84 protein-coding genes, 2 tRNA genes, 1 other RNA gene and 2 pseudogenes are annotated in these 86,269 nt (G+C 66.3%); 53 read left to right on the top strand and 36 right to left on the bottom strand.

What is annotated here, in order from left to right:
* The 5 genes and pseudogenes from LX81_RS15455 to LX81_RS15475 all read left to right on the top strand — a co-directional run.
* Window positions 1-272 (top strand): annotated as a pseudogene (locus LX81_RS15455) (IS5/IS1182 family transposase); the annotation flags it as partial.
* Between the two features lie 140 nt (window positions 273-412).
* Window positions 413-1,237 (top strand): carbohydrate ABC transporter permease, encoded by an 825-nt coding sequence (locus tag LX81_RS15460; RefSeq protein ID WP_146259448.1) that lies wholly within the window; start codon window positions 413-415, stop codon window positions 1,235-1,237.
* Window positions 1,234-2,061, top strand: a complete 828-nt coding sequence (locus tag LX81_RS15465; RefSeq protein ID WP_111538229.1) for a carbohydrate ABC transporter permease — start codon at window positions 1,234-1,236, stop codon at window positions 2,059-2,061. The genes LX81_RS15460 and LX81_RS15465 overlap by 4 nt, the downstream gene beginning before the upstream one ends.
* Before the next feature lie 54 nt (window positions 2,062-2,115).
* Window positions 2,116-3,198: an ABC transporter ATP-binding protein gene (locus tag LX81_RS15470; RefSeq protein WP_211322788.1), complete on the top strand. Its 1,083-nt coding sequence runs from the start codon at window positions 2,116-2,118 to the stop codon at window positions 3,196-3,198.
* A gap of 17 nt (window positions 3,199-3,215) precedes the next feature.
* Window positions 3,216-4,700, top strand: coding sequence for a sulfatase family protein (locus LX81_RS15475; RefSeq protein WP_146259449.1), 1,485 nt, complete (start codon window positions 3,216-3,218; stop codon window positions 4,698-4,700).
* A 156-nt stretch (window positions 4,701-4,856) separates the two neighbouring features.
* On the opposite strand, the gene LX81_RS15480 is transcribed toward LX81_RS15475, so the two are convergent.
* Entirely contained in the window at window positions 4,857-5,762 is a 906-nt protein-coding gene (locus LX81_RS15480) for an SUMF1/EgtB/PvdO family nonheme iron enzyme (protein ID WP_234822643.1), read from the bottom strand.
* Between the two features lie 439 nt (window positions 5,763-6,201).
* On the opposite strand from LX81_RS15480, the gene rarD reads away from it, so the two are divergent.
* Window positions 6,202-7,125: an EamA family transporter RarD gene (rarD, locus tag LX81_RS15490; protein WP_111538233.1), complete on the top strand. Its 924-nt coding sequence runs from the start codon at window positions 6,202-6,204 to the stop codon at window positions 7,123-7,125.
* 189 nt (window positions 7,126-7,314) lie between these two features.
* Here the strand turns inward: rarD and LX81_RS15495 are convergent, their stop codons facing one another.
* From LX81_RS15495 to phnD, 6 genes are all read right to left on the bottom strand, one after another.
* Window positions 7,315-8,058, bottom strand: a complete 744-nt coding sequence (locus tag LX81_RS15495) for a glucosamine-6-phosphate deaminase (RefSeq protein WP_211322789.1) — start codon at window positions 8,056-8,058, stop codon at window positions 7,315-7,317.
* Window positions 8,059-8,371: 313 nt separating this feature from the next.
* Window positions 8,372-9,280 (bottom strand): HAD-IIA family hydrolase, encoded by a 909-nt coding sequence (locus LX81_RS15500; protein ID WP_111538234.1) that lies wholly within the window; start codon window positions 9,278-9,280, stop codon window positions 8,372-8,374.
* Window positions 9,277-10,086: a phosphonate ABC transporter, permease protein PhnE gene (gene phnE / locus LX81_RS15505; RefSeq protein WP_111538235.1), complete on the bottom strand. Its 810-nt coding sequence runs from the start codon at window positions 10,084-10,086 to the stop codon at window positions 9,277-9,279. Before phnE (LX81_RS15505) ends, LX81_RS15500 begins: the two co-directional genes overlap by 4 nt.
* Window positions 10,083-10,877, bottom strand: a complete 795-nt coding sequence (phnE, locus tag LX81_RS15510; RefSeq protein WP_111538236.1) for a phosphonate ABC transporter, permease protein PhnE — start codon at window positions 10,875-10,877, stop codon at window positions 10,083-10,085. The genes phnE (LX81_RS15505) and phnE (LX81_RS15510) overlap by 4 nt, the downstream gene beginning before the upstream one ends.
* Window positions 10,874-11,650: a phosphonate ABC transporter ATP-binding protein gene (gene phnC, locus LX81_RS15515; RefSeq protein ID WP_111538237.1), complete on the bottom strand. Its 777-nt coding sequence runs from the start codon at window positions 11,648-11,650 to the stop codon at window positions 10,874-10,876. The genes phnE (LX81_RS15510) and phnC overlap by 4 nt, the downstream gene beginning before the upstream one ends.
* A gap of 55 nt (window positions 11,651-11,705) precedes the next feature.
* A complete protein-coding gene (gene phnD, locus LX81_RS15520) occupies window positions 11,706-12,689 on the bottom strand; it encodes a phosphate/phosphite/phosphonate ABC transporter substrate-binding protein (RefSeq protein ID WP_111538238.1) in 984 nt (327 codons plus the stop codon).
* A 159-nt stretch (window positions 12,690-12,848) separates the two neighbouring features.
* On the opposite strand from phnD, the gene LX81_RS15525 reads away from it, so the two are divergent.
* Both LX81_RS15525 and LX81_RS15530 read left to right on the top strand, forming a co-directional pair.
* A complete protein-coding gene (locus LX81_RS15525; RefSeq protein ID WP_111538239.1) occupies window positions 12,849-13,652 on the top strand; it encodes a DeoR/GlpR family DNA-binding transcription regulator in 804 nt (267 codons plus the stop codon).
* 160 nt (window positions 13,653-13,812) lie between these two features.
* Window positions 13,813-15,267, top strand: a complete 1,455-nt coding sequence (locus LX81_RS15530; protein ID WP_111538240.1) for an alanine/glycine:cation symporter family protein — start codon at window positions 13,813-13,815, stop codon at window positions 15,265-15,267.
* 314 nt (window positions 15,268-15,581) lie between these two features.
* Here LX81_RS15530 and LX81_RS15535 read toward each other — a convergent pair.
* Window positions 15,582-15,658 (bottom strand) — tRNA-Ile (locus tag LX81_RS15535).
* Between the two features lie 73 nt (window positions 15,659-15,731).
* Between LX81_RS15535 and purM the strand changes: the two genes are divergently transcribed.
* From purM to rnd, 3 genes are all read left to right on the top strand, one after another.
* A complete protein-coding gene (purM, locus tag LX81_RS15540; RefSeq protein ID WP_373280288.1) occupies window positions 15,732-16,814 on the top strand; it encodes a phosphoribosylformylglycinamidine cyclo-ligase in 1,083 nt (360 codons plus the stop codon).
* The gene (gene purN, locus LX81_RS15545; RefSeq protein ID WP_111538241.1) at window positions 16,811-17,401 is read left to right on the top strand and encodes a phosphoribosylglycinamide formyltransferase; all 591 of its coding nucleotides are present in this window, start codon (window positions 16,811-16,813) and stop codon (window positions 17,399-17,401) included. Before purM ends, purN begins: the two co-directional genes overlap by 4 nt.
* Window positions 17,402-17,477: 76 nt before the next feature.
* Window positions 17,478-18,638 carry a ribonuclease D gene (gene rnd / locus LX81_RS15550; protein ID WP_111538299.1) on the top strand — a complete coding sequence of 387 codons (1,161 nt, stop codon included), beginning with the start codon at window positions 17,478-17,480 and terminating at the stop codon, window positions 18,636-18,638.
* 38 nt (window positions 18,639-18,676) lie between these two features.
* On the opposite strand, the gene LX81_RS15555 is transcribed toward rnd, so the two are convergent.
* Window positions 18,677-19,132: a hypothetical protein gene (locus LX81_RS15555; RefSeq protein WP_111538242.1), complete on the bottom strand. Its 456-nt coding sequence runs from the start codon at window positions 19,130-19,132 to the stop codon at window positions 18,677-18,679.
* Window positions 19,133-19,261: 129 nt separating this feature from the next.
* Here LX81_RS15555 and LX81_RS15560 point away from each other — a divergent pair, with 129 nt between their 5' ends.
* Together LX81_RS15560 and LX81_RS15565 are read left to right on the top strand one after the other, a co-directional pair.
* On the top strand, window positions 19,262-19,672 hold the full coding sequence (locus LX81_RS15560) for a SufE family protein (protein WP_111538243.1): 411 nt from the start codon (window positions 19,262-19,264) through the stop codon (window positions 19,670-19,672).
* Window positions 19,662-19,967: a hypothetical protein gene (locus LX81_RS15565; protein ID WP_111538244.1), complete on the top strand. Its 306-nt coding sequence runs from the start codon at window positions 19,662-19,664 to the stop codon at window positions 19,965-19,967. Before LX81_RS15560 ends, LX81_RS15565 begins: the two co-directional genes overlap by 11 nt.
* Window positions 19,968-19,971: 4 nt before the next feature.
* Here the strand turns inward: LX81_RS15565 and LX81_RS15570 are convergent, their stop codons facing one another.
* The 3 genes from LX81_RS15570 to LX81_RS15580 are packed head-to-tail and all read right to left on the bottom strand — an operon-like array spanning window position 19,972 to window position 21,150.
* The gene (locus LX81_RS15570; protein ID WP_111538245.1) at window positions 19,972-20,613 is read right to left on the bottom strand and encodes a DUF1638 domain-containing protein; all 642 of its coding nucleotides are present in this window, start codon (window positions 20,611-20,613) and stop codon (window positions 19,972-19,974) included.
* The gene (locus LX81_RS15575) at window positions 20,610-20,933 is read right to left on the bottom strand and encodes a YbjQ family protein (protein ID WP_111538246.1); all 324 of its coding nucleotides are present in this window, start codon (window positions 20,931-20,933) and stop codon (window positions 20,610-20,612) included. The genes LX81_RS15570 and LX81_RS15575 overlap by 4 nt, the downstream gene beginning before the upstream one ends.
* 1 nt (window position 20,934) lies before the next feature.
* Window positions 20,935-21,150: a hypothetical protein gene (locus LX81_RS15580; RefSeq protein WP_111538247.1), complete on the bottom strand. Its 216-nt coding sequence runs from the start codon at window positions 21,148-21,150 to the stop codon at window positions 20,935-20,937.
* 129 nt (window positions 21,151-21,279) lie between these two features.
* Here LX81_RS15580 and LX81_RS15585 point away from each other — a divergent pair, with 129 nt between their 5' ends.
* Window positions 21,280-21,813: a DinB family protein gene (locus tag LX81_RS15585; protein ID WP_111538248.1), complete on the top strand. Its 534-nt coding sequence runs from the start codon at window positions 21,280-21,282 to the stop codon at window positions 21,811-21,813.
* Window positions 21,814-21,829: 16 nt separating this feature from the next.
* Here the strand turns inward: LX81_RS15585 and LX81_RS15590 are convergent, their stop codons facing one another.
* Complete coding sequence (locus LX81_RS15590) at window positions 21,830-22,537, bottom strand: cobalamin B12-binding domain-containing protein (RefSeq protein ID WP_111538249.1); 708 nt, start codon at window positions 22,535-22,537, stop codon at window positions 21,830-21,832.
* 170 nt (window positions 22,538-22,707) lie between these two features.
* Between LX81_RS15590 and LX81_RS15595 the strand changes: the two genes are divergently transcribed.
* Window positions 22,708-23,790, top strand: a complete 1,083-nt coding sequence (locus tag LX81_RS15595) for a PA0069 family radical SAM protein (protein ID WP_111538250.1) — start codon at window positions 22,708-22,710, stop codon at window positions 23,788-23,790.
* 77 nt (window positions 23,791-23,867) lie between these two features.
* Window positions 23,868-24,053, top strand: coding sequence for a hypothetical protein (locus LX81_RS15600; protein WP_111538251.1), 186 nt, complete (start codon window positions 23,868-23,870; stop codon window positions 24,051-24,053).
* 54 nt (window positions 24,054-24,107) lie between these two features.
* Here LX81_RS15600 and bmt read toward each other — a convergent pair whose 3' ends face one another.
* Both bmt and LX81_RS15610 read right to left on the bottom strand, forming a co-directional pair.
* The gene (gene bmt, locus LX81_RS15605) at window positions 24,108-25,127 is read right to left on the bottom strand and encodes a betaine--homocysteine S-methyltransferase (protein ID WP_111538252.1); all 1,020 of its coding nucleotides are present in this window, start codon (window positions 25,125-25,127) and stop codon (window positions 24,108-24,110) included.
* 97 nt (window positions 25,128-25,224) lie between these two features.
* Window positions 25,225-25,539 (bottom strand): DUF1476 domain-containing protein, encoded by a 315-nt coding sequence (locus LX81_RS15610; RefSeq protein ID WP_111538253.1) that lies wholly within the window; start codon window positions 25,537-25,539, stop codon window positions 25,225-25,227.
* A gap of 150 nt (window positions 25,540-25,689) precedes the next feature.
* Between LX81_RS15610 and purC the strand changes: the two genes are divergently transcribed.
* The 6 genes from purC to LX81_RS15640 all read left to right on the top strand — a co-directional run bounded on the left by purC (window position 25,690) and on the right by LX81_RS15640 (window position 34,129).
* The gene (purC, locus tag LX81_RS15615) at window positions 25,690-26,451 is read left to right on the top strand and encodes a phosphoribosylaminoimidazolesuccinocarboxamide synthase (RefSeq protein ID WP_111538254.1); all 762 of its coding nucleotides are present in this window, start codon (window positions 25,690-25,692) and stop codon (window positions 26,449-26,451) included.
* A 525-nt stretch (window positions 26,452-26,976) separates the two neighbouring features.
* A complete protein-coding gene (gene purS / locus LX81_RS15620) occupies window positions 26,977-27,210 on the top strand; it encodes a phosphoribosylformylglycinamidine synthase subunit PurS (RefSeq protein ID WP_111538255.1) in 234 nt (77 codons plus the stop codon).
* Between the two features lie 49 nt (window positions 27,211-27,259).
* On the top strand, window positions 27,260-27,928 hold the full coding sequence (gene purQ / locus LX81_RS15625) for a phosphoribosylformylglycinamidine synthase subunit PurQ (RefSeq protein WP_111538256.1): 669 nt from the start codon (window positions 27,260-27,262) through the stop codon (window positions 27,926-27,928).
* A gap of 37 nt (window positions 27,929-27,965) precedes the next feature.
* Window positions 27,966-29,729, top strand: a complete 1,764-nt coding sequence (locus LX81_RS15630; protein WP_111538257.1) for a sensor histidine kinase — start codon at window positions 27,966-27,968, stop codon at window positions 29,727-29,729.
* Window positions 29,730-29,736: 7 nt separating this feature from the next.
* Window positions 29,737-31,062 (top strand): sigma-54-dependent transcriptional regulator, encoded by a 1,326-nt coding sequence (locus LX81_RS15635; RefSeq protein ID WP_111538258.1) that lies wholly within the window; start codon window positions 29,737-29,739, stop codon window positions 31,060-31,062.
* A gap of 454 nt (window positions 31,063-31,516) precedes the next feature.
* A complete protein-coding gene (locus tag LX81_RS15640) occupies window positions 31,517-34,129 on the top strand; it encodes a ribonuclease E/G (RefSeq protein ID WP_111538259.1) in 2,613 nt (870 codons plus the stop codon).
* Between the two features lie 14 nt (window positions 34,130-34,143).
* Here the strand turns inward: LX81_RS15640 and LX81_RS15645 are convergent, their stop codons facing one another.
* The gene (locus LX81_RS15645; protein ID WP_111538300.1) at window positions 34,144-34,383 is read right to left on the bottom strand and encodes a sulfurtransferase TusA family protein; all 240 of its coding nucleotides are present in this window, start codon (window positions 34,381-34,383) and stop codon (window positions 34,144-34,146) included.
* Window positions 34,384-34,476: 93 nt separating this feature from the next.
* Here LX81_RS15645 and LX81_RS15650 point away from each other — a divergent pair, with 93 nt between their 5' ends.
* Window positions 34,477-35,229: a cytochrome c biogenesis CcdA family protein gene (locus tag LX81_RS15650; protein WP_111538260.1), complete on the top strand. Its 753-nt coding sequence runs from the start codon at window positions 34,477-34,479 to the stop codon at window positions 35,227-35,229.
* A 15-nt stretch (window positions 35,230-35,244) separates the two neighbouring features.
* Here LX81_RS15650 and LX81_RS15655 read toward each other — a convergent pair whose 3' ends face one another.
* From LX81_RS15655 to LX81_RS15685, 7 genes are all read right to left on the bottom strand, one after another.
* Window positions 35,245-35,481 (bottom strand): ribbon-helix-helix domain-containing protein, encoded by a 237-nt coding sequence (locus LX81_RS15655; protein ID WP_111538261.1) that lies wholly within the window; start codon window positions 35,479-35,481, stop codon window positions 35,245-35,247.
* The gene (locus LX81_RS15660) at window positions 35,478-35,663 is read right to left on the bottom strand and encodes a DUF4169 family protein (protein ID WP_111538262.1); all 186 of its coding nucleotides are present in this window, start codon (window positions 35,661-35,663) and stop codon (window positions 35,478-35,480) included. The genes LX81_RS15655 and LX81_RS15660 overlap by 4 nt, the downstream gene beginning before the upstream one ends.
* Complete coding sequence (gene fumC / locus LX81_RS15665) at window positions 35,660-37,051, bottom strand: class II fumarate hydratase (RefSeq protein WP_111538263.1); 1,392 nt, start codon at window positions 37,049-37,051, stop codon at window positions 35,660-35,662. Before fumC ends, LX81_RS15660 begins: the two co-directional genes overlap by 4 nt.
* Window positions 37,052-37,122: 71 nt before the next feature.
* On the bottom strand, window positions 37,123-37,605 hold the full coding sequence (locus tag LX81_RS15670; protein WP_111538301.1) for an SspB family protein: 483 nt from the start codon (window positions 37,603-37,605) through the stop codon (window positions 37,123-37,125).
* Between the two features lie 104 nt (window positions 37,606-37,709).
* Window positions 37,710-38,135, bottom strand: coding sequence for an ester cyclase (locus LX81_RS15675; protein ID WP_111538264.1), 426 nt, complete (start codon window positions 38,133-38,135; stop codon window positions 37,710-37,712).
* A gap of 72 nt (window positions 38,136-38,207) precedes the next feature.
* Window positions 38,208-38,557: a transfer-messenger RNA gene (gene ssrA / locus LX81_RS15680) on the bottom strand.
* Between the two features lie 46 nt (window positions 38,558-38,603).
* Window positions 38,604-39,638 carry an extracellular solute-binding protein gene (locus LX81_RS15685; RefSeq protein ID WP_111538265.1) on the bottom strand — a complete coding sequence of 345 codons (1,035 nt, stop codon included), beginning with the start codon at window positions 39,636-39,638 and terminating at the stop codon, window positions 38,604-38,606.
* Window positions 39,639-39,825: 187 nt separating this feature from the next.
* Between LX81_RS15685 and LX81_RS15690 the strand changes: the two genes are divergently transcribed.
* The 10 genes from LX81_RS15690 to LX81_RS15735 all read left to right on the top strand — a co-directional run bounded on the left by LX81_RS15690 (window position 39,826) and on the right by LX81_RS15735 (window position 52,021).
* Window positions 39,826-40,821 carry an MDR family oxidoreductase gene (locus LX81_RS15690; RefSeq protein WP_111538266.1) on the top strand — a complete coding sequence of 332 codons (996 nt, stop codon included), beginning with the start codon at window positions 39,826-39,828 and terminating at the stop codon, window positions 40,819-40,821.
* Between the two features lie 308 nt (window positions 40,822-41,129).
* The gene (locus tag LX81_RS15695) at window positions 41,130-42,773 is read left to right on the top strand and encodes a BCCT family transporter (protein ID WP_111538267.1); all 1,644 of its coding nucleotides are present in this window, start codon (window positions 41,130-41,132) and stop codon (window positions 42,771-42,773) included.
* A gap of 104 nt (window positions 42,774-42,877) precedes the next feature.
* Complete coding sequence (locus tag LX81_RS15700) at window positions 42,878-44,101, top strand: aminotransferase class V-fold PLP-dependent enzyme (RefSeq protein ID WP_111538268.1); 1,224 nt, start codon at window positions 42,878-42,880, stop codon at window positions 44,099-44,101.
* Window positions 44,102-44,153: 52 nt separating this feature from the next.
* Window positions 44,154-45,572: a cryptochrome/photolyase family protein gene (locus LX81_RS15705; RefSeq protein ID WP_111538302.1), complete on the top strand. Its 1,419-nt coding sequence runs from the start codon at window positions 44,154-44,156 to the stop codon at window positions 45,570-45,572.
* A gap of 78 nt (window positions 45,573-45,650) precedes the next feature.
* Window positions 45,651-46,862: an SAM-dependent methyltransferase gene (locus tag LX81_RS15710; RefSeq protein WP_111538269.1), complete on the top strand. Its 1,212-nt coding sequence runs from the start codon at window positions 45,651-45,653 to the stop codon at window positions 46,860-46,862.
* A gap of 1 nt (window position 46,863) precedes the next feature.
* Window positions 46,864-47,307: a TrgA family protein gene (locus LX81_RS15715; protein ID WP_111538270.1), complete on the top strand. Its 444-nt coding sequence runs from the start codon at window positions 46,864-46,866 to the stop codon at window positions 47,305-47,307.
* The gene (locus LX81_RS23175; RefSeq protein WP_272939493.1) at window positions 47,304-48,410 is read left to right on the top strand and encodes an NUDIX domain-containing protein; all 1,107 of its coding nucleotides are present in this window, start codon (window positions 47,304-47,306) and stop codon (window positions 48,408-48,410) included. Before LX81_RS15715 ends, LX81_RS23175 begins: the two co-directional genes overlap by 4 nt.
* Window positions 48,411-48,471: 61 nt before the next feature.
* Complete coding sequence (locus tag LX81_RS15725) at window positions 48,472-49,503, top strand: cysteine synthase A (RefSeq protein WP_111538304.1); 1,032 nt, start codon at window positions 48,472-48,474, stop codon at window positions 49,501-49,503.
* On the top strand, window positions 49,500-51,887 hold the full coding sequence (locus tag LX81_RS15730) for a DUF3772 domain-containing protein (protein WP_170133976.1): 2,388 nt from the start codon (window positions 49,500-49,502) through the stop codon (window positions 51,885-51,887). The genes LX81_RS15725 and LX81_RS15730 overlap by 4 nt, the downstream gene beginning before the upstream one ends.
* Before the next feature lie 44 nt (window positions 51,888-51,931).
* Window positions 51,932-52,021, top strand: a tRNA-Ser gene (locus tag LX81_RS15735).
* Between the two features lie 578 nt (window positions 52,022-52,599).
* Here the strand turns inward: LX81_RS15735 and LX81_RS15745 are convergent.
* The 6 genes from LX81_RS15745 to LX81_RS15770 form a co-directional block, all read right to left on the bottom strand.
* Window positions 52,600-54,585 (bottom strand): alpha/beta fold hydrolase, encoded by a 1,986-nt coding sequence (locus tag LX81_RS15745; protein WP_111538273.1) that lies wholly within the window; start codon window positions 54,583-54,585, stop codon window positions 52,600-52,602.
* A 38-nt stretch (window positions 54,586-54,623) separates the two neighbouring features.
* Window positions 54,624-54,911 carry a hypothetical protein gene (locus LX81_RS15750; RefSeq protein ID WP_111538274.1) on the bottom strand — a complete coding sequence of 96 codons (288 nt, stop codon included), beginning with the start codon at window positions 54,909-54,911 and terminating at the stop codon, window positions 54,624-54,626.
* A gap of 17 nt (window positions 54,912-54,928) precedes the next feature.
* The gene (locus tag LX81_RS15755; RefSeq protein WP_111538275.1) at window positions 54,929-56,965 is read right to left on the bottom strand and encodes an alpha/beta fold hydrolase; all 2,037 of its coding nucleotides are present in this window, start codon (window positions 56,963-56,965) and stop codon (window positions 54,929-54,931) included.
* Window positions 56,966-56,990: 25 nt separating this feature from the next.
* Complete coding sequence (locus tag LX81_RS15760) at window positions 56,991-57,332, bottom strand: hypothetical protein (protein WP_111538276.1); 342 nt, start codon at window positions 57,330-57,332, stop codon at window positions 56,991-56,993.
* A 64-nt stretch (window positions 57,333-57,396) separates the two neighbouring features.
* Window positions 57,397-58,344, bottom strand: a complete 948-nt coding sequence (locus LX81_RS15765; RefSeq protein ID WP_170133977.1) for an SH3 domain-containing protein — start codon at window positions 58,342-58,344, stop codon at window positions 57,397-57,399.
* A 540-nt stretch (window positions 58,345-58,884) separates the two neighbouring features.
* On the bottom strand, window positions 58,885-59,523 hold the full coding sequence (locus LX81_RS15770; protein WP_111538278.1) for a pyridoxamine 5'-phosphate oxidase family protein: 639 nt from the start codon (window positions 59,521-59,523) through the stop codon (window positions 58,885-58,887).
* Window positions 59,524-59,597: 74 nt separating this feature from the next.
* Between LX81_RS15770 and pdxR the strand changes: the two genes are divergently transcribed.
* Window positions 59,598-61,031: a MocR-like pyridoxine biosynthesis transcription factor PdxR gene (gene pdxR, locus LX81_RS15775; protein ID WP_111538279.1), complete on the top strand. Its 1,434-nt coding sequence runs from the start codon at window positions 59,598-59,600 to the stop codon at window positions 61,029-61,031.
* A gap of 47 nt (window positions 61,032-61,078) precedes the next feature.
* Here pdxR and LX81_RS15780 read toward each other — a convergent pair whose 3' ends face one another.
* Window positions 61,079-62,131 carry a D-TA family PLP-dependent enzyme gene (locus LX81_RS15780; RefSeq protein WP_111538280.1) on the bottom strand — a complete coding sequence of 351 codons (1,053 nt, stop codon included), beginning with the start codon at window positions 62,129-62,131 and terminating at the stop codon, window positions 61,079-61,081.
* A gap of 130 nt (window positions 62,132-62,261) precedes the next feature.
* Between LX81_RS15780 and LX81_RS15785 the strand changes: the two genes are divergently transcribed.
* The 13 genes from LX81_RS15785 (at window position 62,262) to LX81_RS15845 (ending at window position 75,586) form a co-directional block, all read left to right on the top strand.
* Window positions 62,262-62,627, top strand: a complete 366-nt coding sequence (locus LX81_RS15785) for a RidA family protein (RefSeq protein ID WP_111538305.1) — start codon at window positions 62,262-62,264, stop codon at window positions 62,625-62,627.
* A gap of 602 nt (window positions 62,628-63,229) precedes the next feature.
* The gene (locus LX81_RS15790; RefSeq protein ID WP_111538281.1) at window positions 63,230-63,994 is read left to right on the top strand and encodes an ABC transporter ATP-binding protein; all 765 of its coding nucleotides are present in this window, start codon (window positions 63,230-63,232) and stop codon (window positions 63,992-63,994) included.
* A gap of 3 nt (window positions 63,995-63,997) precedes the next feature.
* Window positions 63,998-64,834 carry an ABC transporter permease gene (locus tag LX81_RS15795; protein ID WP_111538282.1) on the top strand — a complete coding sequence of 279 codons (837 nt, stop codon included), beginning with the start codon at window positions 63,998-64,000 and terminating at the stop codon, window positions 64,832-64,834.
* Window positions 64,835-64,836: 2 nt separating this feature from the next.
* Window positions 64,837-65,997, top strand: a complete 1,161-nt coding sequence (locus LX81_RS15800) for an ABC transporter substrate-binding protein (protein ID WP_211322790.1) — start codon at window positions 64,837-64,839, stop codon at window positions 65,995-65,997.
* Between the two features lie 2 nt (window positions 65,998-65,999).
* On the top strand, window positions 66,000-67,100 hold the full coding sequence (locus tag LX81_RS15805) for a Gfo/Idh/MocA family protein (RefSeq protein WP_272939494.1): 1,101 nt from the start codon (window positions 66,000-66,002) through the stop codon (window positions 67,098-67,100).
* A gap of 26 nt (window positions 67,101-67,126) precedes the next feature.
* Complete coding sequence (locus LX81_RS15810) at window positions 67,127-68,314, top strand: amidohydrolase/deacetylase family metallohydrolase (protein WP_211322791.1); 1,188 nt, start codon at window positions 67,127-67,129, stop codon at window positions 68,312-68,314.
* Window positions 68,315-69,499 (top strand): hypothetical protein, encoded by a 1,185-nt coding sequence (locus LX81_RS15815; RefSeq protein WP_111538283.1) that lies wholly within the window; start codon window positions 68,315-68,317, stop codon window positions 69,497-69,499.
* The gene (locus LX81_RS15820; protein WP_111538284.1) at window positions 69,496-70,272 is read left to right on the top strand and encodes an SDR family NAD(P)-dependent oxidoreductase; all 777 of its coding nucleotides are present in this window, start codon (window positions 69,496-69,498) and stop codon (window positions 70,270-70,272) included. Before LX81_RS15815 ends, LX81_RS15820 begins: the two co-directional genes overlap by 4 nt.
* 39 nt (window positions 70,273-70,311) lie before the next feature.
* Window positions 70,312-71,838 (top strand): ABC transporter substrate-binding protein, encoded by a 1,527-nt coding sequence (locus LX81_RS15825; RefSeq protein ID WP_111538285.1) that lies wholly within the window; start codon window positions 70,312-70,314, stop codon window positions 71,836-71,838.
* A 7-nt stretch (window positions 71,839-71,845) separates the two neighbouring features.
* Window positions 71,846-72,790 carry an ABC transporter permease gene (locus LX81_RS15830; RefSeq protein WP_111538286.1) on the top strand — a complete coding sequence of 315 codons (945 nt, stop codon included), beginning with the start codon at window positions 71,846-71,848 and terminating at the stop codon, window positions 72,788-72,790.
* Window positions 72,791-73,642, top strand: a complete 852-nt coding sequence (locus LX81_RS15835; RefSeq protein WP_111538287.1) for an ABC transporter permease — start codon at window positions 72,791-72,793, stop codon at window positions 73,640-73,642. It begins immediately after the preceding gene.
* 4 nt (window positions 73,643-73,646) lie between these two features.
* On the top strand, window positions 73,647-74,612 hold the full coding sequence (locus LX81_RS15840; protein WP_111538288.1) for an ABC transporter ATP-binding protein: 966 nt from the start codon (window positions 73,647-73,649) through the stop codon (window positions 74,610-74,612).
* Window positions 74,609-75,586, top strand: coding sequence for an ABC transporter ATP-binding protein (locus LX81_RS15845; protein ID WP_111538289.1), 978 nt, complete (start codon window positions 74,609-74,611; stop codon window positions 75,584-75,586). Before LX81_RS15840 ends, LX81_RS15845 begins: the two co-directional genes overlap by 4 nt.
* Before the next feature lie 6 nt (window positions 75,587-75,592).
* Here the strand turns inward: LX81_RS15845 and LX81_RS15850 are convergent, their stop codons facing one another.
* The 3 genes from LX81_RS15850 to LX81_RS15860 are packed head-to-tail and all read right to left on the bottom strand — an operon-like array spanning window position 75,593 to window position 78,335.
* On the bottom strand, window positions 75,593-76,522 hold the full coding sequence (locus LX81_RS15850; protein WP_111538290.1) for a MurR/RpiR family transcriptional regulator: 930 nt from the start codon (window positions 76,520-76,522) through the stop codon (window positions 75,593-75,595).
* Window positions 76,519-77,577 (bottom strand): ABC transporter ATP-binding protein, encoded by a 1,059-nt coding sequence (locus LX81_RS15855; protein WP_111538291.1) that lies wholly within the window; start codon window positions 77,575-77,577, stop codon window positions 76,519-76,521. Before LX81_RS15855 ends, LX81_RS15850 begins: the two co-directional genes overlap by 4 nt.
* On the bottom strand, window positions 77,577-78,335 hold the full coding sequence (locus tag LX81_RS15860; RefSeq protein ID WP_111538292.1) for an SDR family NAD(P)-dependent oxidoreductase: 759 nt from the start codon (window positions 78,333-78,335) through the stop codon (window positions 77,577-77,579). The genes LX81_RS15855 and LX81_RS15860 overlap by 1 nt, the downstream gene beginning before the upstream one ends.
* A gap of 159 nt (window positions 78,336-78,494) precedes the next feature.
* On the opposite strand from LX81_RS15860, the gene LX81_RS15865 reads away from it, so the two are divergent.
* The 5 genes from LX81_RS15865 (at window position 78,495) to LX81_RS15885 (ending at window position 83,947) form a co-directional block, all read left to right on the top strand.
* Window positions 78,495-79,715, top strand: coding sequence for an ABC transporter substrate-binding protein (locus LX81_RS15865; RefSeq protein ID WP_234822640.1), 1,221 nt, complete (start codon window positions 78,495-78,497; stop codon window positions 79,713-79,715).
* A gap of 23 nt (window positions 79,716-79,738) precedes the next feature.
* Window positions 79,739-80,611 carry a carbohydrate ABC transporter permease gene (locus tag LX81_RS15870; RefSeq protein WP_111538310.1) on the top strand — a complete coding sequence of 291 codons (873 nt, stop codon included), beginning with the start codon at window positions 79,739-79,741 and terminating at the stop codon, window positions 80,609-80,611.
* Window positions 80,608-81,432, top strand: coding sequence for a carbohydrate ABC transporter permease (locus LX81_RS15875; protein ID WP_111538293.1), 825 nt, complete (start codon window positions 80,608-80,610; stop codon window positions 81,430-81,432). Before LX81_RS15870 ends, LX81_RS15875 begins: the two co-directional genes overlap by 4 nt.
* A gap of 91 nt (window positions 81,433-81,523) precedes the next feature.
* Window positions 81,524-82,738 (top strand): threonine synthase, encoded by a 1,215-nt coding sequence (locus tag LX81_RS15880; protein ID WP_111538294.1) that lies wholly within the window; start codon window positions 81,524-81,526, stop codon window positions 82,736-82,738.
* A gap of 45 nt (window positions 82,739-82,783) precedes the next feature.
* Window positions 82,784-83,947: a DSD1 family PLP-dependent enzyme gene (locus tag LX81_RS15885; RefSeq protein ID WP_111538295.1), complete on the top strand. Its 1,164-nt coding sequence runs from the start codon at window positions 82,784-82,786 to the stop codon at window positions 83,945-83,947.
* A 354-nt stretch (window positions 83,948-84,301) separates the two neighbouring features.
* Here LX81_RS15885 and LX81_RS22870 read toward each other — a convergent pair whose 3' ends face one another.
* Window positions 84,302-84,502, bottom strand: coding sequence for a copper chaperone PCu(A)C (locus LX81_RS22870; protein WP_234822641.1), 201 nt, complete (start codon window positions 84,500-84,502; stop codon window positions 84,302-84,304).
* Entirely contained in the window at window positions 84,489-85,211 is a 723-nt protein-coding gene (locus tag LX81_RS15890) for a DUF1775 domain-containing protein (protein ID WP_234822642.1), read from the bottom strand. The genes LX81_RS22870 and LX81_RS15890 overlap by 14 nt, the downstream gene beginning before the upstream one ends.
* Window positions 85,212-85,464: 253 nt before the next feature.
* Between LX81_RS15890 and LX81_RS23180 the strand changes: the two genes are divergently transcribed.
* Window positions 85,465-85,587, top strand: a complete 123-nt coding sequence (locus LX81_RS23180) for a hypothetical protein (protein WP_272939495.1) — start codon at window positions 85,465-85,467, stop codon at window positions 85,585-85,587.
* A 360-nt stretch (window positions 85,588-85,947) separates the two neighbouring features.
* Here the strand turns inward: LX81_RS23180 and LX81_RS15895 are convergent.
* Window positions 85,948-86,269, bottom strand: a pseudogene (locus LX81_RS15895) (IS5/IS1182 family transposase); the annotation flags it as partial.

Consider the following 86,269-nt stretch of genomic DNA (forward strand, 5'->3'; position numbering starts at 1 on the left):
ACGCCAAAGCATGGAAGAAAGACAGCCCGGGGGCAGGTGCGAGAAACGACGCCCTGCGCGCCATCAAACGCTTCGGTCGGACGCTCTGGAGAAGGTGGTCCGGCTACCACCGTCGAAGCCGCGTCGAGACCAAGATGAACTGCATGAAGCTCCTCGGTCAGAAGCTCATGTCCCGCGACTTCGACCGCCAGACCGCCGAACTCCAAGTTCGCATCGCCATCCTCAACCGCTTCACCGCCCTCGGCATCCCCGTCACGCAGCCCGTCGGCTGACCTCAAACGAAGAAAGGGGAAGTCCCTCCGTCAGGAGATTTGCGCAACAAGGCCTCGACAAGGCGCTTCTTCGCCGGGCCCGCGCCGCGAGGAACCGGGGCTACCGGAGGTTCCTCCTCCCGGCCCTGGCGACCGTGATCGTGCTGACGATCCTGCCGCTGATCTTCTCGATCACGCTCAGCATGACGTCCCTCTCATACTCGAGCCTCAGCGGGCCCCGGTTCGTCTGGTTCGAGAACTACGTCGATCTCCTGTCCGACGACCGCTTCCTCAGAAGCCTCTGGCAAAGCGGCATCCTCATTTTCGGCCCGTTGGTGTTCCAGCTGATCTTCGGCTTCTGCCTGGCCCTCGTGATGAACGAGCGCCTGCCGGGTCTCGGTTGGCTGAGGGTCATCTTCATCGTGCCCATGTTCTTCCCGCCCATCGTCATGGGCCTGATGTGGAAGGTGCTGTTCACGCCGCAGCTGGGCGGCATCAACCATTACCTCGGCGCGATCGGCATCGACGGTCCACAATGGCTGTCGAACCCGTCCTCCGCGCTGACCGCCATCGTGATCGCCGCCGTCTGGGGTTGGACGCCTTTCGTCACGATCATGTTCTACACGGCGATGCAGACCTTCCCCAAGGATCTCTACGAGGCGGCGCGCATCGACGGCGCGACGTGGTCGGAGCAGATCCGTTTCGTCACGCTGCCGCTTCTGAGGGACACGGCGGTCGTCGTGATCGTGTTCCGCATCATGGAAGGCCTCGCGATCTTCCCGATCATCTACGTGATGACGAATGGCGGACCCGCGGGCTCCACCGAGACGACGAACTACTACGCCTTCATTTCGGGGTTCGAATTCCTGCAGGTGGGGTACGCCTCGGCGATCATCCTGTCCTTCCTCGCCATCCTCGTGGCCATCCTCGCGCCCTCGACCGGATTTCTTCTCCGGGGCGCCGAATCCGATGGAGATGCGGCATGAACCCGACCAATCGCCGGATCCGGACGGCCCTCTACGCCTTCGGCATCTTCTGGGGCTTGGTGATCGTGCTGCCGTTCTTCTGGCTCGCGACGCTTTCCGTGAAGAGCCGGCTCGACGCCTTCGCGACGCCGCCCAAACTCCTCTTTACCCCGACTTTCGAGGCCTATCGCGAGGTCTTCACCGACAGCGATTTCCTCTCGGCAATTATGAACAGCCTCATCGTCTCGACGGGCGCCGTCGTGCTGTCGCTCGTCATCGCCATCCCGGCTGCCTTCGCGCTGCGCAACCTCACCGGACCGATAAGGCACAACGCCCTCCTGACGATCCTCCTGATCCGGATGGTGCCGGGAATGGTGTATCTGCTGCCCTATTTCGTGATCTACGGGCGGCTCGACCTGATCGATACGCGCATCGGGCTGATCATCGTCCACCTCATCTTCAACGTTCCGCTCATCATCTGGATGCTGACGCCGATATGGCGTGCCATTCCACGCGACCTGGCGGAAGCCGCACGGGTGGACGGCGCCACGCCGCTCCAGACATTGCTGCTCGTCGACCTGCCCCTTCTCAAGGGCGGCATCCTCGCCTCGTCCGTGCTGGCGTTCATCTTCTCGTGGAACGAGTTCCTCTTCGCCCTCGTCCTGACGCGGCGCGACGTCGTCACGCTTCCGGTGGCGATCGTGAACTTCCTCGCCTTCGAGGGGACCGAATGGGGCAAGATCGCCGCCGCCTCGATGTTCATCGTCATTCCCGCCATCGTGTTCGGCTTCTTCGTGCGACGCTACATGATCGCGGGCCTCACCGGCGGCGCCGTCAAGGGATGAGACAGGTCCCCGCTCCCGCGACAGCCCGCACCGCCAAGAAACAGGATCCGTCCCGTGGCTGAAATCCAAATCACCAACATGAGCAAGATCTACGGGAACGGCATGACGGCCGTCGACGATCTTACCCTGCATATCCGGGACGGGGAGTTCCTGGTTCTGGTCGGCCCATCGGGCTGCGGCAAATCGACGATCCTCCGGATGATCGCAGGCCTGAAATCCATATCCTCGGGTGAACTCAGGATCGGCGACCGGGTGGTCAACGATCTCGAGCCCAAGGAACGCGATATCGCCATGGTGTTCCAGTCCTACGCGCTCTACCCGCACATGACCGTGGCCGAGAACATCGGCTTTCCGCTGCGGCTCGAGAAGCGGAGCCCTTCGGAGATCGAGACGCGGGTGAAGGCGGCGGCGGAGACGCTCGAGCTGAGCGCATATCTCGATCGCAAGCCGTCGCAGCTCTCGGGCGGTCAACGCCAGCGCGTCGCCATGGGCCGCGCCATCGTGCGCCAGCCCTCGGTCTACCTGCTGGACGAGCCGCTCTCGAACCTCGACGCGAAATTGCGCGACGCGACCCGCGCCGAGATGGTCGACCTCCAGGCCCGGCTCGGCGTCACGACCGTCTACGTCACCCACGACCAGGTCGAGGCGATGACGATGGGAGATCGCGTCGCGGTGATGAAGGACGGCACGCTCCAGCAATGCGCCGCGCCGCGCGAGCTCTACAGCCGTCCCGCGAACCAGTTCGTCGCGGGCTTCATCGGCACGCCCGCGATGAACTTCATCCCGGCCGAGATCAGGGGCGATGCGATCTTGGCCGGAGATCACGCGTTTCCCTTGCCTGCGGAATTGAGCCCGGCGATCGGGACGCTTCCGGACGGGCATGTGACGCTGGGCATCCGCCCCGAACATCTCTCCATCGGGCCGGACGGCATCCCGGCCGAGGTCGTCGCGGTCGAGGAGCTCGGTTTCGAGGCGATCGTCCGCGTGAGCTTCGCGGGCGCGGGCGCGCACGACCAGCTGATCGTCCGCGCGGGCGGGGAGACCGAGATCACGCGTGGCGAGACGGTACGGATCGGCTTCGGCGAGAAGATCCACGTCTTCGACGCGAACGGGCAGCGTCTTGGAGAGATGAATTGAACGACAGGATTACCGACATGCGGCGACCGAACGTCCTCTGGATTTGCACGGACCAGCAGCGATGGGATACGCTCTCCTTCCTCGGTCATGCCGGGGCTCGGACGCCGAACATAGACGCGCTGGCCGCCAGGGGTACGGCGTTCGATCGCGCCTATTGCCAGAGCCCGATCTGCACGCCGTCCCGCGCGTCCTTCCTTTCCGGCCGCTATCCGATCGCACACCAGAACCATCGCAACGGAAATATCGGCTTTCGCGAGGATATCCCCCTCGTGCCCAAGGCCTTCCGCGACGCGGGTTACGAGACGGGCTTGATCGGCAAGTTCCATCTCTCCCGCGCCAAGGGCATGGTCGAAGCACGCCCCGAACATGACGGCTATTCCGAGTTCTACTGGAGCCATCATCCCGATGCGGATTGGGACGAGGGGCACGATTACCAGGATTGGCTCGTCGAGAAGGGCGTCGATGCGAAGTCGCTGCACGATCCGGCGCGGGTCTATGGCCCCGGGGCGGCGGCGGAGCATCACCAGACGACATGGGCCGGCGAGCGGGCCCGAGACTTCATCCGGCGCCATGCGGACACGCCGTGGTTCCTGACCATCAATCTGTTCGACCCGCACCCGCCCTTCGACCCGCCGGCCTCGTATCTCGAGCGGTTCGACCGCGCCGACATGCCGCCGCCGATCTTCCGGGAAAGCGACATCGCCCATCAGGAGCGTTTCACGGGCGTCGACCAGCAATCGAAGGTCGCCGTCGATCCCCGCGCGGGTGACCCGAATTCCCCCGGCTTCCGGACCGCGCCCGCCCGGCCGGACGGGGCGAACCACGACACGCCCCCCGAGATCTACGACGGCAAGTACATCCGCGCCTGCTATCACGCGATGATCGCGATGGTCGACGACATGGTGGGCGCCCTCGTCGCCGAACTCGACGAAACCGGCCAGACGCGCGATACGATCGTCCTTTTCATGAGCGATCACGGCGAGATGCTCGGCGATCACGGATTGATCTACAAGGGCGCGCGCTTCTACGAGGGCCTGACCCGCGTGCCGATGATCTTCTCGTGGCCCGGACAATTCCGCGAGGGTGTCGTCTCGGAGGCGCTCGTGGAGCTGATCGACATCCCCGAGACCCTCCTCGAGGCGGCCGGCCTGCCGAAGATGCAGGGCATGCAGGGAAAATCGCTCCATCCGATGCTCACGGGCGACGTGCCCGCCGATACCCACAAGCCATACGTTCTCTGTGAGTATTTCGATGCGCTCGGCATGCCGGGCGGGCAGCAGACCCGGGCGAGCATGTTCTTTGACGGCCGGTACAAGCTGAACGTCTATCATGGCCTCGAGGATGTGGGCGAGCTATTCGATCTGCAGACGGATCCGAAGGAGTTCGACGATCTCTGGAGCGATCCCGAACACGCCGCGGTCAAGTGCGACCTCATGCAGCGCGCCTTTTCCGCGATGATGCTCGTTTCCGGCGCGGGTCCGGAGCGGACGGCCCCTTACTGACGGTGACGCGAAAGCCGTCATCGCGCGGGCTAGCCTGACGACTTTCGCGACCATCGCCTGCCAGAACGACGCCAGAGTGCAACACACGGCGGCCACGAGATACATCCGGCGCGAAACCGTGCCGGGCCGCAGTCGTCACGGGCGCGCGCCTTCTCCTTACAGGGTATAGGCGACGCGACATCCGGTGTTGGACGTGCCGCTGTCGGCAACGATCCCCGACCGCGCGGCGATCCGATACCGGTAGCAATAGCTCGCGTGGCACAGGAAGCTGCCGCCCTTGGCGACCTTCTGGTTCGACCTGCGCGCCTCCTCGTTGCGCTGACGCGCCGCGCGCGTGTTCGACCTGACCTGGAACGGCGTCGACGTCCACTCCCAGACATTGCCCGCCATGTCGAAGAGACCGCTGCCATTGGCGGGAAAGCTGCCGACGGGCGCCGTCCCGAACCATCCGTCGGCGCAACTGTTGTGATGCGGGAACCGGCCCTGCCAGATATTCGCGGGCTGGAATTCCGTATCATCCGGCTCGCGCATACCCCACGGAAACCGGGGGTCCTCGAGGCCGCCGCGCGCGGCATGTTCCCATTCCGCCTCGCTCGGCAGACGCCCGCCCGCCCATTCGGCGAAAGCGCACGCATCGGCCCAGCTCAGATGCACGGCGGGGTGATCCATGCGATCGGTCACGTCGCTTTCGTCACCTTCCGGCCGCGCCCAGTAGGCACCCTCGCAGGGAAACCACCAGGGCAGCCCACCCTGAGACGGCGGCAGGCTCTCCGGCTGCGCCATCAGCGGCCGGAAGACCGGGGCCCAACCGAAGCGCTCGGCTTCCGTGACATAGCCCGACGCGACGACGAAGGCGGCAAAGCGGGCGTTCGTGACCGTCACCGTCTCGAGCGCGAACGCCTTGATCCGGACCGTACGACGGGGCGCTTCTCCATCCTGGGGAATTTTCGGGGCATCGGTGCCGACATGGCTTCGTCCGGCATCGAAGGACGCCCGTGGGGGCGGTGATGCGTCCGCCCGCGAAAGAACCTCGGGTGCCGGCCGCGGGGCACCCCCTCGTATTCCCCGCGACGAAGCGAGGTCGCTACAGCATGCCATGAGCCGCTTACTATCTTCCACCGACGGACATGCAAAGCGGCTTGACCGTGGTGCTCCCGGTTCCGTCCACGCGATCTCGCGCACCTCAGGTTCTTCCGGCCATCCGGACGGCTTGCAGGATCGTCATGCCGGTTCGGCCGACCATGTCGAGCCGCCGCCCGGCAGGGCCGCAGATGGTCCTTGTCCACGAGCCGGAGGCGGAGCCCGGTACGTGCTGTAAGGCCTCCTGCTCGAACGCCGCCTCGAACGAAGCCGCGCGTCGCTTCCCTCCCATCGGCCATACGGCACGGAGGAGACGACGTCTCGTGCCCCGCATCGAAGCATAAGGCGCTCCTTCGACTGGCGTGTCTCGGGTTCGGCAGGTACTGGCCGAAACGACGAGCGGCGCAGGCAGGGGAAGACGATGACGGCGACCAACGAAGACAGCCCCCGCGGCCTTGCACTTGCCGTGACCGCGTACGTCATGTGGGGGTTCCTGCCGCTCTACATGAAGGCGCTCGCCCACGTCCCGCCGATCGAGGTGATCGCCCACCGGGTGATCTGGTCGGTTCCCATCGCGGCCGTGATCCTGCTCGCGATGCGGCGCACCGCCGATATCCGTGCGGCCCTCTCCAACCCCCGGACGCTGGGCATGGCGGCGGTGACCGCGGCGCTGATCTCGATCAACTGGGGAGTCTATGTCTGGGCGATCGCTTCGGGCCACACGCTCGACGCGGCACTCGGCTACTACATCAATCCGCTCTTCAGCGTCGGCCTCGGGGCCCTGCTGCTCGGCGAAAGGCCACGGGGCGCACAGATACTCGCGATCGCGCTGGCGGCGGTGGCGGTAGTAGTGCTGACGGTCGCGGCGGGGCAGGTGCCCGTCGTGGCACTGGGGCTGACATTCAGCTGGGGCTTCTACGCCTATTTCAAGAAGAGTCTCCCCGTCGGATCGGCGCAGGGCTTCTTTCTCGAGGTGATGCTCCTGACCCCGCCCGCACTGGCGCTGATCGCGTGGATGGGCATGAGCGGCAAAGGCCATTTCGCGACGGGATCGGCGCAGGATACGTGGCTCCTGCTGGGAGCGGGGTTGGTGACGGCGGTGCCGTTGATCGTCTATGCCACGGGGGCAAAGCTGCTGCGGCTCTCGACGATCGGTATTCTGCAATACATCGCGCCGACGATGATCTTCCTGACCGCCGTCTTCGTCTTCGGCGAGCCGTTCGGAACCGCGCGGATGATCGCCTTCCCGATGATCTGGGCTGCGCTCGTACTCTATACCGTTCCCCTGATCCGCGAATCCCGCCGCAAACGCCCTCCCGAGATGGTCGCCCCCGATCCGGTGTGACGGAGCCGAAACCGATGTTCGGTGAGGGCGGCTATCAAGGCATGATCGCACCGCTGGAGGATCGCTCTCTTCGGGAGCACCAGACTTTAGCGTTCGCGCGGCGTCGTTATCCGACTGGATCGGGGATAAGGTCCGTCCCGACACCATGGCATCCGCGGGATTCCTGTAAATGCGTGCGGCCTTCGCTTCTCATGACGGTATCGTCAGCAGGCTTGCGGCTTCGGGATCGAGATGCATGCGCACGTTTCCATGGGTCTGCAGGATCGACGCGGGAGAGCGGTTCGTGACGGGGCCGTCGATCGCCGCGCTCACCGCACTGGCCTTGCGTTCGTCCGGGACCGTCAGGACGATATCGCGTGCCTTCAGGATCTGGCGGATCGACATCGAGATCGCGCGGCCGGGCACCTCGTCCAGCGACGCGAACCACCCCTCGCCGAGTTGCTGCCGGCGGCATGCCTCGTCGAGTTCGACGACGAGGTAGGGGCTATCGGTTTCGAAATCCGCCGGCGGGTCGTTGAAGGCCAGGTGACAATTCTCGCCGATCCCCGCGAAGCAGACCGCGATGTCCTCGCGGGAGATGCGCTCGTTCAATCGCGCGATCTCGGCATCCAGATCGTCCGCGTCCCCGTTCACCGCCACGAAGTCCCCCAGATCGCCCAGAGGGTCCACGAAACGGCTCCGGAGATAGCCCCTGAAGCTCGCCGGGTGGTCGATCGGAAGGCCCACATACTCGTCGAGATGGAAGGCCGTGACCTTTCCCCAGTCGAGATCCGCACGAACCAGACGCTGCAGCATCTCGAACTGGCTGGCTCCGGTCGCGACCACTATCGCGGCCTTTCCATCGGCCTCGATGGCCCTCCGGATCGCCGCCGCGCCGTCCTCGGCCGCGCCGCGCCCCATGCTCTCCTTGTCGTCGTATGTGAGGATTTCCACGCCCGCCTCCTTCCAGATACTTCCTTATAGATCGCCCGAACTGCGGCGGCACTGACCGTCAGCACTCCCGAACACTGAACGACATCGCCTGAATGGTCGCGATCAGGCATAACGACCAATGCCGGGTCTTCCGGGTTGCAGGGGCCAACGGTGGCACCAATATGAACTGCGCTCTCGCATCGAGGCCCCACATGGAACAGTTCCGGATCGGTGGCCTTCTCGCAGGCACGGCCCTTGTCCCGAGCGGGTGAGAGACTGTGAGCGAAGCGGTAAAAAGCCTCGGGTTCCGCGAGAGGCCCGATCGGCCCGGCAATCAGATCTGGTTGAGAACGAAGTCGGGCACGATGCCGGACTGCTCGATGGCCTCGCCCGCATCCAGCTCCGCCAGCGATCCATGCCCTGTCACCAAAGCCGTGGCGAACCCCATATGACGGCCCCCGAGGATGTCCGTATGCAAGGTGTCGCCCACCATGAGCACGCGCGTGTGAGCAACCGATTGCCGCGCCACGGCGAGGTCGAAGATTTCGGGGAACGGCTTGCCGAAGAAACGGGGCTTCAGACCCGTCCGGTCGATCAGGCGATGGGCGAAATAGCCGGGCTCCCGCGTCAGGCCGATTTCGCGGGGCGCGACGAGATCGGGATTGCCGACGAGGATCGGACGCGGATTGGCGCGCAGGGAGGATTCGAGCAGCGCTTGCCGGGTATCGGTCCAGCCCTCCGATCCGATGAGCAGGAAGCCGACAGCATCGTCGTAGGCCGCACGGTCTTCGTCCATGTGGTCGATGTCGAGGTCGGCCAATTCCTCGTCGGGCGTCGCGAGGTTCATCATGACCCCCCAGCGTCGCGGTGACGAAGCCGCGAGATGGGCGAGAAGCGCCTCCCGGCTGGTCACGACTTCCGACGGGGAGAAGTCGAAGCCGAGTTCGGTGTAGCGCTCCATCATGCGGCGCTTCGGGTAGCCGGCCGAGTTCGAGACGACCATCACCCGCTTGCCCATGGACCGGAGGGACGCGATCCGGTCCGCCGCGCCCGGGATCGGTCGTTCGCCGACGTTCAGCACCCCGTAGGCATCGAGGAGGATCAGGTCGAACGCGTCCGCGATATCCTCCAGGGATTCGACCGCCTGCCATGTCGCGGGGAACGACGCCTCCGGCAGGCGCGGGCGCACCCTGAGATAGGTTTCGAATGCGCGGGCCGGATCCGCGACCGTCGGGACGCTCACAGGATGCGGCGCCGCAGGAAGGCCGAAACAACCTCTCCCACGATCACCAGCGCGAGGATCGCCAGAAGGACCGTGGCCGCCTCCGGCCAGTTGAAGGTGTCGATGGCGCCCTGCAGGATGATGCCGATCCCGCCCGCGCCGACGAGGCCCAGCACGGTCGATTCCCGCAGGTTGATGTCCCAGCGCAGGATCGCGACGGCCCAGAATGTCGGCATGACCTGCGGAACGATGGCGTAGGCGATCACCTTGAAGCGTGACGCACCGGTCGCCTCGAGCGCTTCGACCGGCCGCTTGTCGATCTCCTCGATCGCTTCGCCGAGGAGCTTGCCGATGAAGCCTACAGAGCGGAACATGATCGCCACGATGCCCGCCACAACGCCGGGGCCGAAGATCGCCACGAAGAGGAGCGCCCAGATGATCGTGTTGACCGAGCGGGAGGTCACGAGGATCAGCCGCCCCAGCCAGAGGGTCGCCTGGTTGGGCGTGGTGTTCTGCGCCGCGAGATAGGCCACGGGCAACGACATCAGCGTCGCGAGCGCCGTGGCGAAGGTGGCGATGTTCACCGTCTGCCACAGGATGCGGAGGATCTCCGCGAGGTTCGTGGTGTCGGGCGGATACATCCGGCCGAAGAGATCGCCCATCTGCGCCGGGGCGCCCCAGACCCAGGCCCAGACGACCTCGATCGAGGACAGCGACCACGCGATGGCCAGCGCGCAGGCCGCGAAGATCGCGAAACGCCGCCAGCGCTGTTTCGGGGTGAACCGGGTCCAGTCCTCACGCCCGAACTGTTCTGCGATGCTGCTCATCCGATGCGCTTCCTGATCATGCCGCTGACCCCTTCGGAGATAAGGATCACGCCCACGATCACGATGGTGATGGCGAGGGCGAAGTCGTAATCGTAGCGCCCGAATGCGTTGGCGAGCGTGGCGCCGATCCCGCCCGCGCCCACGATCCCAACCACCGCCGAGGCGCGCAGGTTGGAATCGAGCTGGTAGATGGTCAGACCGATCTGACGCGGCATGATCTGCGGAAAGATGGCGTAGAACATGGTGGACAGAAACGGCGCGCCCGCCGCGCGCATCGCCTCCACCTGGCCGAAATCGATCTCCTCGATCCGCTCGGCCAGCATCTTGGCGACGAAACCGATGGAATAGACGATGAGCGTCAGCACCCCGGCGAAGGGGCCGAAACCCACCGCCTTGACGAAGATGATGGCCACGATCACCGGGTGGAAGCTGCGCGCGACGATGATCACGAACCGCCCGATATAGTAGACGGGCAGGGGGGCGACGTTGCGCGCCGCCATGAACGCGATGGGGATCGACAGCAGCACGCCTCCGGTGGTGGCGAGGATCGCGATCTTCAGGCTTTCGAGGAACCCGTCGATCAGGAGGCCCGAGCGCTCGAAGCTCGGCGGAAAGGCTCCGCCGAAGATCCGTCCGGCCCGCCCAAGTCCGTCGGCCACGCGGGCCCAGTCGATGGGCATGGTGGCGCCCACCCAGAGGAAGTAGACGGCAGCGCCGAGATAGACGGCCCAGCGGATCACCGGATTGGCGATGAAGGGCGGCTTCTGCCAGGTGTCGCGGGTTTCGCTCACGACGCTTCCCTCATGTCCTCGCTGCGATCGGCATGCGGGCTTCCGGAATAGATCCGGTCCATCGCCTCCCGGTCGAGCGCGGCCGGCTTGTCGTCGAAGATGATCCGGCCGTAGCGCATCCCGACGATGCGGTCGGTATACTCCTTGGCCTCGGTCACGTTGTGGATGTTGATCAGCACCGGCAGCTTCAGTTCGCCCGCGAGGTCGCGCAGGAGCCCCATGATCTGCTCGGAGGTCTTCGGGTCGAGGGACGCGGTGGGCTCGTCGGCCAGCAGGATCTCGGGATCCTGCATCAACGCGCGCACCACGCCCACCCGCTGCCGCTCGCCGCCCGAAAGCTGGTCGGCCCGGGTGTCGGCGTATTGCGCGATGCCCACCCGCTCCATCAGTTCGAAGGCCCGGCGGACATCTTCCTTCGGATAGCGGCGCGTGATCGCCGCGAAGGTGGAGATGTAGCCCAGACGCCCGGACTGCACGTTCTCCATCACCGTCAGGCGATCCACCAGGTTGAAGCCCTGGAACACCATCCCGATCTTGCGCCGCGCGGCGCGCAGGGACTTTCCGCGCAGCTTCGTCAACTCGGTCCCGTTCAGCTCGATCGAGCCCGAGGTCGGCTCCACGAGCCGGTTGATGCAGCGCAGGAGCGTGGACTTCCCCGCGCCTGACGATCCGATGATCGACACGACGCTCTCGCCCTCGATCATCAGGTCGAGATTCTTGAGGACGGGGTCGCCGCCGCCGTAGCGCTTCACGAGGTCGGTGATCTTCAGCATTGCACGCTCCGCCCTTGGGCCGGCGCGTCGCCACGCCGCCCCACTGGTGCCGAAATCATTCCGCGGCCAGGCCTTCGGGCGTGTACTGGACGCCGTTCGCCTCCTGGATCTGGCGGATCACCGCCCATTGATCCTCGTAGGTGATGGGAATGAACTTCGACACGCCCTGGAACTCCTCGCCCAGTTCCGTGCCCGCGAAGTCGAAGGAGAAGAACGCCTCCTCGATCTTATCCTTCAGCTCAGGCGCCAGGTCGTGGGCATAGGTATAGGACGTCGTGGGGAACGGTTCGCTCTCCCAGACCATGCGCACGTCCTCCGGGTCGTAGAGGCCGCGCTCGGCCATCCGCTCCACGACCTCGGAGGCGACGGGCGCCGCATCGTAGTCGCCGGCGACGACGCCCAGCATCGACTGATCGTGGCTGCCCGAATAGGTGACTTCGTAATCCTCGTCCGGAACGACGCCGAGATCGGGGAAAAGCGCGCGGGGCGCCTGGTTGCCCGAGTTCGAGGTGGGCGAGGTGTGGGCCACCCGCTTGCCCGCGAGATCCGGCATCTCCTCGATCTCGCTGTCGGCCTGGGTGAAGACCTGCAGCGTGTAGCCGAAACGACCGTCATCCGCGCCCATGATCGCGAAGGGTACCGCACCCGCGAGGTTCACCGCGAAGGGCGTGGGCCCGGTGGAGAAGCCCGCGATGTGGAGCCGCCCCGAGCGCATCGCCTCGACCTCGGCGGAGTTCGACTGGACCGCGAAGAACTGCACGTCCTTGCCCGTCACCTCCTCCAGATGCTCGATGAAGGGCGTCCAGATATCCTCGTAGATCGCCGGATCCTCCACCGGCGTGTAGGCGAAGACGAGCGTGCCCGGATCCTGGAGCTCGCTTTCGTCCTGGGGCGCGTCGGCGACGAGATCGCCGTCCGCGTCGCAATATTGCGCGTCGAGCGCGCCACGGTTCGCGCAATCTTCCTGCGCGATGGTGGCCGGGGCCGCGGATACGAGCACGGCGAGCGCGGTGCCCGCGAAAAGCTTGGCCTGGTACATTTTGGGTCCTCCTCCCGAGGAATCTTGCCCCGCTGGGGCGTCTGCCGTCGAAGACAGCATCAAAGTTTGGGATATGCAAGATCTAGATGTTGGAAATCTGGCGATAGCCACAATAAGGGTGGGGTTGCGCAGACGCGGGCAAGAACGGGAGTGAGCGACATGCCGTCACCGAAACGGCTCGGAAAAGCCGAACGGCGCCGGCAGATCCTGCTGGCATTGCGCATGAGTCCCCACGTCCGGGTCACCGAACTGGCCGCACGGTTCGGCGTCACGACCGAAACCGTTCGTCGCGACATGGACGCGCTCGGCGCGGAGGGATTGCTGACACGGGCCCATGGCGGCGCGTCCGCGCCCGTGCCCGGTCACCGCGACATGCACGAACGTCGGCTCGAACGTGTCACCATACGCGAGCAGCTCGGCCGGTTCGCGGCCTCCTTCGTGTCGGACGGCGACACGATCATGATCGATGCGGGCACCACGACGATGGAGTTCGCCCGTGCGCTTTCCCTGGCGGAGCGACGGGTGACGGCGATCACGAATTCGCTTCAGGTCGCGATGGTACTCGGCCAGAGCCGGGCCGCCCGCATTCGGCTCGCGCCCGGCACCTACATGCCCGAGGAGGCGGCGATCGTTGGCACGGAAGCATGCGAGTATCTGTCGGGCTACAACGTCGATGCCTGCTACCTCGGCGGCGCGGGCCTTGGCGAGAAGGGCGTGACCGAGATCGTCGAGGGGTTCGACGCGATCAAGCGGACCATGATGCGCCAGAGCGCGGAATGCCGTTTTCTGATCGACAGCAGCAAGTTCGGCCGGACCTTCCTGTCCCGGGTCGCGGAATGCTCGGAAATCGGCACGTTGATCACCGATGCACCGCCCGGTGCCGCGCTCACGCGGCTTCTCGGCCACCCCACGCAGGTAATCGTCGCGCCACCGCCGAACGAAACCCGGATCGACGGCGCCTGATCTTTCATTGGTTTGATGGACGTTCCGCGCGCCGGGCGAATGAGGCGTTCGGGAAGAAGCGACGGCGTCCTCACCCTCTCGGGGCGCCGTCCGAAAATGAGGGCTTTCTCCCAGAACCTGCGCTGTTAACACTTGCGTGATAACGAAGAGGGGCATTCTGATGACGGCAATCGTCGATTTCCTGAACACGATCCTGTGGGGCTATGTGCTCGTATACGGATTGCTGGCAGTGGGATTGTATTTCACATGGCAGACGGGATTCCTCCAATTCCGTCATTTCCCCGAGTTCTTCCGGGTCATCAGATCCTCCCGCGAGACCTCCGCCTCGGGCATCTCTCCGTTCCAGGCGCTCACGATCTCGCTGGCGAGCCGGGTCGGCACCGGCAACCTCGCCGGCGTCGCGGTCGCCATCTATCTCGGCGGGCCGGGGGCCGTGTTCTGGATGTGGATGGTGGCGCTCGTCGGCATGGCGACGGCCTATTCCGAATCGACGCTCGCGCAACTCTACAAGGTCCGTAACGCGGACGAGCAGTATCGCGGCGGCCCCGCCTTCTACATGTCGAAGGGCATCGGGTCGAACGCGATGGGCTACGTGTTCTCGGTCTGCCTCATCCTCAGCTTCGGGCTGATTTTCTCGGCCGTCCAGGCGAACTCGATCTCCGTCGCGATGGAAGAGGCGTTCGCGATCCCCAAGCTCGCGACCGGCCTCGTCATCGGCGCCCTCGCGGGTGTCGTGATCTTCGGCGGCATCAAGTCGATCGCGCGTGTCGCCGAAAAGGTCGTGCCGGGCATGGCGGGTCTCTACATCCTCGTGGCGCTCGTCATCGTCCTCATCAACATCACCGAGGTTCCGGCGATGCTGGCGCTGATCGTCAAGTCGGCCTTCGGGTTCGAGGCGGCGGCGGGCGGTTTCACGGGTGGTTTGATGGCCGCGCTACTCAACGGCGTGAAGCGCGGTCTCTTCTCGAACGAGGCCGGCATGGGGTCGGCGCCCAACATCGCCGCGGTCGCCGTTCCCGATCCGCACCACCCGTCGAGCCAGGGCCTCGTCCAGGGCCTCGGCGTCTTCATCGACACGCTCGTCATCTGCACCGCGACCGCGTTGATGATCCTGCTCGCAGGCGTGGTGGACTATTCCGAGGGAGCCCCGACCGGCATGGCGCTGACGCAGATCGCGCTCGAACAGCATATCGGCGCCTTCGGCCCCATCTTCGTCGGCATCGCGATCCTGTTCTTCGCGTTCACCTCGATCATCGGGAACTACTCCTATGCCGAGAACGCGATGGAGTTCCTCGGGATGGGCAAGCGCATTCCGCTGCTGGTGCTGAAGGCGCTCGTCGTCCTGATGGTCGTCTGGGGCTCCGTGCAGGCGGTGACGACGGTGTTCAACTTCGCCGACGCCTCCATGGCGCTGATGGCCACGGTGAACCTCGTCGCGATCCTGATCCTGTCCAAGACCGTCGCGAAGCTCACACGGGACTATTTCGCACAACGGCGCGCCGGCAAGGAGCCGCTGTTCAGAATCGCGGATTACCCGGAACTCGGCGACGGCGTGGACCAGTCGATCTGGAACCGCAACGTCGAGCGGGAAACGAAAGGCGCGACCCCCGAGTAGCGCCGGGCCCAACCGCAGAGCGCTCCCGACGTGATCCCATGTCGGGAGCCGCATTCTTCGCAGATGCGCGGAATATCGAGTTCGGGCACGTCTTGCTCGCAAGATGACCCCCTCCGGCAAGATCGCGGCGGCTCGGTCGCGACCGTGAGCGGGCACTGCGATATCCGGAAAAACCCCGACCGCTATGCCAACGTGGACATGGAGATCGCAGGCGTCCCCAGCGCGGCAAACGCCGAACGGAAATTGACGGACCATATAACTTAAGGTTCGTCGAACGATCCTTCCCCCAACACAGGGGAAGATGTGACGGCATTTGGTAGGCCCGGAGGGACTTGAACCCCCAACCAAAGCGTTATGAGCGCTCTGCTCTAACCAATTGAGCTACAGGCCCGCCACCAGACGGGATTAACAGAGACGCGGCCCCGGTCAAGGCCGCGGGCTAGGGCGTTGCGGTGGAGGGGGCGATGGTCTACCCCGCCGGCGGGCAAGGCGATGGCGGAGAGACGCGGATGACCAAGGGGATGACCTATGCCGGGGCGGGCGTCGACATCGCCGCCGGAAACGCGCTCGTGGAGCGGATCAAGCCCGCCGCGAAGCGCACCGACCGGCCCGGCACGATGGCGGGCCTGGGCGGCTTCGGCGCGCTCTTCGACCCGCGCGCGGCGGGCTACGACGACCCGGTCCTCGTCGCCGCGACCGACGGCGTCGGCACCAAGCTTAGGATCGCAATCGACAGCGGGGCACTCGGCGGCGTCGGCATCGACCTCGTCGCGATGTGCGTCAACGACCTCGTCTGCCAGGGGGCGGAGCCACTCTTCTTCCTCGACTACTTCGCCACCGGCAAGCTCGACACCGACAGCGCGGCCGAGGTGATCGAGGGCATCGCGGAGGGCTGCGCCCGTGCGGGCTGCGCGCTCATCGGCGGCGAGACGGCGGAGATGCCGGGCATGTACCAGGCGGGCGATTTCGACCTCGCGGGTTTCGCCGTCGGCGCGATGGAGCGGGGCGCGGCGCTTCCCGCGGGCATGGCCGAAGGCGACGTCCTCCTCGGGCTCGCCTCCGACGGGGTCCATTCCAACGGCTTCTCGCTCGTGCGCCGGATCGTGGAGCATACGGGCCTCGGCTGGCACTCCCCCGCGCCCTTCGCGGACGGCCCGCTCGGCGCGGCGCTCCTGACGCCCACGCGCCTCTATGTCCGCCCCGCGCTCGCCGCGATCCGCGCGGGCGGCGTCCGCGGGCTCGCCCATATCACCGGCGGCGGCCTGACGGAGAACCTGCCGCGCATCCTGCCCGAGGGATGCGGCGCACAGATCGACCTCTCCGCGTGGGAACGACCCGCGGTCTTCGGCTGGCTCGCCGAGCAGGGCGGGATCGCGGAGGACGAATTGCTGCGGACCTTCAACGCCGGGATCGGCATGGTCGTCGTCGCGGCCCCAGACCGCGCCGACGCGCTCGCGTCCCTCCTGACGGAAGCGGGCGAGCGGGTGGCGCGCCTCGGTCACGTCGTCGCGGGGGAGGGTGTCAGCTATTCGGGACGGGCCGGGTGAGCCTCAGGGTCGCCATCCTGCTCTCCGGCGGCGGGTCGAACATGGTGGCGCTCGTCGACAGCATGACCGGCGCCCATCCCGCGCGGCCCGTCCTCGTCCTCTCGAACCGCCCCGATGCGGGCGGGCTCGAGAAGGCCAGCGCGCGCGGCATCGCCACGGACGCCATCGACCACCGTGCCTTCCCGGGCCGGGAGGCGTTCGAGGATGCGCTTCATGCGCGCCTTCTCGCGGCGGATACGGAGCTCGTCTGCCTCGCGGGGTTCATGCGCATCCTGACGCCCGGCTTCGTCGCGCGGTGGGAGGGCCGGATGCTCAACATCCACCCCTCCCTCCTGCCGCTCTATCCCGGCCTTCACACCCATGCCCGCGCGCTCGCCGCCGGAGATACGGAGGCGGGCTGCACCGTCCACGAGGTCACCGCCGCGCTCGACAGCGGACCCCTCCTCGGCCAGGCGCGCGTGCCGGTCGCGCCGGACGATACCGCCGAGAGCCTCGCGGCCCGCGTCCTTACCGCGGAGCATCGCCTCTATCCGGCCGTGCTGGAGCGTTTCGCGCGTGGCGAACGATCGCCGCTCCATCTTCGCTGAGGCTTTCCTTCCCCGCCATCACCGCCTATCAGAGGATGTCGCGGGGGCGGGATGGAGCGAGGACAAGACCGGACGCATGATCACGATCACCACTACCGACGCCCTGCAGACCTTCTGCGACCGGGCGGCGAAGAGCCCCTACGTCACCGTCGATACGGAATTCCTGCGCGAGCGGACCTATTACGCGAAACTCTGCCTGATCCAGATCGCGATCCCGGGAGATGCGGAGGAGGACGCGGTGCTCGTCGACCCGCTCGAGGGCGAGCTGTCGCTCGATCCGCTCTACGCGCTCTTCCGCGACACTTCCGTCGTCAAGGTGTTCCACGCCGCGCGGCAGGATCTGGAGATCTTCTGCGTCGAGGGGGGCGTGATCCCCGCGCCGCTCTTCGACACGCAGGTAGCCGCCATGGTCTGCGGTTTCGGCGAGCAGGTGGGCTACGAGACGCTCGTACGGAAGATCGCGAAGGCGAGCATCGACAAGTCCTCGCGGTTCACCGACTGGTCGCGCCGCCCGCTCACCGATGCTCAGAAATCCTACGCGCTCGCCGACGTCACCCATCTGCGGGTGATCTACGAGCAGCTCTCGACGCAGCTCGCCCGGTCGAAGCGCACCGACTGGGTCGAGGAGGAGCTGTCGGTCCTGACCGATCCCGCCACCTACCGCGTCGATCCCGTGGAGGCGTGGCGGCGGGTCAAGACGCGCACCAATTCCGGCAAGTTTCTCGCCATCGTGGCCGCGCTCGCCGAGTTCCGCGAACGCTACGCGCAGGAGCGCGACGTGCCGCGCAGCCGCGTCTTCAAGGACGACGCGCTGGTCGAGCTCGCCTCCACCAAGCCGCAGAACGAGAAGGATCTGGGCCGCTCCCGCCTGCTGCTGCGCGAGGCGCGGCGCGGCGACATCGCCGACGGAATCCTCGCGGCGATCCGCTCCGGTATGGAGGTCGAGCCCGCCGACTATCCCCGCATCGACGGGTCGCGCGACCACCTGCAGATCAACCCGGCGCTGGCGGACCTCCTGCGGGTCCTTCTCAAGGCGAAGGCGGAGCAATCGGGCGTGGCGCAGAAACTCATCGCCACCTCGTCCGATCTCGACATGATCGCGGCGGGCGAACTCGACGTGCACGCGCTTTCGGGCTGGCGGCGCAAGGTGTTCGGAGAAGACGCCATGAAGCTCGTCGAGGGCCGTGCCGGTCTCGTGGCCAAGGGCGGCGACGTCGTGGTCTTCGATCTCGGCTGAACGGGCGCCGCGCCGTCGCGGCCCCGAATGACGCGGCCCTAGCGGGAGACGGCCTGCGCGTTCCGCGCGCCCGAGACGCGGATCTCCCGCACCCTGCGGATCTCGGCCTCCGGCACGAAGAGCGCCACCGTCACCTCCCGCGAGCGCGGCGTGGAGACGCGGGCAGGCGTGGCGGGCGGGGCCGCGCGGAAGGCGAAGGCGAGCGTGCTCGGAAGCGCGGTCGGCACCGGGACGAGCGCCCCGTCGTACCAGCCCTGCGCCGGCGCGATCCCGGTCGCGCGGATCACGACGCCGCCCGGCGCGGGCGTGACGGCGAGCGCGGCCACCTGGTCCATGAGCGGGCGCGGATCGGCGGCCGCGTCGGCACCGAGCGTGACCGCGGCGGGCCGCGCCTCGGGCAGCCATCCGAACGGGTTGAGCGGCGAATCGGCCAGCCGCCCGCAGGCCGGGACGAGGGCCAGGAGGCCCGCTGCGAGAAGGAGTGTCGTGCGCATGGGTCGTCCCGTCAGAGCCCCGTGAGCCTCCCGACTACCCGATCGCCGGGCGCTTGAAAAGCACGCGCCCCACGCTTGCCGCGACGCCGCCCGCCGCATAGGTGGGATGGGAACGATCCGGGGACAGACATGGCCACCGCAGCCTTCGAAGACATCGCCGACACCTTCGCCTTCCTCGAGGATTGGGAGGACCGCTACCGCCACGTGATCGAGATGGGCCGCGACCTCGCGCCCCTCGATCCCGCGATGAAGGTGCCCGCAACCAAGGTGGAGGGCTGCGCGAGCCAGGTCTGGCTCGTCCCCTCGCTCGAGGCGGGGCGCTTCGACTTCGCGGGCGACAGCGACGCGATGATCGTCAAGGGCCTTATCGCCGTCCTCCACGCGCTCTATGCGGGCCTGCCGGTCGAGGAGGTACGCGCCGTCGATGCCCAGGCCGAACTCGCCCGCCTCGGCCTAGACGAGCATCTTTCCTCGCAACGGTCGAACGGTCTCAGGGCGATGGTGGAGCGCATCCGCGCCGTCTCCGCCCATGCGGGGTAGCCTCAAGCTCGGTTTCGATTTCGACAGCCGATGTGACGCCGCCCGCGCGTCGGGGCGGCGGTACCTCCTCGTTTGCGTGGACATGTTCGACCGGATGCGCGGCGACCGCGACATGGGGTTCTATTATCCGGCCTTCGACCGGGCCCAAGAGGTCGCGGATTACATCCGCAATCACGCGATCGGCGTGCCCGATCCGTCCGACAACCGCGACCGCTGCGAGGCGATCGCGGAGCTCGGCGCGACCACGATCGTCCACGACCCCGCCCAATGGCTGAACCGCAGCGCGGGCGACTGACCCCTCATGCCCGCGCGGCGAGCGCCGTCGCCAGATCGCCGTAGCCCGTCAGCCGCCGCTCGAAGGCGAGGCCGAGCCGCGCCGCCGCCGCCTCCGCGGCCCGCGCGAGGTCCGGATCGTCCACCTGTGCGAGATGCACGACCTTCTCGTAATGGCCGAAATAGGCGTCCCTGAGCTCCGGATGCCGATCGAGCCCGAGCGGGCGGATCACGAAGGCGTCGAATTGCCGGACGAGGAAATCGGTGAGGTAGAAGGCGGTGAACTCCTCCTCCGCCTGCGCCTCGAACCGCGCGACCCCCTCGAAGAAGGCATAGCAATGCGGCCCCGCGACCATCTCCACGCCCAGCTCCGCGCAGACGCGGGCAAGATCGCCCCCGGTCCCGCAATCGGCATAGACGACGAAGATCGCGTCATACGCGGCCCGGTGCCGCCCCACCGCCTCGCGCACGGCCGGCGCGATCTTCTCGGGCGCGTTGTGCAGGATCGCGGGCAGGCAGGCGAGATCCATGTGGTCCCACCCGTTCGCCTCTCTGAGCGCCAGGATCTCCCGCGCGAGCGCCCCGCAGGCCAGAAGCAGGATCCGCCCGCGTCCCTCCGGCGCGAGCCCCTCCCGCGTGAGGGTGACGGGGGAGGGCGCCTCCGTCACGGCGCGGGCCCGAGCCGCACCGCGGTGCCGTAGGCCAGCACCTCCGACGCGCCGTTCTGGATCGTCGAGGTCTCGAACCGCGCGGCGACGACGGCATCCGCGCCGAGGGCCCTCGCCTCCGCCACCATCCGGTCGAAGGCCTGCTCCCGCGCCCCCGCGAGAAGCTGCGCGTATTCGCGCACCTCGCCGCCCACGAGGTTGCGGAACGAGGCCACGATGTCGCTGCCCACATGCTTGGCCCGCACGGTGGAGCCGCGCACGACCCCGAGCGCCTCGATGATCGCCCGGCCCGGCACCCCATCCGTCGTCACGACGATCATCTCAGCGCTTCGTGCGGTCGTAGCGGTCGTCCTCGGCGCTTCGCAGCCGGTCGGAGACCACGCGCCAGAGGACGTAGAGGACGAGAAGCGTCGGGACGAGGGCGAACCAGCCCATCGGAAAGGCGAAACTCGCCGAGACGATCGCGCCGAGCCAGATCGTGAGGCCGGCCGCGCCGATCACGCAGACGAGGATCAGGACGAATCTGTCGAGGGGCATGGGCATCTCCTTCCCGTCCAAGGTGGGGCCGCGGAGGCGATTCGTGAAGAGCGGCGCGGCCCCGCGGCGCTTGACGCCTTCCGCGGCACGGTCTCACCTCGGTCCGGGCATGGGCGGGAGCGGGAAGAGATGACGGACAGACCCTATGCCGTGACGATGGCGCGGTACAATGCGTGGCAGAACGCGAGCCTTCTCGCGGCGGCCAAAACCCTTCCCGAAGGCGATCTCGACCGCGACCGCGGGGCCTTCTTCGGAACGATCCGCCGCACGTTCTCCCATCTGCTCTGGGCCGACGCGGTCTGGCTCGCGCGCTTCACCGGGGCGGAGGTGCCGCCGGGCGGGATCGCGGACTCGACCGGACTCGCCGCCGACTGGAGCGATTTCCGCAGGCAGCGCACGGCGCTCGACGCGGACATCCTGCACTGGGCGACCGCGCTGCCGGCGGCGGGCCCGGAGGGCGATCTCGCCTGGTTCTCGGGCGCGACCGGCCGGACCGTGACCCGGCCCCGTCGCCTGCTCCTTCTCCATCTCTTCAATCACCAGACCCATCACCGCGGACAGATCCACGCCATGTTGACCGCGGCCGGCGCGCATCCGGACGCGACCGACATCTGGCTCATGCCGGACGGGTCCGCGACGGGATCGGGCGACGGGACCGGCTGACCGGCCCCGCCGGGGCTCAGGCCCCGGCCCGCATCTGGTTGTGCTTGCGCTGCACGAATTCCTTGGCCGTCTCCACCGCCACGGCGGCATCGCGGCAATAGGCGTCCGCGCCGATGGCCTTGCCGAATTCCTCGTTGAGCGGCGCGCCGCCCACGAGGACGATGTAATCGTCGCGGATCCCCTCGGCCTTCATCGTGTCGATCACGACCTTCATGTAGGGCATCGTGGTGGTCAGCAGCGCCGACATGCCGAGGATGTCGGCCTGTTCGGCCTTGATCGCCTCGATATACTTCTCGACGGCGTTGTTGATGCCGATATCGACGACCTCGAAACCCGCGCCCTCCATCATCATCGAGACGAGGTTCTTGCCGATGTCGTGGATGTCGCCCTTGACCGTGCCGATCACCATCTTGCCCATCCGGGGCGCGCCGGTCTCCGCGAGGAGCGGCTTCAGGATCGCCATCCCCGCCTTCATCGCGCCCGCGGCGAGCAGCACTTCGGGCACGAAGAGGATGCCGTCGCGGAAATCCCGGCCCACGATCGTCATGCCCGCGACCAGCGCCTCGGTGAGCACCCGGTAGGGCTCCCAGCCGCGCTCGAGCAGGATGTTCACCCCCTCCTCGATCTCCTCCTTCAGCCCGTCATAGAGATCGTCGTGCATCTGCAGGACGAGATCCTCGTCGGAGAGTTCGGAGAGGATGATTTCGTCGTCTTCGTCGGCCATGGCGGGATCTTTCCTTGCAGGCGGGTTCCGCGACATATGGCGGATCGCCGGTGGAGCACTAGGCGGATTCCGACACCGTTTGTGCGTTCCCCGACGGGCAGGTGCAAGACCGGGGGCCGGGCGCATCGGCGGGGTTGGCGGATGTTCTCCATGTGTTCTAGTCTGCCCGCATGACCCCGCCGATTCCCTCCCGCAGCCACCGTGTCCTCGGACGCGGGACGCCCGCCAATCCCGAGACGCGGTTCGACCGCCACACCCGCACGGCGGAGGATGACGGCTGGGCGGCGGAGGACGATCTGCCGCCCGTCCGGACGGAGGTGCGCGAGGAGGTGCCGCGCCGCGTCCTGACGCGCAACACGTCTCCCGATATCGGCTTCGACCGGTCGATCAATCCCTATCGCGGCTGCGAGCACGGCTGCATCTACTGCTTCGCCCGCCCGAGCCACGCCTTCCTCGGCCTCTCGCCGGGCCTCGATTTCGAGACGAAGCTCGTGGCCCGCCCCGACGCGCCACGCGTGCTCGAGCGCGAATTGCGCCGCAAGGGCTACGCCGCGGCCCCCGTGGCGCTCGGGACGAACACCGATCCATACCAGCCGATCGAGCGCGACAGGCGCATCATGCGTGGGCTCCTCGAGGTGCTGCAGGCCTTCCGCCATCCCCTGACCATCGCGACGAAGGGCGGGCTCGTGCTGCGCGACGCGGACATCCTGTCGGAGATGTCGGGGGCAAACCTCGCGCGCGTCGGCATCTCCGTGACCACGCTCGACGCGGGCCTCGCGCGGCGGCTGGAGCCGCGCGTCCCGCCCCCCGCCGCGCGGCTCCGCACGATCGAGGCGCTCGCGCGGGCGGGGGTGGAGGTGCGCGTCATGGTCTCGCCCATCATCCCGGGCCTCACCGACCCGGAGATGGAGGCGATCCTCGGGACCGCCCGCGACGCGGGCGCCGTCGCCGCCTCCTGGGTCATGCTGCGCCTCCCGTTCGAGGTCGCGGGCCTTTTCGAGGACTGGCTCGACACGCATGCGCCGGGGCGCAAGGCCAAGGTGATAGCGCGGCTGAGGGAGATGCATGGCGGCAAGCCCTACTCGGCCGATTGGGGCCGCCGGATGCGCGGGGAGGGGCTCTTCGCCGATCTCGTCGCCCGCCGGTTCGATCTCGCCTGCCGCCGCCTTGGGCTCGCCTGCCGCCTGCCGCCGCTCCGCCGCGACCTCTTCGCCCCGCCGCCCCGGCCGGGCACGCAGCTTGCGCTCTTCTGACGCGCGGGCGCGCGGAACCGCCGCCCCGCATCCCGGATTGGCCTTCGTGGAATGCATCCGCCGGAGGAGAGACAGCCATGACGGACCCGACCGACACCGACCCGAAGACCGGGACCACGGACGATCCGAACCAGGCCACGCGCACCGGCCTGCCCGAGACGCCGGAGCACCCCGCGAAGGTGCGCCCCGACGACAGCGACCCGGACGACCCGCGAACCGGGCCCGGCTCGACCTCCGATCCGAACCAGGCCAACCGGACCTGACGCGGATCGCCTACGCCCGCGCCGCCCCGGTCCCCGAGCCGGGGCCTCGTGGGGTCAGCTCCGGCGGCGCCCCCGGCGCGCGCGGGCGGGCGCCGCGTCGTCGCCAGTGCCGTCGTTTTCGGACGAGAATCCGCCCAGCACCTCCACGATCCGCTCGAGCGACGGGCGCGGTCCGCGCTCCCGCTCCTCGAGCGCCGCACGCATCTTCGCGAGATGTTCGGGCGTCGTGCCGCAGCAGCCACCGATGATCGTCGCCCCGCAATCGCGCGCCATCACCGCGTATTCGGCCATAAGCTCCGGCGTGCCGTCGTAATGGATGTGCCCGCCGCTGAATTTCGGGATCCCCGCATTGCCCTTGGCGATCACCGGCCGCTCCGGCCCCTGCGCGGTAAAGCCCAGGACGGTGCGCAGCAGGTCCGACGCGCCGACGCCGCAATTCGCCCCGAACGCCATCGGCGCGCGATCCTTCAGCTTCCCGACCAGCGCGACCATGCCCTCCGACGTCGTGCCCATCATCGTGCGGCCCGCCGTGTCGAAGCTCATCGTCCCGCACCAGGGCATCCCGGCGAGCGCCGCCGCCTCGGCCGCGGCCTTGTATTCCTCGGGCGCGGAGATCGTCTCAACCCAGAGCACGTCGGCGCCGCCCTCCTTCAGGCCCTCCGCCTGCTCGTGGAACATCTCCACCGCCGCCTCGTGGGTGAGCGTGCCCATGGGCGCGAAAATGTCGCCCGTGGGCCCGATGGAGCCCGCGACGACGATGTCGCGCCCGGCCGCGTCGGCAACCTCGCGGGCAAGCTCCGCCCCCGCCCGGTTGAGTTCGCGCACGCGGTCCTGCGCGTCATGGAGCTTCAGCCGCGAGGCGTTGCCGCCGAACGTGTTGGTCAGGAACAGGTCCGATCCCGCCTCCACCGGCCCGCGGTAGAGGGCGCGGATCTTGTCGGGCTCGTCCACGTTCCAGAGTTCCGGCGCCTCGCCCGATTGCAGCCCCATGTTGAAGAGGTTCGTGCCGGTCGCCCCGTCCGCGAGTATCCAGTCGCGGCGGGCGAGCATGCGGGAAAGCGCATCTTGGGTCATCGTCGGGGCCTCTCTCAACGGACGGGTCGCGGGCGCCATCTCACGAAAAGCGGCCCTGCGCAAATAATGGGGGGTCGGCTCGCGGGGGAAGGGGGCGTCAGCGCCCGTCCATGAGCTGTGCCTTCGCCTCGGTCATCAGCTCGGCCATCTTCGCGCGGATCTCGCCCTCGTCTGCCCTGTCGCCGAGATCGCCCGCGACCTTGCGATAGACGTCCTCCTCGCCCGCCTCCTGGAAGTCGCTCTTGACCACCTCGCGGGCGTAATCGGCGGCCGCCTCGCCCTCGAGCCCCATCCGCTCCGCCGCCCAGAGCCCGAGCAGTCGGTTGCGCCGCGCATCGGCCTTGAACTGCATCTCCGCATCCTTCGCGAACCTGTTCTCGAAGGATCTTTCGCGATCGTCGAATGTGCCCATCCTGTCCTCCCATGCCGTCGCCGGACTTTCATGGCATATGGTTTTGCCGCGATCCCCCCGCAAGAGGCGGCCCGCGCCTCGCCTTGCCGTAGGGGTCAAGGTGGCCTATAGGCTTGGCGCGAACGGGCCCGCCGCCCGAACGGAGTTTCCATGGCACGCCGCAAGAAGATCTACGAAGGAAAGGCCAAGATCATGTACGAGGGCCCGGAGCCCGGGACGCTCGTGCAGTATTTCAAGGACGACGCCACCGCCTTCAACGCGGAGAAGAGGGCCACGATCGAGGGCAAGGGCGTCCTGAACAACCGCTTGTCCGAATTCTTCATGAAGGGGCTCACGCAGATCGGCGTCCCGAACCACTTCATCAAGCGCATCAACATGCGCGAGCAGCTCATCCGCTCGGTGGAGATCATCCCGCTCGAGGTGATCGTGCGCAATTTCGCCGCCGGTTCGCTCTCGACCCGGATGGGCCTCGCCGAGGGCACGGCTCTGCCGCGCCCGATCGTGGAATTCTGCCTCAAGGACGACAAGCTGGGCGATCCGCTCGTCTCCGAGGAGCACATCACCGCCTTCGGCTGGGCCACGCAGCAGGATCTCGACGACATGGTTTCGCTCGCGCTGCGCGTGAACGACTTCATGTCGGGCCTGATGCTCGCCGTCGGGATCAAGCTCGTCGATTTCAAGATCGAGATCGGCCGGATCTGGGACAACGACTTCCAGCGGCTCATCGTCGCCGACGAGATCAGCCCCGACAGCTGCCGCCTCTGGGACATCGAGACGGGCCAGAAGCTCGACAAGGACGTGTTCCGCCGCGATCTGGGCAACCTGACCGACGCCTATACCGAAGTCGCCCGTCGCCTCGGCGTGCTGCCCTCGAACGTCACCCACGCAACGAAGCCGACGCTCATCAACTGAGCGTCCGCTCCGGGCCGACGCGCCCCGGTCAAGGCCGTCCGCCCCACCCCTCTCCTCCGACGTTCCGGGCCTCGACCCGGGACCTCGCCGAGCAGCGGCGTCCGGCCCACCCCTCTCCCCCGCCGTCCCGGGCCCCGACCCGGGACCTCGATGGTCCATGCCACCCCGCCCCGCGTCCCCCATCGCTGCCACGTTCCGTCCTGCCCGGCACGCCATCGCATCGGTCGTCCGCCCCGTCTCCGCCGTAGCGGGAACCGTAATCTTCCGCGCCCCGCAATCCTTGCGATGCGATGAACGCGCCGAACGCGGCCGGTGTACGCGCGGTGCACGTCGTGCAGACATTCGGTGCACGATGTCGGGACGCGCGCTGCACGGAAGATGCACGTTCCCTGCACGCCCGGTGTACGTTCGCTGCACGGGAGATGTACGCCCCGTGTACATGCCGTGTGCGCACCCCGCCCGTCTTGAACGCCTGCGCCATCCGCGCTACCGCTCCCCGCGATACCTCCCGGGGAGAGATGCGCGATGAAGGCTAGGGTGCACGTGATGCTGAAGGACGGCGTCCTCGATCCGCAGGGCGAGGCCGTGCGCCACGCGCTCGCCGCGCTGGGCTTCGACGGGGTCGAAGGCGTCCGGCAAGGCAAGGTGATCGAGCTCGACCTCGCCGACGGCACCTCAGAGGACCGGATCGCCGAGATGTGCGAACGCCTCCTCGCCAACACGGTGATCGAACGCTACCGGGTGGAGATCGTCGGGTGAGCGGGTGCAAGTGCCTCACGACGCGTGATCTTTTCGAAGGCCGCATCGCATGAAGGCGGGCGTCGTCGTCTTCCCCGGATCGAATTGCGACCGCGACCTCGCCGTGGCCCTGCGCCAGGTGGGCTTCGAGGTCGTTCCAGTCTGGCACAAGGAAACGACGCTGCCCGACGGGCTCGACCTCGTGGGCCTGCCGGGCGGCTTCTCCTTCGGCGACTATCTCCGCTGCGGCGCGATCGCCGCCCGCTCGCCCATCTGCCGCGCCGTCGCCGCCTTCGCGGGCCGCGGCGGCCACGTCCTCGGCATCTGTAACGGCTTTCAGATCCTCACCGAAACCGGCCTCCTCCCCGGCGCATTGATGCGAAATCAACGCATCAAGTACATCTGCCGCCCGGTCCCCCTCATCGTCGGAAACACCGAGAGCCCCTTCACCTCGGCCTATGAGCAGGGCGAGGAGATCCGTATCCCGATCGCGCATCACGACGGGAATTATTCCGCAGACGCCGAGACGCTCGCCCGGCTTCGGGGCGAGGGCCGCGTGGCCTTCACCTATGCCGAAAATCCCAACGGGTCCCTTCTTGATATTGCCGGTATCGTGAGTAATAACGGCCGCGTGCTCGGATTGATGCCGCATCCGGAACGCGCTGCCGATCCGGCACTCGGCGGAACCGATGGTCGGCGGCTTTTCGCCAGTCTCGCAGGGTCATTCGCTGCGGCCTGAGCTTGTTGCATGGCGCATTGACGCCTAGTTTCACGGCATGACGGCTCCGACCGAACACGATTCGCAGGCGGCGGAGACGCCTGGGCGCGCTTGGATGCTGCGGATTTCCGCAGCGTTGCTCGTTCTGGTGGCAATTGCCACGCTCTGGGTCACCAATGCACTTTTGACGCAGCGTTTCACCGAAAGCACCCGGAACCGGGCGGAAGTCCGCCTCGCGCTTTATTCCGGCAACCTGATGAGCGAGTTGCGCCAGGCGAGCGTCGTGCCGCTCCTTCTCAGCCGCGATCCCGCGTTGATCGGGGCGCTGACATCGGGCGATTTCTCGCAGACGACGCAGCGGCTGATCTCCTATCTCGACGATATCGGCGCCGCGTCCTTGATGCTCCTGAACCGCGAAGGGCGCGTGGTCGCGTCCACGGATCGCAATCAGCTCGGGTCGAATCACGCGTCCGATCCGTATTTCGTGGATGCCCAACGCTCCGACGACACGGTCTTCTCCACCGTGCGGCGCGACAGTGGCGCCTTCGCCTTCACCTATTCGCGTCGGATCGAGGTCGGCGGCAATCTCACCGGCGTGATCGTCGTGGGCGTCAATCTCAAGCAGTTCGAGGAGGCCTGGGCCGGTTTCTCCGATGCGGTCCTTGTGACCAACAGCGAAGGCCAGATCATCCTCGCGACCGAAAGCCGCTGGCGCGGGCTCGAGGAAGAGGTCGCGCTGGCCCGACGCTCGCCCACGGGCGCAATTCAGCGCGCGATCCAGGCGACCGCCGACTGGACCGCGCTGCCCGCCGATGCCTATCTGTCGGGCGAAGCGGTGATGCGGCAGACGACCCGGATCCCGTTCCAGGGCTGGCGCATGACGAGTTTCACCACGTATGCGAGCGTACGGGAGCGGGTGAACGGGGTGCTGGCGCTCGAGATCATGGGGTTCGCGCTCCTGATGGCGGCGGGTTTCTATCTCGTCAGCCGGCGCGCGCGAAGCCGCGTCACCTTCTTTCAACGGGAATCGGCCGATCTAAGGGTGCTCAACGCCGCGCTCCAGCGGGAGATCGCGGAGCGGGAGCGAGCGGAGAAGAACCTCGAAGTGGCCGAACAGACAGTCGCGCAGACTTCCAAGCTCGCCGTCCTCGGCGAGATGTCGGCAGCGGTGAGCCACGAGTTGAACCAGCCGCTCGCGGCGATGAAGACGTATCTCGCAGGCGCGCGGCTGCTCGTGAAGCGCAACCGTCCCGAAGAGGCGCTCGCCGCCTTCTTCCGGATCGACGACCTGATCGAGCGGATGGGCGCCATCACCCGGCAATTGAAGAGCTATGCCCGCAAGGGGGGTGATGCTTTCGAGCCGCTCGACATGCGCGAGAGTGTTTCGGCCGCGCTGGCGCTGATGGAGCCGCAGCTCAAGACCCGCGACGTGCGCATCCATCGGTCCGTCCCTGCGCATCCCGTGCGCGTCGTTGCCGACCGCATCCGTGTCGAGCAGGTGATCGTCAATCTGCTCAGGAACGCGATCGACGCGACCCGCGATGCACGTCCGCCAATCATCGAGCTCATCCTTTCCTCGGGCGATACCGCGGTCCTGACGGTGCGCGACAATGGCGTTGGGATCAGCGATCTCGATGCGCTGTTCGAGCCGTTCTACACGACCAAGGCCCCCGGTGACGGAACCGGTCTGGGCCTCGCGATCTCCTCGGGGATCGTGAGCGACCTTGGTGGCAGGTTGACTGCGAGAAACGGGCGCGCGGGGGGCGCGGTCTTTGAAATGAAACTTCCGATTCAATCGGAGCTGAAAGAAGCAGCTGAGTGAGGGTTAGATGGCCAACGCCATGAAGATCGCGATCGTCGACGACGAACAGGACATGCGGCAATCGATCAGCCAGTGGCTGTCGCTTTCCGGATTCGACACGGAAACCTTTCCATCCGCGGAGGACGCGCTGAAGTCGCTCGGCTCGGACTATCCGGGCGTCGTCGTCAGCGACATCAAGATGCCCGGAATGGACGGAATGGCCTTCCTGAAGCGCCTGATGAGCGTCGATTCGGCCCTTCCGGTCATCATGATCACCGGCCACGGCGATGTCCCGATGGCCGTCGAGGCGATGCGCGTCGGCGCGTTCGATTTCCTTGAAAAGCCGTTCAATCCGGATCGCATGACCGACCTTGCCAAGCGGGCGACCAACAGCCGCCGCCTCACGCTCAGCAACCGCGCGCTGCGTCGCGAGTTGTCGGATGGCAGCGGCATCATGCGCAAGCTCGTCGGATCCTCCCCCGTCATGGAGCGGCTGCGCGAGGACATCCTCGATCTCGGTCAGGCCGACGGCCATGTCCTCATCGACGGGGAGACCGGAACCGGCAAGACGCTCGTCGCACATGCCCTGCATGCGGTGGGGGCGCGGGCGGGTCGAAAGTTCGTCCTCTTCTCCTGTGCCGGGCAGCCGGAGGAGATACTCGCGACGCGTCTCTTCGGCCCGAACGAGGCCGACGTTCCGCTGCTCGAACAGGCACGGGGCGGGACACTCGTCCTCGAGGACATCGACGCGCTGCCCACGGGTCTGCAGGCGCGGCTTCTCACCTGGATCAACGAGCAGGGCCATCCGGCGGAAACGCGGCTCGTCGCGATCTCGAACCTCTCGGAACAGGGCAAGACCTGCGAGGACGTGCTGCGCCCCGATCTCTATTACCGTCTGGCCGCGATGAAGATCACCCTGCCGCCGCTCCGGGCGCGGGGCGAGGATATCCTGACCCTGTTCGCGCGCTTCTCCGAGCAGGCGGCCGAGGAATACGGCTGCGAGCCCCCGGAAGTGAGCGCGCAGGAGGCCGCACAGCTCCTTCAGGCGCCCTGGGCCGGCAATATCCGCCAGCTCGTCAATGTGGCGGAGCGGGCCGTGATGCAGAACCGCCGCGGGACGGGCACGATCTCCTCCCTCCTGATGGCCGACGAGGAGGATGGCGAGCCCGGCATGACGACGGAGGGCAAGCCGCTCAAGGAATACGTCGAGGCGTTCGAGCGGATGCTGATCGACAACACGATGCGCCGCCATCGCGGCTCCATCGTGGCGGTCATGGACGAGCTCTGCCTGCCGCGGCGGACGCTGAATGAGAAGATGGCGAAATATTCCCTTAGTCGGTCGGACTACCTCTAGCCCTGTGGCGATACGCCGGACCGATCCCTCCCATGCGCTTTTCTTCTAAAGGTTGATTCGATCGCTCCACATTGGGATTGTAAATCCTACGCGAAACCTCGTATGTAATCTTACCGGGTTTTCCCGCGCGATCGACGCGTGGGCAATTCGAGCGATTTTCCTGGCGAGACGCAGGCTTGACCTCCGTCCAGCCGAATCGATCCGGACCTGACCGGTCCACGATACGTCCCGACATAGTTCGCTGTGTCGTGGCCCTGAGGATGCGCGGTTTCCGCGCATCGGAGACGAAATGCGATGCGCCGCGCGCCCGACACGATCCCGCCGATGACGCGCCCTTCGGGGCGCCCGACGGGAAATGGGGCGCCAGCGTCTTCGCCGCAAACAGACATCCTGCGATCCGGAACCGCGTGCAGCGATATGCGCGGCCTTGTGGCGGGGTGCGGAAATTGGATCCATGGCAAAAAAGATGCTCATCGACGCCACCCATGCGGAAGAAACCCGCGTCGTGGTGGTGGACGGCAACAAGGTCGAGGAATTCGACTTTGAATCCGAAAACAAGCGGCAGCTCGCCGGCAATATCTACCTCGCGAAGGTAACGCGGGTCGAACCCTCGCTGCAGGCGGCCTTCGTCGATTACGGCGGAAACCGTCACGGTTTCCTCGCCTTCTCCGAAGTGCACCCCGATTATTACCAGATCCCCGTCGCCGATCGTGAGGCGCTCCTCGCCGAGGAAGCCGCGGAGGCCGAAGCCGAGCGCGAGGAAGAGGAGACGTCCAAGCGCAGGACCCGTTCGCGCAGCCGTTCGAAGCCTGCCGAGGCCCGTTCGGACGATGGCGTGACCTCCGCAGAGCCGGACGAGGCCGCCGATGATGCCGAGAACGGTGAAGAGGCCGACGCGAACGACGGCGATCTTCAGGCGACGGCCCGCACCGCTGCGGTGATCGACGCGATCCCGGGAATGGACGTCGTCGATCTCGTCGAGGACGACCCGAGGCCCGACGCAGCCGCGCGAGAGGCCGTCGACGCGGTCGAGAGCGACGAGTCGATCGAATCCGTGGCCGACGACGATGTCGAGGATGAGGTCCGCCGTCCGCGCAAGCCGCGGGCGAAGAAGTACAAGATCCAGGAGGTCATCAAGGTCCGCCAGATCCTGCTCGTTCAGGTCGTCAAGGAAGAGCGCGGGAACAAGGGTGCGGCACTGACCACCTACCTGTCGCTCGCGGGCCGCTACTGTGTTCTCATGCCCAACACGGCGCGGGGCGGCGGCATTTCCCGTAAGATCACCAACGCCGCGGACCGCAAGAAGCTTAAGGAGATCGCGAGCTCCATCGACGTGCCGCGCGGCGCGGGCCTCATCGTGCGGACCGCGGGTGCCAAGCGCACGAAGACGGAGATCCGGCGCGATTACGAATATCTGCAGCGCATGTGGGAGCAGATCCGCGCGCTGACGTTGCGCTCGATCGCACCGGCGCCGATCTACGAAGAGGGCAACCTCATCAAGCGCTCGATCCGCGACCTCTACAATCGCGAGATCGACGAGGTGCTCGTCGAGGGCGAGGGCGGCTACCGCACCGCCAAGGACTTCATGAAGATGATCATGCCGTCCCACGCCAAGAACGTGAAGAACTACCACGACCAGATGCCGCTTTTCGCGCGCCATCAGGTCGAAACCTATCTCAACGGCATGTTCAATCCGACGGTGCAGCTAAAGTCCGGCGGCTACATCGTCATCGGCGTGACCGAGGCTCTGGTCGCGATCGACGTGAACTCCGGTCGGGCCACGAAGGAAGGCTCGGTCGAGGAGACGGCCTACAAGACGAATCTCGAGGCCGCCGAAGAGGTGGCTCGGCAGCTCCGCCTGCGCGATCTCGCCGGCCTGATCGTCATCGACTTCATCGACATGGAGGATCGCAAGCACAACGCGTCCGTCGAGAAGCATTTCAAGGACAAGCTCAAGACCGACCGCGCCCGCATCCAGGTGGGCAAAATCTCGGGTTTCGGCCTTCTGGAGATGTCGCGCCAGCGCCTGCGTCCGGGCATGATCGAGGCGACGACGCAGCCGTGCTCGCACTGCCACGGCACCGGTCTCCTGCGATCCGACGACAATGTCTCGCTCAGCATCCTGCGGCAGCTCGAGGAGGAGGGGACGCGGAAGCGGTCGCGCGAGGTTCTGGTGATCTGCCCCGTGGCGATCTGCAATTATCTCATGAACCACAAGCGCGACCACATCGCCCTGATCGAGGCGCGTTACGGCATGGCCGTGCGTGTGGAAGCCGATTCCGGCATGGTCAGCCCGGATTACAAGGTTGAGAAGTTCAAAACGCAATCCACTCGCGTGGTCGAGCAATCGGCCGCGATCGTCTCATCGAGCGCCATGATGGAGGAGATCGACGCAGACGAGGTGGAGCAGGAGGTCGACGAGACCGAAGCCCCGCCCGCGGCGGAATCGCTTCCCTCCGAACCTGATCACGATGCGGGGGCCGACACCGAGGATTCGGCGCGGACCGACGAAGAGAAGCCCAAGAAGCGCCGCCGTCGGCGCCGTCGCCGCAAATCCGGCGGTGAGAATGGCGGCCAATCCGACGAGTCCCGCAGCGCTGACGGCGACGATGCGCAGGCGTCCGATGAAGACGGGGAAGGGCACGCCACACGCGATGCGGAGCAGGACGACGACGCTGCGCCACCGAAGCGGAAGCGCTCTCGTTCGCGGAGCCGCAAGTCGGATGGCGGGGCCCCCGAGACGTCGTCCGAACCGCGTGAGACCGAGACGGCATCGGGCGATACTCCCGATGCGACGGTCGAGGAAAGCCCGGCTCCTGCGGAACCTGTCGTGGAGGAGACGGCATCCGCCCCTCCGGCCGAGACGACCGAGGAAGTCGCTGATCGCCCCGTGCCGGAAGACATCTCCGATGCGATCACCCGCGATGTACCGATTGCTCCGCCTGCTCCCGAGACCGAAGCGGAAGCCCCGGAGGAAAGACGTGATCCGGAACCTGCGAATGCCGAAGGTGCGCCGGACGCCGATCACAAGCCCAAGCGGCGCGGCTGGTGGTCTTTGCGCGGCTGATCGACCGGGGGGTCCTACGATCCCCGTCTGACGAGGAAGAGGCGGCAATCGGCCGCCTCTTCGCTACCCACGATCTCGCATCCGCTTTCCGCGCAGAAGTGTGGAATATCCACGATCGCTGCCGGATCGTCCACGAGGACGCGCAGGACCTGACCGGTCTCCATTCCGGCAATCCGCTTGCGCAGTTTCAGGACGGGAAGCGGGCAGAGCAGTCCGCGCGCATCGAGGTCGATCACATCAGGCTCGAAATTCATCCGTCCGACCGTAATCGCGCAGACGGCACTGTCCACAGGCTTGTGAGCCCTGCGGTACGTGACCTCGGCCGCAACTTCGGATAAGGCCCCGTCATGATCGGGTTCGACATCATCGACGCGTCACTCCTGCCGGCCATGCTCATCGCGCTCACGGCCGGTCTTCTGTCGTTTCTGAGCCCCTGCGTCCTCCCGATCGTGCCCCCTTATCTCGCCTATATGGGCGGGATCAGCGTGTCGGAGATGAGCGGCTCCGCCTCGGCGCGGTCGCGCGCGGTGGTGGCGGCGATCTTCTTCATTCTGGGCCTCAGTACGGTTTTCCTCCTCCTCGGCTTCACCGCCTCCGCGTTCGGTGCGTTCTTCCTCCAGAACCAAGTGATGTTTGCCCGGCTGTCGGGCGCCGTCGTCATTGTTTTCGGTCTGCATTTCCTGGGCGTGTTCCGGATCCCGATCCTCGATCGGGAAGCGCGTCTCGACGCCGGCGATCGAGGTGGCTCCTCTCTCGGCGCCTATGTCCTCGGTCTTGCCTTCGCGTTCGGCTGGACGCCCTGCATCGGCCCGCAACTCGGCGCAATCCTTTCCCTGGCGGCGTCGGAGGCGGATGTCGGCCGCGGAACGATGCTTCTGGCGACCTATGCGGCCGGGCTCGGCATCCCGTTCCTTGCCGTCGCGATCTTCATGCAGCGGGCCCTGACCGTCATGAACCGGCTAAAGCCGTACATGAAGGCCATCGAGCGGGCGATGGGGGCGCTCCTGCTCGTCGTGGGGGTCGCGCTTCTTACAGGCGCGTTTACCGCCTTTTCCTGGTGGCTCCTGGAAACCTTTCCCGGGCTTGCCCTGATGGGTTGAGCTGAGCTTGGCTCGTCACGTCACCCCATGCGACGCGCGGCGTTGCAGATCCTCGAGAACGAAGACCCTTATCGCGGAGGCGAGCCCGGTTTCCGGAGCACGACCGGCATCGATCTCTGCGGCAAGATCGTTGATCGCACGTTTGTCACGCGCGGCGATGGCGCGGAACTCCGTCCAGAACGCGTCCTCCAGCGAGACGCTCGTACGATGTCCGCGCAGCGTGAGGGATCTCTTGGCGGGGGGCGGCGTCACTTGCCCTCGTCGTCGCTCCGATGCGCCTCGAGGACCGCGCGGTCGCGGGCATTGCGCGTCGCCTCCGCCGACCGCGTGGCCTTGTTGCGGCCGAACTTCACCGCGTTCGCATCCGCGCGGGCCTTCGCTTCGGCCCGGTCGCGTGCCTTGCGGACGCGGTTGAGGTTCACGGGTTCGCTCATTTCGGGCCGATCATCTCCTCGGGCCGCACGACGGCCTCGAACGTTTCGGCATCGACGAAGCCGAGCGCGATCGCCTCTTCCTTCAGGGTCGTGCCGTTCTTGTGCGCGGTCTTTGCGACCTTCGTCGCGTTGTCGTAGCCGATCTGCGGCGCAAGGGCGGTGACGAGCATCAGCGATTCACGCATCAGCCGTCCGATCCGCTCCTCGTCGGGCTCGATCCCCGCTACGCAATTATCGGTGAAGCAGGATGCGGCGTCGCCCAGAAGCTGCATGCTCTGCAGGACGTTGTAGGCCATCATCGGCTTCATCACGTTAAGCTCGAACTGACCCTGCGACCCGGCAAAACCGACCGCAGCGTCGTTGCCCATCACATGCGCACAGACCTGCGTCAGGGCCTCCACCTGCGTGGGATTGACCTTGCCCGGCATGATCGAGGAGCCGGGCTCGTTCTCCGGCAGCTTCAGTTCGCCCAGTCCGCAGCGCGGGCCGGACCCGAGCAACCGGATGTCCGACGCGATCTTGTAGAGGCTTGCCGCGACCGTCTTGAGCGCGCCCGACATCTCCACGAGCGCATCGTGGGCCGCCAGGGCCTCGAACTTGTTCGGCGCCGTCTCGAAGGGCAAGCCGGTGATCCGCGCGATGTTCCCCGCGACCTCCTCGCCCCAGCCTGTGGGAGTGTTGAGGCCGGTGCCGACGGCTGTTCCGCCCTGTGCGAGCAGATAGATGCGGGGCAGGGCGCCCTTCACCCGTTCGATCCCGAGCGCGACCTGATGCGCGTAGCCGGAGAATTCCTGCCCCAGCGTGAGCGGGGTCGCGTCCATCGTATGGGTACGGCCGATCTTGATGATCTCCCCCCAGGCATCGGACTTCGCCTTCAGCGCCGCGTGTAGCTTCTCGAGACCGGGCAGGACCACGTCGCGCGCCGTGGTGGCGATCGCGATGTGCATAGCGGTCGGGAAGGTGTCGTTCGACGACTGCCCCATGTTGCAATGGTCGTTCGGATGGACTGGATCCTTGGATCCGATCACGCCCCCGAGGATCTCGATCGCGCGGTTCGCGATGACCTCGTTGGCGTTCATGTTCGATTGCGTCCCTGATCCCGTCTGCCACACGACCAGCGGGAAGTGATCGTCCCACTTGCCCGCGACGACCTCCGACGCGGCTTCGATGATCGCGTCGCCGAGCCGTCCGTCGAGCTTGCCGCTGGCCTTGTTCGCTTCGGCGCAGGCCTGCTTGATGACGCCAAGCCCGCGGACGAGGGCAACCGGTTGACGCTCCCATCCGATGGGGAAGTTCATCACGGATCGTTGCGTCTGTGCGCCCCAATACTTGTCGGCAGGAACCTCGAGCGGGCCGAAACTATCGGTCTCGGTACGTGTCTCGGTCATCGCTATACCCTCTCTCGCGGCTTCCAGTGGGGAATACGAGAGCGGTGCCGACCCGGCAAGGCCCGGAAGGCCTACTTGCGGAAGGAATCGAGCCGGACGATTTCCGCCTCCGGCTGAGCGCCCCGATCGCCATCCTCCTCGTCCGGTGCGCCATTCTCCTCGATCTCGACCATCTGCGCCGCGGGAACTTCCTCCTCGTCGGTCTGCGACTCGAAGCGAAGCCCGAACTCGACGGAGGGGTCCACGAAAGTGCGAATCGCATCGAACGGGATGTAGAGCGGCTCCGGACTGTCCCCGAAATTGAGGGTGATGGAGAACCCTTCATCCCCGACGTCGAGATTGTCATACCAATGCTGGACAACCACGGTCATCTCGCCGGGATAGCGATCCGACAACCAGTCGGCGATCTCCACATCGGGGTGCAAGGTATCGAACGTGATGAAGAAATGATGCTCGCCAGGCAGGCCGTGTGCCGCGACGTCGAGCAGTACCTCGCGGATGAGACCGCGCATGGCCCGATGCATCATGTTGCCGTAGTCTAGACTGCGCGCCATGAACGAATTCCCGTCTTTGGCGTAAAGCATAAGACTTTCTGGAAAGATGGAAAGGGCCGCTGCAAGCGGAAGCGCAACGCGCGCTGCCGCGGGACGCGAGAAGATCAGGCGGCGTCGCTCTCAACCAGGAGGCGGACGGTGAAATCCGGCCTCAGCATTCCGAGCTGTACAAAGAAGTCGAGCGTGTCGAAATTGTTGTGGGCCTCGACAATCTTGCCGTCGACGAAGCGCATGATCGACTGGCCGCGAAGCCTGACGGGTGCGCCGGTCCGGCGCGATGTGCAGCTGACCTCGGTGAGTGCCGAGAGCCATTCCCCTTCCGAGACAAGACGCACCAATTTCACGTCAACGTTGTCGACGAGGCGGAGGACGGCCTGCACGAGAGCTTGGAAATCCTCGATCCGGAAGGCGAATTCCGGGCTGATTCCCGCTGTCAGGGCGTCCGGCGAGAAATAGCGACCAAGCGACGCGACATCACCCTCGCTCCAGACGGTTCGATAGAATTCCGCCAGGATGTCTTCATGCCGCATCGTCACACTTTCCGATTGTATCCGATCAATCGGTACTACCAGAGGCTTATCGAAACGTGAAGCGGAGTTGAAAATGCAGGCTTCTGTTGCCAGGTGCCTGCGGACCCCGCCTTACGCTGCTAGGCGCAAGGGCTTAGATTTCGGTCTTGTCACAGCTTAGGCTGCGACGGCGACCGGAGCACGATTGTCGTTGGCAATTGTACTTTTCCGGACCGATAACGGTGGTACCTCACCGAGTAAAAGCAACAACTTTAGACGTCCGTCGATCCTGTTTCGGCCCCATGATCCCCAACGATGGGATGTTTGGTGGAGCCGCCGGGTACCGCCCCCGGGTCCGATCCGCTTATTACTTGCGCGTTTATCACCATAGTCCCCGAAGGAACGATCCAGATCTACGCAAGTTGCGACCGGATTTCAAGATGCGGCGTGGCCCCTCGCCCTCGATCGTACGATCGGGGCCGGAATTCCTCAGAAACCTGCCTTGATCCGCTCGAACTCCGCGCTCTGCCGTTCGCGCAGCTCCACGTCGAGGGGAAGTTGCGCGAAGACGGGAACGTCGATCGCGCCGAGACCGGATGCCACGAGGACGTCCTCTCCCATCTGCTGCATTCCCGCCTCGTTCGCGGATCCGAACCCGCTTTCCATGAGCGGTTCCGCCGACACGGGCGCGAGGATCGCGTTAAGATAATCGTAGGCTAGATCCTCCGACCCGTCCCCGTCGGCGAGATTGACGTAGCCGCAGAGCCAGAGCGACGATCCCTCTTCCGTCTCCCGCGCAAAGCCGATCGGGAAACCCTCTTCGGCCAGAGTGGGCAGCGTCTCGTTCCACGCCCAGGCGATCTGAACCTCGCCCGAGGCCAGAAGCTGGGCGAGCTCCGCGGGATCGGTCCAGTAGGTCCTGAGGTTCTCGTGGACATTGCGGAGCCAATCCGACGCGGCTTCGAACTGCGCATCGGTGACCGAGCCCCAATCCGTCGTGCCGGTCGCGAGATACGCGAGCGCGTAGGCATCGTCGACATTGTCGGGAAGCGTCATGGCCCCGGCGTATTCGGGGTTCTCGAAAACCGATAGGGAGGCCACATCCTCCGCCGGGACCGTGTCGGTGTTGTAGGCAATGGCGGTGGAGCCGTAATCCGTCGGGACGAACAGCACCTCCTCGGTGTCGTCGGTCACGTCCTCGCCCACGAGGTCGCGGTTGATGTTCTCCCACGCGTCGATCCGCGAGGTATCCCATGGCTCGAGAAGGCCCGATTCCGCCCAGGTGCTCACCGAGCCCGCGCAGATATGGGCCACGTCGGCGCGAAAGCCCGATCGGAGCTTCTGAAAGGCTTCCTGCTCGTCGCCGAAAAAGCTGAAATCGGGGCCCTGGCCGTGGGCCTCGACATAAGGCTGGTGGAAGTTCGGATCCTCGAACCCGGAATAGTCGAAGACGAGAAGCGAATCGTCCTGGGCCATCGCGGGTCCGGCAGCGAGGAGGGCGAGGGCGAAAAGCGGGCGGGTCATGCGATCCTTCCGTTTGACAGGCATACGGGCGCAGACGCTAAGAGCGCCCCCATCGCGACGCAAGAAGAAGTTCCCCGCGTCCCGCCCCGTGTTGACACCCCGCCCGGTCCGGCAGACCGTCGGCCCCGCTGGACCGCGCGCATCGACAGGCGCGGTTCCGGGATCGAGTGACAGAACGGGGGAGACGATGTTTCAGGCGCTGCTGGTCGAGAAAGACGACGACGGAAAGACACGGGCCGCGGTGGCGCAGCTCGACGACGATCGGTTGCCTCCGGGCGATGTGACCGTCCGCGTGGAATACTCGGACCTGAACTACAAGGACGGGCTCTGCATCGGTCCGGGAGGGGGATTGGTGCGGACCTATCCGCATGTCCCGGGTATCGATTTCGCGGGGGAGGTCGAAGCGTCGTCCGACGATCGCTACAGCCCCGGCGACAAGGTCGTCCTGACCGGGTGGCGCGTGGGAGAGGCACATTGGGGCGGTTACGCGGAACGCGCGCGGGTCAAGGCCGACTGGCTCGTGCCGCTGCCCGAGGGATTGACGACGCGACAGGCGATGTGCGTGGGCACCGCCGGCCTCACCGCGATGCTGGCCGTCATCGCGCTCGAAGATCACGGCCTCGAGCCCGGCACCGAGAAACCGGTTCTCGTCACGGGCGCGTCAGGGGGTGTCGGCTCGATCGCCACGGCCATCCTCGCCGGTCTAGGCTACGAGGTGGCTGCGGTCACCGGGCGGCCGGAGAACGTGGAGTACCTGACCGAACTGGGGGCGCACCGGATCGTCGCACGCGAGGAGCTGGCGGAGACGGTCAAGCGTCCGCTGGAATCGGAGAACTGGTCGGGATGCGTCGATGCGGTCGGGGGCGCGATGCTTGCCCGCGTGCTGGGCCAGATGGCTTATGGCGGGTCCGTGGCGGCCGTGGGCCTTGCCGGAGGCCCGAACCTTCCCGCGACGGTCATCCCGTTCCTGTTGCGCGGGGTCAATCTTCTCGGGATCGATAGCGTTTCCCAACCCTTCGAGGCGCGCAGACGCGCCTGGAGCCGCGTCGCGACCGACCTGCCGCTCGACAAGCTCGAGGCGATGGTCGAGACGGCCCGCCTGCCGGACTTGCCCCGCCTCGGCGCGGACATCCTCTCGGGAAAGGTCCGTGGCCGCGTACTTGTGGAGATCGGCGAGAGCTGATCCGGCGCGGGGAGGTCGGCCGCGTTACCGTGGTCGAGGGAAAACCTCCCCCTCTTTCTCGGTCGAACGCGCCGCCATCCGCGAACCACGCGTCGCACGTTATGCGACGCATCAGGTCGAAATTCTGCCCCGCCTTCTTTCGTCGGCCGGGCGGTTGCCCCGAGGCGGAGCTATCGTTAGCGTAGCTCCATTCGATTTACGACACGGCATCGCTCGCAGTTTCGGTTCGGCACACCGGCCGTTTCTCGAAACGAGCGTCAGTTGGAATTGTCGGATCCGCGGGCGGATTCGACCAACGAGGGAGCGAAATGACAGATACATCGACACAGAACGGAATTCCGACGCCGGACGGCGAGACGAACCGGGTAGAGACCGGCTACGATGTCGGTCAGGACAATATTCAGGGCAAGATCGGCCCGCTCGTCTTCGACGTCCACAACCCCGTCTTCATGATCTCGTCATTGACGGTGGTGGCTTTCGTGCTCGTCACGCTGATCTTCCAGGATCAGGCGAGTTCGGTCTTCAACTGGATTTTCAACTTCGTCACGACCACGTTCGACTGGTTCTTCCTCGCCGCGGCGAACATTTTCGTCATCTTCTGCATTGCGCTGGTCTTCACGCCGCTCGGCAAGGTGCGCCTGGGCGGCGTCGATGCGAAACCCGATTACGGCTACATGTCCTGGTTCGCGATGCTGTTCGCGGCGGGGATGGGGATCGGGCTCATGTTCTTCGGCGTACTCGAGCCCGTCTATCACATGCAGGTCTCGAATCCGCTGGGCCTGACTGGACCGTTCACCGACGGCAACCTCGACGAAGCTCAGATGGCGACGGCACGGGCGAACGGCCTCGCCGCCACGATCTTCCACTGGGCTCTTCACCCCTGGTCGATCTACGCCGTCGTGGCGCTGTCCCTCGCGCTCTTCACCTACAACAAGCAGTTGCCGCTTTCCCTGCGCTCCGCTTTCTATCCGCTTCTCGGTGACAAGGTCTGGGGCTGGCCCGGGCATTGCATCGACATCATCGCGGTCTTCGCGACCCTGTTCGGCCTGACGACCTCGCTGGGCCTCGGCGCGCAGCAGGCGAGCGCGGGCATGTCCTACGTCTACGGCATCCCCGACACCACGACGACGCAGATCATCGTCATCGCCTGCGTCACCGCGGTTGCCCTGATTTCCGTCGTCCGCGGTCTCGACGGCGGGGTGAAGGTACTCTCGAACATCAATATGTGCTTCGCGGCCCTCCTCGTGCTCTTCGTCTTCATCTTCGGGCCGACGTGGCAGATCACCCAGGACTTCTTCATCGGGCTTGGTGCCTACGCCAAGGACGTGGTCCCTCTGTCCAATCCGTTCGGTCGCAGCGACGACAGCTACCGCGAGAGCTGGACGGCCTTCTACTGGGCGTGGTGGATTTCCTGGTCACCCTTCGTCGGCATGTTCATCGCGCGCGTGAGCCGTGGCCGGACGGTCCGGGAATTCGTGACCTGCGTGATCCTGATCCCGAGCCTCGTGTCGGTCTTCTGGATGGCCGTCTTCGGCGGCACCGCGATCGACCAGGTCTTTACCGAAGGGACCTCGTCGGGCGTCTACCAGAACGTGATCGAGAACTACGACGCCTCCATCGCGCTCTTCGCCATGCTTGGTGAACTGCCGTTCACCGCGATCGCCTCGACGCTCGCGATCATCCTCGTCCTGGTGTTCTTCATCACGTCGTCGGACTCGGGCTCTCTGGTGATCGACACGATCACCGCAGGCGGCAAGACCGAGGCACCGACCTCCCAGCGCGTGTTCTGGGCCGTGACGGAAGGCGTCGTCGCCATCGTGCTGCTCATCGGCGGCGGATTGACGGCCTTGCAGGCGATGGTGAACGCCACCGGCATCTTCTTCACCGTGGTGCTGCTCTTCCTCTGCTGGGCGACGTACAAGGGCCTCAGGTCCGAGCCGAAGAGCGTCTGAGACAGACCGCTTCGATGGTAATGAAAGGGGGGCGCCGGGAAACCGGCGCCCCTTCGCGCGTTCCACGTCTTGACCTCGTCTCATGGGACCGCGAGGGTCGCGCCATGGCATTCGATACCGATTTCGTCCGGGCGCAATTCCCGGCCTTCTCCGAACCTTCCCTCGCAGGTCAGGCCTTCTTCGAGAACGCAGGCGGCTCCTATCCCTGCCGGCAGGTCGTGGACCGTCTCACGCGCTTCTACATGAGCCGGAAGGTCCAGCCCTACGGCCCTTACGACGCCAGCAGGCTCGCGGGCGAGGAGATGGACGAGGCGCGGGAACGGCTTTCCGCGATGCTCGGCGTCGCCACGGACGAACTGAGTTTCGGCCCGTCCACGTCTCAGAATACCTATGTGATGGCTCAGGCCTTCGCCGCACGGATGGAGCCGGGCTCGGCCATCATCGTCACCGATCAGGATCACGAGGCAAATAGCGGCGTCTGGCGCCGCCTCTCCGAGCGGGGCTTCGAGGTCCGGGAATGGCGGGTCGATCCGGAGACGGGACATCTCGATCCGCGCGACCTCGACGCGCTCCTCGACGACAAGGTGCGGCTCGTCTGCTTCCCGCATTGCTCCAACGTCGTGGGAGAGATCAACGATGCGGCGGCGATCGTCTCGCAGATCCACGCGGCAGGCGCCTTCGCCTGCGTCGACGGGGTGAGCTACGCGCCGCACGGCCTGCCGGATGTCGGTAAGATCGGGGCCGATATCTATCTCTTCTCCGCCTACAAGACCTACGGGCCGCATCAGGGCCTGATGGTCGTCCGACGCGAACTCGGCGAATGGCTGCCGAACCAGGCGCACCATTTCAATTCGGATGTCCTCTACAAGCGGTTCACTCCGGCGGGGCCGGATCACGCGCAGATCGCCGCCTGTGCGGGCATCGCGGATTACATCGACGCGCTCCATGCTCACCACGAAGGGCAGGACGCCGATCCCGCTGTGCGGGCGACGGCCGTCCACGACTTGATGCGTGGCCGGGAAAAGGCGGCGCTCGCGCCGCTTCTCGAGGCGGTCTCGCGACGCAACGCCATGCGGCTCCTCGGTCCGGCCGATCCGGAACGGCGCGCTCCGACGGTGGCGCTGGCGCTCGGCATTCCCGGACGGGAGGCGGCCGAACGGCTCGCTCCCTTGGGTATCATGGCCGGCGGCGGCGACTTCTATGCGGGCCGGGTTCTGCGCGCGATGGGGGTCGATCCGGCGCATGGCGTTCTGCGGCTGAGCTTCACGCATTACACCACCGATGCCGAGATCGCGCACCTGATCGAGGCGCTCGACGTCTTGGGCTGACGCATCGGCTTCGCACGCTAGATCCGGCTGCGACGAACCGATGGAGCCGACCATGTCAGACACCGCCCCGATCCTAATGTGGTTTCGCCGCGATCTGCGCCTGACCGATCACCCCGCGCTAACGGAAGCGGCGGCGACGGGCCGTCCGGTCATCCCCGTCTTCATCCATGACGAGGTGGTCGAGGATTACGGTCCCGCGCCGCGCTGGCGCCTGGGCGAGGGGGTCCGCTCCTTCGCCGAACGTCTGGAGAGCATCGGCAGCCGCCTGATCCTGCGCCGCGGGCGGGCCTGCAACGTGCTTGAAGGTTTGGTGGAGGAAACGGGCGCCACGGCCGTCTGGTGGACGCGTGCCTACGATCCGCCCTCCGTCGAACGCGACGAGGCGGTGAAGTCGAGCCTCACGGGCCGCGATGTCGATGCAGCCAGCCGGCCCGGTCATCTTCTCTTCGAGCCCTGGACGGTGGAGACCAAGCAGGGGGAATTCTACAAGGTCTACACGCCCTACATGCGGTCCGTGAAGAATCGCGAGGTGGCGGACCCGGAGACGGCTCCCTCGGAACTCGCCGCGCCGGAGACGTGGCCCGACAGCGACGATCTCGACGATTGGGGGATGGGGGCCGCCATGGACCGCGGTGCCGAGATCGTGGCGCCGCATGCCTATATCGGCGAGGATGCCGCGCAGACCCGCCTTGCCACCTTCATGCGCGATCTGATCGAGGATTACGCGCAAGCCCGCGACTATCCGGGCGTCGAGGGCACGTCGGGCCTGAGCGAGAACCTCACCTACGGCGAAATTTCACCGCGCACGTGCTGGCATGCGGGCCTGCGGGCGCGGGACGCTGGAAAGGCCGGGGCGGAGACGTTCCTGCAGGAGCTGATCTGGCGCGAATTCTCCTACCACCTCCTCCACCACACGCCCCGCCTGATGACCGGCAATTGGCGCGAGAAGTGGGACGCCTTCCCCTGGAACGAGGACGAACGGCTGACGGAGGTGAAGGCCTGGAAGCAGGGGCGGACCGGCATCCGCTTCGTCGACGCCGCGATGCGAGAGATGTACGTGACCGGCCGGATGCACAACCGCTCGCGCATGGTGGTCGCGAGTTATCTCACGAAACATCTGATGTGCCACTGGAAGATTGGCATGCACTGGTTCGAGGAACACCTGATCGACTGGGATCCGGCCAACAATTCGATGGGCTGGCAGTGGAGTGCGGGGTCGGGGCCTGATGCGACGCCGTTCTTCCGCGTGTTCAATCCGATCACCCAAGTCGACAAGTTCAAGGCCGACGGCTACATCCGGAACTGGATAGCGGAGGGGCAGGACGACCCGCCCGAGGACGCTCTCGACTATTTCCGCGCGATTCCCCGGCGCTGGTCGATGTCGCCGGACGACGACTATCCCGAACCGGTCGTCTCGCATGAGGACGGACGCCAGCGTGCGCTCGACGCCTATCAGGCGCGCGAATTCTGAGCAGCCACCCTTCGCCGGGCTTTTTGCCGTAGATCACCGAGCGATGCCTGCGCTAGCCTCGTCGCGGGGGTAGAACGCATGAGAGTTGAAACGACGATCGAGGATCAATCCGGGCTGCCGCGCTATTTCGCCTCGGTGTTCCGCATGGCCCAGGATCTGCGCCACGGGCGGCTCGACTTCGTCCTGCCCGACGGACGTCGGTTCCGTGCCGAGGGGCGGCATCCCGGTCCCGTTGCGGAAATCCGGGTCCATCATGAAGACCTTTTCGCGCGGCTTGTGAGAGAGGGCGATCTGGGCTTCTGCGAGGCCTATCTCGAGGAATGGTGGTCGACGCCGGATCTGCAGGCCTTCATGGATCTCGTCCATGCGGACAATGAAGAAATCTATGACGGCTTTCCGGGGATGACGGCCCTGCGGCTCTACGAACGGCTGCGTTTCTGGCTCCGGTCGAACTCCAGGTGGCAGGCGAGGCGGAACATCAGCCACCATTACGATCTCGGCAATGCTTTCTACAGCCTCTGGCTCGACGACACGATGACCTATTCCTCCGCTATCTTTCCCACCGGGCAGGAGAGCTTGGAGGCGGCGCAGCGATTGAAGTACGCGTCCATGGTCGACGGAATGGGCGCGCAGCCCGGCGATCATGTCCTCGAGATCGGCTGCGGCTGGGGCGGTTTCGCCGAATACGCCGCGGCGGAACGGGGTCTGCGGGTGACGGGATTGACGATCAGCCGGGAACAGCACGATTACGCCGTCGAGCGGATCGCGCGGGCGGGATTGTCCGACAGGGTCGAGATCAAGATGCTCGACTACCGTGACGAGCGCGGCCTCTACGACGGCATCGCCTCGATCGAGATGTTCGAGGCAGTCGGAGAGAAGTACTGGCCCACCTATTTCGATGCGGTCCGGGACCGGTTGAAGCCCGGACGACGTGCGACACTGCAGATCATCACCGTCCAGGATGCCCGTTGGGATGTGTACCGCCGCGGCCCGGATTTCGTGCAGAAGCATATCTTTCCGGGCGGGATGCTGCCGAGCCCCACGGCGCTCAGGACGCAGATCGCACGGGCGGGACTGGAGATCGCGCGGTCGATCGAGTTCGGCGACAGCTACAGCCAGACGCTGAAACGGTGGTTCCACGCCTTCAACTCGAGATGGGACGAGATCGCGCCTCTGGGTTTCGACGATCGCTTCCGGCGGATGTGGAACATGTATCTCACGTCCTGCGCGGCGACGTTCAGCTCGGGCAATTGCGACGTCTCTCAGATCACGATCACCAAGCCGGCCTGAGATGTATCCGACAGCCGGCAAACTGGTGGCGGCCGTGCTCTTCGCCGCACTCGCCTGGATCGTCTGCGATCTGGCCAGGGACGAATTTCCGCAGCGCGTGACGTTCGGCTGGGTATCCGAAGCCGGCGCTCTCCTCGGTCTCGTGCTCGGATGGCGGATCCTCGGTCGGCAGGCGGGGCGTGGTGCGGCGGCCACGGCCGGTGCTGCTCTTACCACCGCTATCCTGTTCGCGGTTTTCGGGCTCGCACTCTGGGCATTTGTGGATACCCTCATGCGTATCTCGCCATCGCGGCTCGACGGGCCATTCGAGGCGCTCGAGGAGGCAGTGTATCTGGCGATCGAACGCGCCCGTCGACTGATCGCGACCGATGCGGCCGCAGTCCTGTTCGCCGGATCGCTCGTCGCGGGGGCGATCACGGAATTCGTCGCGCGGAGGTATCCATGACGCGGTTCTTCTTTGCAGGCCCGCTGCGCGACGCAACGTTCCGCGGCGTGATCGCAGGTGCGGACCTTTCCACCTCTCCCGCGACACTGAGCGGGGCTCGTGCCGTCCGTGCCGAGGGGACAGATCACCCCCTGATCGACTGGACGGCGGGACATGAGGCGGAGGGCCTTCTCGCCATGCCGGGCGACGAGATCGCTGCGCGGATTGCCTTTTACGCAACGGCGCAGGGACTGTCCGAACAGGTCTGCCGCGTCTCGCTCGACGGGACCGAGACGGAGGCGACGCTGTTCTCTCCCGCCGGGGCGCAATCCGTGGCGCAGGACTGGTCGCTCGAGGCCTGGTCTCGCAAGGATCGGGCGACGGCGCTTCATGCCGCGCGGGAGACGATGGCGTATTACGGACAGGCCGATGCGCGGGAGGTTCGGCGCCGGATGCCGACGATACGCATGCGCGCCGCATCACATGCTCGGGCAGAGACGGAGGAGACGCCACGCACGCTTCGCTCCGGAGTGGCCCGGGACAGCGTCGAGGTCCGCGAACGGAGACAGCCCTATGCGAATTATTTCGCGGTGACGGAGGTCGATTTCGATCATCCGCGCTTCGACGGCGGCCGTAGCGCCGAGGTCACCCGCGCGGCGCTCTCGAGCGGCGATGCGGTGACTGTCCTCCCCTACGATCCCGTACGCGAGCGCGTCCTCGTGATCGAGCAGTTCCGCTTCGGCCCCTATATCCGCGGCGACCGCCACCCTTGGGTCCTCGAACCCATCGCCGGCCGGATCGATCCGGGCGAGATGCCGGAGCATGCCGCACGGCGCGAGGCGGAAGAGGAATCGGGGCTTGCCCTCGGGCGGCTGATCCCGATCGGGCGATATTATCCCAGTCCCGGCGTCATGACGGAGTACCTTTTCACCTACGTGGCCATCGCCGACCTGCCGGACGGCGCCGGCGGGCTCGGGGGGGCGGAACAGGAGGAAGAGGACATCCGCTCCCACGTCATCGCCTTCGATCACTTCATGGAACTCGTCCAATCCGGCGAAGTGAATACCGGCCCACTCCTTCTCAGCGCGCTCTGGTTGCAGCGCGAGCGCGCCGGCCTCGCTTGAGTTCGACGGGCCGTCGGCCTAGGGATACAGCGTCACCGCGGCAGGGAGGAAGGCGACGGACATGGCGATCTACAGCGATCTGGCCGACGCGATCGGCAACACGCCCCTCATCCGGCTGAAGGGGCCGTCGGAGGCGACGGGCTGCGAGATCCTCGGCAAGGCGGAGTTCCTCAATCCCGGGCAATCGGTGAAGGACCGCGCTGCGCTCTTCATCATCCGCGACGCGGTGGAGCGCGGCCTTCTCGAACCGGGCGGCACGATCGTCGAGGGCACCGCCGGAAATACCGGGATCGGGCTCAGCCTCGTGGGCGCGTCGATGGGGTTCCGCTCCGTCATCGTCATCCCCGAGACACAGAGCCAGGAGAAGAAGGACATGCTGCGCCTCGCGGGCGCGGATCTGGTTCAGGTCCCGGCGGTCCCCTACAAGAACGTCAACAATTACGTGAAGTACTCGGGCCGTCTCGCCGAGCAACTCGCCCGCTCCGAGGAGCACGGCGCGATCTGGGCGAACCAGTTCGACAATACCGCGAACCGCCGCGGCCACACGGAAACGACCGGACCCGAGATCTGGGAGCAGACGGGCGGCCGCGTCGACGGCTTCATCTGCGCCGTGGGAACCGGCGGAACGCTCGCAGGCGTGGCCGATGCGCTGCAACCGCGTGGCGTCAAGATCGGCCTGGCCGATCCGGAAGGCGCGGGGCTTCTGAAGATCTACACCGGTGAGGAGAACCCCGGCGATTCGATCACCGAGGGCATCGGGCAGGGGCGGATCACGGCCAATCTCGACGGATTCACCCCCGATTTCTGCTGCCGCATCCCGGATGCGGAGGCGCTGCCGGTGGTGTTCGACCTCCTGGCGGAGGAAGGGCTCTGCCTTGGCGGATCGTCCGGCGTCAACGTCGCCGGTGCGATGCGTCTGGCGCGCGAACTCGGGCCCGGCCATACGATCGTCACGATTCTCTGCGATTACGGCAATCGGTATCAATCCAAGCTCTTCAATCCCGAATTCCTCGCCGAGAAGAACCTGCCTATCCCGCAATGGTTGACCGACACGTCACAGCGTTTCCTGCCTTCGGTCTTCGAGGAAGCATGATCCGGCCAGCCTGTCGCGGCGGACTCGTCGCCGGGCTGATCGCGCTCTGGCTGCTCTTCGCTGCAGGCCTTGCCGCGGCGCAGGAGGCCGAGCGGCCCGACTACCAGAGGTTCCAGAGTTTCGCCGGCGAGGTCGCCGATACGCTCGACGGGAATGTCGGGTCGGGCGAACTCGAGGCCCTGCGCTCTCGCCTCGCCGAATGGCGGGCGACCTTCCTCACCGCGCAGGACACCAATTCCTCGCGCATTGCCACGATAGAAAGCCAGATCGAGGCGCTCGGTCCGGTGCCGGGGGAGGGAGCTCCACCCGAGAGCGCCGATGTCGCACAGCGCCGCGAGGCCTTGAACGAGCAATTGCGCACGCTGCGTGCGCCCGTCGTCGCCGCGGAAGAGGCATACCGGCTCGCCGACGGACTCGTCGTGGAGATCGACCGGACGATCCGGGATCGCTACACCCGCCAGCTCCTTGCCCGGGACGCCTCGCCCCTCAATCCCACGTACTGGCCGACGGCGATCGACGCGCTCGACGAGGTCCGCCAGGCGGTCGTCTCCGAGTTGCAGACAGCCTGGTCATCCCCGGATCGAAGCCGGCGTGCGATCGACGCGATGGCCGTGGCCATTCCGCTCGCCATCATTGGTCTACTCCTGATGTTCCGCAGCCGATGGTGGATTCGCCTGCTCGAGCGATGGGCGGTCACGCATTCCCCGCGCGGCCGTGGGGTTCTCGCTTTCACCCTGTCGCTCGGGCAGGTGATCCTGCCGTTCCTTGGTGTCGCGCTCCTCGTCGTCGCGCTGACCCTGCCGGGCCTCGCGGGGCAGCAGACGCTGACGCTCATCAACGCGATCCCCTACATCGCGGCGCCCATCATTCTATCCAAATGGCTCGCGCAGGTGGTCTTCCCGAGCGAGCCGGACGATGCCGGGCCGCTGGAGTTGTGGGAATCGACGCGCAATTCGCTTCGGTTCTACGGCACGATGATGGGCTTCATCGTCGCCGTGATCCTCGCCGAGCGCGCCGCCTCCGAGGTCATCGGCCGAGCCGATACCGCAATAGCCGTACTGCTTTTCCTGCCCCGCATCGCGCTGGCCTTCGTCACATACCGCGTCGGGCGCACGCTCATGCGGATCGGCGTGGCGCAAGACGAGGAGGAGGACAAACGCGGCCTGAGCGGGCCCTTCCTGCGCGGGCTCGGGCGGCTCGCGATCGTCGCCGCCGTTGCGGGCGCGGCCGCCGCGGCGCTCGGTTATACGAATGCCGCGGAATTCCTGCTTCTCCCCACGGTCATGACGCTGGGGATCTCCGCGCTCCTTCTTCTGCTCCAACGGTTCGTCTACGACCTCTATGCACTGATGACGGGGACGCCCGAGGGGGAGACGGACGCGCTTGCGCCCGTGCTCATCGGCTTTGCCTTGGTTCTGGCTGCACTGCCCCTTTACGCCCTCGTCTGGGGCGCCCGGGTGGCCGATCTGACCGAGATCTGGTCGCGCTTCCGCACCGGTTTCGCGATTGGCGAGACCCGAATCGCGCCCTCCGATTTCATCGCCTTCCTCGTCATCTTCGCCGTGGGTTACGCGCTTACGCGCTTCGTGCAGAGGACGCTCAGAAACTCGATCCTGCCCAAGACCCGTCTCGACGTGGGCGGACGGAACGCGATTAGCGCTGGCGTGGGCTACATCGGCATCTTCTTGGCCGTGATGATCGCGATCTCTTCCGCCGGCATCAATTTGCAGAACATCGCGCTGGTCGCAGGTGCCCTTTCCGTCGGGATCGGTTTCGGCCTTCAGAACGTGGTCTCGAACTTCGTCTCCGGCATCATCCTGCTCATCGAGCGCCCGATCTCGGAGGGCGACTGGATCGAGGTGGGCGGTCAGATGGGGTACGTGCGCGATATTTCCGTCCGGTCGACCCGGATCGAGACCTTCGACCGAACGGACGTGATCGTACCCAATGCCGATCTCGTCTCGAACTCCGTGACGAACTGGACGCGCGGCAACCTCGTCGGCCGGGTGATCGTTCCCGTGACGGTCGCCTACGGCACCGACACCGCCCATGTCGACCGCCTCCTGCGCGAGATCGCCGAGGCCAATCCGATGGTCGTCCTGAACCCGCCGCCCGCGATCTATTTCCGCGCCATGGGCGAGAACGGGATGATGTTCGAAATCCGCGCCATCCTGCGCGACGTGAACTTCATCCTCGAGATCCAGAGCGAGCTCAATCACGCCATCGCCGTACGCTTCGCCGACGAGGGAATCCGCATTCCGCTGCCGCAGCGCGACCTCTGGCTGCGCGGTACGCCCTCCGATCCGGGCGGGCCCGTCGCGGCGCAGACGTCGGCCGGGCCACGCGCGATGCAGGCCGACGGAGATGCCGGCGACGGGTGGTAAGCGACCTTGCATCCGTCCCCGGTTTCGCGCTACCTCCCCCGGACGGAGCGGTGGCCGAGTGGTCGAAGGCGCACGCCTGGAAAGTGTGTAGGCGGGAGACCGTCTCCAGGGTTCGAATCCCTGTCGCTCCGCCACTTGCCCCCGGGAAAGTGTTCTCCCGATCCGGCTGCGCCCGGATTTTTCTGTAGTGTTGAGAGTTATTCGGGAGGGGTGAGCACTGCTCTCAGCGCGATGGGCCTGGTAGCGTTCTCCCAGGTCTGAAATTCTCTGGACCTAATGACTGCGCCGATTTGGTTGATCTATTGGCCTACGCGAAGATCAGGAAAATCGAGGCTGTAGACGTTGGTTAAATCCGAGTCGCGTTTGAGTCTGCCGTAGCGGGGTTCGGGAGGCCTGAGGCTATGGCCCCTTCCCACCTCTGCTTGCGACGCTTCGGGTCGAGCATCACTTCGTCGAGGAACTCGAAGAATGTTGTGGAGGGAATAGGCCTCGCGCATCGCCGAGTCGTGAGTGATCTCGCAGTCCTCGGTCAAGTGCTCAGGATGCATGAAACGAGCGTAGTCGACCAGATCCCGGAGTTCGCAGTAACGAGCGCGGCTTACATCGTGGTCATTGAGCCCAAGGAGACAGGTTCCAAAAGAACCGCGCACTGGCGTTGGACAGACGCTTTGATCCTCAAGCCATGGCCGCTCCGCGATAAAACCCGATCGGGCTAGTTCGCATCCGTTTCCTCGACCCATGGCGCGATGTAGAAGGGGGGTACCGCTGTCGCGGCGACGCAGGAATCGTCGAGCTCCCGCGTCGGATTGTTGATGAAGGCGACCGTCATATCGCCGACGCAATCGGCATAGGCGAGCGCGCCATGACCGGCCTCGGCGATGAAAAAATGCTGTGCGTTCGTCAGTCCGCGGGTCGCCTCCTTGGCCCAACTCGCCGCCGTCTGCGTGTCCCAGCCCGAGCCGATGGAGACGGTCGGGATGTCGCTCTCGACGACCTCGTGCCAATCTTCCCGGTCGACGTGTTCGAAGGCCTCGCAGATCGTAAAGATTCCCATCGCGGCTTCATCGAAGAGGGAGGAAACGTCGTAGGGTTGTTCTGCCGCGGCCTTCTGGTACCCCTCGAAGGTATTATACGGCACGTCCTCCTGACAGGCATAGAGCGTAAGGTCGATCCAGTTTTCCTGGAAGTCGAGCGTGCGGGATCGAACCGTCGTGGCCGAATATTCATACACCGCCGCGATCTCGTCTTCCGTCATGGCATCCACGATGGCGAGAAGGCGGGACAGGTGAGGGCCGTTGAAATGCGTCCGGACGAAATCCGATAAACGGTCGCGCGTCGGCTCGCCCAAGCGCAGCCCCGCATAATCCGTGAGCGCGGCGCGCGCGGCGTCACTCGTCGTGATTGTATCCGGAAGGGCTGCCGACAGCTCCGTATCGAACAGGCCGGGCATGGGGCCGAGCTCCCGGTCGCGGTGGAGTTGTCGGCGCAAGTCGGCCACTGCGATGTCGAGCGCATCAGTGGCATTTCCGATGATCTCGGCATCGCCGAGGGCGAGCCTCAGCAATTGCGCCTGCTGCTCGGTGAGATCGCCCCCGCGCGCCGCGATCACGGCCTCCGCATCAAGAGGTGGCACCGACCATCGCCAGTCCTCGATCACCATTTCGACGGTCGGTGTGTCCTGACCACGCGCGAGCTCGTAGATCATCGCCGGGATGTAGGGCGTGAGCGAGCCGAGATGATGACGGTTGTTCCGTTCCGCAAAGAAGCTCAGCACGGCCTGTGGCGGAAGCTGTTCGCCATCGAGAAGGATCTCTCCGTCGGTCGACCGAGTGATCACGTCCGTCAACACGTCGCCGAGGTCAGGGTAGGCCGCGTCGCAGGCAGGCTCCGCCGCGCAGTCCCGCACCAGCCGCTCCATCGATTCCGCCAGCGGCAGCGCCAACAAATCATAGAGCCGGACCCACTGGGGCGCGACACCATCGATCACTACCGAGCGGATGCCTTCGGGGGCGACGCGCATCGTCTCGAGGGTCAGTTTCGTGCCGTAGGAAATGCCATAGAGGTTCCATTCGTCATATCCGAGCGCTGTCAGGACAGTCGGCACGTCGAGTGCATTTTGCGTCGTGTTGTAGGCGCTCAGGTCAGTGCCGTTGGAGGCGATCTCGGCGAGGCAGTCGGGCAGGAACTGCGAAATGACCGGATTTCCCGCCTCGTCCTCTTCCAGGGGAACGGCGCCCTCGGTCGCGACATCGGCGATGTTCGCCGTGATTTCCCCGTAACAGGATACGCTGTCCGAAGAGATCCCGGCCGCACGCTGGTCGAATATGACCACGTCTCGTGCCGCCCGAAACGGCGCGAAAGCTTCGGCCATGAAGCTGAGCCCGTGATCGAGGTTGCCGATGCCGGGGCCGCCGTGAAGGTAGACCAGGGGATCCGCCGCAGGATACGTGGTTTCGGCGCGCAGTATCGCGAAGGCGAGGTCGATCGTCCGGCCATTGTCGGGATCGTCATGATCTTCCGGGACCGTCACGATCCCGCAGATGATCGTCTCGCCGACGATCTCGGGCGTTGCCAGCGGACCGAGACAGGGCGTGACTTCCACCGGTGCACCGTCGCCTTGCGCGAGCCGATTGGCGAAGTAGGTCCCGTCGGGTTCCGGCGCCGTCAGCGCCAGCAGCATCGCGAAGATTTCTTCCATGTCGATTTATCCTTGAACGATGCTGCCTGATGGACGCTTCAGATCGTACCGGCCGCGCTGCAAGGCGGAAGCGCCGCCAAGCCTTTGCTGCCGTCAAAGCAGACGATATCCTCCTGCACGCGATCGGCAATCGTATGAAGGTCCGCCGCGCCGACCGAACCGGTTTCGGGCAGCGCTGCGATGGTCTTTGCGTTCTCTCCGGGGCTCGGGATCGAGCGCGCCGGCGCCGCCGTGTCGGATCGGCTGGTCCCGTACGTGACCTGCGCCGCGACGCATGTCGGATCACCGACGGCTACTATGGCGATCTTGGCCTGTCTCGAAACCATGATGCGCGTCCTTCCCGTCACCTGTCTTCGGCGTCGCCAAAGACGAGCCCGTAGGCCACGTCGAAGGGAACGCGGTAATAGTCGTCTTCCGAGCAGCTGAAATCCGGTCGCGACATCGGATCGTCGAGGAATGCCGCTGCGATGGCGCCTGCGCATCCATCCGGGCTGCGCGAGGCGATCACGTGGCCTTCGGACGGCCAGACATGCACGATGCTGTTGGGCAAAGTTTCGGCCACCAGCTTGCCCTGGGTTACGGGGGTCTGGCTGTCCATGCCTTGAGAAAAGATCAGGACGGGGACGTCGCTTTCGACCGGTGCCGTGATATCGGCCTCCGCGAAAGGTGAGGGAAGCATCCCGCAGGCCGCGTACATGACCTCGTAGGTCTCGACGGATTGCACGCCGATCCCGGGATATGGCGTCGCCGCGACGAAATCCTCCGCGACCTCGGGCGGATTGAACCCCACATCCTCGGCACAATTGACGGCGTTCAGCATTCCCATTGCGACACCCGGCACGCCGCTTCGCTCGCCGCCACCGCTCATGCGTTCGGCGATATCCTGGATCGCCCAGAAGGTCTCGCGCACCTGTTGCCTGTCCATCGCGCCGGCAAGGGCCTTTGCGGTCGTCGCAGTCTCCGGGAGCAGATGCGCGTCGGCAAATTCGACGAGCGCCGAGGCGTCGGTGGGCTGCAGCGGAACGAGGCTCAGCTCCACGAAATCCCGGATGATTTCGGCCTGCGGTTCTCCATCGAGGAGGCGTGCATTCATCTCTCCAATGACGGTGCCGAGCCAATCGGTGCTGAGGGAACCGCTTTCGGCGGCCAGCGATGCTTCCGCCAATTGCACGATCAGTCCGATAGACGGCGCGATCAGGCTGTCGTCAGGAGTGAAAACGTCCGCCGCATCGGGAGAGGCAGTGACCGGCTGCTGCTCCGGCAGGGTTCCGCGACCCATGATATCGCGCAGATATTCGGTGTCCCGGTCCTCCAGCGCATCAACCAGCATCGGCACGAAGGCCGCCGCCCCGCCGCGCCCGGCCCCGTTGTTGAACACGCCAAGCCGGTTGAAGAACGGCACGTCGATGCGGTCGACGGTGACGAACCCGCCACTCCGAAAGAAGTCGCTGCCCACGAGCGGGGGATCGAGCACCAGTGGCTCTGCGGCGAGATCCTCCAGCACCGCAATGAAACGCGTGCGCAGATCGGGAAACCGTTCCTCGCAGAAGGGATCGGCTGCGCAGAGTTCGAAGATCGTATCGTACTGCGCCGCGAGTTTCGACGACGTATGGGCGTTCCCGGGTTCGGAGACGGACACGGTCCCGTCCATGATCGCGGCACGCACGCGGTCGGGTGTGGTCCGCAGCGCGTGCTGCGCAAGCCGCGTGCCATAGCTCGTGCCGTAAAGGTCGTAGCGTCCGCCATAGCCCATCGCGTCGGCTAGCAGGACGATGTCCTTCGCGCTGGCGACGGAATTGTACTGTCCGAGGTCGATCCCGACGCTTGCGTAGCTCATGCCGCAAACGGCGACGACGAAGGACATGGCCGCGCCGCCCTCCACGATCTCTTCCATCTCGGCAATGTCCACCTCGTCGAAGATTTCACCGACGACACCGATGCCTGCGAAGAAAGGCCCGCAGGCGAGGATTTGCGAGTGCCCGGTGCCACGCTGGTCGAAGGTGATCACATCCCGCCGCTCGCGCATGGCCTGCATGTTCTGAAACAGCGTCGGGTTCGACGCGAACTCGTGCAGGCCGGATGATCCGGGGCCCCCGGCGAGGTAGAAGACCGGATCGGGGCGAGGTGACAGCGTCGTGGCACGGAGCCGCAGGGCCGCGATCTCGAGCGTCCGCCCGCCATCGGCCTCGTGGTTCTCGGGGACGACCACGATCCCGCAATCGTAGGTCTCGCCCTCGACCTCGCCTTCGTATGGCAGCGGCACCGGACAGGGTGTCGGCTCGAACGCTCCGATCTTCTGTGCCATCGACGGTGTCGCGGCCGAGGCGGCCAGTATGGCAAGAGGCGGGACCACCCAGCGTGCCGGTGAGTTCTTCCTCATGCCTCGTCCCCCTGCCGTGTCGTCGTCAGAACGTTATCGTGCCCGAACCAATCTCGAGCCCGCCATAGGTCGCGCTGACCGGTGTGCCGTCGCTGCCGTAGCGAACGGTCGCATTCCCGCCGGCGCCGGTGGTGCAGGCCAGCGGCCGAAGCTCGGAGCCGTTCGGACGCGGTGCGCGGTAAACGGCGGAGCAGTAGCCGTTCGTGGTGGAGACGCCCAAGGCGTAGGCACCGTCATCGCGAAGCCGGATCGTGCCTGACGTCGTCCCTCCCGAACTGTTCGCGCCAATGCCGGTGGAGGTGCCCTCGCTGACGCAGCCGCCAAACAAAAGCACCGCAGGAAGAGCGAGTATCATGATGGGTTTCATCCGGTTATTCTCCTCGTGTCATCGGATGGCGGTCGATCGAAGGTTATTGCGACGGCAAGATTTCCTACCGGGTGTCGGCGGGCGGAGCGTGAAGTCCCTGCTCGCGGCGGAAAGCGGCCACGGCGTCCGCCGCGCGGATCGATTGCGATGGGGAGCATGTCGATCCTGCGGTGATCAGATCGCCGGCGGGATTGAAGAGCAACATGCAACCCGAAGCGAAGCCGACCTCGAACTCGCCGGTCGTCCGGCGAACGAGCCCCGGCACGTCCTCGGCTGGCTGGCTCGGAGGCGGCGGCGACTGCACCGCATCGGGCGGAGCGCCCTCTGCAATGAACCGCGCGCTGACCCAGCCGCGGATGCTTCCGTCAGAGGTCTCTATCCGACACCAGCGAGCCTGGACACCGCCCTGGCAGCCGAGATTGCGCAACCGGGCGCCATTGTCTGCCTGCCCTGTGATCGCATACTCCGTCGATGGGCCGGTGCGGATGTTCAACCTGTCGCCAGCCTGAACACCCTCGACGACGTACCAGTCAGGCCCACCGGCAAGCCCATCGGCGAAATCCGGTTCCTGTGTCGGTCGTGCCGCCGAAGCCGTCTCACCTGTGATCGCGATGTCGATCGTGAAGTCCGCCGTTTCGGCGCGACGGGCCGCATTCCGCATGAGAAAGACCTGCACCCGATATTCGCCGGTGCGCGGGAGGCTGCCGTCGAAATGGTCACCGGAACTCGCGCCGGTAAAGAGCGCAGCGTCGTCCCCCGGTGGCCAGATGTTGAAGTAATTCGACAGGTTCGACGTGCTCAGATCGATGCGCATCCTCTGGCCGGCATCGGCGGTCAGGAAATACTCTATGGAATCGTAACCGACGATCGTGTCGCTGTAGCTTGCCCCGGAGGTCCCGGGGGCGAAGCGCACGTCCACCCGGCGCACATCGTCTTGCGCGAGGGCCGGAAGACCGATGAGAGCCCAACCCGCGATCGCGGCCGCCGCTACCGCCCGGGTGAGATATAGCATGGTCGTTCTCCCGCACCCTACCAGCTCTCCCATTCGAGCATGGGGAAAAGCGCTTCAGCTTACTGCCGGTCGGGCGGGCGCTCACCTGATCCGCGACCGATCAGCCGTTGATTCTCAGGTTCGCCCCGGCTTTCCCGGAGGTTGTTTGATTCAGATTACGTAGCTCGCTGATGCATGTCGACTTGATCATCATATGCGGTTTCGGCCTCTGCCGGCGGGATGTATCCGATTGGCCCGAGGAAGCGGCTGTCATTGAACCGGTCGGCCCATTCAACGGCCGTGGCGTTCTAGCCGGGGCTCGTTTGACCAGTCGGCCTGCAGGAAATTAACGTCCGGATGAAGAGCGCGGTTCTCGCGCTTTGGTTCGAACGCCGCAATCCATCATTCCGGGCGCTCAACTTTGGGGCCACTCTTCTCACTAGCGCTACCGGCAGCGTGCTCGGTTCGGGCCGCGAATGAAGAAACCGTGCCGGGCCGTCGCGGTCCCGGCAAGGGCATGCGAGACGCCGACCCGCTCGCGGCGGGTTGGTTTGCCGGATTTCACTGCGCGAACTTCGCCCGGGCGGCGGCGAGGGAAGCGGGTTCCGGGGCTCCTTCTGGGGTGTAGGCATCCTCGATCCCCGTGCCGAGACCGGTTGCGATGGGCAGGACACCACCCCAGAGCCCGGTATCGAGATCCATTTCGTCATCTTTTGGCGGGCCCGTCCGGACCTTGGCGCTGGCATGCTCGATCTCGATCGCGACGACGCCCGTGGCCTTCCGCTCCTGCGCCGTCATCGCCCGTACTTCCCCCGTGCGCCCGGGCAGGAGATGGTCGGTGATCGCGTCGAGGGCCGCGTCGGCTTCCGCGCCCGTCACGAGGCGCGCCATGCCATGCACCATTGCCGTGCGGTGGTTCATCGAATGGTGGAAGCCGGACCGTGCCGCGACGATTCCGGTCACGATCGTGACCGTCGCGCAGACCGGCACGCCGTCGAGCCGGGCAATCCGGGTCTTCGATGCCCCGTGCAGGAAAAGCGTCTCTCCCCTGCGCGCATAGGCCATCGGGACGACCATCGGGCGGTCCGCATCCAGAAAGCCGATATGCGCGACGAGACCCGTATCGAGGATCGCATGGATCGTCTCGGCGTCGTAGCGGGCGGTCTTGGCCTGTCTGGCACGGGCGTAGCGGGGCGTCATGGTCGTCTCCTCGGTTTGACGCCACCTGCGTTACCGGGTGAAGTGGACCACGAGAAGAACCAGTTCCTGCAAATATGGTAAAACCACTTTCGCTCGCCATCCTCTGCCGACTCGACATCTCCCGGGCCGAACCGTTGCCCGTGCAGATCTACCGCGATCTCCTCGCAGCGATCCGGGACGGTCGATTGCGACACGGGAGCCGCCTTCCGGCGAGCCGCGGGGCCGCGGGCGAGCTCGGCGTGTCGCGCGGCACGATCAACGTCGCCTACGACCTGCTCCGCGCCGAAGGGGTGATCGAGGTCCGTCCGGGTGCCGCCCCCCGCGTCGTCGCCGCGACGGAGCCCCCGCCTTTCTCTCAGGCGGTACGCGCCTTTGCCCCGTCGGCGCGGGGCGCCCGTCTCTCCGTCGATCCGCGTCGGGAGACAGCAGGAGCGCCTGAGGGGATCATGGCACCGGGCGAGCCGAGCGAGACGCTCTTTCCGCGAGACGAATGGGGGCGGGCGCTGCGCCGCGCCGCCCGCCGGATGCACGGGACACGCGCCGCGTATGGCGATCCGCATGGCCTGCCCGATCTCCGGCTCATCCTGTCGGAGCGGCTGGCGCAGGATCGCGGCGTCTTTGCCGATCCGGGGCAAATCCTGATCACCACGGGGACGCAGGGAAGCCTGTCGCTCGCTACACGAATGACGAGCGATCCGCACGATCTCGCCGCGATAGAGGATCCGGGCTATCTCGGGGCGCGGGTCGCCTTCGAGGGGGCGGGCCTTCGGCTCGCGACGCTTCCCGTCGACGAGCACGGCGCCCGTCCGGACGTTCTCCCCGAGGAAGCCAGGCTCATATACCTTACCCCGTCGAACCAGTATCCCACCGGCGTGCGGCTTTCCCATGCGCGCCGACGCGTCTTTCTCGACCGGGCCGAGGTGATGGGCGCGCTGATCCTTGAGGACGATTACGACAGCGAGTTTCACTGGCGCGGTCGCGAGATCGCGGCGCTCGCCGCGGAGGGCCCGGAGGCACGCGTGATCTATGCGGGGTCGGCCGCGAAGGTGCTGATGCCCGCGCTCCGGATCGGCTGGTTGGTCGTCCCGGACGCGCTCGTGGATCCGTTCCGCGCCGCTGCGCGCAATTGCGGGCTCATGGCCAATCTTCATGCGCAGGCGGCGCTGGCGGAGATGATGCGGTCGGGGCGCTACCGTGCCCAGCTCGGTCGGATCGCTCGGGTCTACGCGGCGCGCGGCCTCGCCCTCGCGGAGGCGCTCGACGGGATCGATGGCCTTTCCGTGCGTCCTCCGGACGGCGGCGTGCAGCTCGCCATCCGGTTCGAGGACGGGCGGTCCGAGACGGAGGCGATTGTGGCCCTCTCGGCAAAGGGCTTCAGTCCATCGCGGCTGTCGCGATACATGTTGACCGGCTGCGTTTCGGGATTGGTCGTGGGCTTCGCGGATGCCACGCCCGAGCGTATCGCGCTATTCGTCCGCACGCTGATCGAAACACCTTGTAGCGGCTAGCAGACCTGACGCGATTGGCGTCTGGGCGGGCCGATCTCACCGGCACGCTATTGCGAGCATCCGCGGGCGGCGATCCGCACCGTCTCCTCGACCCCGCTGCCGCGGATCATGCGGGCGCTGTCGAAGAGGTTCGTCACCACGCAGGCATGGTTCGGCACGATCCGGACCTTCTCCCCGATCGCGGGGAAATCCTTGCAGGCAGAGATGTCGACGACCGCATGTTCCTCGCTCAGGCCGGTCAGCACCGCGTCGGGATGGCCCATGACGTGACCATGTCCGGGCAGGGCGCTCAGATCGGCGGCCAGCGCCTTGGACCCGGCGTCGAGCACGGCGCGCTCTGCGGTCGGACGGCTGACCACCGTGGCGAGAACGCTCAACGCGCAATCCTCGAGCGTCCCGAGGCCGGCCGCGACCTGCATCCGGTCGGAATAGATGTAGGTACCGGGCCGGTATTCCGTGATCCCCGCCGTCTCGTGTGCGCTGTAAAGCCCGGGCGAGCCGCCGCTGGAAATCTCTCTCACCGCGATCCCGTCCGCCTCGATCGCCTCCTTCATGCCCGCGAGCCGGGCCCCCACGCGATCGTCCCGGGGCGGGTAGGTCATGAGGCCCAGGAAACGCAATCCGGGCGCCGCATCGATCATTCGGGCGAGCACCAGCGCCTCCTCCGGCGTCTGCACCCCGTTCCGCCCCGCGCCGGTGTCGCATTCCACCATGACGCCGAGGGGGTGGTCCGGGTCGTCGAATCGCGCTTGGTAGCCTTCGATCACCGGCGCGTTGTCGGCGACCACGGCGATCCTGATCCGCGCATGCAGATCGGCGAGGCGGTCGAGCTTCGCAGTCCCGAGGATATTGTAGGTCACGAGGATATCGGCGATCCCGGCATCCGCCATCACCTCGGCCTCGCCCAGCTTCTGACACGTGATGCCGCGCGCGCCGAGCGTGATCTGGGCCTTGGCGAAACGCGGCAGACGGTGGGTCTTTATATGTGGCCGCAGCGGCAGGTCATGCGCGTCGGCGTAGTCCTGCGCGCGCTTCATGTTGGCCTCCGCCCGATCGAGGTCGATGAGAAGGGCGGGCGTTTCGACGTCGGCGATCTTCATGGCAGGTCTCCCTTTGGCAGCGACGCGGATACTGGCGTAACGCCGTCGGACCCGGCCGCGGTCCGATCGCGTCTGGCCGTCCCGCGCAGGATGCCGCATGCTGGCGCGAAACACGCAAGGAGTTCCGATCATGAGCAAGCAGACCTTCGGCGCGGCAAAGGTTCCGCTCTCTCCGGCCGTGCGCGCAGGCGATTTCGTCTTCATCTCGGGGCAGACGCCGGTCGATGGCGATGGAAATGTCGTTCCGGGTGGCATCGCGGCGGAGACGGACCAGGTGCTGCAGAACGTCGCCGCGGCGCTGGCCCTTGCCGGCTGCGACATGAGCGACGTCGTCAAGACCACCGTCTGGCTGCGCGACCGCGACGATTTCGCGTCCTTCAACGAGGTCTATGCCAAGCATTTCCCCTCCGAGCCCCCGGCACGAACCACGGCCGAATCGCGGCTGATGATCGACATCGCCGTCGAGATCGAGGCAGTGGCGTACAAGCCGCTCTGACCCTGCGGGTCGCGGGTACGGTTCGAGGGGCATTAGCTTCCAAGCGGGCGCGCGATCCCCTCGTGACAGGCGTCTATCCAGAGCGAACCGGCTGAAGAAGTGCCACATCGTGCGAGAGGGCTGCCGTGGAACCAGAATCCCAGGCGCTCCTTAAACGGCACCCCGCATTTGGCGCGTCCGAGCGCCGTGCGTCCGGAAACCCAGGTTTCGCGGACGCCCGCGTCATCTTGCGAAACGAGCCATGTGACGGGTCTTTGCTTTCAGCAGTACGGCCACTGGCGGGCGCTAAGCAAACAACCGGCTGCAGGTAATGCTGCACGTTGTCCGTCGCTTCCGAGCGTCAGGAGGAAACGAAGGACAGTCCCGCGATCTGGCAACTTGCACCGCACGTTTCGGTGCTCCCTTCATTCAAGGCGGTTTACTGCTGCCGAGCGAATTTGTTTTCAGAATTACATTGCTGCCCGATCGATGCGCAACAATCAGGCCGTGCCATGCCGTTTCGTTCACGAAGCTTGACAGGGATGTAACAGACTTACAGTCTCCGATTGTGGGGTAGAGCCGGAGAACCGAACAATCGGGTCGGGGTCCGGACGGAGGTCGGGATGCGGTCAGCGAAGCTCGAGATCGACGGGGCGGTCAAGGCCTACGGAGATTTCGTCGCGCTGTCGGATTGCAGCTTCTCCGTCGGCAGGAACGAGATCGTCGCGATCCTCGGCCCGTCTGGTTGCGGCAAGACCACGCTCCTGTGGTCCATGGCGGGCCTGCACGAATTGACATCGGGCGAGATCCGGCTCGACGGCGTGCCCGTGACGGGGCCGCGACCTGAGATCGGCCTCGTGTTCCAGGAGGCGAACCTGCTTCCCTGGCGCGATCTCGACGCCAATATCCATTTTCCCTTCGAGATTACCGGTAAGCGACCCGATCATGGCCTGATCGCCCATCTTCTCGATCGGGTCGGTCTTTCGGGGTTCGAGGGCGCGATGCCCGGCACGCTTTCGGGCGGGATGCAGCAGCGCGCCGCCATCGTCCGCGCACTGGCGCAGGAGCCGCAGGTGCTCCTCATGGACGAGCCCTTCGGGGCGCTCGACGCCTTCACGCGGGAGGAGATGAACCGCCTCGTCGAGGATATCTGGATGGAGGCGCGGACCACGATCGCGTTCATCACCCATTCGATCGAGGAGGCGGTGTTTCTCGCGGACCGGATCGTCGTGCTGACGGGTCGACCGGGCCGCGTCTCGCGGATCCACGAAGTGGATCTGCCGCGGCCACGCACGACGGAGATCATGGCGAGCCGGGAGGTCTTCGACCTGAACGCAGCGATCAAGGCGGGCATCACCGGCGGTCACCGATCCGGAAAGGCGGCCTGAGAGATGGGCGATACGACGCCGGACTTCGCGCGCAAGGGCTCCGGGGGCGGGGCCAGTCTCGCGAACCTGTCGGCCTTCGCGCCGGGACGCGGCGGGCGAACCGTGGCGGAGATCGCCGCCATCGCCCTCACGGCCCTCGTCGTGATCGGCGGCGCGGAGCTCGCCCTGAGGCTTTTCGACGTACCGCTCTACGTGATGCCCCCGCCATCCGCCATCGCGGCGGCGCTCGTGACCGAATTCCCGTCGATCGCTCCGCATCTGGGCCATACGCTCGTGGAGCTTCTCTCGGGTTTCGCCATCGGCGCATCGATCGGGCTCGTGCTCGCGGCCATCATCACGCAATTTCCCTTCACCGAGAAGATCATCGCGCCCTACATCCTGCTTCTCGTCACCACGCCCATGCTGGCCCTCGTCCCGCTTTTGATCCTGCGTTTCGGCTTCGGCTACACGCCCCGGATCATCGCCGTGGCGCTCGCCTCCGGACCGATGGTGATGATCAACGCGGCGACGGGATTCCGCCGTGTCGATGCTGCCAAGATCGCGCTTGCGCGGAGCTACGGCGCCTCGACGCTGCAGATATTCTGGAAGATCCGTGCCCCGATGGCGCTGCCGATGATCCTCGTGGGCCTGATGATCGGCGCAATCTTCGGGCTCCTGACCGCCGTGGGGGCGGAGATGGTGGGCGGCGGGTTCGGCCTCGGCAACCGGCTGACCACCTATTCGTCGATGATCCAGATGCCGCAATTCTTCGCGGTGGTGCTGATCCTGTCGATGCTGGGGATCGCCATCTACCTGATCTTCTTCCTGATCGGGCGGCGCTGGGCGAGTTGGGAGGCGTAGGGATGAACATGAAACGCAAGGGGATCGAGGATATGGGCATCGAACTGAACCGCCGTCGCCTCCTGCAGGTGGGTGCCGCGGGCCTCGTGACCGTCACCGGCTTGCCGCACCCCGCACGGGCGGAGCCCTATGACGGGGCCTTCACCTGGATCAGTCCGCGCGGCACGCTCGAGGTGCTCGACGATTACGCCTACTGGGTCGGCCGCAAGATGGGATATTTCGATGGCCTCGACGTCGAGATGCAACCCGGTCCCTCGGACGGCACGGCCACGGTCAAGTTCGTCGACGTGGGGCAGGCCGATATGGGGTTCCCGTCGCCGGGGGTCTTCTCCTTCGCGATCCTGAACGGGATGGACCTGACCTCCGTCTTCCACATGGGCGCGCGCGACACGTTCTCGATCGCGTTCAGGCAAGGAGAGGGCAGTGACGATCTCACGACGCTCGAGGGCAAAACGGTGCTCCTCGGCTCCGCGGCCTGGCAATCCATCGTCGACCCGATGCTGGCCGCGCAAGGGGTCGACGTCAGCCGTGTGACCTACGTCGAGGCGGGCTGGCCCACCTGGGGCACGGCGCTCGCCGCGGGGCAGGGCGACGCGGCGCTCTCCTGGGAGGGGTTGCGCGCCGAATGGATCGCGACGGGGCTCGAATTCGAGTACTGGCTGGGTGTCCAGAATTCTCCGCTGCCGGCGAATACCTTCGTCGTTCGCAGTTCCGACATCGAGGATCCCGACCGCGCGGATTTCCTCGGGCGCTACCTGCGCGGTTGGGCGATGGGACTCGAATTCGCGCAGGCCAACCCGGCCGCTGCCGTTCAGGCCGTGTTCGAACAGTTTCCCACGCTCGCCTCCAATCTCGGTCCCGAACTCGGCGTCACCTCCATCCTGCAGCAGCTGAACGTCAACCGCGGCGACATGGAGACGCGCGAGGGTTGGGGCTGGCACGACATGGAGAGCTGGCAGACCTTCTTCGACATCTCCGCGGAGATCGGCCAGGCCGGGCAGATCGAGGCGGAGAACGTGCTGACGAACCGGTTCATCGGGCCCGCCAACGATTTCGACCACGCACAAGTCCGCGCCGACGCGGAGGCCGCCGAGGTCTCGGGAGAGCTCGCCCAGATCGACGTGGAGGCGATCCGCGCCAACCTCTTCGCACAGGCGATCTGAGCGTGGCGGGGGGAGCGACAGGCGAGGGAAGGGTCCGTATCCTCGTCGTGGGGCTCGGCAACATGGGCGCGTCCCATGCCGACGCCTATCACCGGAGCGACGGGTTCGAGATCGTGGGCCTGATGAGCCGCACGATCCGATCGCGCGAGATCCCGGAGGCCCTTGCGGGCTATCCGCTCTTCGAGGATTTCGAGGAGGCGCTGGCCGAGACGACGCCCGATGCCGTGTCGATCAATTCCTACCCCGACACCCATGCCGCCTATGCCCTGCGCGCCATGAAGGCCGGGGCGCATGTGTTCATGGAAAAGCCGATCGCCACGAACGTGGAGGATGCAGAGCGCATCGTCGCGGCCGCGAAGGCCGGTGGCCGCAAGCTCGTCCTCGGCTATATCCTGCGCGTCCATCCCTCATGGCAGACGTTCATCGAGAAGGGGCGCGGCCTCGGCAAGCCTCTCGTCATGCGGCTCAACCTCAACCAGCAGAGTTCCGGGCCCGCCTGGCACTGGCACCGCAACCTCATCGACAGCCTGATGCCGATCGTCGATTGCGGCGTCCATTACGTCGACGTCATGTGTCAGCTGACCGGCGCGCGACCCGTCCGCGTCCACGGCATCGGCGCGCGACTCTGGGACGAGGCAGCGCGGCAGAATTACGGGCACATGCACATCACCTTCGACGACGGATCGGTCGGCTGGTACGAGGCGGGCTGGGGCCCGATGATGTCGGAGGAGGCGTTCTTCGTGAAGGACGTGATCGGCCCGAAGGGCGCGGTCACGATCACGGCGCGCAACGCCGCCCGCGCGGAGGGAACGGACCGTTCGGACAGCGCCGATATCGACCGCCATACCAAGACCGACGCGATCCGGATCCACCATGCCGATGTCGGGCCCGACCGTGAATTCACACGGGCCGACGAAATCCTGTCCATGGACGACGAGCCCGGCCATCAGGAACTGTGCGACCGGGAGCAGGAGTTCTTCCTGCGCGCGATCCGCGAGGATCTCGACCTCGACGCATCGATGCGGGCGGCGGTCGACTCCCTCAGGATCGTCCTCGCCGCAGAACGCAGCATTCTGGAGGAGCGGGCGATCACGCTCGACTGACCCCGGCGGGAGTGCCGGGGGAGACAATGAAGGAGACCACGAGGTGCAACGAGAAGCTACGCGATCCGGAGGGCGGGGACGGCATGACCGGTGATCTCGTCATCCGCGGCGGGCGCGTCATCGATCCCGCGAACGGTATAGACCGCGAGGCGACCCTCGTCGTTCGCGACGGCAAAGTCGCGGGCCTCGATGTCGAGGCGCCGGAGGGCGCGGAAACGATCGATGCGACCGGCGCGATCGTCACGCCCGGCCTCATCGACCTGCATACCCATGTCTACTGGGGCGGCACGTCGCTCGGCGTCGATCCGGATGCCTACGCGCTCAAGTCCGCCTCCACGACGCTCGTCGATGCGGGAAGCGCGGGGCCGGGAAACTACGCGGGCTTCGCACGGCACGTGATCGACGGCGCCTTTCCCCGCGTCCTCGCCTATATCCATGTGAGCTTCGCGGGCATCTACGCCTTCGCCGACCGGATCAGCGTGGGCGAAAGCCAGGACATGCGCCTGATGGCCGCGCGGGAGGCCGTGGAGGTGGCGCGGGCCAATCCCGAAACGGTGATCGGCGTCAAGGTCCGGCTGGGCGCGCATGCCTCGGGCCCGTCGGGCATCGCGCCGCTCGACGTCGCGCAGATCGTGGCCGAGGAGCTGGGCCTGCCGCTCATGGTCCATATCGACGAGCCGCCGCCGACCTATGCCGCCGTGGTCTCGCGGCTCAGGGAAGGGGACATCCTCACCCATTGCTTCCGGCCCTTCCCGAACGCGCCGATGGACGGCAACGGCAAGGTCCGCCCCGAGATCCGCGCCGCCCGCGAGCGCGGCGTGATCTTCGACATCGCCCATGGCCGCGGATCGTTCTCGTGGAAATCGGCGCGCGCGATGCTTGCGGAGGGGTTCCGGCCCGACGTTCTCTCGTCGGATGTCCACGAATTCTGCATTCGCGGCCCGGCGCATGACAATCTGCGCGTGATGACGAAGTTCCTCGCCCTCGACTGGAGCCTGCCGGAGGTGATCGAGGCCGCGACCGTCGCGCCCGCCCGTGCCTTGGGCCGTCCCGATCTGGGGCATCTGTCCGAAGGCGCACCCGGTGATGTCAGTGTGATCCGACTGACGGAGGGTCCGATCGACCTCGAGGATGTACGAGGGGAGATCGTGCCCTTCGACCGCCTTCTCGATCCGGTGGGCATCGCGCGAAACGGCGTCTGGAAGGCCGCCTGAATGCGCCATTCCGTCTGGGCCTATCCGTGGGACATCCTCGATGCCGGGCCGGAGGCGGCACTTTCCGCGATGACGGAGGCCGGAGCGAACTGCGTCTCGCTCGCGACCTCCTATCACGCGGGGCGTTTCCTGCAGCCGGGCAACCCGCGCAGGCGCGTCTATTTTCCCGAGGACGGAACGGTCTATTACGCGCCCGACCCCGCACGCTGGTCAGACGCGGAGATCGTCCCGAAACCCGCAGCCATCGTTGCGGAGGAGGGCGACATGCTCCGCCGCCTCGTCGAGGCACGGGAGGCCGGAGGGCCGCAGGTCTCGTGCTGGACCGTCTGCCTGCACAACCTGCGTTTGGGACAAGCGCATCCGGCCCATGTCCTGCGCACCGCCTTCGGTGACCCGTCGCTCTACGGGCTCTGCCCATCATCGGAGGCCGCGCGGGACTACGTCGCGGGGCTGGTGGCCGAGATCTCGCATCTGTACCGTCCCGACCGGATCGAGCTCGAAAGTCCGGACTTCATGGGGTTCGATCACGGCTTCCATCACGAGAAGGACGGGCTGGGCCTGCTGCCGGAGGATCGGTTCCTGCTGGGCCTCTGCTTCTGCGAGCATTGCCTGGCGCGGGCGGGTGCCGCGGACATCGACGGGCAGGCCGCGCGGCGCGCTGTGGCCGATCACCTCTCCGCCGCTTTCGAGCGGGAACTGCCGGAGGCGCAATTTCCCGACTTTGCGGAGCGGGGTGCGGCGGCCTTCGACCGGGTACCGGAGATCGCCGCATGGATCGACTGGCGCACCGAGCCCGTGACATCGCTGATCGCGAGGCTGCGCGACGCCGCACATCCCGACACCGAGCTTCTCCTGATCGACGCGGAGGCCTCCTGGTGGGGCGGCGTCGACCGCGCGGCGGCGGCCGGAGCCTGCGACGGGCTACTCTACTGCGCCTATTTCACACCGGCGGAACGCGTCGGGGCGGAGATCGCCGCTGCGCGCGCGGCCATCGGCGCGGATGCAACACTCGTCGCGGGCTTCCAACTTTTCCACCCGGAAGTCGCGGATGCCGAGGATCTCGTGGCCCGCGCGACGGCCGCCGCGGGGGCGGCCGACGGGTTCAACTTCTACAATTTCGGCCTCGTTCCGCGCGCCCGCCTCGGCTGGATGGCGCGGGCACTCGGGGCGGTGGAGGCAGCATGACCGGTCGTTTCGATCTTTCGGGGCAGCGCGCCTTCGTCACCGGCGGCAGCCGGGGGCTCGGGCGCGAGATGGCGTTGGCCTTCGCAGAAGCTGGCGCCGACGTGGCCATCGCCGCGCGAGATCCCGGCGCGCTCGACGCGACGGCCGACGAGATCCGTGCCCTCGGCAGGCAGGCCTGGACCTTTCCCGCCGATCTCGGATCGCCGGAGGCGGTGGAGACGCTCTGTGCGCAGGTGATCGAGGCGATCGGCGCCCCGCGCATCCTCGTCAACAACGTGGGCGGGCGGCGGATCAACGTGGCCACGGAGGCGCTTGCCCTCGATACATGGCGGGAGATGATCGACCTCAATCTCACCGCCACCTACATCTGCTCCCGCCGCTTCGGGGCCGCGATGATCGAGGCGGGAAAGGGCGGGCGGATCCTCAACCTCGCCTCGATCAACGCCTTCGCCGCAGGGCGCGGGATCGGCGGACGGCATTACGAGACGGCGAAGGCGGCGGTGGTGCAATTCACCCGCACCCTCGCCGTCGATTGGGCGCGCCACGGCATCACGGCCAACGCGATCTGTCCCGGCATCTTCGCCACGGAGCCGAACCGCAAGTGGCAGGAGAGCAATCCGGAAATGATCGCGGGAATGCTCGAGCACGTGCCGATGGGGCGCATGGGCGATCCGCGGGAAATCGGCACGCTCGCCGTCTATCTCGCCTCGGCGGATGCAGGCTTCATGACCGGGGCGAGCCTCGTCATCGACGGAGGCTATACCTGCCTCTAGGCTCGGAACCGAACCATAAGAACACACAGGGAGACAGACATGCGATACGGATACCCCCTCGGCGCCACGGCGCTGGCGCTTCTTCTCGCCACCCCGCTCGGCGCGCAGACGCTGCGTTATGCCACGATCGGCGAGCCCCCGAGCCTCGACATCCAGATGGGCACGGCGACGCTCGCGACGACCATCGCCCAGCACATGTTCGAGACGCTCTATGCCTTCGACGGGGAGGGCGTGCCGCAGCCCTTCCTCGCGACCGGAGGCGAGGTGTCTGAAGACGGGCTGACCGTGAAGATCACCCTGCGCGAGGGCGTGATGTTCCATGACGGCGACGAGATGACCGCCGAGGACGTGGCGGCTTCGCTCCTGCGCTGGTCGGAATTCGGAGCGCGCGCGGGGATCCTCGGGCTCGAGAGCGCGGAAGCGACGGGGGATCACGAGGTGACGCTGACCCTCTCGGAGCCCAACGGGGCATGGCAGAGCATCCTCGCCCATCCGAATGGCGGCCCGGTCATCTATCCCGCCGACATCGTGTCGGAGGCGGAGGGCGAGCCGATCTCGCCGGAGAACTACGTCGGGACCGGCCCCTATGTCTTCGGCGAACTTCGGCCCAACCGCTATGTCGAGCTCACCCGGTTCGACGATTACACGCCGCTCGACGCGCCGGCGGACGGAGAAGCGGGGGGACGGGAGGCGCTCTTCGAGACGCTGCAATTCATTCCCGTCCCGGATGTCGGCACGCGGATGAGCGGTGTGCAGGCGGGCGATTACGATTACGCGGAATACATCTCCGGCGATCTCTACGGGCTGGTGGCCGAGGATCCCGCGATCCAGGTCAAGATCAGCGAGGCGCCGATCTTCGGCCTCATGTTCACGAACTCCGAAGAGGGGCCGCTTTCGGACAACATCCCGCTCCGCGAGGCCGTGCTCGCCGCGCTCGACATGGAGCAGGCGCTGCAGGTCTCCGTCGGCGAGCCGGAACTCTACGCCGTGGACGGCGCCTTCTTTCCCGAAGGATCCGTCTGGCACACGGAGGCGGGCACGGAGCCCTACAACCAGGGCGACCCGGAAAAGGCCCGGCAGATGGCGGAGGAGGCGGGCTACGACGGCACGCCGCTGAAGCTCCTCGTCTCCACGAATTACCGCGAGCATTTCGACCAGGCGACCGTCTTCGCGCGGCAATTGGGTGAGGCCGGCATCGAGACGGAGATGGTCGTCGTCGACTGGGCGACGCTCCTGACCTTGCGCGGACAGCCGTCCGAATGGGACCTCTTCATGACCCATCACGGCGCGATGCCGGACCCGGTCCTCTTCACCGTGGTCAACGAGAGCTATCCCGGCTGGTGGCAGACCGACGAGCGCGACGCGGCGATGGCGGCGCTCACGGAGACGTCCGATCTCGACGAGCGCGTGGCGGCCTGGGCGGATCTGCAGACGTTGATCTGGGAGCAGGTACCGACGATCAAGGTGGGCGACGTCTATTCCTTCGACATCGCCTCGCCGAACCTGCAGACGCCGTGGGAAGATGCCCCGGCATTCCCGCATTTCTGGGGCGCGTCGACGAACTAGACGGCGCATGGGACGCTACGTCATAGGTCGGATCGGGGCGGCGGCGGCGACGCTCTTCGCCGCCTCGATCGTGATCTTCTCCTTTATCCACCTGATCCCCGGCGATCCCGTCTCCGTCATGCTGGGGGATGCGGCGACGCCCGAACAGGTCGCGGCGCTGCGCGAACGGATGGGCCTCGACGAGCCCATCTGGGTGCAATACCTCGTCTGGGCCGGCAACGCGCTGCAGGGCGATCTGGGGCGGTCGATCTTCTTCGAGACACCGGTGACGCAGGTCATCGCGGACGGGGCGGAGACGTCGATCCTGCTCGCGCTCATCACCATGATCTGGATCGTCCTTTTCGGCATCCCGGTGGGCATCCTCGCCGCGATCCGGCAGGGGACATGGATCGACCAGGGGCTCTCCGGCCTCGCCATGCTGCTCGCTTCCGTGCCGACCTTCTGGGTGGGGCTCTACCTCATTCTCATCTTCGCCGCCGGGCTCGGCTGGTTCCCGAGTTCCGGCTACCCGTCGATCTTCGAGGGGGGCGGTCTGGCCAACCTGCAGTACCTGCTACTGCCGAGCATCGCGCTCGCCGCCCCGAACGCCGCGCTGATCCTGCGCCTGACGCGCGCCTCGATGCTCGACGTTTCAAGGGAGGATTTCGTGCGGACGGCCCGCGCCAAGGGCATCCGGCCCTCCCGCGTGGTCCTGCGTCACATCCTGAGGAACGCGCTCCTCGCCGTCGTCTCCGCCTTCGGCTTCACCTTTGCCGCGCTGATCTCCGAGGCGGTCGTGACCGAGACGGTCTTCGCGCTACCGGGCATCGGGCGGACGGTCGTCCAGTCGATCCTGCGTCGCGACTATCCCGTGATCCAGGGGGTGATCCTCGTGACCGTGTGCCTCTACCTCGTCATCAACCTGCTCGTCGATCTCTCCTACCGCCTCCTCGATCCGAGGGTGGAACTCTAGATGCTGGGTTATCTCCGCGTCTGGACCCGCCCCGTCGTCTCGCGCCCCCTCGCGGCGCTCGCCGGGCTGTTCCTGATCGTCGTCCTCTGCTGCGCGCTCTTCGCGCCATGGATCGCGCCCTATCCGCCAGATCAGATCGACCCGGTCAATCGCCTTCTGCCGCCCGACGCCGCGCATCTCTTCGGCACCGATCATTACGGCCGCGACACGTTTTCCCGCGCGGTCTATGGCGCGCGCCTCGCGCTCCTCATCGGGGTGGGGGTCGTGAGCTTCGCGCTCGCCTCGGGCGTGCCGATCGGCATTCTCTCCGCGCTCTACCCGATGCTCGGACGGGTACTCATGCGGATGGTCGACGTGCTGATGTCGTTTCCCTCCCTCCTTCTTGCGCTGGGGCTCATCGTCATCCTGGGCCAGGGGGTCCTGAACGCGATCCTCGCCATCGGCCTCATTTATCTCACCACCACCGCACGGATCGTCTACGGCGTGGCGCTGAGACTCCGCTCGGAGCCCTATGTGGAGGCCGCGCGCAGCATGGGGGCGGGGACGTTATGGATCGTGCGCCGTCACATCCTGCCCAACATGGTTTCCCCGCTCCTCGTGCAGGCGAGCTTCGTCTTCGCCTTCGCGCAACTCGGCGCCGCGGCGCTCGATTTCCTCGGGCTCGGCGCGCCGCCGGAGATACCGTCCTGGGGCAACATGCTCGCGGAGGAACGGATCTACATCACCCGCGCCTCGTGGCTGCTGCTCTGGCCGGGGCTGATGATCGTGCTGACTGCCTTCTCGCTCAACGTCATGGGCGACGTGCTGCGCGATCGGATGGATCCGCGCTTCCGCGAGATGATGGGAAAATGAGCCGATGCTGAGCGTTACCGATCTTACCGTCTCGGCCGGCCCCCGCACGTCTCCCATAGGCATCGTGCGCGGAGTTTCCCTTGGCGTGGATCAGGGCGAGATCCTCTGTCTCGTGGGGGAATCGGGCTGCGGCAAGTCGATGACCTCGCTCGCGCTCATGGGTCTCCTGCCGCCCGGCGCGCGGGTCTCGGGCGGAAGCGTCGAGCTCGACGGACACGACATCACCCATCTTGCCCCGCATCGGCGCGTCCGCGCGGGACGCGGCAAGCTTGCCATGGTGTTCCAGGAGCCGATGACATCGCTCAATCCCGTCACGCGCATCGGCTGGCAGATCGAGGAAGCCGTCCGCGTGCACGACCCCGATGCCAATCCGACGGACCGCGCGCGGGAGCTTCTCGAGATGGTGCGGATCCCCGATGCGGCGAACCAGCTCTCGGCCTATCCGCACGAACTCTCGGGTGGCATGCGCCAACGGGTGATGATCGCCATCGCGCTTGCGTGCCGACCGCGTGTCCTGATCGCCGACGAGCCCACAACCGCGCTCGACGTGACGATCCAGCGCCAGGTGCTCGGCATCATCCGGGAGCTCTGCGACGATCTCGACATGGGGGTGATCTTCATCACCCACGATCTCGGCGTCGTGGCGCAGATCGCGGACCGGGTCGCGGTCATGTATGCCGGCCGCCTCGTCGAGACGGGGGCGGTCGCGCCCCTCTTCCGCGCGCCGCTACACCCCTATACCGAGCGGCTAATGGCCTGCCTGCCCGATCCGGCGGCCCGGTCGAAGGGCTTCGCCACGATCCCGGGCAGCGCGCCGCGTCCCGGAGAGATCCCCGACGGGTGCGCCTTCGCGCCCCGCTGCCCTCGCGCGCAGGACGTCTGCCGCGGCGGCGAGGTGCCGGTGGTCCGACCCGAGGGCGGTCGGCGCGCGCTCTGCCACTTCCCTCTCGCCGAAGGAGAGACGGCATGAGCGATCCGATCCTTGAGATACGTGATCTGAGGAAGACCTACAGGATCAAGCGCGGCGGCGCATGGCGCGAGATCCACGCCATCGACGGGGTCTCGCTCACCGTCCGCCGCGGGGAGACGCTGGGCATCGTGGGCGAATCCGGGTGCGGCAAGTCCACACTCGGCCGCGCGATCCTGCGATTGACGGAGCCCGACGGGGGCCAACTCGTCCACGAGGGATCGGATCTCCTGTCGCTCGGACGGCGCGGGCTCGCCGCAGCGCGCCTGAAGATCCGGATGGTGTTCCAGGATCCTTATGCCTCGCTCAATCCACGCCGGTCGGTCGGCGATTCCGTGGCCGAACTCGGCGACATCCACGGCCTCTTCCGGTCACGCCGCGAACGGGCGGAGCGGGTGGGCGAGGCGCTCGACCGTGTCGGGCTCGGCGCCCGTTTCGCCGCGAGCTTCCCGCACGAGCTGTCGGGCGGGCAGCGTCAGCGCGTCGGCCTCGCCCGCGCGATCCTGCCCGAGCCGGATCTCATCATCGCCGACGAGCCCGTCTCCGCGCTCGATGTCTCGATCCAGGCACAGGTCCTGAACCTGCTCGCGGAGCTCAAGTCCCGCCTCGATCTGACGCTGATCTTCATCAGCCACGATCTCGGCGTCGTCGCGTCGATCTCCGACCGGGTGGCGGTGCTCTACATGGGGCGCGTCGCGGAGATCGCCCCGGCGGACGACCTCTTCGAGGCGCCGCTCCATCCCTACACACGTCTTCTCCTGTCGGCGATCCCGCGGCCCGATCCGTCGCAGAGGATCACTGGCGCCGTCGATCTCGGCGAGCCGCCGCGTCGCCTCGAGACGACGCTCGGCTGTCCGTTCCGCGATCGCTGCGAGCATGCGACCGCCCGTTGTCACGACGAGACGCCGCCCCTGCGCGAGATCGCAGCCGGGCGCCATGTCGCCTGCCATCACGCCCGTCTCGGGCCCGAGTGGTAGCGCGGTTCAGTCGCCGATGGGCAGATGCGGATCGCGGATGTCCTGCGTGGCGAGGCTCTGCCGCACGCGGCGCAACCGCTCGATCGCGGGAGGTCCGATGGCGTTCGCGGTCTGCATCGCGATGGCATCGACCGCCGCGAGCAGCGCGAAGCGCGCGGCCGACGGCCGGAAGAGATCGGTCCCCTCCTGAAACGTCAGGCGCAACGAATTCTGCGCCACCTGCGCGAGGGGCGTATCGGGCCGCGTGACCGCCACCGTGGTCGCGCCGTATTGTCCGGCGATCTTCAGCGCGTCGCTGACGGATCGGGCCTGTCCCGAGATCGAGAAGCCGATGACCGCGTCGTCTTCGCCGAGGACGGAAGCGCTCATGCGCTGCAACTGCGGATCGGTCTGTGTCGTGACCTGAAGGCCGAGCCGGAACAGGCGGTTCTGCAATTCCACCGCGGCCATCGACGATCCTCCGCCGGTTCCGCAGACGAGGATCCGGCGCGCCTTGCCGAGCGCCGTGGCGATCCTGTCGAGCTCCTCCGGCAGAAGGCCGAGCGCGAAGAGATCGAGGGCCGCATGGGCGCCCGAGATCACGGCCGCGATGCTGGCGGCCGGCCCGGTCTCCTCGGACGCGCTGGCGGCGGGGGCGCGAAGATAGGCGCCGCCGATGGCCAAAGCCTGCGTGAGATGGAACCGGAGTTCCCGCGTGCCGGAAAAGCCCATCGCGCGGGCGAGCCGGGTGATCGTCGGCTCGCTCACCTCGGCGTTCCGCGCGATCTCCGCGATGGGGGCGTTGGCCGCGCTGTAGGGATCGGCCAGGATGATGTCGATCAGGCGCCGCTCGGCTTCCCCGCCGCGGTCGCGCCGTTCGTGCAGGCGCCCGACGATGTCGACGGTCCGGTCGAGCGCGGCCGCGTCGACGGGCCATCCTGCGGCCCCGCCGCTCACAGGCGCTGCCCGCTCCCGGCGTCGAAGAGGTGGAGCTGCCCCTCCGCCACGTCGAGATGAAGCGTCTCGCCTGGCCGCGGCAGGTCGCGGTCGCGGAAGACCGCGCGGATCTCCGCCGTGCCGACATGACCGAAGACCTGGATTTCCGGTCCCGTGGGCTCCACCACGTCGACCTCGAGTCGAATCGGGCCGTCCTCTCGGCGCAGGAAGCTCTCGGGCCGGATCCCGGCTGCGAGGGGTGTCCCGTCCGCGATGTCGCGTCCCTCGACTGGCAAGCGCATGTCCTCGTCGAGAACGATGCACCGCGCGGCGCGATCGTATCGGCCCTCGAGGATGCCCATTGCCGGGGAGCCGATGAATTCGGCTACGAAACGGTTCGCCGGACGGTCGTAGATCTCGAGCGGCCGGCCCACCTGCTCGATCCGGCCGCCATGCATGACGACGATCCGGTCGGCCATCGTCATCGCCTCGATCTGGTCGTGCGTGACATAGACGATCGTGGTCTCGAGCGATTGGTGAAGCGCCTTGATCTCGGTGCGCATCTGCACGCGGAGTTTCGCGTCGAGGTTCGAGAGCGGCTCGTCGAAGAGGAACACCTTCGGGTCGCGCACGATCGCACGTCCCATCGCCACGCGCTGTCGCTGCCCGCCCGAGAGCTGTCCGGGGCGGCGGTCGAGGTGATCGGTGAGGTTGAGGATCCGGCTTGCCGTTTCGATCCGCCGCTCCGTCTCCGCCTTGGCCTCGCCGCGCACCTCGGGGCCGAAGGCGATGTTCTGGCGCACGCTCATATGCGGGAAGAGGGCGTAGGACTGGAACACCATCGAGATGTCGCGTTTCTGAGCCGCGAGATCGTTGGCCCGCTCCCCGTCGATCAGAAGGTCGCCCGCGTCGATCGTCTCGAGCCCCGCGATCATCCTCAAGAGCGTGGACTTGCCGCATCCCGAGGGCCCGACGAGAACGACGAACTCGCCATCCGCGATGTCGAGCGAGAGATCCTCGATCACCTTCGTCGGACCGAAACGCTTGGCGAGGTTCCGCATCGCCAGCGTCGCCATCAGTCGATCTCCCGCAGGAACGGAAGGAACGCTGCCTCGAGCCCGCAATCGACGGGCAGGATCGCTCCGGTTATGCCGCTCGCGGCCTTCGAGGCGAGAAACAGGGCGGCTTCCGACACCTCGCGCGGCTCCACGATGCGGCCGAGCGGATAGAAGGCCGCCACGCGATCCATGATGGCGGGATCGCGCGCGAGCCGGTCCTCCCAAGCCGCGGTGCGCACCGAGCCCGGGCGGATCGCGTTGGCGCGGATGCCGTGCCGCCCCTCCTCGGCCGCGATGGCGCGGATCCAAGCCTCCATGGCGCCTTTCGCGGCCGCGTAGGCGGGATTGCCGTAATGGCGCGCGGCGTTGACGGAAGAGATCGCCACGATGGAGACGGGCGCCGGCCTCTCCCGCAGCGCAGGCAGGAGCGCCGCGGTGAACTGCGCCGTGCCGCGGAAATTCAGATCAAGCTCGCGATCGATCGCCTCCGGCGTGATGCCTGCGAGCGTCTCCGCACGGGTCCAGCCGGCATTGAGCACGATCGCGTCGGCGCCGCCGTCATCGGAGAGCGCCCGGGCCGCCGCGTGGCACGCGGCATGGTCGGTGAGATCGAAGGTCAGACGCTCGATATCGCCGTCGATCGCATCCCAATCCGCCTCCTCGAGATCGCAGGCGGTGATCCGCGCGCCGGTCTCCGAGAAACGGGCGACGAGGGCGCGGCCGATTCCTCCCGTGGCTCCGGTGATCACGACCCTCATCGGCGTCTCGACCTTCATGCGAACAATCTTCCCCGAGGATACCGACGAGCAGGCTAGGATCCGCGCTGTGATTTAGCAACTTCGACCACGGAAAAACTTGCGTCGGGCTGCATCGTGAAAGAACATTACAGAATGAAACGATCGACGCAGCCGACGTCGACCAACGAGGAGATGTCGATGAGATCGGGAGTCCTTGCCGCCGCCGCGACCTTCGCCCTGACGGGCGCCGCCTCTGCCCAGGACCTGCGCGTCACGGTGGCCGAATACAGCTCGGCAACCGGACCCTATTTCGAGGATGTCGCGCGCGCTTTCGAGGAGCAGCACGAGGGCGCGAACGTCCAGATCGAGGTCGTGCCGTGGGACGTGCTGCTGCAGAAGCTCACGACCGACATCTCCGGCGGCTCCGCGCCCGATCTCTCGATCATCGGTACGCGCTGGCTGGTCGATTTCGTCAACGAGGGGATTGCCGCCCCGCTTGACGAATACATGGACGACGCGTTCCGCAGCCGCTTCATCGAGGTCTTCCTCGAACCCTCCATCATGGACGGGTCGACCTATGGCCTGCCCATCGCCGCGTCCGCGCGGGCGATGTACTACAACCGAGCGCTCTTCGATGAGGCGGGGCTCGACGGCCCGCCGGATACCTGGTCGGAACTCATGGAGGATGCGGATGCGATCTCCGCGCTCGGCGACGACATCGCGGGCTTCGGGCTTCAGGGCAACCAGATCGAGACGGATGTCTACTTCTACTACGCGTTCTGGGCCTATGGCGGAGAGCTCGTCGAGGAGGACGGGACGTCCGGGCTCGACACCGAGGCGGGCTATCAGGCGGCGCAGCTCTACCGCGACCTCATCACGGCCGGCGCGACGCAGCCCGGCGTCACCGGCTACAGCCGGGAGGACGTGCAGAACCTCTTCAAGCAAGGCCGGGTGGGCATGATGATCACCGCACCCTTCCTGTCGAACCAGATCGCCGAGGAGGCACCCGATCTCGATTACGGCGTCGCGGCCATTCCGGCCGGTCCCGACGGGGATCGGGGCACCTACGGCGTGACGGATTCGATCATCATGTTCGAGGGCGCCCAGGACAAGGATGTCGCCTGGGACTTCCTCGACTTCCTCTTCCAGACGGAGCAGCGGGCCGAGTTCACCCAGAACGAAGGTTTCCTGCCCGTGAACCAGGAAGTGGCGGAGATGCCGGCCTTCACCGACAACGCCGATCTCGCGGAGTTCACGGCGCTTTTGCCCGACGCGCGCTTCGCGCCCGTGATCCCGGGATGGGAAGAGATCGCCGCGATCACCTCGAACGCGCTGCAACGGGTCTATCTGGGCGATCAGGAGCCCAAGGCGGCGCTCGACGCGGCCGCTTCCGAGATCAACGCGATCCTCGAGAATTGAGGCCGGGCCGGACCGGCTCCGTCGTGCCACGCGGCCTCGCCCCCATCGCGCTCGTCCTGCCGGGGTTCGTTCTCGCGGCGCTTATCATCCTCTGGCCGGTGCTCCAGCTCGGCCAAATCTCCGTCTCGGAGGTCAATCGCTTTGGCCAGATACGGGGCTTCGTCGGGCTCGAGAACTATGCCGCGGTCCTAGCCGATCCCGACTTCCTGGCCTCGCTTCTCCGGACCGGCATCTGGACCGTGGGAATCGTCGGGGGCGCCATCGTCGTGGGTCTTCCGGTCGCGATCATCCTGCACCAGGATTTCTACGGGCGCGGGATCGCCCGCGTCATCGTCATGCTGCCCTGGGCCGTGTCGATCACCATGACCGCGATCGTCTGGCGCTGGGCGATGAATGGCGAAAGCGGGATGCTGAATTCCGGCCTGCGCGGACTGGGCGTTCTCGACACGAACGTCACATGGCTCGCACAGGCCTCCACCGCCTTTCCGATGCAGATCCTGATTGGCATCCTCGTCACCGTCCCCTTTACCGTGACGATCCTACTGGGCGGTCTTTCCTCGATCTCGGACGACCTCTACGAGGCCGCGCGGCTCGAAGGGGCGTCAACCTGGCAATCCTTCCGGCGCATCACGGTCCCCTTGATGAAGCCGTTCCTCAACATCGCCGTCGTGCTGAACACGATCTACGTCTTCAATTCCTTCCCAATCATCTGGGCGACGACGCAGGGCGGGCCGGCGAACTCCACCGACATCCTCGTCACCTATCTCTACAAGCTCGGCTTCCAGTTCGGCCGTCTCGGGGAGGCGTCGGCCCTGTCGCTCCTGATGTTCGCTCTTCTTCTGGCGCTCCTCGTCCTCTACGTCGCGTTGATATCGCGCGGGGAGGCTGACCGATGAGCCGGAAACTGCGCCGTTCGCTCTGGTGCTGGCTGGCCCTCTCGCCCCTCGTGGTGCTCACGCTCTTTCCCTTCGCGGTCATGATCGTCACCGCGCTGAAACCCGCGACGGAGGTGCTCTCGCCCACCTGGTGGCCGTCCCGCCTCGCATGGGAGAACTTCGTCACCATGTGGGCCGCGACGAATTTCGGGCCGGCGCTCCTCAACTCTCTTTATGTGGGGGTGGCCTCGACGCTTCTAGCCCTCGTCGTGTCGATCCCGTTCGCCTACGCGCTCGACCGCTTCCGTTTCCGCGGGCAGGGCGCGTTGCGCCAGTTCCTCCTCGTCACGCAGATGCTCTCGCCCATCGTCGTGGTCATCGGGCTCTTCCGCATCGCTGCAGCGCTCGGCATGGTCGATACCGTCAACTCCATCACCGTGATCTACGGCGCCTTCGCCATCGCCTTCACCGTCTGGATGCTGCAGAGCTACTTCGCCACGATCCCCCGCGATCTGGAGGAGGCGGCGTGGCTCGAAGGGGCGTCGCGGGGGCAGGCGCTCGTACGGGTCTTCCTGCCGCTCGCCGTGCCCGCCATCGCGGTGACGGCGATCTTCGCCTTCATCAACGCGTGGAACGAGTTCGTCATCGCGCTCACCATGCTGAGAAGCCAGGACAGTTACACGCTGCCCATCCAGATCTTCTCCCTCGTCGCGGGGCGCTACACGATCGAATGGCACCATGTCATGGCGGCCTCGCTTCTTGCCACGATCCCCGTCGCCGTGATCTTCGCCTGGCTGCAGCGTTACCTCGTGAAGGGCCTCGGCCTCGGCGCGGTGAAATAGCGCGGGCGCTAAAAGGCGGAAGAAGGCCGGTCGAAATGAAAGAGAGTGACAGGATGCATGATGCGATTCCGCGCGGACGACGGATAGCATTATGACCGACGATCATCTTCTCTGCACGGCTTGCGGCGCACGGCATGCGATCGCGGATGTTCCATCGAAATGTGCGACATGCGCGGGGATCCTCGATCTCGTCCTCGGAGAGCCGGAAGACCGCCCCGTCGCGGATGATCCCCGATCGCTCTGGTCCTGGGCAGAGCACCTGCCGCGCTGCCGCGAGGCGCATCGGATCACGATGGGCGAGGCCGGTACCCCACTTCTCAAGGCGGAACGGCTCGGCGCGCGGCACGGTCTTCGCGATCTATGGATCAAGACGGATTCGGTGATGCCGACGGGATCGTTCAAGGACCGCGCCATCGCGCTCGCCACGTCGCTTGCCTGCGAATACGACCGGCCCGCCCTCGTCATGTCGTCGAGCGGCAATGCCGGCGCGTCGGGGGCCGCCTATGCCGCGCGGAGCGGCAAGCCGATCGTGGTCCTCGTGCCCAGGACCGCCCCGGAGGCCAAGCTGCGCCAGATCGCGATCACCGGCGCGCATCTCGTAACCGTCGACGGGCCGACGAGCGCCTGTTGCCGCTTGGCGGAGGAGCTGGCCCGCGACCGCGGCTGGGTGAACCTCACGACGACCTATCATTGCCCGTATGGCGTCGACGGCTACGCCACCATCGCCTACGAGCTCGCCGCTGCGGCGCCCGACGTGGTTCTCTTGCCGATCTCCGCCGGACCACTTCTGGGCGGGATCGTGAAGGGGTTCGCCCGGCTGCGCGCGAGAGGTGAGCAGGTGAAGATGCCACGGCCCATCGCGCTCCAGCCGGAAGCCTGCGCACCTATCGCGCGGGCCTTCGACGAGGGCACGGGGATCCGTCCCTGGACGCACGCGGCGACCGTCGCCTCCGCGCTCAACGACACGCTCGAAGGCTACGAGCAGGATGGTGACTACACGCTCTCGCTGATCCGCGCGCATGGCGGCGCGGCCGTCGCCGTCGACGACGCGACGATCCTCGCCGGGCAGCGCATGGCGGCATCCCTCGAAGGTATCCTGATGGAGCCGAGTGCGGCGATCACGATCGGGGCGCTGGACCTGTTGCGGGAAAGAGGGATCGTCGCGCCGGACGAGCGTGTGGTCGCGGTCGCGACCGGACACGGATTGAAGGACCTCTCGCATGTCGACATCACGCGCGATGCGACAATTCCCCCGACCGGCGACGGGCTTTCCGCGCGTCTCGCGGACGCGATCCCGCAGATCTGACGCACAGCCCGTCATCGATTCCTTTAAATCCCCGGAGACGCTGCCATGACGACGACACACGATTTCGACCGCCTCGAGATCGGCTATGACATCCCGGCACGGCCCGGCATGGCGGAGGCGGAGATCCAGACGCCCTGCCTGATCCTCGATCTCGACGCGCTCGAGGCCAACATCCGCAAGATGGGGGAGGTGAGCCGCTCCTACGGCCTTCGCCATCGCGCGCATGGCAAGATGCACAAGTCGGTCGACGTGCTGCGATTGCAGCAGGAACTCGGCGGGGCAATCGGTGTCTGCTGCCAGAAGGTGAGCGAGGCGGAGGTCTTCGCACGCGCGGGGATCGCCGACATCCTGGTTTCGAACGAGATCCGCGATCGCGCGAAAATCGACCGGCTGGCACGGCTTCCCCTCTATGGCGGCCGCATCTCCGTGTGCATAGACGATGCCGAGAACGTCCCGGACCTTTCCGAAGCCGCGGTCCGGCACGGTACCGAACTCCATTGTCTCGTCGAGATCGCCTGCGGCGCCCGGCGCTGCGGCGTCGAGACGCCGGAGGCCGCGCGCGCGATCGCGGAGGCGGTCGGCGCCGCCCCTGGTCTGCACTTCGCGGGCGTACAGGCCTATCAGGGTCCTGCCCAGCATCTCGAGACCTTCGAGATGCGGCGCGTGGCACTCGCGCCCGCCTTCGACCAGCTGCGAGCGACGCTCGACCTCCTCGCGCAGGCCGGCCTCGCGGCCGGGATCGTAACGGGGGGCGGCACCGGCAGCTACGTTCTCGAGGCTGAATCGGGTCTTTATACGGAGCTTCAATGCGGTTCCTATGCTTTCATGGACGCCGATTACGGGCGTATTCGCGACCGGGATGGCCAGAGGCTCGACGAGGGAATGTGGCGCAACGCCCTTTTCGTCCTCACCTCGGTGATGAGCCACGCCACGCCGGATCGCGCGATCTGCGATGCCGGGCTGAAATCGCTTTCCATGGAGAGCGGTCTGCCGCGCCTCCACGGACGGGATGACGCGACGTATCTCGGGGCTTCCGACGAGCACGGGACGATCGAGGATCCCCACGGCCGCCTCGGCATCAACGAGAGGCTGCGCCTGGTGCCGGGGCATTGCGATCCGACCTGCAATCTTCACGACTGGTATGTCGCGGTCAGGAACGGTCAGGTCGAAACGCTCTGGCCAGTCTCCGCACGTGGAAAGTCCTACTGATCGCCAGACCGGCGCGTCCCTCGCGCTGATCGCAAGGTCTTTTCTGTTCTCTGCGACCGACGACGAACTAGGATGGCGGTGCGGGTCCCGCTTCCGCACCGCGCACGGGCTCGATTGAGCCGGAAAATGTTCTGCGAGAAGCCTCCCGCACTAGGTTCGTTCAGCGTTGCATGGCAGACATGTGGCGATCCGACGAGACATCTCGCCTCGACCTGCCCGACCAAGATGTCCCGGGTGCATTCTTTTTGAAGCACGACAGATCGGCAGGCAGGGAAGAGTGCAAGGGCAACGACGCGATACGGATGGATCGATTTAGTGGTGGCCGCCGTGGTCCATGGCGCCATGGTCGTGCGCCTAGTCCGCGTTCGATGCGCCGATGGCCAGCGGCACCGTCACCTCTCCGGCAATTTCGAAGGTGAGGGTTAGGTCCACCGTCTCGCCCTCGACCAGTGCCCCCCGCAGGTGCATGAGCATCAGGTGAAGACCACCGGGCGCGAGGTCCGCGCTCTCGCCTGCCGGAATGACGAGGCCCTCCGCAAGCTCACGTCTGCGCATGACATCGCCGTCCATCACCGCCTCGTGGATCTCCTCCTCCCCCGCGATCTCGGAAGGTCGCGGCGATCAGGCGGTCATCTATCGGCCCATCGTTGGCGACGGTCATGAACCCGCCGGAGACGGGCGCGTTCGGCAGCGTGGCGCAGGCGAACGGCACTTCGACGGTCAGATCGCCGATAGTCCACGGACCGGCGGCGGCGTGATCGTGCCGGTGATCCCCGGTGCTATCGTCTGCGGTCCCGGTGATCGTCGCAGTCCAATTCTGCGTGATTATTCCGCAATCTTGCGCTACCGGGATCGTAAGGTCGGTGCCCGGCGCGATCTCCACTTCGATGGCGGCGCGGAAGGTGAACTCGTCATACCACGCATCCTCGAGCTTGCCGCCCGACCAGACGATCTCCCGCATGCCTTCGTTCACCCCGTTGCCGTGGTTGTCGAAGGGTGTTGTGTAGGGGCCGGTGAGGGTTTCAAGCTTCCAACCCGCCTTCGGCATGGGCTTGGCGACATAGACACCTTCGTGCAGTTCGACGCGGAGCGCCGTGGTCGCCGCGTCATCGCAGCTATCTGCGACACGCAGCACGGCGCGGTAGGTCCTTCCGGCCGCCGCCTGGCTTTCGGCCAAGGTGATGCGGGCGAAGGCGGGCAGAGACGGGATGATCAGGGTGCTGGCGAGAAGCGTGCCACGCAGGTACGGAAAACGAATGATCATGGATGATCTCTTCGTTGCAAGTCAGCTGCCGCACGCCTTCTGACGACGGTTTCGACGGTCGGAAATAGGTTCGCATATGGCTCGAAGCGCGACTGCGCTGCGTTCAGATCGCGAGAGGCGGGCCGCGGGCGGGCCTCGTCAGATCTCGGGACAGACTTGGTGTCTTGGTCGATAGAAGAACCTTGGTCGGGTTTCGTGACTGGGGCACCAGAGGGACCGCGTCGGACGTTGCAACGTCGAGAAGCGGTTGGGAATGGATCGCCTAGGCACAGGGGTCGGCATCGCCGCGATCCTGTTGCACCTCTCCTGCCGGGACGATGTCGCCATCGTCATCGTCATCGACGCGGACCTCGAATGCGCCTTCTCCGGTGCATAGCACGAACGTGAAGGTGCCATCCGGTTCAGCCGTGGTCATGGTGCCGGGCGCGATCCGCGAAAGTGCCAGAACGGAAGCAGGACCACCCAGAACGCCAGCGTCTAATAAACGCTGTGGCCCGCGCGCATACGTCCGGCTCTGCCGCGGGAGGTCGACGGCCGGGCGATCATAGCGTCGGAGGCGGGAAACACAACGGGCCGTTGGTGCGCCGCCGGAAATTGGGGGCCTCCCGGCATCTAGGCTCAGGACCCATTGATCAGGACGGTACTGCGTGATGCAGCCTTCGCCAGAAGGAGGCTGACGATGGACCTTGTTGCACTAATCGGAGGCGAGGATGCTTTGCCCCTTTCCCCGTTGGGCTCAGGCAATGGCTTCGATCTCGTCCCTTCCAAGGCTGGAGTAGCGGTTCATGATGGCGATGCGGATCTGAATTCCGGCGGTCTGGCGATCGGGGTCTCGTGACACGATCCGGTCGCCGAAGAGCTTGAGGCGGTTCATCCGGGCCTCGACGCGACTTCGGATGTGATAGCCTGCCCATTTCTTCCGGATCGATCCCCCCACACAGCGCGTCGCCCTCAGGATCTCGTTTCGCGGTATCGCGGCAGGGCAGTCCGGCTTCCACGCTCGCCCATTGCGACGGATCGGGATGATCGGTTCGGCGCGATGCTCGAGGATCGCCGCA

The organism is Palleronia aestuarii, from assembly GCF_003253995.1.
In the GTDB taxonomy this organism is placed as follows: Bacteria; Pseudomonadota; Alphaproteobacteria; order Rhodobacterales; family Rhodobacteraceae; genus Palleronia; species Palleronia aestuarii.

Bases quoted from the DNA above. Each gene is read 5' to 3' on its own strand.
- LX81_RS15465 (WP_111538229.1), top strand. From the start codon at position 1,234: ATGAACCCGACCAATCGCCGGATCCGGACGGCCCTCTACGCCTTCGGC.
- LX81_RS15475 (WP_146259449.1), top strand. From the start codon at position 3,216: ATGCGGCGACCGAACGTCCTCTGGATTTGCACGGACCAGCAGCGATGG.
- rarD (WP_111538233.1), top strand. From the start codon at position 6,202: ATGACGGCGACCAACGAAGACAGCCCCCGCGGCCTTGCACTTGCCGTG.
- phnE (WP_111538235.1), bottom strand. From the start codon at position 10,086: ATGAGCAGCATCGCAGAACAGTTCGGGCGTGAGGACTGGACCCGGTTC.
- phnC (WP_111538237.1), bottom strand. From the start codon at position 11,650: ATGCTGAAGATCACCGACCTCGTGAAGCGCTACGGCGGCGGCGACCCC.
- phnD (WP_111538238.1), bottom strand. From the start codon at position 12,689: ATGTACCAGGCCAAGCTTTTCGCGGGCACCGCGCTCGCCGTGCTCGTA.
- LX81_RS15525 (WP_111538239.1), top strand. From the start codon at position 12,849: ATGCCGTCACCGAAACGGCTCGGAAAAGCCGAACGGCGCCGGCAGATC.
- LX81_RS15530 (WP_111538240.1), top strand. From the start codon at position 13,813: ATGACGGCAATCGTCGATTTCCTGAACACGATCCTGTGGGGCTATGTG.
- purM (WP_373280288.1), top strand. From the start codon at position 15,732: ATGGTCTACCCCGCCGGCGGGCAAGGCGATGGCGGAGAGACGCGGATG.
- rnd (WP_111538299.1), top strand. From the start codon at position 17,478: ATGATCACGATCACCACTACCGACGCCCTGCAGACCTTCTGCGACCGG.
- LX81_RS15555 (WP_111538242.1), bottom strand. From the start codon at position 19,132: ATGCGCACGACACTCCTTCTCGCAGCGGGCCTCCTGGCCCTCGTCCCG.
- LX81_RS15560 (WP_111538243.1), top strand. From the start codon at position 19,262: ATGGCCACCGCAGCCTTCGAAGACATCGCCGACACCTTCGCCTTCCTC.
- LX81_RS15565 (WP_111538244.1), top strand. From the start codon at position 19,662: ATGCGGGGTAGCCTCAAGCTCGGTTTCGATTTCGACAGCCGATGTGAC.
- LX81_RS15575 (WP_111538246.1), bottom strand. From the start codon at position 20,933: ATGATCGTCGTGACGACGGATGGGGTGCCGGGCCGGGCGATCATCGAG.
- LX81_RS15580 (WP_111538247.1), bottom strand. From the start codon at position 21,150: ATGCCCCTCGACAGATTCGTCCTGATCCTCGTCTGCGTGATCGGCGCG.
- LX81_RS15585 (WP_111538248.1), top strand. From the start codon at position 21,280: ATGACGGACAGACCCTATGCCGTGACGATGGCGCGGTACAATGCGTGG.
- LX81_RS15590 (WP_111538249.1), bottom strand. From the start codon at position 22,537: ATGGCCGACGAAGACGACGAAATCATCCTCTCCGAACTCTCCGACGAG.
- LX81_RS15595 (WP_111538250.1), top strand. From the start codon at position 22,708: ATGACCCCGCCGATTCCCTCCCGCAGCCACCGTGTCCTCGGACGCGGG.
- LX81_RS15600 (WP_111538251.1), top strand. From the start codon at position 23,868: ATGACGGACCCGACCGACACCGACCCGAAGACCGGGACCACGGACGAT.
- bmt (WP_111538252.1), bottom strand. From the start codon at position 25,127: ATGACCCAAGATGCGCTTTCCCGCATGCTCGCCCGCCGCGACTGGATA.
- LX81_RS15610 (WP_111538253.1), bottom strand. From the start codon at position 25,539: ATGGGCACATTCGACGATCGCGAAAGATCCTTCGAGAACAGGTTCGCG.
- purC (WP_111538254.1), top strand. From the start codon at position 25,690: ATGGCACGCCGCAAGAAGATCTACGAAGGAAAGGCCAAGATCATGTAC.
- purS (WP_111538255.1), top strand. From the start codon at position 26,977: ATGAAGGCTAGGGTGCACGTGATGCTGAAGGACGGCGTCCTCGATCCG.
- purQ (WP_111538256.1), top strand. From the start codon at position 27,260: ATGAAGGCGGGCGTCGTCGTCTTCCCCGGATCGAATTGCGACCGCGAC.
- LX81_RS15630 (WP_111538257.1), top strand. From the start codon at position 27,966: ATGACGGCTCCGACCGAACACGATTCGCAGGCGGCGGAGACGCCTGGG.
- LX81_RS15635 (WP_111538258.1), top strand. From the start codon at position 29,737: ATGGCCAACGCCATGAAGATCGCGATCGTCGACGACGAACAGGACATG.
- LX81_RS15640 (WP_111538259.1), top strand. From the start codon at position 31,517: ATGGCAAAAAAGATGCTCATCGACGCCACCCATGCGGAAGAAACCCGC.
- LX81_RS15645 (WP_111538300.1), bottom strand. From the start codon at position 34,383: ATGAATTTCGAGCCTGATGTGATCGACCTCGATGCGCGCGGACTGCTC.
- LX81_RS15650 (WP_111538260.1), top strand. From the start codon at position 34,477: ATGATCGGGTTCGACATCATCGACGCGTCACTCCTGCCGGCCATGCTC.
- LX81_RS15660 (WP_111538262.1), bottom strand. From the start codon at position 35,663: ATGAGCGAACCCGTGAACCTCAACCGCGTCCGCAAGGCACGCGACCGG.
- fumC (WP_111538263.1), bottom strand. From the start codon at position 37,051: ATGACCGAGACACGTACCGAGACCGATAGTTTCGGCCCGCTCGAGGTT.
- LX81_RS15670 (WP_111538301.1), bottom strand. From the start codon at position 37,605: ATGGCGCGCAGTCTAGACTACGGCAACATGATGCATCGGGCCATGCGC.
- LX81_RS15675 (WP_111538264.1), bottom strand. From the start codon at position 38,135: ATGCGGCATGAAGACATCCTGGCGGAATTCTATCGAACCGTCTGGAGC.
- LX81_RS15685 (WP_111538265.1), bottom strand. From the start codon at position 39,638: ATGACCCGCCCGCTTTTCGCCCTCGCCCTCCTCGCTGCCGGACCCGCG.
- LX81_RS15690 (WP_111538266.1), top strand. From the start codon at position 39,826: ATGTTTCAGGCGCTGCTGGTCGAGAAAGACGACGACGGAAAGACACGG.
- LX81_RS15695 (WP_111538267.1), top strand. From the start codon at position 41,130: ATGACAGATACATCGACACAGAACGGAATTCCGACGCCGGACGGCGAG.
- LX81_RS15700 (WP_111538268.1), top strand. From the start codon at position 42,878: ATGGCATTCGATACCGATTTCGTCCGGGCGCAATTCCCGGCCTTCTCC.
- LX81_RS15705 (WP_111538302.1), top strand. From the start codon at position 44,154: ATGTCAGACACCGCCCCGATCCTAATGTGGTTTCGCCGCGATCTGCGC.
- LX81_RS15710 (WP_111538269.1), top strand. From the start codon at position 45,651: ATGAGAGTTGAAACGACGATCGAGGATCAATCCGGGCTGCCGCGCTAT.
- LX81_RS15715 (WP_111538270.1), top strand. From the start codon at position 46,864: ATGTATCCGACAGCCGGCAAACTGGTGGCGGCCGTGCTCTTCGCCGCA.
- LX81_RS23175 (WP_272939493.1), top strand. From the start codon at position 47,304: ATGACGCGGTTCTTCTTTGCAGGCCCGCTGCGCGACGCAACGTTCCGC.
- LX81_RS15725 (WP_111538304.1), top strand. From the start codon at position 48,472: ATGGCGATCTACAGCGATCTGGCCGACGCGATCGGCAACACGCCCCTC.
- LX81_RS15730 (WP_170133976.1), top strand. From the start codon at position 49,500: ATGATCCGGCCAGCCTGTCGCGGCGGACTCGTCGCCGGGCTGATCGCG.
- LX81_RS15745 (WP_111538273.1), bottom strand. From the start codon at position 54,585: ATGGAAGAAATCTTCGCGATGCTGCTGGCGCTGACGGCGCCGGAACCC.
- LX81_RS15750 (WP_111538274.1), bottom strand. From the start codon at position 54,911: ATGGTTTCGAGACAGGCCAAGATCGCCATAGTAGCCGTCGGTGATCCG.
- LX81_RS15755 (WP_111538275.1), bottom strand. From the start codon at position 56,965: ATGAGGAAGAACTCACCGGCACGCTGGGTGGTCCCGCCTCTTGCCATA.
- LX81_RS15760 (WP_111538276.1), bottom strand. From the start codon at position 57,332: ATGAAACCCATCATGATACTCGCTCTTCCTGCGGTGCTTTTGTTTGGC.
- LX81_RS15765 (WP_170133977.1), bottom strand. From the start codon at position 58,344: ATGCTATATCTCACCCGGGCGGTAGCGGCGGCCGCGATCGCGGGTTGG.
- LX81_RS15770 (WP_111538278.1), bottom strand. From the start codon at position 59,523: ATGACGCCCCGCTACGCCCGTGCCAGACAGGCCAAGACCGCCCGCTAC.
- pdxR (WP_111538279.1), top strand. From the start codon at position 59,598: ATGGTAAAACCACTTTCGCTCGCCATCCTCTGCCGACTCGACATCTCC.
- LX81_RS15780 (WP_111538280.1), bottom strand. From the start codon at position 62,131: ATGAAGATCGCCGACGTCGAAACGCCCGCCCTTCTCATCGACCTCGAT.
- LX81_RS15785 (WP_111538305.1), top strand. From the start codon at position 62,262: ATGAGCAAGCAGACCTTCGGCGCGGCAAAGGTTCCGCTCTCTCCGGCC.
- LX81_RS15790 (WP_111538281.1), top strand. From the start codon at position 63,230: ATGCGGTCAGCGAAGCTCGAGATCGACGGGGCGGTCAAGGCCTACGGA.
- LX81_RS15795 (WP_111538282.1), top strand. From the start codon at position 63,998: ATGGGCGATACGACGCCGGACTTCGCGCGCAAGGGCTCCGGGGGCGGG.
- LX81_RS15800 (WP_211322790.1), top strand. From the start codon at position 64,837: ATGAACATGAAACGCAAGGGGATCGAGGATATGGGCATCGAACTGAAC.
- LX81_RS15810 (WP_211322791.1), top strand. From the start codon at position 67,127: ATGAAGGAGACCACGAGGTGCAACGAGAAGCTACGCGATCCGGAGGGC.
- LX81_RS15815 (WP_111538283.1), top strand. From the start codon at position 68,315: ATGCGCCATTCCGTCTGGGCCTATCCGTGGGACATCCTCGATGCCGGG.
- LX81_RS15820 (WP_111538284.1), top strand. From the start codon at position 69,496: ATGACCGGTCGTTTCGATCTTTCGGGGCAGCGCGCCTTCGTCACCGGC.
- LX81_RS15825 (WP_111538285.1), top strand. From the start codon at position 70,312: ATGCGATACGGATACCCCCTCGGCGCCACGGCGCTGGCGCTTCTTCTC.
- LX81_RS15830 (WP_111538286.1), top strand. From the start codon at position 71,846: ATGGGACGCTACGTCATAGGTCGGATCGGGGCGGCGGCGGCGACGCTC.
- LX81_RS15835 (WP_111538287.1), top strand. From the start codon at position 72,791: ATGCTGGGTTATCTCCGCGTCTGGACCCGCCCCGTCGTCTCGCGCCCC.
- LX81_RS15840 (WP_111538288.1), top strand. From the start codon at position 73,647: ATGCTGAGCGTTACCGATCTTACCGTCTCGGCCGGCCCCCGCACGTCT.
- LX81_RS15845 (WP_111538289.1), top strand. From the start codon at position 74,609: ATGAGCGATCCGATCCTTGAGATACGTGATCTGAGGAAGACCTACAGG.
- LX81_RS15855 (WP_111538291.1), bottom strand. From the start codon at position 77,577: ATGGCGACGCTGGCGATGCGGAACCTCGCCAAGCGTTTCGGTCCGACG.
- LX81_RS15860 (WP_111538292.1), bottom strand. From the start codon at position 78,335: ATGAAGGTCGAGACGCCGATGAGGGTCGTGATCACCGGAGCCACGGGA.
- LX81_RS15865 (WP_234822640.1), top strand. From the start codon at position 78,495: ATGAGATCGGGAGTCCTTGCCGCCGCCGCGACCTTCGCCCTGACGGGC.
- LX81_RS15875 (WP_111538293.1), top strand. From the start codon at position 80,608: ATGAGCCGGAAACTGCGCCGTTCGCTCTGGTGCTGGCTGGCCCTCTCG.
- LX81_RS15880 (WP_111538294.1), top strand. From the start codon at position 81,524: ATGACCGACGATCATCTTCTCTGCACGGCTTGCGGCGCACGGCATGCG.
- LX81_RS15885 (WP_111538295.1), top strand. From the start codon at position 82,784: ATGACGACGACACACGATTTCGACCGCCTCGAGATCGGCTATGACATC.
- LX81_RS22870 (WP_234822641.1), bottom strand. From the start codon at position 84,502: ATGCGCAGACGTGAGCTTGCGGAGGGCCTCGTCATTCCGGCAGGCGAG.
- LX81_RS15890 (WP_234822642.1), bottom strand. From the start codon at position 85,211: ATGATCATTCGTTTTCCGTACCTGCGTGGCACGCTTCTCGCCAGCACC.
- LX81_RS23180 (WP_272939495.1), top strand. From the start codon at position 85,465: ATGGATCGCCTAGGCACAGGGGTCGGCATCGCCGCGATCCTGTTGCAC.